This window comes from Neobacillus niacini, from assembly GCF_023715785.1.
Taxonomy (GTDB): Bacteria; Bacillota; Bacilli; order Bacillales; family Cytobacillaceae; genus Neobacillus; species Neobacillus niacini_E.
In genome coordinates this window covers 1-115,343 of record NZ_JAMBOX010000012.1, presented here as the reverse complement: position 1 = coordinate 115,343, position 115,343 = coordinate 1, and the positions used below count along the sequence as shown (strand labels likewise).

109 protein-coding genes, 8 tRNA genes, 1 riboswitch and 2 other annotated features (1 of these 120 running past the window's edge) are annotated in these 115,343 nt (G+C 42.7%); of the genes, 32 read left to right on the top strand and 85 right to left on the bottom strand.

Features of this window, described 5'->3' with window-relative positions:
• The 4 genes from thiI to refZ form a co-directional block, all read right to left on the bottom strand.
• Positions 1–151, bottom strand: partial view of a tRNA uracil 4-sulfurtransferase ThiI gene (thiI, locus tag M3234_RS19900; RefSeq protein ID WP_262306394.1) — the 5' portion only. It extends 1,058 nt beyond the left edge of the window; only the first 151 of its 1,209 coding nucleotides appear in the window; the start codon lies at positions 149–151; its stop codon lies off the left edge, out of view.
• On the bottom strand, positions 148–1,293 hold the full coding sequence (locus tag M3234_RS19895; RefSeq protein ID WP_262306393.1) for a cysteine desulfurase family protein: 1,146 nt from the start codon (positions 1,291–1,293) through the stop codon (positions 148–150). The genes thiI and M3234_RS19895 overlap by 4 nt, the downstream gene beginning before the upstream one ends.
• 215 nt (positions 1,294–1,508) lie before the next feature.
• Positions 1,509–3,197: a septation ring formation regulator EzrA gene (gene ezrA, locus M3234_RS19890; protein ID WP_262306392.1), complete on the bottom strand. Its 1,689-nt coding sequence runs from the start codon at positions 3,195–3,197 to the stop codon at positions 1,509–1,511.
• Positions 3,198–3,491: 294 nt separating this feature from the next.
• Complete coding sequence (gene refZ, locus M3234_RS19885) at positions 3,492–4,124, bottom strand: forespore capture DNA-binding protein RefZ (RefSeq protein WP_262306391.1); 633 nt, start codon at positions 4,122–4,124, stop codon at positions 3,492–3,494.
• 153 nt (positions 4,125–4,277) lie between these two features.
• Between refZ and M3234_RS19880 the strand changes: the two genes are divergently transcribed.
• Together M3234_RS19880 and rpsD are read left to right on the top strand one after the other, a co-directional pair.
• Positions 4,278–4,757: a GAF domain-containing protein gene (locus tag M3234_RS19880; protein ID WP_262306390.1), complete on the top strand. Its 480-nt coding sequence runs from the start codon at positions 4,278–4,280 to the stop codon at positions 4,755–4,757.
• A gap of 335 nt (positions 4,758–5,092) precedes the next feature.
• Entirely contained in the window at positions 5,093–5,695 is a 603-nt protein-coding gene (gene rpsD / locus M3234_RS19875; RefSeq protein WP_262306389.1) for a 30S ribosomal protein S4, read from the top strand.
• An 86-nt stretch (positions 5,696–5,781) separates the two neighbouring features.
• Here rpsD and M3234_RS19870 read toward each other — a convergent pair whose 3' ends face one another.
• Complete coding sequence (locus M3234_RS19870; protein ID WP_262306388.1) at positions 5,782–8,529, bottom strand: transglycosylase domain-containing protein; 2,748 nt, start codon at positions 8,527–8,529, stop codon at positions 5,782–5,784.
• A gap of 143 nt (positions 8,530–8,672) precedes the next feature.
• Positions 8,673–8,885, top strand: a binding site (T-box leader).
• A gap of 43 nt (positions 8,886–8,928) precedes the next feature.
• Here M3234_RS19870 and tyrS point away from each other — a divergent pair.
• Positions 8,929–10,182, top strand: a complete 1,254-nt coding sequence (tyrS, locus tag M3234_RS19865) for a tyrosine--tRNA ligase (RefSeq protein ID WP_262306387.1) — start codon at positions 8,929–8,931, stop codon at positions 10,180–10,182.
• Between the two features lie 511 nt (positions 10,183–10,693).
• On the opposite strand, the gene acsA is transcribed toward tyrS, so the two are convergent.
• The gene (gene acsA / locus M3234_RS19860) at positions 10,694–12,412 is read right to left on the bottom strand and encodes an acetate--CoA ligase (protein ID WP_262306386.1); all 1,719 of its coding nucleotides are present in this window, start codon (positions 12,410–12,412) and stop codon (positions 10,694–10,696) included.
• 203 nt (positions 12,413–12,615) lie between these two features.
• Between acsA and M3234_RS19855 the strand changes: the two genes are divergently transcribed.
• From M3234_RS19855 to M3234_RS19845, 3 genes are all read left to right on the top strand, one after another.
• On the top strand, positions 12,616–13,248 hold the full coding sequence (locus M3234_RS19855) for a GNAT family N-acetyltransferase (protein ID WP_262306385.1): 633 nt from the start codon (positions 12,616–12,618) through the stop codon (positions 13,246–13,248).
• Between the two features lie 155 nt (positions 13,249–13,403).
• Positions 13,404–14,051 carry an acetoin utilization AcuB family protein gene (locus M3234_RS19850; RefSeq protein WP_262306384.1) on the top strand — a complete coding sequence of 216 codons (648 nt, stop codon included), beginning with the start codon at positions 13,404–13,406 and terminating at the stop codon, positions 14,049–14,051.
• The gene (locus M3234_RS19845) at positions 14,021–15,220 is read left to right on the top strand and encodes an acetoin utilization protein AcuC (RefSeq protein WP_396953972.1); all 1,200 of its coding nucleotides are present in this window, start codon (positions 14,021–14,023) and stop codon (positions 15,218–15,220) included. The genes M3234_RS19850 and M3234_RS19845 overlap by 31 nt, the downstream gene beginning before the upstream one ends.
• Positions 15,221–16,250: 1,030 nt before the next feature.
• Here the strand turns inward: M3234_RS19845 and ccpA are convergent.
• From ccpA to M3234_RS19785, 12 genes are all read right to left on the bottom strand, one after another.
• Entirely contained in the window at positions 16,251–17,255 is a 1,005-nt protein-coding gene (gene ccpA / locus M3234_RS19840; RefSeq protein WP_311315669.1) for a catabolite control protein A, read from the bottom strand.
• Positions 17,256–17,481: 226 nt separating this feature from the next.
• Positions 17,482–18,558 (bottom strand): bifunctional 3-deoxy-7-phosphoheptulonate synthase/chorismate mutase, encoded by a 1,077-nt coding sequence (locus tag M3234_RS19835; RefSeq protein ID WP_262306443.1) that lies wholly within the window; start codon positions 18,556–18,558, stop codon positions 17,482–17,484.
• Between the two features lie 253 nt (positions 18,559–18,811).
• Positions 18,812–19,144 (bottom strand): bacillithiol system redox-active protein YtxJ, encoded by a 333-nt coding sequence (ytxJ, locus tag M3234_RS19830; protein ID WP_262306383.1) that lies wholly within the window; start codon positions 19,142–19,144, stop codon positions 18,812–18,814.
• Between the two features lie 80 nt (positions 19,145–19,224).
• The gene (locus M3234_RS19825) at positions 19,225–19,677 is read right to left on the bottom strand and encodes a YtxH domain-containing protein (RefSeq protein WP_262306382.1); all 453 of its coding nucleotides are present in this window, start codon (positions 19,675–19,677) and stop codon (positions 19,225–19,227) included.
• A 25-nt stretch (positions 19,678–19,702) separates the two neighbouring features.
• On the bottom strand, positions 19,703–20,164 hold the full coding sequence (locus tag M3234_RS19820; RefSeq protein ID WP_262306381.1) for a DUF948 domain-containing protein: 462 nt from the start codon (positions 20,162–20,164) through the stop codon (positions 19,703–19,705).
• A 173-nt stretch (positions 20,165–20,337) separates the two neighbouring features.
• Positions 20,338–21,642 carry a UDP-N-acetylmuramate--L-alanine ligase gene (gene murC, locus M3234_RS19815; RefSeq protein WP_262306380.1) on the bottom strand — a complete coding sequence of 435 codons (1,305 nt, stop codon included), beginning with the start codon at positions 21,640–21,642 and terminating at the stop codon, positions 20,338–20,340.
• Between the two features lie 200 nt (positions 21,643–21,842).
• Positions 21,843–24,137 carry a DNA translocase FtsK gene (locus M3234_RS19810; RefSeq protein ID WP_262306379.1) on the bottom strand — a complete coding sequence of 765 codons (2,295 nt, stop codon included), beginning with the start codon at positions 24,135–24,137 and terminating at the stop codon, positions 21,843–21,845.
• Positions 24,138–24,299: 162 nt separating this feature from the next.
• Entirely contained in the window at positions 24,300–25,088 is a 789-nt protein-coding gene (locus M3234_RS19805) for a DUF1444 domain-containing protein (RefSeq protein WP_262306442.1), read from the bottom strand.
• Positions 25,089–25,174: 86 nt separating this feature from the next.
• Positions 25,175–25,489, bottom strand: a complete 315-nt coding sequence (locus M3234_RS19800) for a thioredoxin family protein (protein WP_262306378.1) — start codon at positions 25,487–25,489, stop codon at positions 25,175–25,177.
• Positions 25,490–25,584: 95 nt separating this feature from the next.
• On the bottom strand, positions 25,585–26,091 hold the full coding sequence (locus tag M3234_RS19795; RefSeq protein WP_262306377.1) for a hypothetical protein: 507 nt from the start codon (positions 26,089–26,091) through the stop codon (positions 25,585–25,587).
• Between the two features lie 134 nt (positions 26,092–26,225).
• The gene (locus tag M3234_RS19790) at positions 26,226–26,750 is read right to left on the bottom strand and encodes a DUF84 family protein (protein WP_262306376.1); all 525 of its coding nucleotides are present in this window, start codon (positions 26,748–26,750) and stop codon (positions 26,226–26,228) included.
• Between the two features lie 53 nt (positions 26,751–26,803).
• Entirely contained in the window at positions 26,804–27,877 is a 1,074-nt protein-coding gene (locus tag M3234_RS19785; RefSeq protein ID WP_262306375.1) for a M42 family metallopeptidase, read from the bottom strand.
• 170 nt (positions 27,878–28,047) lie between these two features.
• Between M3234_RS19785 and M3234_RS19780 the strand changes: the two genes are divergently transcribed.
• Entirely contained in the window at positions 28,048–28,377 is a 330-nt protein-coding gene (locus M3234_RS19780) for a PepSY domain-containing protein (RefSeq protein ID WP_262306374.1), read from the top strand.
• Between the two features lie 42 nt (positions 28,378–28,419).
• Here M3234_RS19780 and M3234_RS19775 read toward each other — a convergent pair whose 3' ends face one another.
• Positions 28,420–29,262 carry a YtnP family quorum-quenching lactonase gene (locus M3234_RS19775; protein ID WP_262306373.1) on the bottom strand — a complete coding sequence of 281 codons (843 nt, stop codon included), beginning with the start codon at positions 29,260–29,262 and terminating at the stop codon, positions 28,420–28,422.
• 66 nt (positions 29,263–29,328) lie between these two features.
• Entirely contained in the window at positions 29,329–29,991 is a 663-nt protein-coding gene (gene trmB, locus M3234_RS19770) for a tRNA (guanosine(46)-N7)-methyltransferase TrmB (protein WP_262306372.1), read from the bottom strand.
• 334 nt (positions 29,992–30,325) lie between these two features.
• On the opposite strand from trmB, the gene M3234_RS19765 reads away from it, so the two are divergent.
• A complete protein-coding gene (locus tag M3234_RS19765; protein ID WP_066311080.1) occupies positions 30,326–30,604 on the top strand; it encodes a YtzH-like family protein in 279 nt (92 codons plus the stop codon).
• On the opposite strand, the gene M3234_RS19760 is transcribed toward M3234_RS19765, so the two are convergent.
• The 5 genes from M3234_RS19760 to dat form a co-directional block, all read right to left on the bottom strand.
• Complete coding sequence (locus M3234_RS19760; RefSeq protein WP_262306371.1) at positions 30,592–31,377, bottom strand: phosphotransferase family protein; 786 nt, start codon at positions 31,375–31,377, stop codon at positions 30,592–30,594. The genes M3234_RS19765 and M3234_RS19760 overlap by 13 nt on opposite strands.
• A gap of 208 nt (positions 31,378–31,585) precedes the next feature.
• Complete coding sequence (pulA, locus tag M3234_RS19755) at positions 31,586–33,721, bottom strand: type I pullulanase (RefSeq protein ID WP_262306370.1); 2,136 nt, start codon at positions 33,719–33,721, stop codon at positions 31,586–31,588.
• Positions 33,708–34,691 carry a diacylglycerol/lipid kinase family protein gene (locus tag M3234_RS19750; RefSeq protein WP_262306369.1) on the bottom strand — a complete coding sequence of 328 codons (984 nt, stop codon included), beginning with the start codon at positions 34,689–34,691 and terminating at the stop codon, positions 33,708–33,710. The genes pulA and M3234_RS19750 overlap by 14 nt, the downstream gene beginning before the upstream one ends.
• Positions 34,692–34,712: 21 nt before the next feature.
• On the bottom strand, positions 34,713–35,282 hold the full coding sequence (gene thpR, locus M3234_RS19745) for an RNA 2',3'-cyclic phosphodiesterase (protein ID WP_285858548.1): 570 nt from the start codon (positions 35,280–35,282) through the stop codon (positions 34,713–34,715).
• 173 nt (positions 35,283–35,455) lie between these two features.
• Entirely contained in the window at positions 35,456–36,310 is an 855-nt protein-coding gene (dat, locus tag M3234_RS19740; protein ID WP_262306367.1) for a D-amino-acid transaminase, read from the bottom strand.
• Between the two features lie 432 nt (positions 36,311–36,742).
• Here dat and M3234_RS19735 point away from each other — a divergent pair, with 432 nt between their 5' ends.
• Positions 36,743–36,964 carry a DeoR family transcriptional regulator gene (locus tag M3234_RS19735; protein WP_066313787.1) on the top strand — a complete coding sequence of 74 codons (222 nt, stop codon included), beginning with the start codon at positions 36,743–36,745 and terminating at the stop codon, positions 36,962–36,964.
• Positions 36,965–37,328: 364 nt separating this feature from the next.
• Here the strand turns inward: M3234_RS19735 and M3234_RS19730 are convergent, their stop codons facing one another.
• Positions 37,329–37,766 (bottom strand): DUF2935 domain-containing protein, encoded by a 438-nt coding sequence (locus tag M3234_RS19730; protein ID WP_262306366.1) that lies wholly within the window; start codon positions 37,764–37,766, stop codon positions 37,329–37,331.
• 124 nt (positions 37,767–37,890) lie between these two features.
• Between M3234_RS19730 and M3234_RS19725 the strand changes: the two genes are divergently transcribed.
• Positions 37,891–38,646, top strand: a complete 756-nt coding sequence (locus M3234_RS19725) for an AAA family ATPase (RefSeq protein ID WP_262306365.1) — start codon at positions 37,891–37,893, stop codon at positions 38,644–38,646.
• A gap of 1,250 nt (positions 38,647–39,896) precedes the next feature.
• Here M3234_RS19725 and speD read toward each other — a convergent pair.
• Positions 39,897–40,703 carry an adenosylmethionine decarboxylase gene (gene speD / locus M3234_RS19720; protein WP_066311061.1) on the bottom strand — a complete coding sequence of 269 codons (807 nt, stop codon included), beginning with the start codon at positions 40,701–40,703 and terminating at the stop codon, positions 39,897–39,899.
• Between the two features lie 182 nt (positions 40,704–40,885).
• On the opposite strand from speD, the gene M3234_RS19715 reads away from it, so the two are divergent.
• The gene (locus M3234_RS19715) at positions 40,886–42,148 is read left to right on the top strand and encodes a TolB family protein (RefSeq protein WP_262306364.1); all 1,263 of its coding nucleotides are present in this window, start codon (positions 40,886–40,888) and stop codon (positions 42,146–42,148) included.
• Between the two features lie 91 nt (positions 42,149–42,239).
• Positions 42,240–42,674 (top strand): Dps family protein, encoded by a 435-nt coding sequence (locus M3234_RS19710; protein WP_262306363.1) that lies wholly within the window; start codon positions 42,240–42,242, stop codon positions 42,672–42,674.
• 47 nt (positions 42,675–42,721) lie between these two features.
• On the opposite strand, the gene M3234_RS19705 is transcribed toward M3234_RS19710, so the two are convergent.
• Positions 42,722–43,441: a pseudouridine synthase gene (locus tag M3234_RS19705; RefSeq protein ID WP_262306362.1), complete on the bottom strand. Its 720-nt coding sequence runs from the start codon at positions 43,439–43,441 to the stop codon at positions 42,722–42,724.
• On the bottom strand, positions 43,431–45,059 hold the full coding sequence (locus tag M3234_RS19700; RefSeq protein WP_262306361.1) for a putative polysaccharide biosynthesis protein: 1,629 nt from the start codon (positions 45,057–45,059) through the stop codon (positions 43,431–43,433). The genes M3234_RS19705 and M3234_RS19700 overlap by 11 nt, the downstream gene beginning before the upstream one ends.
• 221 nt (positions 45,060–45,280) lie before the next feature.
• Between M3234_RS19700 and M3234_RS19695 the strand changes: the two genes are divergently transcribed.
• A complete protein-coding gene (locus M3234_RS19695; RefSeq protein WP_262306360.1) occupies positions 45,281–46,555 on the top strand; it encodes a BaiN/RdsA family NAD(P)/FAD-dependent oxidoreductase in 1,275 nt (424 codons plus the stop codon).
• 10 nt (positions 46,556–46,565) lie between these two features.
• Here the strand turns inward: M3234_RS19695 and M3234_RS19690 are convergent, their stop codons facing one another.
• From M3234_RS19690 to M3234_RS19660, 7 genes are all read right to left on the bottom strand, one after another.
• Positions 46,566–46,751 (bottom strand): sporulation protein Cse60, encoded by a 186-nt coding sequence (locus M3234_RS19690; RefSeq protein ID WP_066311039.1) that lies wholly within the window; start codon positions 46,749–46,751, stop codon positions 46,566–46,568.
• A gap of 90 nt (positions 46,752–46,841) precedes the next feature.
• The gene (locus M3234_RS19685) at positions 46,842–47,147 is read right to left on the bottom strand and encodes a rhodanese-like domain-containing protein (protein WP_262306359.1); all 306 of its coding nucleotides are present in this window, start codon (positions 47,145–47,147) and stop codon (positions 46,842–46,844) included.
• 58 nt (positions 47,148–47,205) lie between these two features.
• Positions 47,206–49,623: a leucine--tRNA ligase gene (leuS, locus tag M3234_RS19680; RefSeq protein WP_262306358.1), complete on the bottom strand. Its 2,418-nt coding sequence runs from the start codon at positions 49,621–49,623 to the stop codon at positions 47,206–47,208.
• An 83-nt stretch (positions 49,624–49,706) separates the two neighbouring features.
• Positions 49,707–49,925 (bottom strand) — a binding site (T-box leader).
• Between the two features lie 102 nt (positions 49,926–50,027).
• Positions 50,028–50,582, bottom strand: coding sequence for a TetR/AcrR family transcriptional regulator (locus M3234_RS19675; RefSeq protein WP_262306357.1), 555 nt, complete (start codon positions 50,580–50,582; stop codon positions 50,028–50,030).
• A gap of 93 nt (positions 50,583–50,675) precedes the next feature.
• Positions 50,676–51,536, bottom strand: coding sequence for a DegV family protein (locus M3234_RS19670; protein ID WP_262306356.1), 861 nt, complete (start codon positions 51,534–51,536; stop codon positions 50,676–50,678).
• A 226-nt stretch (positions 51,537–51,762) separates the two neighbouring features.
• A complete protein-coding gene (locus tag M3234_RS19665; RefSeq protein ID WP_262306355.1) occupies positions 51,763–52,257 on the bottom strand; it encodes a DinB family protein in 495 nt (164 codons plus the stop codon).
• A 22-nt stretch (positions 52,258–52,279) separates the two neighbouring features.
• Complete coding sequence (locus M3234_RS19660) at positions 52,280–53,473, bottom strand: FAD-dependent monooxygenase (RefSeq protein WP_262306354.1); 1,194 nt, start codon at positions 53,471–53,473, stop codon at positions 52,280–52,282.
• Positions 53,474–53,672: 199 nt separating this feature from the next.
• On the opposite strand from M3234_RS19660, the gene M3234_RS19655 reads away from it, so the two are divergent.
• Positions 53,673–54,623 carry a fumarylacetoacetate hydrolase family protein gene (locus tag M3234_RS19655; protein WP_262306353.1) on the top strand — a complete coding sequence of 317 codons (951 nt, stop codon included), beginning with the start codon at positions 53,673–53,675 and terminating at the stop codon, positions 54,621–54,623.
• Positions 54,624–54,697: 74 nt separating this feature from the next.
• Positions 54,698–55,822, top strand: coding sequence for a cupin domain-containing protein (locus M3234_RS19650; RefSeq protein WP_262306352.1), 1,125 nt, complete (start codon positions 54,698–54,700; stop codon positions 55,820–55,822).
• A 119-nt stretch (positions 55,823–55,941) separates the two neighbouring features.
• On the opposite strand, the gene M3234_RS19645 is transcribed toward M3234_RS19650, so the two are convergent.
• From M3234_RS19645 to M3234_RS19590, 12 genes are all read right to left on the bottom strand, one after another.
• Positions 55,942–57,198, bottom strand: coding sequence for an MFS transporter (locus M3234_RS19645; RefSeq protein ID WP_262306351.1), 1,257 nt, complete (start codon positions 57,196–57,198; stop codon positions 55,942–55,944).
• Positions 57,199–57,320: 122 nt separating this feature from the next.
• Complete coding sequence (locus M3234_RS19640; RefSeq protein ID WP_262306350.1) at positions 57,321–58,247, bottom strand: alpha/beta hydrolase; 927 nt, start codon at positions 58,245–58,247, stop codon at positions 57,321–57,323.
• 99 nt (positions 58,248–58,346) lie between these two features.
• On the bottom strand, positions 58,347–59,453 hold the full coding sequence (locus M3234_RS19635; RefSeq protein WP_262306349.1) for an FAD-dependent oxidoreductase: 1,107 nt from the start codon (positions 59,451–59,453) through the stop codon (positions 58,347–58,349).
• Between the two features lie 71 nt (positions 59,454–59,524).
• Positions 59,525–60,289: a GntR family transcriptional regulator gene (locus M3234_RS19630; protein ID WP_262306348.1), complete on the bottom strand. Its 765-nt coding sequence runs from the start codon at positions 60,287–60,289 to the stop codon at positions 59,525–59,527.
• Complete coding sequence (locus tag M3234_RS19625) at positions 60,286–60,978, bottom strand: 3-oxoacid CoA-transferase subunit B (protein WP_262306347.1); 693 nt, start codon at positions 60,976–60,978, stop codon at positions 60,286–60,288. The genes M3234_RS19630 and M3234_RS19625 overlap by 4 nt, the downstream gene beginning before the upstream one ends.
• Complete coding sequence (locus M3234_RS19620) at positions 60,971–61,666, bottom strand: 3-oxoacid CoA-transferase subunit A (RefSeq protein WP_262306346.1); 696 nt, start codon at positions 61,664–61,666, stop codon at positions 60,971–60,973. Before M3234_RS19620 ends, M3234_RS19625 begins: the two co-directional genes overlap by 8 nt.
• A complete protein-coding gene (locus tag M3234_RS19615) occupies positions 61,647–62,642 on the bottom strand; it encodes an MBL fold metallo-hydrolase (RefSeq protein WP_262306345.1) in 996 nt (331 codons plus the stop codon). Before M3234_RS19615 ends, M3234_RS19620 begins: the two co-directional genes overlap by 20 nt.
• A gap of 31 nt (positions 62,643–62,673) precedes the next feature.
• Complete coding sequence (locus tag M3234_RS19610; protein ID WP_262306344.1) at positions 62,674–64,371, bottom strand: CocE/NonD family hydrolase; 1,698 nt, start codon at positions 64,369–64,371, stop codon at positions 62,674–62,676.
• Between the two features lie 61 nt (positions 64,372–64,432).
• Positions 64,433–64,849, bottom strand: a complete 417-nt coding sequence (locus M3234_RS19605) for a Zn-ribbon domain-containing OB-fold protein (RefSeq protein WP_262306343.1) — start codon at positions 64,847–64,849, stop codon at positions 64,433–64,435.
• A gap of 3 nt (positions 64,850–64,852) precedes the next feature.
• Positions 64,853–66,016, bottom strand: a complete 1,164-nt coding sequence (locus M3234_RS19600; RefSeq protein ID WP_262306342.1) for a thiolase domain-containing protein — start codon at positions 66,014–66,016, stop codon at positions 64,853–64,855.
• A gap of 24 nt (positions 66,017–66,040) precedes the next feature.
• Positions 66,041–67,036, bottom strand: coding sequence for a phosphotriesterase family protein (locus M3234_RS19595; RefSeq protein WP_262306341.1), 996 nt, complete (start codon positions 67,034–67,036; stop codon positions 66,041–66,043).
• A gap of 73 nt (positions 67,037–67,109) precedes the next feature.
• Positions 67,110–68,171 (bottom strand): phosphotriesterase family protein, encoded by a 1,062-nt coding sequence (locus M3234_RS19590; RefSeq protein ID WP_262306340.1) that lies wholly within the window; start codon positions 68,169–68,171, stop codon positions 67,110–67,112.
• 435 nt (positions 68,172–68,606) lie between these two features.
• On the opposite strand from M3234_RS19590, the gene M3234_RS19585 reads away from it, so the two are divergent.
• A complete protein-coding gene (locus M3234_RS19585; RefSeq protein ID WP_262306339.1) occupies positions 68,607–69,368 on the top strand; it encodes an IclR family transcriptional regulator in 762 nt (253 codons plus the stop codon).
• Positions 69,369–69,405: 37 nt separating this feature from the next.
• Here M3234_RS19585 and M3234_RS19580 read toward each other — a convergent pair whose 3' ends face one another.
• Complete coding sequence (locus tag M3234_RS19580) at positions 69,406–70,308, bottom strand: LysR family transcriptional regulator (protein ID WP_262306338.1); 903 nt, start codon at positions 70,306–70,308, stop codon at positions 69,406–69,408.
• A gap of 177 nt (positions 70,309–70,485) precedes the next feature.
• Between M3234_RS19580 and M3234_RS19575 the strand changes: the two genes are divergently transcribed.
• The 3 genes from M3234_RS19575 to M3234_RS19565 are packed head-to-tail and all read left to right on the top strand — an operon-like array spanning position 70,486 to position 73,231.
• On the top strand, positions 70,486–71,547 hold the full coding sequence (locus M3234_RS19575; protein WP_262306337.1) for an ABC transporter substrate-binding protein: 1,062 nt from the start codon (positions 70,486–70,488) through the stop codon (positions 71,545–71,547).
• A gap of 28 nt (positions 71,548–71,575) precedes the next feature.
• On the top strand, positions 71,576–72,361 hold the full coding sequence (locus tag M3234_RS19570; protein WP_262306336.1) for an ABC transporter ATP-binding protein: 786 nt from the start codon (positions 71,576–71,578) through the stop codon (positions 72,359–72,361).
• Positions 72,362–72,376: 15 nt separating this feature from the next.
• A complete protein-coding gene (locus M3234_RS19565) occupies positions 72,377–73,231 on the top strand; it encodes an ABC transporter permease (RefSeq protein ID WP_262306335.1) in 855 nt (284 codons plus the stop codon).
• 66 nt (positions 73,232–73,297) lie between these two features.
• Here M3234_RS19565 and M3234_RS19560 read toward each other — a convergent pair whose 3' ends face one another.
• The 6 genes from M3234_RS19560 to M3234_RS19535 form a co-directional block, all read right to left on the bottom strand.
• A complete protein-coding gene (locus M3234_RS19560) occupies positions 73,298–74,485 on the bottom strand; it encodes an MDR family MFS transporter (protein ID WP_262306334.1) in 1,188 nt (395 codons plus the stop codon).
• Positions 74,486–74,639: 154 nt separating this feature from the next.
• Positions 74,640–76,091, bottom strand: coding sequence for an ammonia-forming cytochrome c nitrite reductase subunit c552 (locus M3234_RS19555; RefSeq protein ID WP_262306333.1), 1,452 nt, complete (start codon positions 76,089–76,091; stop codon positions 74,640–74,642).
• Between the two features lie 2 nt (positions 76,092–76,093).
• On the bottom strand, positions 76,094–76,606 hold the full coding sequence (locus tag M3234_RS19550) for a NapC/NirT family cytochrome c (RefSeq protein WP_262306332.1): 513 nt from the start codon (positions 76,604–76,606) through the stop codon (positions 76,094–76,096).
• Between the two features lie 68 nt (positions 76,607–76,674).
• Positions 76,675–77,490, bottom strand: a complete 816-nt coding sequence (locus M3234_RS19545) for a hypothetical protein (protein ID WP_262306331.1) — start codon at positions 77,488–77,490, stop codon at positions 76,675–76,677.
• 338 nt (positions 77,491–77,828) lie between these two features.
• Positions 77,829–78,008 (bottom strand): glycogen biosynthesis protein GlgD, encoded by a 180-nt coding sequence (locus tag M3234_RS19540; protein WP_262306330.1) that lies wholly within the window; start codon positions 78,006–78,008, stop codon positions 77,829–77,831.
• On the bottom strand, positions 78,005–78,286 hold the full coding sequence (locus M3234_RS19535; RefSeq protein WP_262306329.1) for a YtzC family protein: 282 nt from the start codon (positions 78,284–78,286) through the stop codon (positions 78,005–78,007). The genes M3234_RS19540 and M3234_RS19535 overlap by 4 nt, the downstream gene beginning before the upstream one ends.
• A gap of 212 nt (positions 78,287–78,498) precedes the next feature.
• Here M3234_RS19535 and mnmL point away from each other — a divergent pair, with 212 nt between their 5' ends.
• Together mnmL and mnmM are read left to right on the top strand one after the other, a co-directional pair.
• Positions 78,499–79,461, top strand: a complete 963-nt coding sequence (mnmL, locus tag M3234_RS19530; protein WP_262306328.1) for a tRNA modification radical SAM protein MnmL/YtqA — start codon at positions 78,499–78,501, stop codon at positions 79,459–79,461.
• The gene (mnmM, locus tag M3234_RS19525) at positions 79,458–80,030 is read left to right on the top strand and encodes a tRNA 5-(aminomethyl)-2-thiouridylate-methyltransferase MnmM (RefSeq protein WP_262306327.1); all 573 of its coding nucleotides are present in this window, start codon (positions 79,458–79,460) and stop codon (positions 80,028–80,030) included. Before mnmL ends, mnmM begins: the two co-directional genes overlap by 4 nt.
• A 24-nt stretch (positions 80,031–80,054) precedes the next feature.
• Here mnmM and M3234_RS19520 read toward each other — a convergent pair whose 3' ends face one another.
• Complete coding sequence (locus tag M3234_RS19520) at positions 80,055–81,137, bottom strand: tetraprenyl-beta-curcumene synthase family protein (RefSeq protein WP_262306326.1); 1,083 nt, start codon at positions 81,135–81,137, stop codon at positions 80,055–80,057.
• Positions 81,138–81,154: 17 nt separating this feature from the next.
• Complete coding sequence (locus M3234_RS19515) at positions 81,155–81,958, bottom strand: alpha/beta hydrolase (protein ID WP_262306325.1); 804 nt, start codon at positions 81,956–81,958, stop codon at positions 81,155–81,157.
• A 168-nt stretch (positions 81,959–82,126) separates the two neighbouring features.
• On the opposite strand from M3234_RS19515, the gene M3234_RS19510 reads away from it, so the two are divergent.
• Complete coding sequence (locus M3234_RS19510) at positions 82,127–82,645, top strand: gamma carbonic anhydrase (RefSeq protein WP_262306324.1); 519 nt, start codon at positions 82,127–82,129, stop codon at positions 82,643–82,645.
• Positions 82,646–82,713: 68 nt separating this feature from the next.
• Here the strand turns inward: M3234_RS19510 and metK are convergent, their stop codons facing one another.
• Positions 82,714–83,916, bottom strand: coding sequence for a methionine adenosyltransferase (gene metK, locus M3234_RS19505; RefSeq protein ID WP_262306323.1), 1,203 nt, complete (start codon positions 83,914–83,916; stop codon positions 82,714–82,716).
• A gap of 234 nt (positions 83,917–84,150) precedes the next feature.
• Positions 84,151–84,299: riboswitch (SAM riboswitch) on the bottom strand.
• Positions 84,300–84,561: 262 nt separating this feature from the next.
• On the opposite strand from metK, the gene pckA reads away from it, so the two are divergent.
• Entirely contained in the window at positions 84,562–86,151 is a 1,590-nt protein-coding gene (gene pckA, locus M3234_RS19500) for a phosphoenolpyruvate carboxykinase (ATP) (protein ID WP_262306322.1), read from the top strand.
• Positions 86,152–86,796: 645 nt separating this feature from the next.
• Here the strand turns inward: pckA and M3234_RS19495 are convergent.
• The 4 genes from M3234_RS19495 to M3234_RS19480 form a co-directional block, all read right to left on the bottom strand.
• Positions 86,797–87,756: a hypothetical protein gene (locus M3234_RS19495; RefSeq protein WP_262306321.1), complete on the bottom strand. Its 960-nt coding sequence runs from the start codon at positions 87,754–87,756 to the stop codon at positions 86,797–86,799.
• On the bottom strand, positions 87,737–88,261 hold the full coding sequence (locus tag M3234_RS19490) for an RNA polymerase sigma factor (protein WP_262306320.1): 525 nt from the start codon (positions 88,259–88,261) through the stop codon (positions 87,737–87,739). The genes M3234_RS19495 and M3234_RS19490 overlap by 20 nt, the downstream gene beginning before the upstream one ends.
• A 110-nt stretch (positions 88,262–88,371) precedes the next feature.
• A complete protein-coding gene (locus M3234_RS19485) occupies positions 88,372–88,614 on the bottom strand; it encodes a DUF2584 domain-containing protein (protein WP_262306319.1) in 243 nt (80 codons plus the stop codon).
• A gap of 37 nt (positions 88,615–88,651) precedes the next feature.
• Positions 88,652–89,443, bottom strand: coding sequence for an alpha/beta hydrolase family protein (locus M3234_RS19480; protein WP_262306318.1), 792 nt, complete (start codon positions 89,441–89,443; stop codon positions 88,652–88,654).
• A 116-nt stretch (positions 89,444–89,559) separates the two neighbouring features.
• Here M3234_RS19480 and M3234_RS19475 point away from each other — a divergent pair, with 116 nt between their 5' ends.
• The 3 genes from M3234_RS19475 to M3234_RS19465 are packed head-to-tail and all read left to right on the top strand — an operon-like array spanning position 89,560 to position 92,165.
• A complete protein-coding gene (locus tag M3234_RS19475) occupies positions 89,560–90,576 on the top strand; it encodes an ABC transporter substrate-binding protein (RefSeq protein WP_262306317.1) in 1,017 nt (338 codons plus the stop codon).
• A 22-nt stretch (positions 90,577–90,598) separates the two neighbouring features.
• The gene (locus tag M3234_RS19470) at positions 90,599–91,372 is read left to right on the top strand and encodes an ABC transporter ATP-binding protein (RefSeq protein ID WP_262306316.1); all 774 of its coding nucleotides are present in this window, start codon (positions 90,599–90,601) and stop codon (positions 91,370–91,372) included.
• Positions 91,359–92,165, top strand: a complete 807-nt coding sequence (locus M3234_RS19465) for an ABC transporter permease (protein ID WP_262306315.1) — start codon at positions 91,359–91,361, stop codon at positions 92,163–92,165. Before M3234_RS19470 ends, M3234_RS19465 begins: the two co-directional genes overlap by 14 nt.
• 20 nt (positions 92,166–92,185) lie before the next feature.
• Here M3234_RS19465 and ytkD read toward each other — a convergent pair whose 3' ends face one another.
• Together ytkD and M3234_RS19455 are read right to left on the bottom strand one after the other, a co-directional pair.
• The gene (gene ytkD, locus M3234_RS19460) at positions 92,186–92,656 is read right to left on the bottom strand and encodes an RNA deprotection pyrophosphohydrolase (protein WP_262306314.1); all 471 of its coding nucleotides are present in this window, start codon (positions 92,654–92,656) and stop codon (positions 92,186–92,188) included.
• An 84-nt stretch (positions 92,657–92,740) separates the two neighbouring features.
• Positions 92,741–93,064: a hydrolase gene (locus tag M3234_RS19455; RefSeq protein ID WP_262306313.1), complete on the bottom strand. Its 324-nt coding sequence runs from the start codon at positions 93,062–93,064 to the stop codon at positions 92,741–92,743.
• Positions 93,065–93,281: 217 nt separating this feature from the next.
• Here M3234_RS19455 and M3234_RS19450 point away from each other — a divergent pair, with 217 nt between their 5' ends.
• Positions 93,282–93,539: a DUF6154 family protein gene (locus tag M3234_RS19450; protein WP_262306312.1), complete on the top strand. Its 258-nt coding sequence runs from the start codon at positions 93,282–93,284 to the stop codon at positions 93,537–93,539.
• 112 nt (positions 93,540–93,651) lie between these two features.
• On the top strand, positions 93,652–93,810 hold the full coding sequence (gene ytzI, locus M3234_RS19445; RefSeq protein ID WP_262306311.1) for a YtzI protein: 159 nt from the start codon (positions 93,652–93,654) through the stop codon (positions 93,808–93,810).
• Positions 93,811–93,965: 155 nt separating this feature from the next.
• Here ytzI and M3234_RS19440 read toward each other — a convergent pair whose 3' ends face one another.
• Complete coding sequence (locus tag M3234_RS19440; RefSeq protein ID WP_066310875.1) at positions 93,966–94,439, bottom strand: S-ribosylhomocysteine lyase; 474 nt, start codon at positions 94,437–94,439, stop codon at positions 93,966–93,968.
• Positions 94,440–94,579: 140 nt separating this feature from the next.
• Between M3234_RS19440 and yidD the strand changes: the two genes are divergently transcribed.
• Entirely contained in the window at positions 94,580–94,813 is a 234-nt protein-coding gene (yidD, locus tag M3234_RS19435) for a membrane protein insertion efficiency factor YidD (protein ID WP_262306310.1), read from the top strand.
• A gap of 2 nt (positions 94,814–94,815) precedes the next feature.
• Here the strand turns inward: yidD and M3234_RS19430 are convergent, their stop codons facing one another.
• Positions 94,816–95,388: a beta-class carbonic anhydrase gene (locus M3234_RS19430; protein ID WP_262306309.1), complete on the bottom strand. Its 573-nt coding sequence runs from the start codon at positions 95,386–95,388 to the stop codon at positions 94,816–94,818.
• 321 nt (positions 95,389–95,709) lie between these two features.
• Here M3234_RS19430 and M3234_RS19425 point away from each other — a divergent pair, with 321 nt between their 5' ends.
• Together M3234_RS19425 and M3234_RS19420 are read left to right on the top strand one after the other, a co-directional pair.
• Positions 95,710–96,651 carry a metal ABC transporter solute-binding protein, Zn/Mn family gene (locus M3234_RS19425; protein ID WP_262306308.1) on the top strand — a complete coding sequence of 314 codons (942 nt, stop codon included), beginning with the start codon at positions 95,710–95,712 and terminating at the stop codon, positions 96,649–96,651.
• Positions 96,652–96,767: 116 nt separating this feature from the next.
• Entirely contained in the window at positions 96,768–96,926 is a 159-nt protein-coding gene (locus M3234_RS19420) for a DUF1540 domain-containing protein (protein ID WP_262306307.1), read from the top strand.
• Positions 96,927–97,062: 136 nt separating this feature from the next.
• Here M3234_RS19420 and menC read toward each other — a convergent pair whose 3' ends face one another.
• The 6 genes from menC to M3234_RS19390 all read right to left on the bottom strand — a co-directional run bounded on the left by menC (position 97,063) and on the right by M3234_RS19390 (position 104,529).
• Complete coding sequence (menC, locus tag M3234_RS19415) at positions 97,063–98,172, bottom strand: o-succinylbenzoate synthase (protein ID WP_262306306.1); 1,110 nt, start codon at positions 98,170–98,172, stop codon at positions 97,063–97,065.
• Positions 98,173–98,174: 2 nt separating this feature from the next.
• Complete coding sequence (locus tag M3234_RS19410) at positions 98,175–99,659, bottom strand: o-succinylbenzoate--CoA ligase (RefSeq protein WP_262306305.1); 1,485 nt, start codon at positions 99,657–99,659, stop codon at positions 98,175–98,177.
• A 71-nt stretch (positions 99,660–99,730) separates the two neighbouring features.
• Entirely contained in the window at positions 99,731–100,549 is an 819-nt protein-coding gene (gene menB, locus M3234_RS19405; RefSeq protein WP_262306304.1) for a 1,4-dihydroxy-2-naphthoyl-CoA synthase, read from the bottom strand.
• A 14-nt stretch (positions 100,550–100,563) separates the two neighbouring features.
• Positions 100,564–101,379, bottom strand: a complete 816-nt coding sequence (menH, locus tag M3234_RS19400) for a 2-succinyl-6-hydroxy-2,4-cyclohexadiene-1-carboxylate synthase (protein WP_262306303.1) — start codon at positions 101,377–101,379, stop codon at positions 100,564–100,566.
• Entirely contained in the window at positions 101,376–103,127 is a 1,752-nt protein-coding gene (menD, locus tag M3234_RS19395) for a 2-succinyl-5-enolpyruvyl-6-hydroxy-3-cyclohexene-1-carboxylic-acid synthase (protein WP_262306302.1), read from the bottom strand. The genes menH and menD overlap by 4 nt, the downstream gene beginning before the upstream one ends.
• A 1-nt stretch (position 103,128) precedes the next feature.
• Positions 103,129–104,529: an isochorismate synthase gene (locus tag M3234_RS19390; RefSeq protein ID WP_262306301.1), complete on the bottom strand. Its 1,401-nt coding sequence runs from the start codon at positions 104,527–104,529 to the stop codon at positions 103,129–103,131.
• 361 nt (positions 104,530–104,890) lie between these two features.
• Here M3234_RS19390 and M3234_RS19385 point away from each other — a divergent pair, with 361 nt between their 5' ends.
• Positions 104,891–105,829, top strand: a complete 939-nt coding sequence (locus tag M3234_RS19385; RefSeq protein WP_262306300.1) for a 1,4-dihydroxy-2-naphthoate polyprenyltransferase — start codon at positions 104,891–104,893, stop codon at positions 105,827–105,829.
• A gap of 45 nt (positions 105,830–105,874) precedes the next feature.
• On the opposite strand, the gene M3234_RS19380 is transcribed toward M3234_RS19385, so the two are convergent.
• The 13 genes from M3234_RS19380 to M3234_RS19320 form a co-directional block, all read right to left on the bottom strand.
• Positions 105,875–108,271, bottom strand: a complete 2,397-nt coding sequence (locus M3234_RS19380; protein ID WP_262306299.1) for a glycogen/starch/alpha-glucan phosphorylase — start codon at positions 108,269–108,271, stop codon at positions 105,875–105,877.
• Positions 108,261–109,715, bottom strand: coding sequence for a glycogen synthase GlgA (glgA, locus tag M3234_RS19375; RefSeq protein ID WP_262306298.1), 1,455 nt, complete (start codon positions 109,713–109,715; stop codon positions 108,261–108,263). Before glgA ends, M3234_RS19380 begins: the two co-directional genes overlap by 11 nt.
• Positions 109,712–110,743: a GlgC family sugar phosphate nucleotidyltransferase gene (locus tag M3234_RS19370; protein ID WP_262306297.1), complete on the bottom strand. Its 1,032-nt coding sequence runs from the start codon at positions 110,741–110,743 to the stop codon at positions 109,712–109,714. The genes glgA and M3234_RS19370 overlap by 4 nt, the downstream gene beginning before the upstream one ends.
• Before the next feature lie 71 nt (positions 110,744–110,814).
• Positions 110,815–111,960: a glucose-1-phosphate adenylyltransferase gene (locus M3234_RS19365; protein ID WP_066310829.1), complete on the bottom strand. Its 1,146-nt coding sequence runs from the start codon at positions 111,958–111,960 to the stop codon at positions 110,815–110,817.
• Positions 111,908–113,851, bottom strand: coding sequence for a 1,4-alpha-glucan branching protein GlgB (gene glgB, locus M3234_RS19360; RefSeq protein WP_262306296.1), 1,944 nt, complete (start codon positions 113,849–113,851; stop codon positions 111,908–111,910). The genes M3234_RS19365 and glgB overlap by 53 nt, the downstream gene beginning before the upstream one ends.
• A 767-nt stretch (positions 113,852–114,618) precedes the next feature.
• A tRNA-Glu gene (locus tag M3234_RS19355) sits at positions 114,619–114,690 on the bottom strand.
• Positions 114,691–114,696: 6 nt separating this feature from the next.
• Positions 114,697–114,784: transfer RNA gene (locus M3234_RS19350), tRNA-Ser, on the bottom strand.
• Between the two features lie 3 nt (positions 114,785–114,787).
• A tRNA-Asn gene (locus tag M3234_RS19345) sits at positions 114,788–114,862 on the bottom strand.
• Between the two features lie 8 nt (positions 114,863–114,870).
• Positions 114,871–114,947, bottom strand: a tRNA-Ile gene (locus tag M3234_RS19340).
• 4 nt (positions 114,948–114,951) lie between these two features.
• Positions 114,952–115,025 (bottom strand) — tRNA-Gly (locus tag M3234_RS19335).
• Between the two features lie 6 nt (positions 115,026–115,031).
• Positions 115,032–115,107 (bottom strand) — tRNA-His (locus M3234_RS19330).
• A gap of 22 nt (positions 115,108–115,129) precedes the next feature.
• Positions 115,130–115,205, bottom strand: a tRNA-Phe gene (locus tag M3234_RS19325).
• 8 nt (positions 115,206–115,213) lie between these two features.
• Positions 115,214–115,290: transfer RNA gene (locus M3234_RS19320), tRNA-Asp, on the bottom strand.
• Positions 115,291–115,343: the final 53 nt, after the last annotated feature.

The window sequence follows — 115,343 nt, the reverse complement described above, 5'->3', positions numbered from 1 at the left end:
ACATCCGATCTCGGCTTGCCTCTATTTTTATGTTTGGAAACGATGAGAGAGCAATGCGAACGCTTTTTCTCAACTTATCGACAAATTTATTGCGGTTTCTCCCTTTTGTGGATATTTCCCCATAACGGATTAAAATGCGGTCATAATTCATTTTTTCATTACCTTTCCTAATTGATTTACTGTATCACTTATCGCCTTTATTACTTTCTTCGCTTCCTGTTCGGTATTTTCGAAAGACAGACTTAGCCTAATGGCCCTCTCAGCCAAATCTTCAGCAACCCCCATCGCAATCAGGGTATGACTCGGCGCTTTCTTCTTCGAGGAACAGGCGCTGGTTGTTGAGACAAACACGTCCCTCTGTTCAAGGGCATGGATAAATGTTTCCGATTTAATTCCTGTCAAGGAAAAATTTAATATATGTGGAGCTGAATCGTCTGCCGGGGTATTGATTGTAATACCTTCTATCTTCGACAACTCCGTTCGAAGCAAGTTATTGATTTGTTTCATCGCCTTTAATCCGGAATCGCTCTTCATCATCGTCAAACGGAGCGCTTTTGCCAACGAGACAAAGCCCGCCACATTCTCAGTGCCGCTCCGAAGGGTTCGTTCCTGATTGCCGCCAGAAAATAACGGAGTCAGCTTGACGCCTTCACGAATATATAAGACACCCGTTCCTTTTAAGCCATGGAATTTATGGGCCGATAATGAACATAAGTCGATTCTGCTTTCAGTAATGGAAAGTGGAACCTTTCCAATTCCCTGCACCGCATCCACGTGAAACAGGATGGTTGGGTAATTCTTCAATAACTCGCCAATTTCCTTAATCGGCTGAATCGACCCCACCTCATTATTTACGTGCATGATAGAAACTAAAATCGTGTCCTTCCGGATGGCCTGTTCAACTGCCGAAAGGGATACCCTCCCACTTTGGTCCACAGGGAGATAGGTTATCTCAAAGCCATCACGTTCCAGCTGTGCTGCAGCATCCCGAACGGATGGATGTTCAATTTTGGTCGTAATAATATGCCTGCCTCTGTTCCTGTTTTGAAATGCCGCGCCTTTAATGGCAAGATTATTGCTCTCCGTACCGCCAGAGGTAAAAAATATTTCACCCGGCTTTGTATTTAATAATCTGGCAACCTGTTCCCTTGCCTGGGTAAGCAGCTTCTCCGCCTGTCCGCCAAAGCGATGTAGGGATGACGGATTCGCAAAATAGTCGTTCGAGACTTTCATAAAAGAATCCAATACTTCTTTATATGGCTTCGTTGTTGCACTATTATCAAAGTAAATCATGGTTTCACCCTTTTCTTTCACTGCCGAAATAAATCTTATCACAAATATATTATGTTGAAAAAATAAATGTAAACTCGACGATTGGCAAGCTCGATTGGACGACGACAGAGGCGTAGTTGAATTTATGCGTTAGTAAAGTATAAAATTTTTGCAAATTTTATACTTTACTATTAGCTAAACGAAAAAAACCGACTTAAAAAATCGGTTTTCAATACTTATTCAATGGCCGTGGTGGTTTTTATTTTCTTTAATGCCTCCGGGTCGATGCCCTCTAAAGAGGCGGCCGCCTCCTCCAAAGCCCGTTGGTAATCATAATGTCTGAATGCGTTCTCCGCTTCGCTTAACCCTTTTGCGACTGAAGGGTACCTAGTGCGATAACGGTTTCCGTATTGAATCGCCCGCTCTGCAAGCTTGACATTTTCCATCAGTTCAATGGTGGTATTGGCAAGCTTTTCCACCGTTAAAACGGCAATTTCCAGATATTGATTCAATGCGGCTATATTTAGAGGTTTTTCCTCTAGCTGGTATTTGACATTTTGAATACTCTCATTTGTATCTTCCAGCAGGTACTTGTAATCTTCAGGTAACCCGGGAATATTCCCTCTTTGGACCTGCCTTAAGGTGTCTCCTACCTTTTTCGTCAGTTCCTTTACCTTTTCCCGCGCCTCCAATTCATCCTTCCTTAAGGCTTGGAGTTTCTCGGCAAAGTCCCTTTGCTCATCAAGGATCAAATCCAATTGTTCTTTTATTCCACTCAATTCCTCACCAATAACGGATTGGGCAGTTTGATTTAACTTTATTTTTTCAGCTACAATTTCAAAGCGCTTATAAAGAGCAGCGAGTTCTTTTTCCATGCTTGTCATCGATTCCAAATCATGATCGGAAAGCTGATAACTGGCTTGTACATGAAGAACTTCTTTAGCAAGGCTCTTATTTTCTGCTTCCGCGGAACTTAGCAAGATAGAAGCTTCCGTCTCGTTCTTTATCACAAAATGTTTAGCATGAACCTCTTTTTCCAAGAGGTCAAATAAAATATCAATCCTTTGTTTTACCTCTTTTACCCCATCTAAAGCCTCATCAATTTCCGTCTTTTCAATTAAAGCTATGATTTCCTTAAGCTTGTCCTGGAGCCGATTGATTTCCTTTTCCACATGTATATGCTCCAAGTAGTAGCCTTGTTCTAGCATTTCTTTGTAACCGGAAAGAACATCGCTTAACTGGTTCGGCAGCAATGACTGGCATTCGATCAGCAGCTGTGGAATGACATCCATGTGATTTTTGACGGCGGCTAATTTATTTTGAATCCAAAGGACAACCTCACGCGCTTCAAGATAATTTCCCTGTTCTGTTTTTTCTTCATAATCATGGAATTTATGCGTGACTTCATCCAGAGTGGTTTCCAGGGATTTTTCTGAATTTCCAAAGCTATGGCGATGAGCGAGCAAGTTTTTCTTTGATTCCCGATACAATTCTTTTAATTGCTCGATTTCAACCCTGTTTTTCTCCTCACTGCCAACAAGCTCATGAAGTTCGTCCAGAATATTTTTCACTTGATTTTCGGTTTCCTGCAATTTTTCAGTGATTCTTTGTTGAACTTCCTTGGCTTTTTTAAAGCGATAGCGGTCGATGTATTCTTCGGCATCAAACAACATTTCTTCCAAATCAGGGAGTTTCACGGTTACAACATCATCCCATTGATTCCGCCAGCGCTCAAACAGCTCCTCGGTTTGTCCGGTCATATTCAGTTGCTTAACTTTAGACATTTCATCCGGTATTGGCCGGTTAAATAAATCTATTTTCCATGCTTCAAGCCGATCCATTTCTTTAAAATGCTTCTTTTTGACCAAATATCCAAATACAAACAAGGCCAGTATCAGGATAAAACCCCCAATGATATACTTCACTTGGTATGCCCCCTATTCCAAACAACAAACATAATCCATCTATTTAAATACTCTCGTTAAATTTTAAATTCTGATGCCTTAATGATACCATGTAAACGACATTTTTTGACTATTATTTTATTTTTTTTGTAAAAGAAAATAAAAATAATGGCTGGTCTTAGCTGGTGAACAAATTTTCGACAAAACAAAAAGCACTTTACCGGGTGAACACCTCTCCAGTCAGTGCTTTTACAAGCATATCGTTTTTTTAAAATAAGGAAAAAATCTATACAGGGGTCAAAGGGAAAGACAGGATTATTTAATCACTGCTTCTTTCTTCGGCTTAATATTGGAACATAGCAGCCGGTCGATCCATTGATACAGTTCTTTCAAATATTTCTGTTCAAAAAACTGCTCATTGGGAAAAACATATAACACTTCTCGCATATAATGCGTATTTGTAAACGGCATCATTAATAATCCCTTTAACTGTATAATAAGATATGGGATTGAATGTGGACGAAACTCATTCCATTCAAAGCCTCGCTCAAATATCTTTTGAAAATAATATTTTTCTTTTAACGAATAGGTTGCCATGATTTCCCTAACCATTTGCGAATCAATTGACATTTCGCGATAAACAAAGCTGGCAAGCTGAAGATTTTCACATTGGAAATGCAGCAAGTCCGCCACCACCCGCTTTAAACACGCTTTCGCCCCTTTGTCGATTGAATTGTAGGCCACTTCCATTCTGCCGATATATTGCTCAAAGAAATAGGTAAAACAAAACTCCAATAGGCCGGCTTTATTCTCGAAATGATAAGCAATGGTAGCCGTGTTCACCTTGGCCGCTTTGGCAATATCCCTCATTGATGTTCCAGAATAGCCTTTTGAATTAAATAACAAAATAGCAGCTTTAACAATTTCTTCTTTTGAATTTGGTTTCATTCAATTTCCCCCTTCGGAACACCAATATCCCCTTACTTTCTAATTCTTTGCGTTTTTATGGATTCCTTTATGAAAAAGTCGACAAAGTCTGCTTTTTTCCTTTCTTTTCTGCTAAAATAGACTATAAAACTTATTGAAAAAAGGGGAAATTACATGTTTAACGTCGAAAAATATACGGGCGACCGTCAAAAAAATTACGAACTATTGAAGAAGCAGCTTCATGCTTTAATCCACGATGAAAAAAATCAAATTGCCAATCTTAGCAATGCCGCTGCATTATTAAATCAATTTCTTGACCGAATCAATTGGGTCGGCTTCTATTTAATGGAGGATGGTGAATTGGTATTGGGACCGTTTCAAGGACTGCCGGCATGTGTCCGCATTCCTGTGGGCAAGGGCGTTTGCGGAACGGCAGTATCCAAACTGGAAACGCAGCGTGTTGCGGATGTTCATCAATTTCCTGGACATATTGCCTGCGATGCCGCTTCACAATCGGAAATTGTCATTCCACTGGTAAAAGGAAAAGAAATAATTGGGGTACTCGATATCGATTCCCCTGAAAAGAACCGCTTTGATGAACTGGATCAGACAATGCTGGAAGAATTTACGGCAATACTAGTTGAGCATTTATAAAAATAATCCGCCGGCTATGGCCGGCTTTTATATCTCTTCTAAATTGTTCAAAGTCCCACGAATTTTTATAGGTCTTGTTTTGAAAACCGAAATTGCCCTTGACATATTGGCTATTAAAATTATATAATATTCTTTGTGTAAAATATTGCAGCCTATGTGAATATCTTTAATGGTTCATTTTGTTCCTCATAAGTATACATGGACAAGCGCTTATGATGGTGCATCGCGTAACCCTCTGCTGCTAGGGCGATGGTGCATGAAAACAAAATGGCTATTTTGGAAGGTTCATAACGGTTTTTATTTTACAAATAAAAACAATAGAGGAGGAGTCTTTAATGGCTCGTTATACCGGCCCAAGCTGGAAATTATCCCGTCGTCTTGGAATTTCTCTAAGCGGCACAGGCAAAGAATTAGAAAAGCGTCCTTACGCTCCTGGACAACATGGTCCAAACCAACGCAAGAAGCTTTCCGAATACGGATTGCAATTGCAAGAGAAGCAAAAGCTTCGTCATATGTATGGCGTAAACGAGCGCCAATTCCGCAATCTGTTCGTTAGAGCAGGCAAAATGAGCGGCGTTCACGGCGAAAACTTCATGATTCTTCTTGAGTCTCGCCTTGACAACCTTGTTTACCGTTTAGGTCTTGCTCGCACTCGTCGTGCAGCTCGCCAGTTAGTAAACCACGGCCACATTTTGGTTGATGGTTCACGCGTTGATATCCCATCATACCGTGTAGCTCCTGGTCAAACAATCAGCGTTCGTGAAAAGTCACGCAATCTTGATGTAATCAAGGAAGCAATCGATGTAACCAACTTCATTCCTGATTATTTAACTTTCGATGCTGACAAGTTAGAAGGCACGTTCACTCGCTTGCCAGAGCGTTCTGAATTAGCTGCTGAAATCAACGAAACATTCATCGTTGAGTTCTACTCAAGATAATCGTTATCAAAACCTTGGAAACCTTGTTTCCAAGGTTTTTTTATAAAAAAGTAAAGCCGCACCGAAATTTTCGGTACGGCTTCTTATTATTGGGCTTCGAATCCGCCAACCTCAACGACGTTGGATGGTGCAGATTCGTTACCGGCAATGTCTACTGCAGTAACATAATAAGATCCATTTATGGCGTTAAATGAAAGACTTGAACCTGCTGTAATACTGGCTACTTTATTGGAAATGAAGCTACCCTGGTAGACACGATAGCCGACGACATCATTATCAGGAGATGCTGTCCACGTCAATGTATTCCCAGAAACTGTAAGATAGACACCATCCGGTTTCTTGCCATTGTCCCCCATTTTGGCACTTGAGACAAGAACTTTTCCCCAGCGGTCCCGATCCGGAATTAATTGGTCAATGTTTTTAAAATCTTTGCCAACCATTCTTTCAACAAAGTCAGGGTTTAAGATTAATCCGGATTGTGCAAACTCTTTTGGAGTTGAATCCAGGGCCAAATATCTTTTACCGCCTATTGTTACAAACTGCCCTTCAATCAAACTGTCATCGACCTTTGTTGGGACATCCTTCACGTTAAAATAATCACTTTCAATCAAGCCCGCTTTTGAACAGGCATCGGACGGAAGCAGTCCCGAAACGGCGCAATAACTGCGCTTAACAATGCCCTCTGGCATCGGGAAACTATCTTTTGGTGCGACTAGCTCTGGTTTAATTTTATAAGCGGCATTAATAAGCTGAGCCCAAAGATTATTTGTCCGCTGGCTGTAAGAGACAGGACCGCCTCGCAATGATTTCGGCGTATCATAGCCGGTCCAGATTCCAAAGGTAATATTCGGATTCATCGCCACAAACCAGGAATCCACATACTCATTCCCTGTACCCGTTTTACCTGCCCAATCAGCATTGAAAGCCAGCTTGCCCTTGATGCCGGCTGCTGTCCCCGAATTGATGACATCGCGCATCATATCAAGCGTCAAGAACGCGGTCTGAGGTTTGAAAACATCTACTGGCTTAACCTCATGCTGATAAACAATTTTGCCGCTCTTATCGACAATTTTTTCAATCATATAGGCATCAATAAATTTCCCGCCGTTTGCATAAGTTGCAAATGCGTTTGTATTTTCCTCAACAGTAACGCCGTTTTTCATCGAACCGAGTGCGGTCGCCAGGTTCGTATAATCATCATTTCGAAGAGAGGTGAATCCCATCTTTTCGAGATATTTTGCCGGTTTCTGATCGAGGATTTCCGAGTATAACTTTACTGCCGGCACGTTATATGACTTCGCAAGGGCAAATCGTGCGGAAACCAAGCCACTATAGCGAAAATCATAGTTTTGCGGCCATGGCTTTGCTCTTCCGGGAATAAAATTCAACGCGACGTTTGGCAGCGGAGTTCCTGGAGACGCTTTGCCCAGTTCGATGGCCGGCCCATATACAAGCAGCGGCTTCATGGTCGAAGCATTTGGCCGGACTGCGCTCGTAGCATGGTTTAGCTGCTGTTTGTTGTAATCTCTCCCGCCAACGAAGCTGATGATTCTTCCTGTTTTATTTTCAATCAGTTCGGCACCAACCTCTACTGGCTCCATTACGGTAATTTTTTCACCGGTATCCGGATCTTCCTTTTGTTGCGGCTTATCCGGACCGTAATCTTTATAATTATCCTTTACCACCTGCATGGCATCGTAAATTTCTTTGTCAATCGTTGTATGAATTTCATAGCCATTTTGGCGTAAATTTTGGCTGGCCAGCCCTTTATACTTGTAAAACAGGCTTTCATCCTTTTGCAGGTCCTTTTCAGAATAGCCATCCTTTTCCGCTAAGACGGTCATGAGAACATCAATGGCCCGCTTTTCGATCTCAAACGTCAGCCACGGATAATTATCAATTGGATTGGCAGTTGGCTGCGTGAAATCCTGGGTAATATCGTAGGCCAATGCCTCTTGGTATTGGGTCTCGTTAATATAACCGCCATCCAGCATCCGTTTCAGTACGGTTTTCATTCGAGAAATTCCAGGTTCCAGATTGGTTTTTCTTTGCCCATCCCTTGTAAACGGGGTGTACCCGAAAGGACTTTGCGGCAATCCGGCAATGAAAGCGGCTTGCGGCAGCGAAAGTTCTGCAGCCGTTTTGCCAAATATTCCTTTGGCGGCGGCCTGAACTCCGGCAATATTCCGGCCGGAAGCGTTCCGGCCAAAGGTTGAGACATTTAAGTACGCTTCAAGAATTTCTTTTTTATCAAAAAATTTCTCTAGGCGGAGCGCCAGCAAAATTTCATTTGCCTTGCGCTGGAACGATACCTCGTTGGTGAGAATTTGGTTTTTAATCAATTGCTGGGTCAAGGTACTGCCGCCCGATTGAACCGAAGAGTTGGTTACCTCCTGGAAAAGCGCGCGGAATACTGCTTTTGGCACAACCCCTTGGTGCTGGTAAAAGTACTCATCTTCTGTGGCAACGACAGCATTAATGAGGTTTTCCGATACCTGATCAAGTTTAACCTCTTCGCGTTCCAAATCTGTCCTCAGTTTACCCAAATAAACATTATCAGCAAAATATAATTCCGATGTTTCCGTGTAATTATAAATATCTTTTTTCATGCTATCATAGGAACGGACGGGTTCGTCTTTTACCAGAGAAGCAAAATAACCAGCTCCCACCCCTGTTGCAAAGGCGCCGCCTATAATAACAACCGACAAAATAAGCAGAAATAAATTCCAGACGACCGAATAGGTAATTCGGACTCCTTTAACCGTTTTTTTATGAGTCAATAAATTTATAACGGATTGGGCCTTTTCCATCCAAACTTTCCATTTTTCATTCATAGCATCACCTCTAATAAAATCACCTACAATTATAGCATATGAAGCCTGTAAATATTGACAACGTTCTACAATTTTCTAAATTTTCCATTTGGCGTTTGACATTAGGATGATTATATGATAGAAATATTATTAAATTAATTTTTGTAAAAGCTTCGAAGGGAACCCATTGTAGTTCTTCTATCCCTGTTTTTAGAGAGGCAGCGGCCGGTGCAAGCTGTCACATATAGAAGAATGAATTACATCCTTGAGCTTTCTCTGTGAAGGTGAGTAGCGGAGACCGGTTTAAACCGTTATTTTTTTGAGTTGGAGGAATTTTCCTCAAGCTGGGTGGTACCGCGTATATATACGTCCCTGCAATTTGCAGGGGCGTTTTTATTTTTATTATGGAGGTCTTGTAAAGTGAATTTATTAGAGGATTTGAAGTGGCGTGGCATTATTTATCAGCAAACAGATGAAGAAGGATTGAAAAACCTTTTGGATAACGAAAAAATTTCTCTGTATTGCGGAACGGATCCTACCGCAGACAGTTTGCATATCGGCCACTTGGTGCCCTTTTTAACGTTGCGCAGATTTCAGCAGCATGGACATCGCCCAATTGTATTGGTAGGCGGCGCCACTGGCATGATTGGCGACCCAAGCGGAAAAAGCGAAGAGCGAAAGCTGCAAACAATCGAAGTTATTTTGAAAAATTCCGAGGGGATTAAAAAGCAATTGGAAGCCATCTTTGAGTTTGAAGGAGAAAATGGCGCCGTTATGGTTAATAACTATGATTGGACTAATTCCATGAATGTGATTGCATTCCTTCGTGATGTCGGCAAGCACATCGGGGTTAACTACTTGTTGGCAAAGGATACGATTGCCTCAAGGCTCGAAACGGGAATTTCATTTACCGAGTTCACCTACACAATTTTGCAGGCGATGGATTTTAATCATTTATATGATCATTATAATTGCAAATTGCAAATCGGCGGCAGTGACCAGTGGGGCAACATTACCTCGGGGCTTGAATTAATTCGCAAGATGCACGTGGAAGAAACAAAGGCATTCGGGATGACAATACCGCTTGTCACCAAATCTGATGGTACCAAGTTTGGTAAGAGCGAAGGCGGCGCGGTATGGCTCGATCCGGAAAAAACAACTCCGTATGAGTTTTACCAGTTCTGGATTAACACGGCTGATGCCGATGTTGTGAAGTACCTGAAACTTTTCACCTTCCTTTCTAAGGAAGAGATCGAAGCGTTAGAGGTCAGTGTCCAAGAAGAGCCGCACCTCCGTAAGGCTCAAAAGGCTTTGGCTGAAGAGATGACTCGTTTGATTCACTCTGATGAAGCCTTGCAGCAGGCAATCAAGATTTCACAGGCGTTATTCAGCGGCGATGTCCGCAGTTTATCGGCTAGTGAGATAGAGCAAGGTTTTAAGGATGTACCATCTTATACTGCGCAGGGGGAAGCCGACCTAGTTGAACTGCTGGTTGCAGCGAAAATTTCTCCTTCTAAGCGCCAAGCCCGCGAGGATATTGGGAATGGTGCGGTAACAGTAAATGGTGAGAAGATTACTGATACGGCGTATGTTCTTCAGGATGCAGACAAAATTGAGGGACGGTTTACGATTATTAGACGCGGGAAAAAGAAATATACGTTAATTAAGTATTAATTTCGGGGGTTGGGGCTTTGGAAAGGGATTTCTGAAGCCCCTTTGTTTGGGAATTAAAGTAGATTCAGCGAAAAAATCAACATCTGCTGCTTTCATAAGGTTTATTGGCGTAGTGAAGGGCGTGAAAATCGCCTTCCACTGCTCCTATAAAGCTTATAAGCGTAGTGAAACACGAAATATCCGCCTTCTACTGCTCCTATAAAGCTTATAGGCGTAGTAAAACATGAAAAAGCCGCCTACCACTGCTCCTATAAAGCTTATAAGCGTAGTGAAACGCGAAAAAATCGCTTCCCACTGCTCCTATAAAGCTTATAAGCGTAGTGAAACGCGAAAAAATCGCTTCCCACTGCTCCTATAAAACCAATTGAGGACACTTGCCTCCATTTCCCAGCCGAAGCTGTCCTCAATAACTTCCAAACTTTAGCAAAACTACTTTCTTATGCTTCAATTATGGGGGTAAACCCTAAAACACCCAAACCGCAATCACGGTTTGGGTGTTCCCATTCAATTATTAGTCTTCCATCGTAGACAAATCACCGGTCGGCAAGTTCAGTTCCCATGCTTTTAACACACGTCTCATGATTTTACCGGAGCGGGTTTTTGGCAGCTTGTCGCGGAAGTCGATTTCGCGAGGCGCCGCGTGGGCAGCCAAGCCTTTTTTGACGAATGTTCTAATTTCTTCCTTTAATTCCTCAGTTGCCTCATAGCCATCACGCAGGGCAACAAACGCCTTAATGATTTCTCCGCGGACAGGGTCCGGTTTACCGATAACGCCTGCTTCGGCAACAGCCGGATGCTCAACCAGCTTGCTCTCGACTTCAAATGGTCCTACACGTTCGCCCGAAGTCATGATGACATCATCGACACGTCCCTGGAACCAGAAGTAGCCATCCTCATCCATGTAAGCAGAGTCACCGGATACATACCAGCCATTTGGCATAAAGTAGGATTCATATTTTTCAGGGTTATTCCAAATCTTATGCATCATCGATGGCCAGCCCTTTTTAATTGCCAGGTTGCCCATTCGATATGGCGGAAGTTCATTGCCTTGGTTATCGACAATCGCCGCAACGACACCCGGTATTGGTTTGCCCATTGAACCTGGCTTGATTTCCATACAAGGGTAGTTGCTGATTAACTGGGCGCCGGTTTCCGTCATCCACCAGTTATCGTGAATCCGTTTGTTGAATACCTTGGCGCCCCATTTGACAACCTCTGGGTTCAATGGCTCACCGACACTCAACACATGGCGAAGACTGCTCAAGTCGAACTTTTTAACAAGCTCATCCCCTGCACCCATCAGCATCCGGAACGCAGTCGGGGCGCTGTACCATACGGTTACGCCGAAGTCCTCTATCATTTGATACCAGACTTCAGGGCTGAAGCGGCCGCCAATAATAACGTTAGAGGTTCCCGTTAACCACGGTCCAAAAATCCCGTACGAAGTCCCTGTAACCCACCCCGGGTCAGCCGTACACCAGTAAACATCCTCCTCTTTCAAATCGAGTACCCATTTCGCCGTTTGATAATGCTGAATCATCGCATTATGTACATGCAGTACTCCTTTAGGCTTTCCGGTTGAACCGGAGGTATAGTGAAGGATTAGGCCGTCAGTCCGGTCAACCCATTCAATTTTAAGATCCTTGCTGGCTGCTTCAAATTTTTCCAGGAAGTTCACAAATGGACCCTGCTCGTCGACGTTTTTCCCAACGAGGAAAATAGTCTTTAAAACAGGCAGTTCGTTAACTGGGACACGCTCAAACAGTTCAGGAGTCGTGACTAAAACCTTTGCTTCACTGTCTTGTAAACGATCCCTTACAGCACCTTCCATGAATGCTTCAAATAACGGCCCGACAATGGCTCCAAGCTTGATCGCACCCAAAACAGTGAAGTAAAGCTCAGGAGAACGCGGCATGAAAATAAACACGCGGTCACCCTTCTCCACATCACCATAATTCTTTAGCACATTCCCTGCTTTGTTGGAAAGCTCCTTCATTTCCTTAAAGGTATACTTCTCATTTCTTGAAGCATCACGATAATATAGGGCCACCTTATTTTTTCGGAACGTGTTGACATGGCGATCAATGGCTTCGTATGCCATATTAACAAGCCCGGTTTCACTCCAGGAAAAAGCCTTTTCGGTCTCCTTCCAGTCAAAGCTCTGGTAGGTCTCTTCATAATTCCGCAAGTTGTGCTCCCCTTGCACAACTGGTAACGCTTCCACTTTCATTGAATCTCCCCCTTTGAAGTATTGTAAGATTATTATAGTACAATTGATAACTATTCACAATTTTAAAAATATATTTATTTTTGAAAAACTATAAGTCTGCGGCAACACGCTAAATTTTAAGAAAATTTAGTGAAAACGCTTTTAAACTGTTAAATTCATGTATAATAGACTTGATATTACTATAGATTTCCAGGGGTGACCAAATGGAGCATAAAAAAACCTATAATGCCAAGGAATTAAAGACTCCTCACGGGAAATTAATAATCGAAGGACCGGTTTCTTCAGAAAAACTGGCAGGCTATGATTTTCATGAAGACCTTGTCGCATTTCGCCCGCCGGCACAGCAGCATGAGGCGCTGATTGGCATTGCTGACTTGGAAGAAGGAAGAATTATTATTGCCCGCCATCAAAATACCATCGTAGGCTATGTTACATTCCTGTATCCGGATCCGCTCGAACGCTGGTCGGAAGGAAAAATGGATAATTTAATAGAGCTAGGTGCGATTGAAGTAATCCCAAAATTCAGAGGGTGCGCCGTTGGAAAAAACCTGCTGATTGTGTCCATGATGGATGATGCCATGGAAGATTACATAATCATTACAACAGAGTATTATTGGCATTGGGATTTAAAAGGGACTAAATTAAATGTTTGGGAATATCGGAAAGTTATGGAAAAGATGATGAATGCCGGGGGATTGGAATGGTATGCAACCGATGATCCCGAAATTTGCTCACACCCGGCGAACTGCCTGATGGCCAAAATCGGTAAGCGCATTGACACCGAATCGATTCAGCGATTCGACCGCCTCCGTTTTATGAACCGCTTTATGTATTAATAGAAAAGCGAAAGCGCCTTGACCAGGGGCGACAAGCATAAGACGAGCCGGCGAGAAGGCTGTTTTTTTAGCCTTCTTGACGGATTGGCTTATGACCTCGAGCCCCCTAGGCGCTGTAGCTAGACAATATTTTTTAAGAACCGAGGGGATGGCTAATGATTGTTGAAGAAATCATGAAAACGGATGTAGCAACGCTCCATCCAACAGATACAATCGCAGATGCGATGGCTTTAATGGAAGTAAGGAAAATTCGTCATATTCCTATTGTCGATCACGAAAAGCATCTGGTGGGACTGGTAACAGTTGCAAAAATTAGAGAAGCAACTCCATCCATTTTCCATGCAAATGAACATCCTGAAATACTGAAGAAGACACTCGATACCATTATGGAGCGGGACGTTATCACCGGACACCCTCTGGATTTTGTCGAAGAGACTGCCGCTCTTTTCTATGAACATAAAATCAGCTGTATCCCAATTTTACATGATAGAAAACTAGCAGGGATTGTTACGGAAACTGATTTATTGCGGACGATGATTGAATTGACAGGTGTCCATCAACCAGGATCCCAAATCGAAGTAAGGGTACCGAACATTTCAGGCGCCCTTAGCGATGTTGCCGGCATTATCCGCAAACGAAATGCAAACATTCTTAGTGTTCTTGTTTACCCGGATAAGCAAGATGGGGCATTCAAAGTTCTCGTCCTCAGAGTTCAACTGATGAATCCGACCGGACTAATCCAAGACCTTAAACAGGCAGGACATCAAGTATTATGGCCGAATCTGCCGGGGATGAATATATGAAAGACAGCTGTTCCTTTATCTATTCGGAAGAATTGTTGAAATATAAATTCAGCAGCCATCATCCGTTTAATCAATTCCGGCTTAAACTGACAGTGGACTTATTAAATAAAATCAATGCCCTGGATCCGCAACAAGTGATTCCACCGCGTATGGCCACAGAGGAAGAATTAACATTAATCCATGACCCAAGCTACATCGATGCAGTGAAAAAGGCAGGACAAGGGGCTCTGCCACAGGGGATTGCTGAAAACTATGGTCTGGGCACCGAAGATACCCCTATTTTCCCCAACATGCACGAAGCCAGTGCCTTATTGGTAGGCGGCACATTGACCGCTGTCGACCAAGTAATGACCGGAAAGGCACTTCACGCGCTGCATCTTGGCGGCGGCCTGCACCACGGCTTTCGGGGGAAAGCCTCCGGGTTTTGCATTTATAATGATAGTTCAGTCGCAATTAAATATCTTCAGGAAAAATATAATGCCCGGGTGTTATATGTTGATACGGATGCCCACCATGGCGACGGCGTCCAGTGGTCCTTTTATGACGACCCCAATGTCTGTACACTTTCGATTCATGAAACCGGACGATATTTATTTCCGGGTACAGGAAATATTAATGAGCGCGGCCAGGGGGCTGGCTATGGATATTCATTTAATATTCCTGTCGATGCCTTTACCGAGGATGAATCTTGGCTCTATGCTTACAAAAACGCCTTTAAAGAGGTGGCGGACTTTTTTAAGCCTGATGTGATTTTGACGCAGAACGGCGCCGACTCACATTACTATGACCCGTTAACCCATTTATCGGCCACAATGAAGATTTACCGGGAAATTCCGAAACTGGCCCATGAACTTGCCCATCAATACTGCGGCGGCAAATGGATTGCGGTTGGCGGCGGCGGTTATGATATCTGGCGTGTGGTCCCTAGGGCCTGGGCGCTTATTTGGCTTGAAATGACCGAAAATCCAAATGGTTACGGCAGCTTGCCCGCCGACTGGGTAAGTCAATGGCAAAAGGAAGCTCCAGTCAATCTGCCCCTGGAATGGGACGATCCGGAATACATGTATACTCCGATACCCAGAAAACCGGAAATCACCGAAAAGAATCTTCTCACCCTCGAAAAAGCAATGTATCCAATTCGCAGCCATCCCAGAAGTGAATCAAGTTAATAGAAAAAGGCCAACCCAAAATTGTCGAGGAAGTTATTCTTCGGCAATTTTTTTGTCATGAGAAGCAATCCCATGACGCGTTCGGCTAGATTTTTCCCTCAGACACGTCATGAGAAGCAATCCCATGACGCGTTCGTTGGTTTTTTTCCTCAGACACGTCTTGAGAAGCAGCCCCATGACGCGTTCGGCTAGATTTTTCCCTCAGACACGTCATGAGAAGCAGCCCCATGACGCGTTCGGCTAGATTTTTCCCTCAGACACGTCATGAGAAGCAGCCCCATGACGCGTTCGGCTGGTTTTTTCCATCAGACACGTCATGAGAAGCAGTCCCATGACGCATTCGGCTAGATTTTTCTCTCAAAAACGTCATGAGAAGCAGCCCCATGACGCGTTCGGCTAGATTTTTCCCTCAAAAACGTCATGAGAAGCAGCCCCATGACGCGTTCGGCTGGTTTTTTCCATCAGACACGTCATGAGAAGCAGTCCCATGACGCATTCGGCTAGATTTTTCCCTCAAAAACGTCATGAGAAGCAGTCCTATGACGCGTTCGGTTGGTTTTTTTCCTCAGACACGTCATGAGAAGCAGTCCTATGACGAGTTCGGTTGGTTTTTCCCCTCAGATACGTCATGAGTGGCACCCATGACGTATTGAGCTGATTTTGCCCTCAGACTTGTCATGAGAGATGACTTATCCATGTTTAATTAGTCTTTCCTCAATTTTCGTCATTAGAGCTGTTCTTTAGAAATCTTGTCATTGGTTGTTTGTATGGAGGATTCTTATATTATAAAAACTCTGTTGATTTGTGCGGAAGGCACGAAGACTCCTGCGGGAGTACGGGGCAGTGGGAGACCCCCCAGGCGCATGCGCTGAGGAGGCTCCCCGGCACGCCCGCGGAAAGCGAAGTGCCTGGAGCACAAATCAACAGACAATTTGCATAGTCCATGTCTAAAGTAGTAAGGAAAATAATAAAAGGAAGAAAAAGTTTTTAATATGTATAAGGCCAACAGCAAGCTGTTGGCCCTTTTCATTTATTCTCTTGTCGATTGTCGATGTTCAATTCTATGAGGGAGCACAACAGTCTGTTCCGCAACCTTTTCCTTGTTCATCAGCTTGGTCAACAGACGCATCGCCACTGCACCGATATCATATAACGGCTGAACGATCGTGGTCAGCTGTGGGCGTACCATCAGTGACAGCCGAGTGTTATCGGAAGTAATCACTTCGAAATCCTCAGGGATATGATAGCCTTTATCCTCTGCCCCATGAACAACACCAAGGGCCATTTCATCCGCCCCGACAAAGATGGCGGTCGGTTTGACCGAAGACTCCAACAATTTTTCAAAGGCTTCAATTCCGGAGTCATAAGTATATTCCCCTTCAATAATCAGTTCCTCATTAACAGGGATATTTGCCTCCGCTAATGCTCGCTTGTAGCCGTTTAGTTTCTTTACAGAAATATCTGGTTCATAAAGAGGGCTTATGACAAAAGCAATCTGCTGGTGGCCTCTATCGATAAATTCCTTTACAGAATCATAAGCAGCCTGTTCATAATCAATATTGACTGACGGGATTTGTTTCGATTCTTCAATCGAACCGGCTAGGACAATCGGAACTTGTGATCTTTCAAATTCTTCAACATGGTCTGGAGTAATATGTCCACCCATAAACACGATGCCATCAACTTGCTTGCCCAGCATGGTATTTAATAAATGCAGCTCTTTGTCCTTATTTTGATCAGAATTGCTTAAGATGATATTGTACTTATACATGGTCGCAATATCTTCAATCCCGCGTGCCAATTCAGCAAAAAAGATATTCGAGATATCCGGAATGATGACCCCGACAGTTGTTGTTTTTTTGCTGGCCAATCCTCTTGCCACCGCATTAGGACGATACCCTAATCGATCAATAACTTCCATAACTTTTTTTCTTGTAACCGGTTTTACATTCGGGTTTCCGTTCACAACACGGGAAACCGTGGCCATAGATACATTTGCTTCGCGGGCCACATCATAAATCGTAATATTATTCACTAGTAACACTCCCCTAAAACGAGCATTGTTTACTTTATTTTACAACAACAACAAGGATTCTAGTCATGACTGATTTTTGTGAGAAAGTAAACAAACTTAATTTATGTATTTAATGATACGACAAGAAGGTCAAAGCCGCAATTGCCTTTGTCAACATTTTTCGCAATAATGCCAAAAAACCTCCCGCACATAATTAAGATGCAGAAGGTTTTTTTGCAGCTTCGGTTTAAAGTTTGACAAAGTTGGAAGCTAGCAGCTCATTATAGAAATGATCAAACTGCTCCAAATTCATTTGCTGCTGGGCATCAGATAGTGCCACGGCAGGATCCGGATGGACCTCGGCCATTACGCCGTCTGCTCCGATCGCAATTGCTGCCTTTGCCGCAGGAAGCAATAAATCTCTTCTACCAGTTGAGTGGGTAACATCGACCATTACAGGTAGATGAGTTTCTTGCTTTAAGATTGGCACAGCAGAAATATCGAGCGTATTTCTTGTTGCCCGTTCGTATGTTCTAATGCCGCGTTCACAAAGAATGATTTGGCCATTTCCCTGTGCCATGATGTATTCAGCGGCATTAATAAATTCCTCAATGGTTGCCGCAAGACCGCGCTTCAAAAGAACTGGTTTATTGACTGCACCGGCAGCTTTCAACAATTCGAAGTTTTGCATATTGCGGGCGCCGATTTGAATGACATCAAGGTAATCGACCGCCATCTCGATATCGGCTGGATTGACAATTTCACTGATAACAGCCATATCATATTCGTTAGCCACACGTTTTAATATTTTTAAACCTTCAACACCTAGCCCTTGGAAATCGTATGGAGAGGTTCTTGGTTTATACGCACCTCCGCGTAGAAGCTTAAGTCCTTTTTGCTTCATCGCTTTTGCTACGGTAGCTACTTGTTCATACGATTCAACCGCACATGGGCCGAACACAAAGTGCGGTTTGCCATCACCAATCGTTTCACCCTTTAACGTGACGATGGTATCTTCAGGCTTTTTCTTTCTCGATACAAGCAATGCCTTTTCATGATCATCTTTTTGCAGATTTAAACCTGCCTTGAAAATTTCCTTAAAAAGGTGATCGATGGTTGAATTATCAAACGGTCCGTCGTTATGTTCCTTGATGACTTCTAGCATTTTTCTCTCACGGACTGGATCGTAACGGTATACCCCCTGATTTCCTTTTACCCGTCCAATCTCTTGGACGAGGAGAGCTCTTTCATTAATCAGCCTCAATAACTCCAAGTTTAATTCGTCCATACGGTCTCTTAATTGATCCAATTCATTTTTGCTCATCATCTTCCCCGTCCTTTCGTTTGTAATTCAGCTTGTTCCCCATCATTATAAGCTAAGCATGGGAGAAAGTTACTGCCTCACAAATTAAAATTTTACAAAAATATAATTTCTTTTATAATTAGGGTCTATTATAACGAAAATATTTATGTTTGTCACTCTTTTTTCTTTAATAATTAAACGCTTTTAAGCGTTAAAGCGATTAAAGGAGTGATAATATATTAGTGTATGCTATTCGTTTTAATTGGTGCTATTTTTACTGGTTATCATTTACAGCATTTTTTAAGGCACGATTGTTTATTTTCCAATGGGAAGCATTCCATAGCGCTTGACCATTCGCAAATAGGATTGCCTGCGGGGACTCATGTTTGATGGCGAATTTTTCGGCTATTTCATTTGATAATGGGCGTGATTCCTGAACTGCTAGGTAGTATGTCGGAATGCCCGCGTTTTCGGAAGAAAATTTTTCGTATTCCTTATAGGCGGCCTGGCTGATTGGACAAGTTAAACTATGTTTCAGAAAATAGAACTTATCTTCTTTGTTCAGTATTTCCTCAAATTGTTTGGCTGTTTCAATTTTTACAAGCATTGTTATTACCTCCAAAAAAATAAACGGTGAAGTAATTTTATCACTTCACCGTTGCTATCACAAATAATGTGTTTAGTCTGCTAAAGCTTTACCTTGCTCTCTTCTTCATCGAAGGCTTTTTGCGCTTCCGCCAATTTTCTTCTAATTTCATCGCTTTTTGAAGTGCCCGCAGCTTTATTGCTGCCAGAATTGGAATTTGGGCCTTGGATCGAAATATACCCCGGTTCCGATTCCTCCAAAGCGGCATCTTGAACTTGAGGTTTTCCTTTTACCTTATTAAGCAAGTCCGTTGATTGCTGGGCAAGTCCTTGAGAAAGAGTAATGGTCTTGGCCTTCACGTTTTCCGTTAAATCCAAAATCGAATCCTTTCTGACTGAATCGCGAAGTTCCTTCCCCGTTTTGGTTGAAAAAAGTAAAGCGGCCGCCGCCCCAATCACCCCGCCGACAATCGCACCCAGCAAAAAGCTGCTTGATGAGTCCTCCTCGTTCCGGCTTTGGTTTGTTTCACGCAGTTCGTATTCCCTTTTGGTCATATTAACTCCAACCTCCTTGAAAAAATTATTGCGAACGAACTCTTTGTTTCTCTTTTACGTTTCCTTCCACTTTAGCCTGTTTTCGTGCCTGCCACTTATCCTTCAATTCCAAAAATACATTGGTCCATTGGACGATTTGTGATACGGTTTCTTTGCTGTCCTCTACCTGCTGGTCGATGGAATTTGTGATATTTTTTAACGACCCATTAAACTTTTTTACGGATGTGCCGACGTCTTTGACCGCATCAACGACACTATTCAACTGCTCCGATTTTTGCTGCAAATCGTCAGCCAGAGCATTTGTTTTTTGCAATAATGAGGTCGTTTCACTCGTCACGCCTTCAAGCTGCTTTTCCAACCCTTTCAAGGTGTCTGAGACACTGTTCAGCGTAACCTTCAGGGATTTTAATGTTGCCGATAAATAAATCACGAGCACAAAAAATGCGATCGCTACCAAGGCCGCGCTTAAGTATAAAATAATTTCCACCAATAAAACCTCCGTCAAATTCCTATCATTATGTATAACCCATCATGCCAATGATTAAACCCTGACAATATCTTATACTACTTCCATTCTTTTGTCCTATTTTCCTGCCATTTGTTATAAAATTTTCCTCATAACAAAAAAAAGGATGCCAGCTTTTTGCTGGTATCCTCTGTTTACTGATTAACAATTTGTTTTTCATAGGATTCCTGGAACTTCTGTATGTCCCCTGCTCCCATAAAAATGATGACACTGTTTCTATGTTCTTTTAACACAGAAGTGTTATCTTCAGAAAGAATTTCTGAACCAGGAATTTTCTCCTGCAAATCCTCGATTGTCAGTTTCCCATGTTTTTCCCTAGCAGAGCCAAAAATCTCGCATAAATAGGCTTTATCCGCCAAGCGCAGACTTTCGGCAAAATCGTCCAAAAACGCCTGTGTTCTTGTGAATGTATGCGGCTGGAACACGGCCACGATTTGACTGTCAGGATATTTTTGCTTGGCAGCATCAATGGTAGCCTTGATTTCTGTCGGGTGATGGGCATAATCGTCAATTAAGATTTGGCCGCCGAGTTTTTTCTCGGTAAATCTTCTTTTTACACCTTGGAACGTTGTGAGTCGATCCTTCACAATCGCAACGTCAATTCCTTCATAATGGCAGACGCCAATGACCGCAAGAGCATTTAGCACGCTATGATCACCAAAGGTGGGAATGGAAAACGTATCATAATAGGTATTGCGGATAAACACATCGAAGCTTGTTCCTTCGGTGGTTTTTACAATATTGGCCGCCTGGTAATCATTTTCCTCTTGGAATCCGTAGAACAGGACAGGAACCTTTGCTTGGATTTTTTGAAGCTGTTCATCATCTCCATAGGCAAATATCCCTTTTTTCACTTGAACGGCCAATTCCTGAAATGCCGAAAAGACATCGTCAATATTGGCAAAATAATCAGGATGGTCAAAATCGATATTTGTCATGATCGCATAATCAGGAAAATAGGATAGGAAATGCCTTCTATATTCACAAGCTTCAAAAACAAAATATTCAGCGCCTTCTTCCCCTTTTCCGGTCCCGTCACCGATTAAAAAGGAGGTAGGCTTTGCCCCGGCAATCACATGCGCCAGAAGCCCTGTCGTCGATGTTTTTCCATGAGCGCCCGTAACCGCAACGCTCGTAAAATTTTGCATAAAATCTCCCAAAAATCGATGGTACCGTACAATGGGAAGTCCAAGCTTCATTGCTTCTTGAATTTCTTCATGGGTATCAGGGTAAGCATTACCTGCAATAATTGTCATACCTGGCTGAATATTTTCCTTTTGAAACGGGAGCATTTTAATTCCCGATTGCTCAAGAGCAGCCTGAGTAAAAAAGCGCTTTTCGACATCGGAGCCTTGCACTTGAAATTTCATATCGTGAAGCACTTGTGCAAGTGCACTCATTCCAGACCCCTTTATACCTACAAAATGGTAAATTGTCATAGAAGAACCTCCAACCAACGTATCTGTAAAACAGTATATGACATCTGTCTTTAATTGTTATTCGGAATAACAAATGGTGAGATGTACTGCCTTTAGTTAAAACATATTTCACTATTATAGCACTGTTCTTTTATAAAAACTATTTTTCACGTTCAATCCGATTCTTTTGCACTATATATTATTTGTCCACATCTAAATATTTAGACTTGATCCTGAATCGACTCTAGGTCAGCTTCAGTGATTAATACCTCGCGGGGCTTACTGCCATTTGCCCCGGAAATATAACCGTTCAGCTCAAGGAAATCCATTAGTCTGGCGGCACGATTATAGCCAATTTTAAAGCGGCGCTGCAAGCTCGATGTAGACGCACCGCCCTGCTCAATAATAAATTCGCACGCTTCATAAAACAATTCGTCTTCTTCTTCGGATATTTGCGCCTTCTTTAAAAGTTCCTCCTGGACAAACAAGTAATCCGGTTCGCGTTCCGCTTTTACATGGTTTACTACATGGTCAATTTCTTCGTCAGAGACAAATGTACCCTGCAGACGGACAGGCTTGGAAGAGCCATTTTCTAAAAATAGCATGTCGCCTCGGCCGAGCAATTTCTCCGCACCGCTGACGTCGATAATCGTTCGCGAATCCACCTGTGATGAAACAGAGAACGCGACCCTGGTAGGAATATTGGCCTTGATTAATCCGGTTATAACGTCGACTGAAGGCCGTTGAGTTGCCACAATTAAATGAATCCCGCATGCTCTTGCTTTTTGGGCGATACGACAAATCGCTTCCTCTACATCTGCAGGGGACATCATCATTAAATCAGCTAACTCATCAATGATAATCACAATGTACGGAAGTTTATCTGAGTATCGTTTATGCTCCATTGCCAATTCATTGAATCGATTGATATCACGGACACCAGTATGGGCAAACAGTTCATAGCGCCGTTCCATTTCCTCGACAGCCCATTTCAGTGCGGCAGTGGCAGCCTTTACGTCGGTGATGACCGGGCTGACCAAATGTGGAATTGAATTGTATGGCGCGAGTTCAACCATTTTCGGATCAATCAGGAGGAGCTTTAAATCATCCGGACTTGCCTTGTATAACAAACTGACCAAAATAGAGTTGATGCAAACACTTTTTCCGGACCCGGTAGCCCCGGCAATTAATCCATGCGGCATTTTCTTTAAGTCCGTTACAATCGGCGTGCCGGCAATGTCGAGACCGAGCACCGCAGTCAGGGTGGAACTTGATTGAATGAAAACGTCGCTGCGAATAATTTCGCTGATTCTAACCGGCCGTGATTTTGGATTAGGGACCTCTATTCCAATCGTATGCTTTCCTGGAATCGGCGCTTCAATCCGGATATCCCTTGCCGCGAGGCTCAGTTTGATATCATCACTTAGGTTGGTGATTTTATTCACTTTTACCCCCGGCTCAGGCTGCACCTCAAATCGGGTAACTGCAGGACCCTGTGTGATATTGACGACACTGGCTCCAACATTAAAGTTGGTCAGGGTTTGATTTAACAGGTCCTCCTGATAGTTAAGCCATTCCATATCCTTTTCTTCGGAGATTGGTGGGTCAAGCAACCCTAGTTCCGGAAATTTATAGCCCCCTGTCTGATCGTGGATGGACAGATTGGTCGTTTTCTCCACTCTCAACTGTTTGCTTTCCGAAGCCTCAGCCTCCGATTGGACCAATAATGGTTCCGCCTTATGACTACGTTGTTTTTTTTGCGCTTCCCATTTTTCCCGGTCCTGCTTTAACATCATGACGTTAAATGGCAAATGGGACCGCTTCGGCCGATCGGGTTTTAGCAGCGTGTCCGGTTCGTCCTGCTGGTCGGCAGCCGAAACCTCATTGTGAACAGATTCCTCGAGAATTAGGTTTAATTCTTCCGAGCTTTCAGCGAGCTCGCCCACAGGTTCTTCGGGAATCAACTCTTCTTGAATTACCTCTTCAATGATGGTGCTGACTTCAGCCGGTACTAGTTCAGGTGGAACCGAATCCTTTAACAGTTCTGGCTTTCCCTCAGTCTGTTCAAACTGACTGACGGCATCCTCCTCAAGAAAATGGGACAATTCATGCTCCACTGCGGCACTGTGCTTTACCGGCCTTTTAAAACCAAACACCGGAGAAGGAGTTTCAGTTGGTTGAAAGGGGCGCCGGGATCTAGCTGGCTTCTCCTTTCCTGAAATCACTGCTTCCTTTTTTACTGGTTGGGTTAGCGGGAGAGCTTGTGCTTGTTTACTGACATGCCTCTCTTTTCTTTTTTGCGGAAGCTTTTCAACGGATGGTTTGATTTTATCTTTCGGGACAGGAACTGCATTTTTCGGGTATTGGTAGGAAATTCGTGTCTCTACATCCTTTACGCTGTCTTTTTGATTAACTAGGAAAGAAACATCCGTTTTAAGATTATGTACTAACGACTCGTCAAATGCGTTTGCATCATCTCTTTTTAATTTTTGAAAAAAGTTTTGGATCCAGCTCAAAACTATCACTCTTTCTTATTCTACTATCATTCTATTTTATCAGCATTTTGGATTTTTTCGACATAATTCTTTAGAATCGGTCAAATTCTCCCCAAATCTGGAGGTAAGTGGGAAAGAATCATGAAAAAAGACCACTATACATAGTGATCTCCCCGTTTCCGGTTATTTGTTTTTCCCGAGAATAAAAATCGGTTCCAACTGTCCATTTTCATATAAAAACGATAACGCCGTAATCGGAACCCGGCCGCTGGCAAAAAAGCTCATCGCCATTTGTGCCAAAATATCATAGCCTCTGTCATTTCTCACATCCGCCATAATTAGCACATCCTGATGCGGGACGGCCAAAACAAAAGTTCCTTCGATTCTGCTTTCCATTTCGTTTAGGAACCCTTTATTTAAGATTCTGCTCGCATCATATCCATCGTTTGTATTTAAAAAGTAAAAAATATTCCCGGCTACCTGATCCTCTTTTACCGATGTCGATAACGAGCGTGCATTAAATAAGGCAATTTCCCTTATCCTTGAAGGATCCCATTTTTCCTTTTCGATGATTTTCGAGTCAATTAACCGGTATGTCTTGCCCATATCATAAGCATAATAAATCTTTGTTTCGGCAGTATGGTCATCGATGAGGAACGGTACGCCTTCTTCCGCTTCCTTTGGAAATGATGACGAGCGAATGACCGGAAAAATCCGTTTTTCATGGTCCTCGAGCTGAACAGGCTCAACCATGGCCCGCAAACCTTCTTCGACATAATAGACGATTTCATCAATGGCTTTTTCCTTTTCGTTATGCCATTTAGCCACAACACCGCCCAAAGAAATGGTAATTCCTTTTCCCGCCAGCTTGCTTTCTATCCGGAGCTGGTCCTTTTCACGGTCATATGAAATCACTCTGTCTTCTCTGCTGAGTCGTGCCTCCAGCTCGCGGCGCATTTTGTTACTGTCCATTTTCATTTGGCTTCCCTCCGATTAGGAGTTATTTTTTTTCATTTTACACAAAAAACCCTCCAATCCAAAAGGAGAGGAGGCAAAGATTAATTCAAGCCTGTGATAAATGCTTCAATTTCCTCTTGTGTCTTGCGGTCTTTACTTACAAACCGGCCAAGCTCTTTGCCATTTTCAAAGGCGACAAAGCTCGGGATGCCATACACATCCAGCTGTTGGCATATATCAATAAAATCGTCGCGATCGACATAGATGAATGTAAACTCGGAAAATTTGGCTTCAATTTCTGGTAAAACTGGATCGATAAAACGGCAATCCGGGCACCAGTTAGCCGAAAACATAAAAATGGTCCTGCCATTTTCCCGCAATTGTGTAAATTCCTCGATAGACTCTAAATGTTTCATGTTGCATACCTCCGTTCATAAACTCCATAAATAATAGCAGTCCATCCGCGGCTATGTCTAATAATCTGTTTGGTCGTTTCCGGAAAAGAACTCCTTTATTGTTGAACCGACTTAACGATTTGCATCATCACTTTTGCTTCTGAATCCAAATTGCTTGTTTTTACTTGTGATGTGAGTTTAACGCCGCCAATACCAACAGTCACTTCATTTAAGTTATCTTCCAATTGTTTAATCGTTAGGAATCCAAGCTCCTGGCTGCCGGTGAATTTCTCATTTACCTCAAGTTTCTCATATTGTTCGACTGTTGATTTATATACAACCTCACTGGCGGCTTTTTCTTGTGGATTGACAAACAGAATATAGGTCTTTGAGCCATTTTTTAAAATGATATTATTAGGAGCGGTTTCATCGATTTCATAGCCAAATGGAATATAAAAATGGATATCGCCGCTCTTTTTATTCGGTTGTTTTGCTTTTTCCTGAAATGTGGTGCTAACTGTCTTTATCGTTGTTTTGCTTTCTTCCGAAAATGATGGCCCGCTGCAGGCAGCCAGGAATATGGCAGTTATGAGCAGGATGAATATGGCATTCACGCGTTTCATTTCTTCGCCTCCAAAAATAAGAAAATAGTCCTATCACTATCATAACTGCCAGAATATTCAAATGACAAGATTTTTGTCGATTATTGATGTCGAAAGTAAAAAACCAGCACCATTTCCGGATACTGGAGAAAAAATTATTTACTTGCGTGCTCCCTTTGGTAAGTAAATTGACCCACAAGAAGATTCATTACATGGGTAAACATTGCCGAACGATTGACCAGGCCGTTTGTAAAAATGCCAACCGCCCCTTCTTGCTTACTGACGTTTTTCTTCTTGGCGTAATCGTCCATAACCGGGCCAAGTTCTTCACCCGCTCTTAGTCTGGCGGCAACTTCTTCCGGCAGCAGGAATCTGGCGCCTCCGGCAATAATCGGTTCCATATGTGTGCTGGCAAGTGCACCCCAATTGCAAAGCAGCAAGCCATGGCTTGTTTCATGGACGCCTCCTTCAAGGCCGATTCCAATATCGCCATCCCCCTGCTGCAGCGCCCTTACAGCCCGATTGACTGCCCCTTTTATCGTTTCTTCATCCGAGAAAGGTTGTTCACTTACACCGGATGGAACATCCAATGCGAGGAATTCGGCACCATAATGGTCACGAAAGCTATTCTTAACGGCGGCTATCTTTGTTGGGTTTTTCGAGCCAATCATAATTTTCATAGATGTTCACTCCTTATGAAAAAGGGGCATGACCCTCCATGCCCCTTAAAAAATCAGCTGTTTGCTTTTATAGTATCGACTGTCGTCTTGTCGCAAGCCTTTACAAGCTTGACTAATAGCTCTTTTGCGGCAGCATAATCGTCCACATGAATGATGGAAGCATGGGTGTGGATGTAACGTGAACAAATCCCGATCACCGCACTTGGAACGCCCTCATTTGATAGATGGACGCGGCCGGCGTCGGTGCCGCCTTGAGAAACAAAATATTGATATGGAATATGGTGCGTTTCCGCCATATCGAGGACAAACTCCCGCATTCCGCGATGTGTCACCATCGACTTGTCAAGAATACGCAGTAAGGTGCCTTTGCCTAATTGGCCAAATTCATTTTTATCCCCTGTCATATCATTGGCCGGGCTGGCATCAAGCGCAAAGAAGAGATCAGGTTTAATCATGTTCGATGCCGTTTGTGCCCCGCGCAGGCCGACTTCTTCCTGAACAGTAGCACCGGAATAAAGGATATTTGGCAATGTTTCGCCGTTAACTTCTTGCAGCAGTTCAATCGCCAAACCACAGCCATAACGATTATCCCATGCCTTCGCTAAAATCTTCTTCTCATTGGCCATTGGTGTGAACGGACAAATTGGCAAGATTGCCTGACCAGGCCTAATACCGATTCTTTCGGCATCCGCACGGTTATCCGCTCCAATATCAATCAACATATTTTTGATGTCCATTGGTTTATTTTTCTTCGACTCGTCTAATAAATGAGGCGGAATCGAACCCACAACTCCGATCACCGGACCGTTATTCGTCATGACCTGAACGCGTTGAGCCAGCAGCACCTGGCTCCACCAGCCTCCAAGCGGTTGAAAACGGAGCATGCCGTTTTCGGTAATGGCTGTCACCATAAAGCCAACCTCATCCATGTGACCGGCAACCATGATGGTCGGGCCATTCTCATTCCCTTTTTTAACACCAAAGATACTTCCAAGCCGATCTTGAACAATTTCGTCAGCGTAAAGCGATAGCTGCTCTTTCATGAATTTGCGGACCTGATGCTCATTGCCAGGTGCCCCAGGAAGCTCTGTCAGTGTTTGAAACAGTTTTAATGTTTGTTCGTTCATTATGAATGCTCCTTTGGAAAATCTCTTTTATTATGTATAGTACTTATTCTACAGAAATTTTAGACGGCTTACCAATATTTGATGTAATATTACCGGTTTATTTAAAAATACGATATACTAAAAGAAAGATTATTTCGCCCATTTTTTTCATTCAAATAGGGGGTTGGGTTATGAATTGGAAGTCGTTTGCACTGGGGGTTTCAGTAGGGATACTTGCGGGGTTTGCGGCAAAAGCCGTTATTTCTAGCACTACAAATGTATCACCTGAAAAGGTATTGGAAAGCGTGAAAGACCATTTTAAGCAAAACGGACCAATCAGCGGCTCTTGGATACATATGAAAGCCGAACCATTCGAACAGCACCATGTTCAATATCAAGTCTACAAGGGCGGCATTTCGAAAAATAATAACGGAACAACGGAACAATTTGAATTTATTGCAGACGCCTCCACCGGAACCCTGCTTGATGTCCGCCTTCTTAACGAAGATAGGGTATCTTAACACTAAAACGGCAATCGTTCACTTACGATTGCCGTCATTTCTTTAGCGGCTTCTTTTCACGCTTTCAACGATTTCCCGGCCTTGAGAGCCCCATTTGACTGCCCGATAATAAGCATCATGGTAAAAGGTGAACCAGGCGTTTTTTTCCATCGCATACGGCACCCATTTTTCCTTTGCCATAATGGAATCCATCGGATAATCATCATAAGCCATCACCCATAAGCTATTTTGATGCGCGTGGGTTCCCATAAGGTCTCCCATGTGGATTGACATTTCACCAGCATCCTCAATAATCACAATCGAGTGGCCATTGCTGTGCCCGCCGGTGTGGACCATACGAATCGGGCCAAGCGTCCATGATTCCTCAAATGGAATAACTTGTGTCTCAATCGGTTGCCAATTTTCTTTAAAGTATGTAGCTTTTGACCGGATATTGGGATTTCTCATTTCGTCCCACTCAACTTGGGAAGTGATAATTTTCGCCTTTGGAAAGGTCGACTTGAAGACACCATCCACTATTTTCGTCAATCCCGCCGCATGGTCGTTATGCATATGTGTCATCAGGATATAATCGATATCCAACGGAGTTAACCCGAGCTCTATTAAGGATTCTTCCACGTTGGATTCCGCTGTTACGCCAAAGTTCCTTAATTGCTTTTCCGAAAGTTTCCCTTTTCCAAGCCCTGATTCCAACAAAATATTGTGGCTGCCGGTTTGGATAAGAATGGGATCTGTTGGCAATTCGATTTGGTTTTTTTCATTTGCCGGATACTTCCGGGACCATAGCGCCCGCGGCACGACACCGAACATTGCTCCACCGTCGAGGTTCGTCACCCCGCCGGACAGCCATGTCAGCGTAACATTTCCTACCTTTAATGTCTCCATTATTTAATCCCCCCTTACCCCTAGTTTACCATTGACAGATAATTAAAAAAACAAAAAAAGACAGCCCTAACAGGAACTGTCCCGGTGTTCATTTTGATATTTGACTTCGCAGCGATAAATCCGATTTCCTTTTTCAGAGAATTTCTGCTCATATTCGGTCATGATGTTTCCTTCAAAATCACTTTTATGAAGGTCAAGGCTGATAAATTTCAGCAGAAGTCCATATTCCGAAAAACTCATTAACGAGTATTCAAATAAGCTTTGATTATCGGTTTTAAAATGAATTTCTCCGCCGTCGACCATGATGTCCTCGTATAACTTCAAGAAGTCTTTATAGGTCAAGCGTCTTTTTTCATGGCGTGTTTTCGGCCAAGGGTCAGAGAAATTTAAATATACCCGGGAGATATCGTTTTTGTCAAAGTATTTAGCTAAATCTGCCGCGTTAATGTGAAGCAGCTTTAGATTAGGCAAGTTTGCCTCAATCAGCCGGTCCAAGGCAGAAACAATGACACTATCATACAGTTCGACTCCAAAGTAATTAATCTCCGGATGCGCCTTGGCCATTTCTGTAATAAAGTTTCCTTTGCCGGTGCCAACCTCTATATGAATCGGGTTATTGTTGCCGAACACCTCATGCCATTTACCGCGGTACTGCTCAGGGTTTTGTACAACATATTGCGGATTTTGCTCTATTTTATCCTTTGCCCAAGGTTTGTTCCTAAGTCTCATGTTTGCCACTCCTAAAAAAAGAATTCATTACAAAACTGGTATAGTGCTCCACTCCATGATTTACATTGATAATTCCTCTGGAGTACCGCACCTTGCCAATAAAGGCGGTGTGAGCAGAGCTGTACTATACATTTTCTGAGCGGAAATATATATATTTTCCACACAGATTGTTTAAAATAAAAGCCCTATGCGGCGCTCCGCCCCTTTACCATACAACATATCACGGCACTATTTTGCATGCAAGTGTTAATAAATATTGCCTGTGAATAAATAAAAAAAGAATTCACAACCTAACTGTGAATTCTTTTTTAATCCAATGGAAAGGGTGTGCATTATGCCATTAAGTCATAATGACCAAGTTACCTTGCTAAAAGATATATTAAGCAACCACCAAACCGATTGCTGCGGTTCCGTTGCCGAGTGTGAGCAATTGGAACGATTGGTAAAATCGCTAATGGTAAACACCAAGGTCGACCAAAATGTTAAGAGCATTTTGCAGGACGTTTACTCCTATAGCCAGACTGGAGCACAAACTGCTGATTTGGATCAGCATATTTTATCCAACCAGGAAAATTTGTCGCAATGGGTAAATGATATTGATCAGTTTTCCTGACGAATGATTTCTGCTAAAAATTTTATCCATTTATCCATTTCGTCAAAACGGGCTTTGTTTTTATGCCACTGAATAGACGATAGTGTATGAAGAGCCACATACCATTTCATTCTGAGGCGCAGATTGTCGGTTAATTCGACTCCGTACATGTCCAGCCAATCCTGCCAGTTGTCCTCCGGAATGTACCAGTAAAGCAGCATGCCGAGGTCAATGGCCGGGTCGGCAATCATGGCCCCATCCCAATCAATTAGATACAACTGGTTGTCTTCTGTAAGCAGCCAGTTGTTATGATTCACATCACCATGGCAAACCACTTTTTCCTCACTTATAACATTTTTCGCCTCTTTTTTTAAAAGGCTTAATGTCTTTTGCACATCAGGTAATTGGAGAACCTCATCATCCAATTCATTCGTTACCGTCTGAAAAATTGGTTCCGGGTTCAGGGGTGATTTTTCAAGCCTTCCTAACATCCCAAGCATCGGCTCAGAACGGTGAATTTTTTTTAAAAGCTTGGCAACAGGCTCCTGATTCATTTCAGAGGGTTTAAGTTCCCGGCCTTCTAGCCACTGCTGGGCTGTTATGACGTCTCCGTTTTCCAGGCGTTTGGTCCAAACAAGCTTTGGAACAATACCCTCAGCCGATAAAACCGCCAAAAAGGGAGACGAATTCCGCTTTAAAAAAAGTCTTTGATCTTCATATTGTGCAAAAAACGCTTCTCCAGTTGCGCCTCCGGCAGGGACTATTTCCCATTCTTGTCCTAATATATGTTCCAAAACAGTTCACCTTCAACTTATACCGTTCTAATAGTTCAGGACGCGCATCAAAGCGCCCAATCTATTTGAGAGGTAAAACCTATGCTGCTCCGAAGGTTTTACATAAACATTCATTATAATAAAAAAAAGCTATTGAACCATTTCTGCAATAGCCATCTTTATAAATTTTATCTCCAATAACCTTTTTTCGTCAAGTAATCTCGAGCAACTATTTTTTCACTAAAACATTAAGAGTAATAGGTGGGAGTTCAATTTCGCCGCTTTCAATGACACAATCACAAGTAAGGCCGGCACGATTTCCATCGGCCAAAACACCCCAACTTCCCGCTGGTAATACAACTTTTTGTGTTGCAGAAGATGGATTTATCAATAAGATCATTGCGGGTGATTCCGAATGGAATAGTAATCCGATTATGGGTGCTTCCACAGGCAGCAAGCTGATCCTGCTACGGATTTCCTCTCCAGTTCGCATGCGGAAACAAGGATATTGCTTGCGGATTTGGATTAATCCTTTTACATACTCAACAGTTTCTTCATAAAAACTCCTTCTCTCCCAATCGAGTTGGTTTACAGAATCAGGCGACCGGTAGCTGTTTCCGTCACCTTGTTTGGTGCGAAAAAACTCCTGCCCGCTATGGATAAAAGGAATGCCCTGCGATAATAAGACCAATCCTGTTGCGAGACGGTGATACTTTTTCCGTTTCTCGTCATCGGCATTTGGAAGGCAGGCCTGGATTTTATCCCACAGCGTATGATTATCGTGGCACTCGACATAATTGACTGACTGGCTAGGTTCATTAAATAATCCCGTGCCTTTTTTCTTAAATCCAATGCTTCCGGTTATGGCTTCCAATGCAGCCGTGAAATAATGACGGTTGCCTAATGCATACCCCTTATCATACATATTAAAGGTGCTGCCCTTAATAGAGTCACGAAATTTATCATTAAATTGGCCAATTTTTGGCAATTGATTCTGATTTTGAATGATGGCTTTCTGTTCAAGTGGCAGTGGAGTGTTTAGATTCCAGCCTTCCCCGATGATCAAAATATCCTCCGCAAGACCGTCGCAAACCCTTCTGACTTCATTCATTGTTTCGACATCAAGAATCCCCATCAAGTCAAAGCGAAAACCATCGATATGATACTCTTCCACCCAAAATCGGATAGAATCGGCAATAAACTTCCTTACCATCCTTCTTTCAGAAGCAATATCATTCCCTACCCCCGTCCCATTGGATGGAAGTCCAAGTTCATTATGGCGGAAATAATACCCGGGAACTATTTTTTCAAAAGGGGAATCCTCGCGAATATAAACATGGTTATAAACAACATCCATGATCATCCGGAGGCCGGCATGATGGAGTTGATCAATTAATTGCTTTAATTCGGTTATCCGTGAATATGGATTGGAGGGGTCAGTGGAATAACTGCCTTCGGGAGCATTAAAGTGAAGCGGATTATATCCCCAATTATACTCATTTTTATCGGCTAACTCATTAACACCTGCGAAATCATGAAATGGGAGAAATTGAATATGGGAAATCCCAAGCTCCTTTACATACGATAACCCTGTGGACTTGCCGTTTTTTTCGGTCGTGTTTCGTTCCCCAGCCCCAAGATATAATCCTTTGTGAACAACACCGCTATCAAAATGAATCGTAAAATCCCGAAGATGTGTTTCATAAATAATCGCATCAACAGCATCTTCAAGCGGTGGGAGTGGTATCTTTGCCCGGTTTGTCTTTTCAAAATTAACGATGACTCCAAGTTCACCATTGGCGGTAACTGCTTTTGTATATGGATCTACAGCCTCACGCCATTCCCGATTTACCTGAACAAGGTAACTGTATTGAGATAATTCTAAATCTCCTTTAACCGATACAGCCCAAACCCCTCGTTCCTCCCGCTTCATTTTAATGATTTCCGAGTGGTGACTTCCAGGTTTGCGTAATTTTAATTTTACCTTCAGTGCTGTCGGTGCCCATAACCTAAATTGGGTTTCTTCCTTTTTATACGTTACGCCTAGATCTTCGCCATCGTAAAAAAATTGCTGATCGAAGGCTTCTGTTCGAATCACCGCACCGATTTGAAGATCGGTTTTGCCGCCGTGCCCATCGAAGATCCAGTATTGCTTTTCAAAAGAAAACTCCGAAGTCAGTTCACAAATATATTTTTGATAATTTTCTATTGGCAAGCTTTTAATGATTTTTAAAGGCTGCTTTTCATCGTCACCCATGATGCAAAAAGAAGATGATTCCCCGTGGTGATAGGAAAAGGGAAGAAGGACCGTAATGATGTTCATATCATCCAAATAGGCAAGAAAAGTCCTGTCAGTGGATACCATTCGATTCCCCCTCTTTCAGCTCTGCTTCTTCTTTGTTTCGCAGTCTTGTAAACATCTCTAAAGCTTTTACTTGTATCTCAATATTTAAAGGCGTATAACCAATATGTTCCCCATCTCCATGGACAAACATATTGTCACTCGATTGAATAGAAATTGTTTTGCCTTTAAAGGTTTTTACCTCTTTGAAATAAATGTGTTTCCCCTTAAAAACGCTCAGAAACACCAGAAGCAATTTCAAACGAGACAACTGATGAACGACAGTAATATCAAACAGACCGTCATCGGGTTGTGCTGCAGGGGCAATCATCATCCCACCGCCATAATAAGGTTGATTGGAAACCGTGACAAACCATGTTTGCTCAAACCTTTGCCTTTTCCCGTCAATGTATAATTCAATAGTTGAGGTTTTGTAGGTAAATAATTCTTTTATTAAAAAGTAAACATAGACCAACCGCCCGAGCGAAAGTTTGTTTAACATTGCCTTGACCCGAGAGTGATTTACTTTGTAAGCAATTAAAGCATCAAAACCGGCACCCATATTATTAATAAAATAATGTTCGGACTCATCCTGCATTGTCATTTTCCCGGCATCAATCATTGTGGGCTTCTGCTTCATCAGCCGAAGGAGCACTTTTAAGGCATCCTCCGGAACGGAAGGGATCTGAAAACCGCGGGAAAAATCATTTCCAGAGCCGCCGGGAATAAACCCAAGTGTTATATAATTATGCTTAATCGTCCCGTTCATGACTTCATGCATTGTTCCATCGCCGCCGACGGCAACGACCAGCTTTTCTTGATTATTTCTGGAGGCGATATGGTCAGCCAGCTTTATCGCGTGCCCGGGATACTCAGTGAAAAACGCCAGAAAAGAAACGTGCTGAGCCTGAAGTATGGCTTCAATTCTTTGCCAGACTTTTAGGCAGTGGCCGTTGCCTGCTTTTGGATTGATAATAAAGTATAGTTGTCTCATTGAATCAACCTTTGCTGTTTTTTATGTTTGCAGAGGGTATACGGATATTGCTTCATATTTCGGCGTTTTTGTAAGATGGGTTTGGTATAACACGACCTCTTTTGCTGTAAAAGCTAACGGCTCTGGCTGAAGCTCTGTCCATTTTTCCAGCCATTTCATTTGAAAAGGCTCATCGCCGCTCCACTTTCGTGCCAAGGTAATATGTGCCTTAAATGGCCTTGTTTCCAGCTGAAACCCGGCTCGTTCACAAGCTGTGAAAACCTTTTTTCGGATATCCTGCAGTTCATGGTTTTCCTCGGTATCCGCCCAAAATACACGTGGTGATTCTTTCATGCCAAAGATTCCAAGCTTGTTGATTGTTAATGTAAATGGTTTCACGCTATTTAAAATTTCTGTCACATTTTTTTCTGCCTGTTGTAACTTATCTTGCTGTGCGGCCCCCAAAAACGCCAGTGTAATGTGCAAGTCCTGATGGTGTACCCAACGTTTGAAAGGGAATAATTCCTTTAATTGATCCATTTGTTCTTTCATGTTCATTTTTGTTGTTTCCGGAATTCGAATTGCATAGAAAAAATGTGATTGGTTGTTCAATTATATGTCAGTCCTTTACATAATTTTAGTCTATTTTAGCTAATAAGAAATAATAAAATTTTATTAAATTTTATTATTTCCTAACGCATAAATTCAACTACGCCTCATGAACCGTCCTTACGGCCTCGCACAAAAAAACGTGGAAACTATGAGTTCCACGTCTTTTTTACGGATTATAGTGTTCCGCACTGATTTTCGACTTCAGCGACAAACAGCTCCTGCAATTTTCTTGTAACCGGACCTGGTGCCCCATTGCCTACTTTTTTACCATCGAGCTTGACAATCGGCATCACTTCACTAGTTGTGCTAGATAAGAATACTTCATCGGCTGCAGCCAGTTCATCTAGTGTAAATGTCTGCTCCTCAACAGGTATATTATTCGCCGAGCATAATTGCAAGATAACATCCTTTGTAATTCCTTTTAAAATAAGATTATCTGACTGGTGTGTGGTGACAATACCATTTTTCACAATGAAGATATTTGATGAGCTACCTTCCGTCACATCCTGGCCGCGATGCTGAATCGCTTCATAGCAGCCTTGTTCCGCCGCTTTTTGTTTCGCGAGAATATTCCCCAGCAAATTCAGGCTTTTGATGTCACAGCGGAGCCAGCGAATGTCCTCTGTCAAAATGGTCTTTACACCATTCGCCAAGCCTGCCAGCGGTCTTGGCATTTCCCTTGTAAAGGCCGTAAGAGCCGGGGTTACGTTCTGATCTGGGAAGGCATGAACCCGGGGTGCAACTCCCCTTGTAACTTGCATATAAATGATTCCAAGCTGCAAATTATTTTTTTCAACAAGCTCTTCCAGCATGCCCGTTATTTGTTCTGCCCCATAGGGAAGATGGATCCCGATATTGGCGGAACTTCTCTCAAATCGCTCCAAATGTTCCTTACCAGTGAACATTTTCCCGTTGTAAACGCGAATGACTTCATAAACACCATCACCAAATACATAGCCGCGGTCTTCGATATCCACTTTGGCTTCCGCCCGGTTGACAAGGTCCCCATTTAAGATCGCAAATGTCATCTTTCTTTCCCCCTATAAAATATGTATGCAATAATTTAACAATACCATTATTGCAAATGAGTAATCAATTTCTACCATAGAGCCATATGCCTAATAAGGATAATCCTATTTCACTAAAAATTCAAATAATTATCATAATTTTGATTCCGCGCCTTATAATCTATAGTAAGAAACCTAAAGGGAAGGTGGTAAACCAGTTTTTTTACTGAGCAGGTAAGATAATTTGTAAATTTTTAGTATAGTGGTAGAAATTTTCTGAAAGTATGGGTAAAATAAAATTAGATGTATGACATCTAAGTGCCTGCTTCTACATCTAGGAAAAGGAGATGTCAGCGCGGAAAAGAAAATTACATATTCTTGAAGATTTTCTTCAAAGAGGCTGTTGAGAAGGATATTCGCCAAAGGTTTGAAAAAAGGATAGGGAGTGGTTCTTTGAAACCTTCAACTAACCGAATGTTAAACCGCATCAAATGTATCTACATGTTTATTCGCGATCACGGCACAGTCACTACGCAAGAACTTGTAGAGGAATTTGGCATCACTCCTCGCACAATACAACGAGATTTAAATGTTTTGGCCTATAATGACTTGGTCATCAGCCCAAGCCGCGGAAAATGGACAACGACCCAAAAGAAAGTGAAGTTGTCATCTTAATAGAATGTCATGTGAAATAGCACGTGCAAATGCGCGTGCTATTAATTTTTTCGTTTTTTATAAAGGCTCTTTTCTAAAACATTGTTCCTTTTCTACCGTAAAAAACTACTTCATGTAAGAAGCAATGGCTTACTACTCAAACACACATCGCACTGGTCACATACAGCCTTTCTATTAACTCATCTCTTACAAAAATAACTTCCCCCGGTCGCGTAAAGCAAAACAACAATGTTTACCGAAACAGCCTTTATAAATGAAAACTCGCCGATTGGCGAGTACGTTAGTACGAAGACAGAGCCGTAGTTAATTTATGCTATTAGCTAAAAAAGAAAGCAGCAAAGGTACTGACTATCGCTGTTTGGAATTAGCGTCCATCCTGGTTATTGTATAGTAACGTTTGGGCGATCCCAGTGAAGTATTCCGACTCCCTGATAATATGATCCAATACAACCTTGGCTGTTGCGTTGGCGCTGACTGCGGCACTCTCAGTTTTTATTTGCCTGCATAATTGGATAAATTGATCACTTTGCTGCAAACAAAAGGTAACGAGTTGCATAACATGCTGATACAATTCCTGAGTAACCTGGGCCCCGGAACGAATCACAGTTTCAATATACCGGACAACCTGCTGATGTGTTTCAGCAAGGGCTGCCTCCCATTTTTTCAATGCATCGACAAACTCTTGCTCCAGTCCCTTGACGAGTTCGCGAATAACGACCGTATGCTCCTCCTCCTGATGCTTCCAAAATTCCGCTTCATCCAATATCCGTAACGGCATTTGATTCCCATAATAAAATTGCATGGACATCCCCCTAATTTAGACTCAGTTCAATGTATGGGATGAGCTGTGAAAATATTCGTTTGTTTGTCCCAAATCGGTTTTCGGGAGTGGTACAATAGTAGAAAAATGGTTTGAGGTCATATTTATGGACTTGATGAGAAATCGATATTTAAGAGGCTTTCACATTAAAAGAAATGAGATTCCTTCCTTTAAAGAATATCCTTTTAATCTGCCATGTATAAAAGAATTGGAGGAACTGCATTTTCATCCAAAGGTGACATTTTTAATAGGTGAAAACGGAATGGGGAAATCCACTTTATTGGAGGCGATCGCCGTTGCACTAGGATTTAACCCGGAGGGCGGCTCATTAAACTTCAATTTTTCTACCTTTGATTCACATTCATCGCTGAGCGATTATATACAAATTATCAAGGGGATTGATAGACCCCGGGATGGATTTTTCCTTCGGGCCGAAAGCTTTTACAATGTTGCTTCCAATATTGAAGAAATGGACAGTCAGGGAGGCCGCGGTCGACCTGTCATTGATTCATTTGGCGGGGTATCCCTTCATGAACAATCACATGGCGAGGCGTTTTTTGCTACGTTTATCCATCGGTTTGGCGGCAGCGGCATTTATATCTTGGACGAGCCGGAGGCTGCCTTATCACCGCTCCGTCAGATGTCGATGCTGACAAGGATCCATGATTTGGTCGAGGCGGATTCGCAGTTTATTATTGCAACTCATTCGCCGATTATAATGGCCTATCCGGATGCAAAGATTTTTGAATTTACTGAGGATGGTATCCGGGAGAGCAGGCTTGAGGACACAAACCATTATCGTCTCATGAAACAATTTTTTGAGGATAAAAACCGGATGATTCATCATTTGTTGAATGAATGAGATTAATGCGTCCCGGCCTGAGTAGCTTCATAATGACGCGTTCACCTCGGTCTTTCTCCAGATCGCGTCATATGAAACGCTCTTATGACGCGTTCACCTCGGTCTTTCTCCAGATCGCGTCATATGAAGGGCTCTTATGACGCTTTCACCTCGGTTTTTCTCTGGTACGCGTCATATGAAGGGCTTTTATGACGTGTTCGACTCGGTTTTTCTCTGGTACGCGTCATATGAAGGGCTCTTATGACGCGTTTGACTCGGTTTTTCTCTGGTACGCGTCATATGAAGGGCTCTTATGACGCTTTCACCTCGGTTTTTCTCTGGTACGCGTCATATGAAGGGCTTTTATGACGTGTTCGACTCCGTTTTTCTCCAGATCGCGTCATATGAAGGGCTCTTATGACGCGTTCGACTCCGTTTTTCTCTGGTACGCGTCATATGAAGGGCTCTTATGACGCGTTTGACTCGGTTTTTCTCTGGTACGCGTCATATGAAGGGCTCTTATGACGCGTTCACCTCGGTTTTTCTCTGGTACGCGTCATATGAAGGGCTCTTATGACGCGTTTGACTCGGTTTTTCTCTGGTACGCGTCATATGAAGGGCTCTTATGACGTGTTCGACTCCGTTTTTCTCCAGATCGCGTCATATGAAGGGCTCTTATGACGCGTTCGACTCGGTTTTTCTCCAGATCGCGTTATATGAAGGGCTCTTATGACGCGTTCGACTCCGTTTTTCTCCAGATCGCGTCATATGAAGGGCTCTTATGACGCGTTCACCTCGGTCTTTCTCCAGATCGCGTCATATGAAGAGCTCTTATGACGCGTTCGACTCCGTTTTTCTCTGGTACGCGTCATATGAAGGGCTCTTATGACGCTTTCACCTCGGTCTTTCTCCAGATCGCGTCATATGAAGAGCTCTTATGACCCGTTCGACTCCGTTTTTCTCTGGTACGCGTCATATGAAGGGCTCTTATGACGCTTTCACCTCGGTCTTTCTCCAGATCGCGTCATATGAAGGGCTCTTATGACGCTTTCACCTCGGTCTTTCTCCAGATCGCGTCATATGAAGGGCTCTTATGACGCTTTCACCTCGGTTTTTCTCTGGTACGCGTCATATGAAGGGCTTTTATGACGTGTTCGACTCGGTTTTTCTCCAGATCGCGTCATATGAAGGGCTCTTATGACGACTAGAGCGGATTGGCTCCCCAACCCGCTTCCATCCTTTGGCTATTCAATCAAGTTTAGTAATATAAATCAGATAATATTTTTCCCGTAAAAAATCTCATCCATCTCGAACTTGATTCTTTCGGTAATTTCAATATGCTCTTCCGGTGTAAGTTTATCTTTTGTATAGCCAAACAGGTAATTGTTCAAATCAAATTCCCTCAGTTTGCATTTTGTGTGAAAGATGTTCTCCTGATACACATTAACGTCAATCATATCAAACATTTCAATCAAATCGTCCGGGATGTAGTTTTGGATTGAGCTGATTTCATGGTCAATAAATAGCTTATACCCATCCTTGTTCCTAGTAAAACCGCGAACCCGGTAATCTATCGTCATGACGTCGGTTTCAAACGAGCGAATCAAATAATGAAGCGCCTTAAGCGGTGAAATTTCGCCGCAGGTGGAAACATCGATATCCGCCCGAAACGTACTGATCCCCTCATCCGGATGATATTCAGGATACGTATGAACGGTTATATGGCTTTTATCCAACTGGAGCACTACAGACTCCATTAGAGGACCCGGCGATTCTTCAAAAATTTCAGAAGGCGGATTCTCGACAGGAGCCTCTGAAACTAACAGCGTTACACTTGCCCCAGCAGGCTCAAAATCTTGGCTTGCGATATTTAGAACATGGGCCCCAATAATATCGGCAACGTTTTTTAAAATTTTGGTCAACCTATCAGCGCTGTATTGCTCATCAATATATTGCAAATAGGCTTCCCGTTCTTCCCTTGTCCTTGTAAAACAAATATCATACATATTAAAACTCAACGATTTCGTCAGGTTATTGAAGCCATGCAGTTCAAGTGCCTTTTCATGTGTTAATTTCATAAACACTTCCCCCTACTTTCCAAAAATAAAAATTGCTTTTTCGTCTGTAAATATTATTAATTTACCCATATCCCCCCATTTTTATGGAAACCTTTTTGACAAACAGGAGAAACTTCCTGTTTTTCTTTCATATTCGGCGGCAATGAAGATAAAAATAATTGGAGGTCTGACAATGAGGTGACATGATGAAAAAACAATTTGCATTATTTCTTATGTGTTTACTGCTATTACCTGCTTACGCAAAAGCAGAAACATCTATGGACAAAGTAAAGGTGGCTTTTGTCAGGGACGGTTTCCTCTGGACGAAAATCAACGGAAAGGAAGAAAAAATTACAAAAGAGCCATACAAAATGATGGACCCGCCGCAATGGTCCCGTGACGGGAAATGGATCCTGTATCAGTTTGAGCCAAAAGAAAAAATCAACCCGAATTTGGAATCACAAACGGAAATCTGGGTCTATAACACTGAAACAAAACAGCATAAACGGATTACCTATGATGGTTCAAATCCCAAATGGTCACCGGTTGAAAACATTGTTGCCTTTAAAAGCGGCGGGGTGTTGAATGTCTCGAACCTTGATCATTTTTATAATATTGCGCTAGGTGTCGGCGATTATAATTGGTTCCCAAACGGACAAGCCTTTATTACTTCCTCCGGCGCAACCTTAAGGCCTGACGGATGGACGAATCCGATTCTTTATAAAATAAGGCTTGAAAAGGATTTAGACAAAATCAAGAGTCTGACGGAAAATGTTGAAAAGTTTTACACCATCCCCAGCGAGCTCCAAAAAGGGAACATAAGTCTATTGGCAATTGACGCCACCGGGTTCAAATTTTCACCTGATGGAAAATGGATTTCGTTTATGGTCAGCCCGACCGCTTCTTGGTCGATGGACAGCAATTTTGTTTGCGTTGTTTCATCCGACGGGAAAACCTTCGAGGCCCTCGACGAAATCATTTGGGAAGTCGGCGCGCCCAAATGGGCATACCAACAAAATCGCATCGGCTACATAGCCGGCGGCGGCAGAATTGTTTCCGGTTTTAAAAATAAGGATATGAAAGTAACCGATTTGCCGGCGTTTCAGACCATCAGCCTGACACCCGCCCATTTTGCAGAATTAGGATTCACCTGGAAGGATGATCAGTCTCTTTTTGTCTCACGGGTCAGGGAAAGCGAATGGTCCAACAATGAAAAACTAAGGCCAGACCCGTCATTGTTTTATATAAAAATTGGTGACCAAAAGCAATCGCAGATTACCCATCCTCCTAAGGAATATGGTGATTACAACCCGATCTTTCTTTCGACAGTCAATAAATTAACCTGGCTGAGGTATAAAGATATTGCTGACCTAAAAAGAGATTTATGGATCGCCGATGCAAAAGGGAAAAATTCAAAGCTTTGGATTAAGGATGTCGAAGGATATGATTTTTTTGAAATGAAATGAGCAGCTTTATTTATAATAATTATAATTTAATATTGATTATAAAATTATATATGTTACAATTAATACAGATGATAAATAGGAGGAAAAATAAATGACATTAGAACAAGCTCTAAACCAACAAATCGCGAACTGGAATGTATTATATACAAAGCTTCACCATTTCCACTGGTACGTAAAAGGCCCTCACTTCTTTACGTTACATGCGAAATTTGAAGAATTATATGAGGGAGCTGCAGAAACGATTGATGAATTTGCTGAACAATTGCTCACCATCGGCGGCAACCCCGTTTCCACTTTAAAAGAATATCTTGAGCTTGCAACAATTAAAGAAACAACTGAAAAATTAACTGCAGAAGAAATGGTTCAAGCAATTGTTAAAGATTTCGAACAAATCATTAGCGAGCTAAAAGCTGGGATTGAAATCGCTGTAACAAGCCATGACGATGTAACCAGTGATATGTTCGTGGACTTAATGGGTAAACTCAGCAAGCATAATTGGATGTTAAAGTCATTCTTAGGTGCTTAATATTAAAGGTCGATATAAAAAGCAGCCATTCACACACGGCTGCTTTTTTACGTTACTTGATAATTTTTTAAAAGTTCGACTTCTTCATCAGTTAACTCCCGGTATTCACCGAGCTCCAGCGTTTCATCCAGCTTCAATGGTCCCATTGACATTCGCTGTAAATAAACAACTCTTTTCCCGACGGCTTCAAACATCCTTTTCACCTGATGAAATTTTCCTTCGGTAATCGTTAATTCGATATCGGAACGAATCCCGGATTTTATAATTTTTAACTCGCCAGGCTTGGTATGATATCCGTCATCCAGTACGACACCTTTGGCAAAAGCTTCAACATCCTCTTCTGTTACCTCCCGGTCAATCACCGCAAAATATGTTTTCGGGACATGCTTTTTCGGTGATAGCAGTCGATGTGCCAGCTGCCCGTCATTGGTAATCAACAGCAAGCCCTCCGTATCCTTGTCAAGTCTGCCGACCGGAAACGGCTCATACACTTGGTCTTCAAGCTCCAGCAAATCGATCACGGTTTCATCGTGATGGTCTTCCGTAGCGGAAATGACTCCTGGCGGCTTGTTCATCATTAAATAAATATATTCCTTGTATTGGATCGCTTCGCCATTTAAAGTTACGGTTTGTGTATTGGGGTCGACGTGCTGTTTAGCATCCTTGACCACGGCATCTTCCACTTTGACCGCTCCGCTTTTTAACAGCTGCTTGACTTCCTTGCGGCTGCCATAGCCCAGGTTGGCAAGCAATTTATCAATTCTCAACGCCCCGTCTCCTTCCAAGTCTTAATTTTGTCAGTACCTTATCCAACCTGTCGCCAAATAGCCGGCGGGCAAGGCCAGATTTTAAGCCAAGATAGAAATAAATTGCCGCCCCGGCTCCGGCACTGATTAGGATCATGATGACTGATTGAATTTTGGATTCTGGTGAAAGGAATAACAATAATAGTTTATAGACAATTCCGGTTCCGCCCCACATTAAACCAACAAAAATCGCAATCAGCAAACTTCTTCGCCAAACAAGTCGGAATGGATAACCGGAATAAACCTTTATTACAATTAAGTTGATTAAAATAGCCGCTGTGTATCCCAAAGTAGTGGCAAGGATGGCGCCTTTAATTTCCATCGCTTCAATCAACGGAATGTTTAACGTTAATTTTACCAACAAACCGACCAATAAACTTAAAATCGTAAACCGCTGCTCGTTAATGCCCTGCAATATCGCGGCGGTGACGGAATAAAGCGAAAACAAGATGGCAACCGGAGCATAGGTTCTCAATACTTCTGTACCAATTAAATCATGTTGGTAAAAAGCCGTATAAACGGGTTCAGCCAACAATGAAAGGCCAATTGAAGCTGGGAGAGTCAGGAATAATAAAACTTGGAAAGTCTGATTAAGCTGCCGGTTTAAACTTTTTTGATCTCCCGCGACGAACGCCTTGGTGATACTAGGAACAAGCGTTAACGAAAAAGCGGTGGCCAGTGACATTGGGATAATTACAATTTTATGCGATTCAAAGTTCAAAATCGAAAAATAGGACTTCGCCACTTCCCCCAAACCAATCGCTCCCATGGCCTTGCTGAAGGTAGCTTGGTCGATCGCCTGAAACAGCGGGTTTACTATACCAACAAGGACAAACGGTGCGGAATACAGCAAAATCTCCTTATAAATTTCCTTAAGCGAGACATCCATTGTCCCTTTATCTTGTTTCAACAGTTCATCCAAATACGGCTTCCGTTTATACCAATACCAAAATAGAACAAGCAGGCCACCAATCGCCCCAATAAAGGCGGCAAAGGTTGCTACGCTAGCAGCGGTTGCAATCGATCCGTCCAAAAAATGCAGCACAACATAGGCACCGAGAAGAACAAAGGTGATGCGAACAATTTGCTCAACAACCTGGGAAACTGCAGTCGGTCCCATTGACTGATGTCCCTGAAAGAAGCCTCTGATTAAACTCATAAATGGAACGACAATCAACGCAAAGCTGACAGCCCGCATAACGGTAGTAACATCTTCAAGATCCGCCTTTTTACCGCTTGTGCTCATTTCCGCAAGTGTCGGGGCAGCCAAATACATAATCAGAAACGAAACAATACCCGTTGCCAACATGATGATCAGGCCGGATTTAAATAGCTTTCGGCCAACGGCATATTCCTCTAGCGCATTATATTTAGATATGAACTTTGACACAGCAAGTGGAATCCCTGCCGTTGCGACACTGATAAAAACTGTATAGGGAACATAAGAGTATTGATAGAGTACCGTTCCCTCACGGCCGACAATTTGGAAAAAAGGAATAACGTAAATTAATCCGAGAACTTTTGAAAGTATCGTTCCTATTGTTAAAATAAATGTACCTCTTAATAGCTTTGACTGCATATAATCCCTTCCTATTAGAAAGCATAAGCATTCTGGATAACCAAACACATATTCGTATGCATTTTAACAAAATAAATTCGACTTTTTTTGCACACTATGGATAGTTTACAACTTCTTAACTCACGATGCCACTCACAACAGAAGTAAAATGATGAAAAATAGTTTAATTTGTTCATGAAATGTTTATAATTAGTTGAATCTAGTTAAAGTTGGTGGAACGTATGGAATTTGATTGCATTGTCATCGGCGGCGGTCCTTCGGGGCTGATGGCTGCCATTTCCGCTGGGGAAAAAGGGGCAAAAGTATTGTTGATTGATAAAGGAGATAAGCTTGGCCGCAAGCTTGCCATATCCGGCGGTGGGCGCTGCAATGTCACTAATAGGCTCCCCGTTGATGAAATTATTAAGCATATTCCGGGAAACGGCAAATTTTTATATAGCGCCTTTTCGATTTTCAATAATGAGGATATCATTCGCTTCTTCGAAGGCTTGGGCATTGCCTTAAAGGAAGAAGACCACGGCCGGATGTTCCCCGTGTCCGATAAAGCCCAGTCCGTTGTCGAGGCATTATTACAACAATTAGAAAAATTACAAGTTAAGGTTTTTAAAAATAGTCCGGTTGCCGATGTACTATATGAAAACGGACAAGTAATAGGGGTTCTCTTGAAAGACGGTCAAAAAATCAAGGCAAAATCTGTCGTGCTTGCTGTTGGCGGCAAGTCGGTCCCGCATACCGGGTCCACCGGTGACGGCTATGCCTGGGCGGAAAAAGCCGGGCATACCATTACTGAATTGTTCCCGACTGAGGTGCCGGTTACCTCCGCTGAACCATTTATCAAAGATAAAACGCTGCAAGGTTTGTCATTGCGGGATATTCAGTTAAGTGTTTTGAACCCGAAAGGAAAGCCGCTTATCCGCCATCGGATGGATATGATTTTTACCCATTTCGGCATCAGCGGTCCGGCCGTGCTGCGCTGCAGTCAGTTTGTTGTCAAAGCCATGAAAAAGTGGAAATTATCACAAGTAACCGTGAGCCTTGACGCCCTGCCAGACCGGAACGAAGAGGAGCTTTTTCAAGAAATCGTCAAATTGGTTAAAGAAGAACCGAAGAAAAGCATCAAAAATACGTTAAAAGGTTTATTACCGGAACGGTACCTCCTGTTTTTATTAGATCAAAACGACATTGACCCTTCTTCACAAGGGGGAGTCATCTCAAACGAAAAAATCCGGGCATTTGCAAAGAACTGCAAACAATTTCAATTCAAAGTAAATGGAACCTTGTCAATTGAAAAAGCCTTTGTTACAGGGGGAGGCGTCTCTGTTAAAGAAATAGACCCAAAAACAATGGAATCAAAACTGATGAACGGTTTATTCTTCTGTGGGGAAATCCTTGATGTCCACGGATATACCGGCGGCTATAACATCACTTCGGCATTTGTAACGGGTAGGCTTGCCGGGACGAATGCAGCCATAACCGCAAAAAATAATCGGGCCTGACTTATGAGTGTCAGGCCCGGTAAATAATCATCGCCGAAAAACAATATACCTGGTCATCATCTTCGTCCTCCTGGAAAGCCGTGACATTATATTTAATGTCCAAAAGACTCTTTTCATCCAACCTTCGCAAAAACCGGTTCATTTCACTTTCCAAATCTTTTTCATGCTCTCGGTCAAATAGTTTAACCTGGATCATTGCCCTCTACCTTTCTGTTTTTCTATCATTATTGACAGTCTTTCAGAAAATTAAAAATAGAAGGTAAAAAAAACGGCTCCTTGAGAACCGTTATTCCGTTTCACCTGTCCATTCCAGCATACCGCCTACCATGTTGCGGACCTTGAAGCCTTGCTCTTGCAGGTAATAGCAGACATTCCCGCTGCGTGCGCTGGAACGGCAGATAAAGATATATTCCTTGTCTTTGTCAAAATAGTCGAGGTGTGCCGGGATATCGTTCATGCGAATATGCTTTGCTCCTGGAATCATTCCCATTGCCACCTCATGATCTTCCCGGACATCCACTAGCTCAAGCTTTTCCCCTGCTTCAAGCTTTTTTTGTAACTCCTCTGTTGTTATCGTTTTGATTTCTTCCATTCCACCCAGCCCCTTTAGAAAAACATCCCCCTCTATACCTGGGGGATGTTTTATAAAATTAATTTGCCACAATATTAACCAGCTTGCCAGGAACAGTGATGACCTTGCGAATGGTTTTACCTTCAATCTGTTCCTTCACGCGGTCATCGTCCATCGCAATCCCTTCCATTGCTTCTTTGCTTGCATCAGTTGGTACCAATAGCTTCGCCTTCACTTTGCCATTGACCTGTACCACAATCTCCACTTCATCATCAACCAGTTTTGCTTCATCATATGCTGGCCAAGCCTCATAGGCGATTGTGCCATTATGCCCTAGTCTTTCCCATAATTCTTCGGCAATATGTGGAGCAACCGGGGAAAGAAGTTTGACGAAGCCTTCGACAAAGTGCTTTGGCAGAACCGTTGCTTTATAGGCTTCATTAATGAATACCATCATTTGTGAGATGGCGGTATTAAACCGCAGTCCCTCGTAATCCTCGGTTACTTTTTTCACTGTTTGATGATAAACTTTTTCAAGATTTGAGGCTTCCTCATCCGATTGAATTTTTGGATTCAGTTCCCCATTTTCCTCTACAAATAAACGCCAGATGCGGTCAAGGAAACGGCGTGAACCATCCAGGCCGTTGGTTGACCAGGCAATCGATGCATCAAGCGGTCCCATGAACATTTCATAAAGACGAAGTGTGTCTGCACCATGGCTATGAAGGATGTCATCAGGATTGACAACATTGCCTTTTGATTTACTCATTTTTTCATTGCCTTCGCCCAGAATCATTCCTTGGTTAAACAGCTTTTGGAACGGTTCCTTCGTTGGCACTACGCCGAGATCATATAAAAATTTATGCCAGAATCGTGCGTACAATAAGTGAAGCACTGCATGCTCGGCACCGCCAATATAAATATCAACCGGAAGCCAGTGCTTTAATTTTTCCGGTGACGCTAATTGTTCCTTATTGTTAGGGTCAATATAGCGTAAATAGTACCAGCAGCTGCCGGCCCATTGCGGCATGGTGTTCGTTTCGCGGCGTCCTTTTTTGCCGGTTGCCGGGTCGACAACATTCACCCACTCCTCAATGTTGGCAAGCGGTGACTCACCTGTGCCGGAAGGTTTGATATCGGTTGTTTTTGGCAGCATTAATGGAAGTTCTGCTTCTGGAACCGCAGTGGTTGTGCCATCCTCCCAATGGATAATAGGAATCGGCTCGCCCCAATAACGCTGGCGGCTGAATAACCAGTCGCGTAGGCGGTAAGTGACCTTTTTGGTGCCAATGCTCTTTTCTTCCAACCAGGAAATCATTTTTTGAATCGCGTCCGTTTTATTTAAACCATTTAAAAAGTCGGAATTAACATGTTTTCCATCGCCGGTATAGGCTTCTTTGTCAACATCTCCGCCGGCAACAACCTCTACAATTGGAAGCTCAAATACTTTCGCAAATTCATAGTCGCGCTCATCATGCCCCGGTACAGCCATAATCGCACCGGTACCATAGCTGGCTAATACATAATCGGCAATCCAGATTGGCATTTTCTCGCCGTTTGCCGGATTGATCGCATACGCCCCGGTGAATACGCCCGTTTTTTCCTTTGCCAAGTCAGTGCGCTCAAGGTCGCTCTTTGACTTTACTTTTTCCAAGTAAGCATCTACAGCAGCTCGCTGTTCAGCTGTTGTAATGTCATCGACCAATGTATGCTCAGGTGCAAGCACCGCATATGTCGCTCCAAAAAGTGTATCAGGACGGGTCGTGAATACAGTGAATGTCCCTTCGTGTCCGTCGATTTGGAAGGTTACCTCGGCACCTTCGGAACGGCCGATCCAGTTGCGTTGCATTTCCTTCAAGCTTTCCGGCCAATCAAGTTCTTCAAGGTCTTCCAATAATCGATCGGCATACGCGGTAATTTTTAGAATCCACTGCCGCATCGGACGGCGTTCAACAGGGTGTCCGCCACGTTCACTTTTCCCATCAATGACCTCTTCATTAGCTAATACTGTTCCAAGCGCCGGGCACCAGTTGACTGGCACTTCATCTACGTAGGCTAGCCCTTTTTCCCAAAGCTTTAAGAAAATCCATTGCGTCCATTTATAGTATTCCGGGTCAGTAGTGTTCACTTCGCGGTCCCAGTCGTAGGAAAAACCAAGGGCTTTAATTTGTCTTTTGAACGTTTCAATATTTTTCGCAGTGAATTCAGCCGGGTCGTTGCCGGTATCCAATGCGTATTGTTCTGCCGGCAGACCGAAAGCATCCCAGCCCATTGGATGAAGCACATTGTAGCCCTGCATCCGTTTCATCCGGGAAAGGATATCGGTTGCGGTGTAACCCTCAGGATGTCCGACGTGAAGGCCGGCCCCGGATGGATACGGAAACATATCAAGCGCATAGAATTTCCGTTTATCGTATTCTTCGCTTGTTTTAAACGTTTTTTCTGTTTCCCACTTTTTTTGCCATTTTTTTTCGATTTGCTGATGATCGAAGCTCATGTTAAGTCCTCCTAATTGAATAGCTCAACCAGCTTTGGCTATTCCAATTTTTCTATTTAAAAATAAAAAACCCCTCATCCCAAAATAGGGACGAGAGGATTATGTATCTTCCCGCGGTACCACCCACATTAGTGCATATGCACTCGCTTCATTGAACCTTAACGCGGCAAACGGCTAGCATTACTGTTCTTTCATGCCAGCAACTCCTAGGCGAGTTCATGATTTCCCCGGTTGACTTTTCACCAGCCGTCAACTCTCTACATGCGGTTACAATCACTACTACTCCTACTCACTGTTATTACCTATTAATGTAATAGTTATTTTATTGTATTTTCTTGCAGGATGCAAGCAACTAGCGCCTATTTTCATAATTGACAGGATTGCTTTTTTTTAAACAAGCATTATTAGTTCAAAAGTTTGGGCAAGACATGGGAGATCGTTTTCAGTGGATCACTTGATTGATAGGTTAAACAGAGCATAATTCCGCCTTCAAAGGATGTCGTCATCGTAAGAGCGATTGAATGTGCTTCTGCTTCGGAAAACCCGTCCGAAACCAGTTTCTTTGCCAAAATCTCTTGAATGCGTGTGTAAAGGTCCGCACAGACGATTCGGACAGATTCACTTAGCGTTCCCATTTCACTGACGATGCTAGTAATCGTATTACCTGCAATAGTCCCATCCCGCTCAAAGTCTGCTACCATTTTTTCAATCATTGCTTGCGTGGCCACAAGAGTAGTAGGATATTCTTTATAGACATTCTTGACAATCGTAATAATTGATTCACTCACGGACTTTAGACAGGCGATGAGTATTTCTTCTTTTCCATTCGGAAAATGATGATAGAGCGACCCTTTTGAAATTTTGCATTCTTTTAAGATTTCGGTTACACCTACGCTTTTATATCCTTTTTGCTGGAAAAGAGCAGTCGCGATGTCAATGATCTTTGAGCGTGTATCCATTGCCGCATTGTCCCCTCCATGCTTTTGTTTAATCGTTTATCAGGAATTGTCCATTGTTAAAAATTGCTGCAAGCATCTGGACTTTTCCTGCTGTTACCGCTCCTGTAATTCAAGCCCTGCAATACCGAATCCACCAGGTCCAGCGTGAGTAGAAATCATCGCACCGGCTTGAATCCATTTTACATTTTTGAAACCAGCTACTTTTGCCATTTCATCCATCCGGCGCTTGATACTTTCATCGAGTCCGATAGAATAAAGCAGATAAAGTTGTTCTCTATCAATGCTATATTGATGTAAATAATCCTGCATGAGTTTTTCGGCTACCGCATTCATTTTCCCACGGTATTTTTTCGTAGATACAAGCTTTCCTTCCATTAATTCAATGCATGGCTTTATTTTTAACAAAGCCCCTCCCAGATAAGCAAAGTTACTGACCCTGCCACCTGCTCTTAAAAACTCTAAGCTTCCAGGAATGAATGCCATCCTTGATTTAGGAACCATAGCTTCTATTTTTTCAATTAAGCGCAGTGGTTCAATCGCAGGTTCTTTCTCTAACAAAGTAACCGCATACATGACAATCGCAGCTAATCCACCAGAAACATTCAAAGCGTCAATTAGAAAAAGGTCTGTAAACGCTTCTGCTGCGATGATCGCGTTTTGGAAGGAAGAGGATGCCTTAGATGTATAACCAATATGAATAATGATGCAATCAGGATAATCATCTTTTATTTTCGAAAAAAAATCATGATATTCATGGGGATTTGTCGCTGTGGTAGAAGGTATTTTTTTGGTCCGATCGTAATAGTCATAAATATCCTGTACCGGTAAAAAACCATCTAAATAATCCTGTTCATCCATGATGATATGCATCGGGACCACTTGAACTGCATGCTTGTCAACCCATTCCTTCGGTAAATCCGCACCACTTTCTGTCGATAAAATAATCCTTCTCATTGTCTGCCCCTCTCATCTTACACCGTCATAACGTTCGCACTTCAATGATTATGACTTACTTTAACTATACATTAAAAGGGTAAGCAAAGGGATGAATTTTTACACTTTATTCCGTGTTTTATCTTCAACGAAAAAACCCAGTCATAAGACTGGGGCAAGCAAAATCATTCATTTGGCTGTTTATGAAAAGGAAGGGTTGCTCACTGTGAACCCAAACATATCGTGCTTATTGAACTTTTTCTAAATGACGGACAATTTGCCCATAATGACCCGTAACGTGCCCGACGATTAGATGGTCGACTAAAAATGATAATGGTTTTCCGTCAAAGTTTGGATTATAACTTGGAGCTGTTTTTACCAAGTCCTCTTCTTTCACTTTTGCAAGTGCTCCCTCTACCTTCGGGACTAAGTTTTGTAGTGCAGTTATCGCATCATCCTTTTTAATGCGGGATACAGCGCTTTCGTCTACAGCAGCCAAGCGGCGCACATGTTCATGGTTGCGTCCCCACTTTGCCCCTGGAACGACCAATAGTGCTTCCAAATCTGCAACCCAAAATTCTACTGCTTCTAATATATGAGAAACAATTTGCATCGCTGACCACTCTTTTTCTGATGGTTTAATGTAAAGTACAGCCTCATCCGTGTTGTTCAGTACCGCCACAATATCATCGATACTTTTTTTAAACAGTTCCACTTTTTCATTCAGTACTGCTGTTGTCATCGATTACGCCTCCTCTAAGCCCCTAGCGATCTACCCTTTGGTAATTTTTCTTGAAATAGCCATATAAGAAATCTACATTATGATAATCAGTTGGTTTGTGTTGTGCGAAAAGCCGGTCACGAAGCAGGACGACAAGGGGATCCTCTGCGTGAATGGTTTCGCCCCATTTACGAGCTGATGTTTGTACCATTGCTGAACGCGGAATCCGAATTTCTTGGTATGCTTTAAACGCTTCTTCAAATGATTGATTTTTCTTTAATTCTTCTCCCAATACAAACGCATCTTCGAGTGCCTGAACGCCGCCCTGTGCTAAATATTGAAGCATGGCATGACCAGAATCCCCCAATAGCGTAATGTTGCCTTTTGTCCAATTATCAATTGGCTCACGGTCATACATTTGCCAGCGGAATTGCCGGTTAATGTATTCAAGAGCATTTTGCACTTTTGGATGGCTATTTTCAAAACGACGAGCCATTTCTTTAGGTGTTCCCCAGTCTTCAACAGTAGCATCATAGGATTTAAATACTACGACTTGATTATAAAGCTCACCGCGTCTGACCGGATATTGCACTAAGTGAAGGTTTGGTCCAATCCACATGATGACATCATCTAAATCCAAGTTTGCGTTAGTTGACACTTCTTCAATAGGTATAGTTCCTCGATAAGCTACATACGCAGAGTTTACTGGCTGGTCATCGACCAATAACTTGCGCATTTTTGACTTAACCCCATCCGCACCAATAACCGCTTCTGCAGTGAACGTCTCACCACTTTGGTTAACAATTGTGACAGTATTGCCGTTTTGTTCTGCTGTTTGAATCGTTTGATTTGTAAAGAATTGAATATTCGGGCGTTTTTGGCATGCTTCATAAAGAACTCTATGCAAGTCAGACCGATGCAATACGATATAAGGCTGACCGAATTCTTTTTGGAACCCTTCCCCTAAATCAAGGGTTGCTAATTCCTTTGCTGTATAAACATCTTTTAGGACAAGACGTTTTGGAAACACCGAATGTTTTAAGATCTCTTCCTTTACACCTAGACGGTCTAAAACTTCGATCGCGTTTGGTGCTAACTGAATACCTGCCCCTACTTCCCCAAATTCAGGTGCCTGCTCAAAAATGGCGATTGATTTACCAGTTTCCTGGATTGCTAGAGCAGCTGCCAAACCGCCAATTCCACCACCAACAATTATAATATCGCTTACATTTGCCATTAAAAATCCCTCCTAATCAAGTTATTATATTCTATAAATAGTGAACATTGTTCCTAATAAGTAAACATTAACCCATCCTTCGCCTTCTCGTCAATTATTTTTTCTGAAAATATATAATATTGACATTTTTCTCGAAATCATATAAAATTTTCATAAATAGTGAACAAGATTCATTAATTATGAAAAAGAGGAGGCCGCTATGAAACTTATTAATTTTACCGTCGCTGGACACACACGTGCAGGGGCAATCGTTGATAATCGAGTAATTGACCTGAACTATGCCTATCAAGCACAGTTAAAAGCAGAGGGGAAATACCGCTACGAAGCCATTGCAAACGCATTTGTTCCTGAAAATACAGATGGGTTATACCAAGGTGGCAACGAATCGCTTCAGCTGGCGCAAAAGGCAATTGATTTTATTTTAGCTAATCCCGAAAGCTTTGATAAAAAAGTCATTTATAATCGTGATCAAGTGAAGATAGAAGCGCCGGTTCGAAAGCCAGGCAAAATTATTTGCGTCGGTCACAACTACCGCGAGCACATCTTGGAGATGGGTCGTGAGCTCCCATCGAACCCCGTTATTTTTGCAAAGTTTGCCAATACCATCTTAGGGCCAGAGGACGATATTCCACACTATCCTATTTCTGACCAGCTTGACTATGAGGCAGAGTTTACTTTTGTTGTCGGCAAACAAGCCCGAAATGTTTCCGAAGAAGATGCCTTGAATTATGTAGCCGGTTATACGATTACAAATGACGTGACCTATCGCGATATCCAGCGGCGCACCCTTCAATGGCTGCAAGGAAAAACAGTAGATGGCAGTGCGCCAATGGGGCCATATTTAGTTACTTCTGATGAATTGACAAATCCATCCGGATTGGATGTTGTCCTGAAAGTAAATGGTGAAGTGCGTCAAAAAACGAATACTGCCAATCTAGTATTCTCGGTTCAAAAATTAGTATCTTTCCTATCAAATTTAATGACGCTGGAGCCGGGAGATGTTGTATTAACAGGAACTCCCGGAGGCGTTGGCGTTGCGATGAATCCTCCGCAATTCTTAAAGGATGGAGACGTCGTTACCATTGAAATAGACCAAATTGGGGTGCTAGAAAATAAAGTTACAGCGGTAGAAGTAGCCGCCACTGTTTAATAGTAGAGGCAAGGGGCTAAGCAGCAATACGCTGTGCCCCTTTATAAAATACGAATAGCAAAGGAGAATGGGAGATGGCTGAAATAAATCAAGAAGTTCAAGAGTTTATGAAAAGCTCGATTGTAACCGATTACACAAGAGATATCCAACAATACAATCTAGGACCTCTTTGGGAAGCAATTCCTACGATTATGCACAAAACACCAAAGCCTCAAGCACAAGCGTATCTTTGGAGCGTTGAACTAATAAAAAAGAAAATGGCTGAAGCAGCTCAAATCTTCACACCAGAACGTGGCGGAGAACGCCGCGCGATATATTTCCAGAACCCCGGCTTAACCTATCGCGAACCTTGGGGATGGGGATCGACGACACAAACGATTTATGCAGCTGTTCAAATGTTACTGCCAGGTGAAAAAGCACCTTCTCACCGCCATTCACAAAGTGCCTTGCGTTTCATTTCTGAAGGTTCTGGTGCCTACACAATCGTACAGGGTGAGCGAATTTTCATGGAGGAAGGCGACTTTTTAATTACACCGAAGGGCTTATGGCATGGGCATGCCCATTTGGGCACAGAACCGATGTACTGGATGGATGCCCTTGACATTCCGACTATTTATGCAATCGGCGGTACATTCTTTGAGCCTTATGAGGATGGGTTGCAACAGCCGGATATTCCCGATAATTTTACAGAGAGACGTTATCGCGGCGGCATGGTTCGTCCTGTTGGCGATGATAAATTCACGGTTGCCCCGCTGGCCAATTATAAATGGGATCGCACGGTAGAAGGAATTAAAGGCTTGATGGAATTTGATCCAAATCCATACCATGGATATGCAGTAGAGTACATTAACCCTTCTACAGGCAAATCGGCTAACCCGACACTTGGAACAAGAATGCAGCATCTTCCGCATGGTTTCAAAACAAAGGCATTACGCCATACACACTCCACTGTTTATCAGGTCCACAAAGGTTCTGGGAATACAGTCATTAATGGTATTCGCTTCGATTGGAAAAAAGGCGATTACTTCGTTGTTCCAAACTGGGCTTGGTATGAGCACTCTGCATCAGAAGACTCCTACCTGTTCTCAGTGAACGATTTACCAATTATGGACCGTTTCGACTTGGAACAAGAGCAAACACTTGAGGAACATAACGGCCATCAAAAAGTTACTGGTGAATTTAAGGCGGATTTCCGTTAATAGAAACTATCTGAAACGCTTGAAATTCCAGGCGTTTTTTGTTTTTCTTTTGCTAATCGTTATAAAAAGAGCAGACCCATCGTCAAGCGATTGGGCCTGCCCAAACTGTTGTTTATATTTTAAACACGGACACTTCCATTGACATCCTGTCCTTGTGGCAATGGAACTTTGGATGGTGCAGTTTCTTTGAAGAATAATGAGAATAACAATACCAGCACACCAGCACCCGCGGCTACGAATAATGGAGTTTGAATCCCAAACTTATCTGCCAAAGCTCCGTTGATCATTGGATTTAGGAAGCCCCCAAATAACTCTCCAACGCCGATTGTTAACCCTACCGCAAGACCTGAGTATTGCAATGGTGCAGACTCAACTGGAATAACCGACATAGACATACCGATGATGCCTGAACCCGCGGAACCGATAAATAAAAGAACCATCATTAATGGCAGGGAATCCGTTACTACTAGGGCAAGTGGCATAAGAATCAATAACAAGGCAGAAACGATTGATGCTGGTTTACGGCCAGTCCGTTCTGAAATGGTTGGAATTAGGAAGCCAAAGATAGCGTAACCAAGCCCGAATGAAGCCATTACAAAACTCATGGTTGTGTCAGACAAACCTTTTGCCTGCACTAAATAGGTTGGTCCAAAAATTTGGAATGCTAACAATGTTGTCATCGATAAGCTGAATACAATAATCGATAACCAAATATTACGGTGTTTGAGAACGTCCTTCACTTTTACTTTTTCAGTCGATTTTACTGCGTGCAAAGCATGGAATTTCATTGGATCAGGATTTTTAACTGTTTTTAAGATCACCAAACTTAAAATGAGCCCTGGAATAATTGTTAAATAGAAGGCTGTATGCCAGTCAAACGATGTTGCTAACGCCACAATGACGACAGGCGCTAAAATACTGCCGAATAAAGCGTTACTTGTGTTCATTGTGAAACCTAGGTTAAACCCGCGACGGCGTTCCGAAGATTCAATGGCTAAAATGGATTGCGTTTGCGGAATCAGCGGTCCTTCGACGACCCCCATTACTAGTCGAAGCACGAAAAGCACCGCAAATGTTTGTGCCAACCCATGTAACAAGGAAACAATGGAGAATGCCAATACTAAAACCGCTAACATTGTTTTCTTACTCTTTACTTTATCTGAGATAAATCCACCAAGCGGACCAGAAACTGACCAAGTTAATGCTAGACCTGCTCCAAGTAAGCCTAATTGAGTGTAGTTTAGTCCTAAATCAGCTGAAATCATTGGAAATAGGTAATTAAGCGCTAATCGGTCAAAAAATACAAACCCAACGGTAAAAAAGAATATGGTGACCAATTTATTCTCATACGTCCAGAACCTTTTATTTTCCATCATATAAATCCCCTTCTTTTATTAAAATTTAGAATATTAAGAATATTTTTAACGAATAAAACGGAAGTGATCAAACGCCATCAGTTTTGGCTTGTCGCGGTGATCACTTCCGTGGGAAAGCTTGCTTACTTTGCTGTTAAAAATTCACCTGTACGTTTATAAACGTCTTTATACTCATCAAGATGCGTAAATTTACCTAGGAACCCGTGGGTTACGCCTTCATATCGTGTTATTTCAACATGGACGCCGGATTTTTTTAGATTCTCCGCAAATAGCTCACCTTCATCACGGAAAGGGTCATATTCTGCGGTAATGATAAGGGTCGCTGGAAGATTTTCTAAATTTTTTTCTCGAATCGGTGAAACTAGCGGATTATCAGTATCCACATCCCCTAATAAATAGAAGGAGTTAATTTCTGCCAATTGATCACTCTCTACGAAATATCCCTTCCCATTTTCCACCAATGAGGGGTATCGGAATTCACTAAAGTCGAGATCTAGGGATGGATAAAATAAGACTTGCTTCGTAATGGTAAATTCCTGTTTGTCACGAGCCATCAGAGAAACCGCAGCTACTAAGTTGCCGCCAGAACTATCCCCTGCAACAGCCAGGTTCTTCCCATCCCATTTTAATTCTTCTTTATGTTCGGCAGCCCATTTTGTAACATTATAGCAATCTATTAATGCAGCTGGAAAAGGATGTTCAGGAGCAAGACGATATCCCACAGAAATCACTCTATAACCTGATTCTTTGCAAATTGGGCGGACAACTTCATCATGACTCTCTAAATTTCCCGACATAAAAGCTCCACCATGGAAATACAAGAGAATGGGGTAAGAATCGGCTTCCCTCGGCGTATAAATTCTTACAGGAATATCAGCTTCCGTCGTCGGAATTGATTTATCTTCCACAGAATATACTTGAACCCGTTGTTCCACAGGCAAAACAGGTGCATCAAACATTTTTCTATGTTCTTCTGGAATGATTTTCGGTTTAGGATTCAATATCGGTATAGAATCCAAAACTTTTTTGATCTCTGGATGTACAGGCATCTGCATTAACCTCCATATTTCAATTTGTTTCCAATTTAATTGCATAGGTCGAAAAATTCCCACCTTAGCAAAGATTCTGTGAATTTAACCGAAATTACTTTACTCAGCAGCATTTTCAAAGAATTCTTTTTCCGGGAAAAAGGTATCTTCTTTGTCATTATGGAACTGGCGGGATAAGTTCTGAAATAATTGGCAAACTGGTTTTCTGAGAGTTTCATATTTTTGTAAAGCTTCGGCTACGGTTTCAGCTTCTAGTAAACATTCAGCCAATACCCCTGCATCTTGAATCGCCATATTTGCTCCTTGACCTTGGTTATGAAGCATTGAATGGGCGGCATCCCCTAGCAAAGTGATGCATTCATTGCTCCACTGGTGGACCGGATCGATATCGTATAGGGCACGAACATCCCAATAATCGATATTTTCAGCAATCTTCTGGAGGTCAGGATGGAAGTTCTTTAATTGATTAAGCATATCTTCTTTCGGCACGTTCGGTCTCCCAGTTCGGTCATGGTGCGGCACAGTAATATCGACGGAAACTTGTTTCCTATACTTTAACGGCAACAAATATACATTGACTTTATCATTCACGAAAATTCTCAATGTGTTTTCAGAAGCCAACCCGTATGTTTCAGCTTCTTCCACAAGGGCACGATAAGCATGATAGCCGTGGAAAACAGGCTCAGCTTGACTGAAAAATAGATTTCTGGCAAGGGAACGAATTCCATCTGCAGCCACGACCAAATCGGCTTCCACTTTAACACCGTTTTCAAACTCAATTTCTGCATAATCTCCATGGCGGACGATTGATTTGCATTTGTGATCCAAATGGAGGAACTCCGATGGAATGGCATTAATCAACGTGTCGAGACAGTCTGCGCGATGAATCAATCTTGCCCATTTTTCATTCGGATCCTCTGTTAGTGCAGGCCATTGTTCCTTAAGTAACACTTCCGCTTGCTCTGAAAGAATCTCTATTTGAACACTCTTATGGGTTACTCTCTCGATTTCCTCCAAAAGCCCCCACTTCTTGTAATACTGAATGGAAGGTGGACGTAATCCAATACCTGCTCCCACTTCTTTTATGGCTGCAGCCTGCTCGTAGACGTTGACATTAAATCCTGCATGCCGTAAAGCAACCGCTGCGCTTGCCCCGCCAATTCCTCCACCGATAATAGCGATTCTTAAATCCTGCTTTAATTTCATAAACATTTCCCCCTCAGTTTCATTAAAAATTTAATCGCTTCCATTTTTGGTTTTGCTAGGTAGAGTCTGCTTTAACGATTTACCGTGAAAGATAACTTGTAGTCGCCGGCTCTATGAACGGCCCTTCTCCAGCCTAAAAGACTATCATTACGCGTATACAATTTTGTCTCCATAACAAGGGTTGGGTCCTTTTTTCTGATATCCAATATTTGCGCCTCCTCTGGGTCCGCACCGGATGAATAAATCTGGTGATCACCCCGCGAAACTAAAATCCCTCTTTCGCGCTCAAGCAGCGTGAAGACACTCTCGACTTCCTCGAGTTCAATTTCATCAGGTTGAAAATTCTCTGGAACTAACAAATAAGTCTGTGTCCATACAAGCGGTTTCCCTTTGAGCAAAATTAAACGAGAGATTCTTAAGACCGAATCCATGGGATCAAGACGAAGGAGAGAGCACAAATTCTCCGTTGGAAAGACTCGTTCAACACTTAATACTATTGAATTACAATCTAAACCTTGGTCGCGAAGGAAGCCAACTAATCCTCCCAACTCCAACCCTGGAGGCCGGATGGGGAGTTCCTGAACAGGGAAGGTGCCCTTCGCGCGCTCCCGGTACACATATCCTTCATCGGCGAGCTCCTTAAGTGCCTGGCGAACAGGTGCCCGACTAACATGGAAGCGCTGAACAAGCTCCTGCTCCGTACTGAAAGGTTGACCCGTTTCACCATTACCTGCTGATTGCAGTTCCTCAATCAAGATTTGCTTGATTTGTTTATAAAGGGGAATCGAGGAACTGCGATCAATTGTCTGTTTTTTGGGCACCTTGGCCATTGTCATTGCTGTACTCCAAGAGCATCTGACTGTCTTTCATCGGAGACATGCAGCTTTAGCGGTGCAGCTGTACATTCCTGCAGGTATTGGAATGAAACACCCGGAGCGAGTTCTTGGACAACTAGGCCTTCATCAGTCACATCAATCACGGCCAGATTTGTATAGATACGATCTACACAGCGGGGTGCTGTCAGTGGATACGTACATTCCTCAACAATTTTTGGCTTACCCTTACTTGTGTGCTGCATGCAGAGAAAGATACGCTTGGCGCCAACTGTCAAATCCATGGCACCTCCGACACGTCCAAGCGGATCGCTAGGCACCTTCCAACTGGCAAGATCACCATGCTCCGAAACCTGGAATGCGCCAAGCACTGCTGCATCAAGGTGACCGCCGCGAATCATGGCAAAGGAGTCTGATTGTGAGAAGAAACATCCGCCCGGTTTTAATGTGATTGGTTCCTTACCGGCATTGACAAGGTCCATATCCTCTTGCCCTGGTTCAGGTTTCGGCCCCAAACCAAGCAGGCCATTCTCACTATGCAGAATTATTTCCTTGCCTTCGGGAATGACATCTGCAACAAGTGTCGGGATCCCTATTCCAAGATTTACGAACCATCCATCTTCCAGGTCTTGAGCCACACGGGAAGCCAACTCAATCTTTGACCATCCAACCTTCTGTTCCTCTTTAACCATTTACTAATACCCTCCCTTCAGGCGCTGCCTCCATTTTTACTAAACGATGCACGTAGATGCTCGGTGTGGCAATATTCTCTGGATCCAATTCTCCGACTTCCACGATTTCATCTACCTCAGCAATGGTAATTTTCGCTGCGGTCGCCATTACCGGGTTAAAATTACGCTGCGTCTTATTGTAAACAATATTTCCCCAGCGATCTGCGCGGTGTCCCTTAATGAAAGCGAAGTCACCCGTGATAGCCTGCTCTAAGACATGCAAACGGCCATTGTACACACGGGTTTCCTTACCTTCCCCTAGTTCTGTATAAGCCGCTGTCGGTGTATAAAAGGCTGGGATGCCTGCACCGCCTGCCCGGATACGCTCAGCTAAGGTTCCTTGTGGGGCGATTTCCAACTCGATAGTGCTATTCTGAAGACGCGCAATCAAATCGTCAGCGTGCGGACCAACTGGGAAGGAGCAGATAATCTTCTTTACCTGATTGTTGCTGATTAATGCGGCGACACCATCGCTAACGGCACCAATGTTATTTGATACAACAGTCAGATTCTTTGCTCCTTGCTCGACTAAGGCGGCGATCAGATGGGACGGTAGTCCGCTTCCTCCAAAGCCGCCAACAAGCAACGTTGCTCCATCATGTATATCGGCAACTGCTTTTGCTGTATTTTCAAACCTCTTTTGAATCATTTAGCGTTTCCTCCTCTCTATTAATATGTGAACCAATAAGTTCTTCACGATAGCCATTCATTGTCACAAAGAACGCACACGGTAAATTACGGGGATCCCCTGAATAACCAATCTCAGAAGCAATCGGCCAAAACGGTCCATACAGTTCATGCTGCTTGGAAACAGGTTCTTCTGTGAAAAATTGCTCCACCACTTCGCGTAATTTAGCATCCATATCGAGACTCGCTTGTAACACAACTTGTACTTGCTCGCCCTCGATTTGTGCACTTTGCATCTCCCCATCGATATTGCGGAATGGATGGCCCAAGAATAATCGTTTAGGCCGTACTTCTTCTATTAAGCGTTGGACACTTTTACGATAATCGCAGGGGTTCTCTATTGTTGGCAAGCCGCTTGCCCCTCCATACATTTGGACAGCATCCGCTGCAAAAGCCCAATCCAATCCATTTAAAACAAATGTAACGGAACCAATTGAATGGCCTGGAGTTTCTATTACCTTGACTGTAATATCTCCTCCAAGATTGATAGAATCACCGTCAACTACTTCGAGGTTCGGTTCAATACTGCCACCGATATCTGTTGTTAACATAGTGATATGTTTTTCTTGGATTTCCCGGTCGATGATGTATTTCCCTTGTAGTGCCTTGTAATCTACAATATGTTCATTTTTATCACTCACTAGGCGAGCTTCTTTTTTAGGAATGACCACTTTAGCCTGTCGACCTGTTTTCTCCCATAAGGCATAAGCTCCGCCGAGATGGTCGACATGACCATGTGTCAATAAGATCCAACGAATATCTTCGATTCGGATCCCATGTTTGGCTAAGGTTGGTTCTATGTCCTGTGCAACCGAGACATTCACACCGGTATCGATGATTGCTGGTTCCGGGGCATCGATATAATAGGCAAATGCGGAAATCGGGCCAAATTTGCATTCAATCGGTATAACACGTACGGAATTTGTCAGGTTGTTCACCCCCTTGCCTTATTGGCGGCCATTTTCCTCGTTACTTATTTGTGACATCAAATTGCTTAGGAATGACCGGTAACACTAAACGTGATTGATGTTCTGCATCCCGATAAATTTTGTGGGTTGTCGCCCGGCCGCTTGGCAGGTGATAGCTATCCGGCGGCAGCAATTTTGCATCTTCTCCATCAAGCGGTTCGTTACATGCAAGCTCCAACTCAATTCGATGTCCCGGTTTTATTAAAAATGAAAAGGGATATAAGCGAATACCGTACTCGTTAATTTCACCAGGTACAACTGGTACCACACGGTTATGTGGATGCCATGGCTCACCGTACGTTGACTTTTCTTCATTTAATTCACGATGAGATGCTTTTAAATAACCTGATGTCATTAATGTTCGTTTGCCGCTTGGATCCACATCGTAAAGCTTGGCAATGAAGTTTGTGTCATCAGTATCGATTTCCGCATGAATATATAGCGCACCTGTCCCCGTGATTTCTACAGGCTCGAGGAATTTATCACTAGTCCATTTAATCTTTTCTGATGTTGTTGTGACTGTTAATGGTGCTTGGTAGAAGCCATCTGGATGTGCATACTGGGAGGTTAATGGCTCTGACTTTTCACTAAGCTTGTGGCGCGGACGTAAGTAGAACTCTTTCTTTTCTTCATATGGCAATGGCCAGTGCTCTTCTTTACGCCATTTGTTAGAGCCTTCTACCGAGAACTGCACCGGGGGTTCATCCATAATGCCATTGTCAATCCCTTTTAGCCAATAATCATACCAGCGGAACATTTCATCATGACTTTCATGGAAAGGACGCTCCAACATTGGCGGCAGCGCTTGGATATCAAGCTTTTTAATGCCTGTTACTTTGTGGAAGCATTCGATTGTGCCTTCTACATTCCATCCGCGGCCCCATTTGGCTTGGAAATAGGTCGGAATGGTTACTTTATGGGCCACTGCAATGGCACTATTCTCTTGCCAGAATGGGCCATCAAGTGGATTTAATAGGTAATCCATCCATAATTCGTGACGGTCCTGATAATGTAAAAGGTGAACGAAGTCTGACCAATGTGCGATATCTGGATCGTTTAAGCGTTCTTCTGTTTTTTGTTTCATCTCTTCTGGTGTGAAAACCTTTGAGCTCTTGCTCGCTACGTTATTGAATGCGTTACCGCTGTCGCCGCCGCGTCCTTCACGAGAGGCCCGCGGCATTAACCACATGATCCCGCCGTGATAACAAAGTTCGTAAAGATCGAAGTGACCCCCATTCGCAAAAATGGCTTTTAAGTGTGGGGGCTGCTCCGCTGCACCCAAAATTTGCACAGATGCAAAGTAGGAAATCCCGATCATTCCAAGGTTGCCATCACACCAATCTTGCACAGCAGCCCATTCCACGATGTCATAAATATCTTTGCCGTCACCATGACCGCCTGAATTGTAGTTACCGCACATTTCACCTTCTGAATGACCGGTACCACGCACGTCAGCAATAATATGTGCATAACCATGTTCGACAACCGCACGAATATCACCAGCCTCGATGGCACCGTTCCATAGATGACTTGGACGCGCTTGTGGAGGCAAGGTTAACGCTTGTGCTTGCAGTTCTTTACCATACGGACTTAGTGCAAGTAACGCCGGTACCTTGTCCGCGCCATCAGGAAGGTAGATATCGGCAGCAATATGAACTCCATCACGCATGGGAATCCGTACATCCTTCATGATTCTCATATTTATTCTCTCCTCTAGCATTCTCTTAAAACCTATAGAATGTTAACTATTGTGGATACCTCTATTCATCCGACATTGGTGTAAAGCAAGGAATAAAGGGACCCGGATTATCTTGGTCTCCGCTTTGTTTGAAGACCACTTTAACTACTTGGTTGATGTGTATCTTATCAAGGTCGCAATCAACGATATTAGTCATCATTCTTGGGCCTTCATCGAGGGTAACAAAGGCGATGGCATATGGGACGCCGCGCCGCATTACACTGTAGGTGTAGATCCTGCCTGTTCCCTTGGCTTCTTTCCATGTTGTCTTGTCGTTCATGCAATAAGGGCATAGAACACGAGGGTAATAATGATACTCACCGCAGGAGTCGCACTGTTTGATCAGAAGCTTTCCTTCTGCCGCTGCATCCCAATATTCCTTATGCTCTGGATGAATCTCAGGGACTGTCATTGTTCTATCCTGAAATGTAGTTCCCATTGTTTACACCCTCTCCATGATCAGTGTGGCGCTGCCGTGCCGGCTTGCAAGACCGCCGCCGGTACCATGTGCTAACGCAATATCACAATTTTTCACCTGGACTTGCGGGTTTGCCTCTCCGCGCAGCTGACGAACCGCCTCGATTACTTTTACGATGCCGCCCCTGCTTGCTGGATGATTGTTATTCAATCCGCCGCCATCCGTATTGATTGGAAGCTTGCCAACTCCGGAAATCAAGTTACCGTCGGCAACAAATTTGCCGCCCTCGCCTTTTTTACAAAAACCTAAGTCTTCAAGCTGCATTAATACTGTAATAGTGAAGCTGTCATAGATGGACGCATATTTAATGTCTTGAGGTGTAACTCCTGCCTCCTCAAAGGCTTTTTGACCTGACCATATAGCTCCGCTATAGGTAAGATCAACTTTGCCACCCGAAAGTCCCTTCGGCGCTTCCCCTGCACCCATTACTCTGACGAGCGGACGTTTTAGATTCTTGGCAATCTCAGGTCTTACGACAACTAAAGCGCCGCCGCCGTCACTTACCACGCAGCAATCCAATTTATGTAATGGATCGGCTATCATGGTCGAAGTAAGGACATCTTCCACTGTCACTACATCACGCAGCATTGCGTTTGGATTGTACTGGGCATGGTGCGATGCCGCCACTTTAACCCAAGCTAATTGTTCACTTGTCGTACCATATTCATGCATATGGCGCATCGCCGCCATCGCGTATTCGTTAACAGCAGTTGGTCCGAAAGGAAGTTCGAACGGTGTATCCGGCACATTTGCCACAGTCATTTTTTGTTTAACACCACTTCTGCCTTCTGAACGCGGCCGGCCTGCCATCGTAATTAACGCGACATTGCATTTTCCGGCCGCGATTGCCTGGGCAGCATGGGAAACCTGAGCAATGTACGATGAACCGCCTGTGTCCGTCCCATCTACATGACGTACATTGAGACCTAAATAATCAACCATAGACAGCACGCCTCCCGGAGCATCACCAGCGCAAAAATAACCGTCTACATCTGAGACATTTAGGCCGGCATCTTCTAATGCACCTTTAGCACATTCGGCATGCAATACGGCCACGGATTTATCCGGAGCCTTGCGCGTTGGATGCTCAAACGCCCCCGCTATATAAGCCATTCCTTTAATGCTCATAATCATAACCTCCCTGTTAATCTATTAAACTTGAACTCGTTCAAGGCTAAGACTTTTTGGTTTAACAGGTTCCCGCATCGTCAATATTTTTGCTGGAGTGTGCACTAAAAGTTGTTGGAATACTTCTTCCCCAACACCTGCTTTGCGAAGGTCCGGTAAGAACTCTTCAAATAAATAGTTTACAGAATGTCCTTTTAAGCCTGGCCAGCCTAAGGCGCAGCAGTTTGCGTCCGCTGATATGACGGCACGATCCAGGTAACCTTTTTTAAGGAAACGAAGAAAATGGTCAACACGATCTTGACGCGGCCGAGACCAATATGGTGCACCTTCGACTTCACTGTCATATCCGATTGTATCGAAGCCTACCCATCCGCCTAAGTCAGCAATTAAATTGTCACGGTTTTCATCCAGATATCCGCCATCATCCGCATGCCCAAAAAGAACGCGATCAAGCGGCAGCCCTTCTTCATTAAAAATATCAATGGAAGTTTGTGCATCAACGCATAAATGGGTAATGATGGGGGCGCCTGTCATTAATGCTGCTCGTGCAGCTGCACGATAAATACGTTTATCCAATTCATTTAGTTTACCGCCACGGCTGACACCTACTTTTATTGCACCTGCTTTTGCGTCAGTCCCGTCAATGCCAATTGTAATTTCACGAACAAATAAATCAGTAAGGTACTCGACTGATTGCTTTCGGAAATAAGGAAGAGCTGAGTCAGCAGCTACAAATCCTGTTACGGCTACGATATTAACACCCGTCCTGCGTGAAAGAACTTGGAAATATTCGATATCACGTCCATTTCCGATTCCTGTACAGTCAACAAAGGTTTTACCGCCGTGCTCACGGAAGCGGCGTAACTTTTGCAATGTAACCTCAAACGCTTCTTCAGGTTTTTTCCACCATTGTGTATCCAAGTCACACCCAGGCAGGCCGAACCCAATATGCTCATGCATGGCTGTGATTCCTAAATCTTCTGTCGGAATTGGGCCTAATACGGTATTTACTTTACCCATTATTTTCACTCCTCACCTTAAATTGTTACCTTTATAACGCTTATAAATGTACAGACTCTATTTTTTTATCAATCTAATAAGTAGCGGGTTGATATAATTTATCCCATTCAAAGTTCCAACCCGTGACTTTTTGTTCCGCCGAAGCATCAACAGTAAGGACACGTTGCGGGTTTTCTTCTAATAGAATTCGAACTTGTTCGTCAGTCAAGCCGGCCCTATGCAGCATTGGTACAAATTTTGTCAGTAGGTAATCATAGCTAATATCTTTTGCTTTATGCCCCTTTGCCACACCAACAGCATTGGTTGAAATTAGGACACGATCGCCAAGTCCTTGATTAAACAGTTCAACAATTAATTGAACCCGTTGTTCATCGTTCACGTAGCCCTCGTTTGTAGCCCAGCCAACATGGTCTAATGCCACATACGCACCGTGCCTGGCTACCGCGAATGCATCTTTACGCTCTACAGCATCTAATCGGTCAAGCCCACCGATAATGACACGTCCTGGTGCAATTCCTACACCTAATAAAATTTCCAATTCAGCCACTGCGTCAGCACCGTATTGAACGGATACAGGTACACCTGTTGCCATTGCAGCTTGTGCAGAACCACGGAAAAGACTGGTTTCTTTTTCTGTAATACCGGTTTGACTTGCGATTGACGTCACGATTCCAGCCGAACTAGAACGTTCAATCCGCGGTACCGCTATGCCCTCTGTCACTTCTTTTGCGAACAAGGCAGAAAATTGTTCTGCAGACCATGGTGTAGGAGGATTCTTTTGCGGTGTAACAAAGTAACCGCTAAGCATCAGCTCTGGACCCAGCCCCGTGGATGCTACAATATGTACCCCTGTCGTTTTGGAAAGAGTTTCATAGAGTTTGATATCACGGCCATGAAACATGCCGCTATTATCGATGATGGTTTTTCCTCCCGCCCGGCGGAAATCTAACATCTGCTGTTTTAATCGGTCAAAAATCTCACTTTTGTCAATTGTAATCTCGGGAGCATACTCTGCCCCTGGATACACAGACAAAAGCGTTTCATGAATAAGCACAACTCCCAATTCTTTAGTTGGTATTGGTCCAAGAACAGTAAGAACAACACCTGAATTTTTTTCTTCTAAATGATCTAGCATTGTAAAACCTCCTATCTTATTGATTTGTTCCATAGGGAAGTCGAACGTAACAAGTTTATTTGATTTCTAAACAGACCAGTCGGTCTAATACCTAAACAAATAAAAAAACGATTCCATTAGGTTTCAAAGTTTCACTTACAATTCTTAGCTTTAAAGGTGCGTTTTTATGTAATCGCTTTCTATTCCACAAATAGTGACATAAATCACTATTTGTTAATTTCATATTATAATATTGTTATACCAAAGTCAATTATTTTTTCAGATAATTCCAAATATTATTTCAATATATCAAAATCCATTTATTTCAAAGGCTTTTATGGGGAGAAATATTTTTTCCAAAATAACATTTCCTGATGATCATTTAAGATATTAACTAACTGTAGGATTTTACTTACTGCTATGCTAATATTGGGATAAGGCAATAGGAGGGTAATTATGGAAGCTGTTAAAAAAGGAACTACGATCCAATCATTAGAGATTGGTATGAGTATTTTAGATGCAATAGCGAAACAAGGAAAGCCGTTAAAATTTACTGACATTCAAGACCTTACACAAATTACAAAAAGTAATTTATATAAATATTTAAATACCTTTACACAATTAGGTATCTTGTACCGCACCAAAGATACAGGAGAATACGTATTGGGCAGTAAGTTGATTGAATATGGAATGGCTGCAACTGACCAGGAAAATGTGATTGACCGAATTACACCTTTTTTGCATGAGATTAACGAGAAAAGTTCGAGTACAGTTCTATTTTCTATTTGGACCCAGAATGGTCCAATGATTGTTAAAGATATAAACACCAATCGAGGGATAAATATTGGTGCTCAAATAGGGACCTTTCTTCCTATAAGTTCCGCAACAGGCAAAGTATTTATGGCCTTCTTGGACGAGCAAATTCTTCATGATTGGAAGGTGAGTGAGTTCAATCAACTTCCGCAAGAAATGGTTGGCCAGCTAGAAAATGCATGTAGTGCCGTACGAGAGAAAGGAATTACTTTCGCAAGGGAACCACTGGTTACATCCGTATCCTCGGTATCCTTCCCAGTCTTTAACTATAAGAAAAAACTTCTTGGTGCTGTAACGGTTGTCGGTTTTTCAGAATTTATTCCTGACAATGAGAATGATGAACTCAGCCACTATTTAATTCGAATCAGTAAAGAAATTTCAAGCTGTTTCGGGTATGACGAATAATATAGCGGGGGCCCTCCCCCGCTTTTTTAGCAAAAGGTCATCTAAAATATTCCATGAATTTAACTGCTACGGACGAAAGATGGCGATTTTTTAGCCAGATTAGTGCCGATGGCCTTGACATAATTTCAGGATTAATAATTTGTTTAAACATTAATTTAGAATGCGGCATTATTTTTTCTGCGGATTTAGGTATTATCGCGATGCCTATATCACAATTTGCCCAATTTAAAAGAGGTACTATATTACTGCTTTCACATAAAATAGTAGGATCAAAACCAAGCTCAATGCAAGAGCTTTTCATCATATCAACTGCATCTACCGATGTGCTGTAATCCGATGTCCCTTTATAGCTTCTTAAAAGCATTAATGGTTTTCCCTTTAGGTCTTCTAAGTTTATGTAGTCTGAATCTCTTGTAACCCCCATGTTTTCACTCATAGCTGCAACGATTGGTTCACTTGGGAGATTGAGAGAATCAAAAATATCCTTATCAATTGGGAGCCGCACAATGCCCAGTTCGACGATTCGATTTTCTATAAGCTCCATTATTCGATTTGAATCACCCTCCCAAACTTTGAAACTCACTTTAGGGTATTTTCTATGAAAATCCTTCACTTTTTCAGGAATTAGTTCAGCGCCCAAGGATGGAAGCATCCCTATACTCAGCGTACCCGCAATACCACTTGATATTTCTTTCATTTCTTGCTTCGTTTTTTCAATCATTTCTAATATTTCTATTGATTTTTCATATAGAAACTTCCCTTCCTCAGTAAGGATGAGCTTCCTTGTATGTCTTTCAAATAATTTGGTATTCAATTCTTCTTCGAATAATTTCAACTGCTGACTTAATGGTGGTTGCGCCATATTTAGCTTTTTGGCAGCCAGCGAAATTTGTCCCTCCTCTACGATTGTTACAAAATATTTCATGCGTCGTATTTCCATCTATAGGTACATCTCCCTCATTTATTCCATATTGGACTAAATCATACCATGATTTATATGTGATAGATATAAATCAGTAATTATTTTTGTATTTTTCAAAATTTTCAAATCGTGATACCTTGTTCATTACAGGAAATGGCTTTCAAATGATTAAACCATTTACGAGGAGGATCAAGGATGAAAAAATTAATTCTTTTATTGTTTACCATGGTTGGAGTATTTGTTTTAGCAGCATGCAACTCAGAAGAAACAGCTACCAAGGAAAATGCCAAAGGAGAAAATAATGTAAAAGAAACTAGCCTTGCACCTGCACCATTAAGCAAGCCCGCCAATATTAAAATTGGCTATCCTACACAGGGCGTTTCGCAACTACCGCTATGGGTAGCAAAAGATACGGGGATTTTGGAAAAATACGGTGTGAATGCTGAATTAATCTATATTGCCGGTTCCCCTCGTGTGCAGGAAACCTTGAATGGCGGTGGGATTGATGTAGGGGTTTCAGGAATTGAGGCTGCCGGTAATGCCAAAGTCGCCGGAATCGATTCTGTAACATTTACTGCATTAGCCAACAAAATCAAAGTATACATTTATGCTTCCAAAAACATCGATACAAAGAATCTAAAAGAATCAATGAAAGGAAAAACCATTATCGCCGGAGTCGAAGGTTCGCTATACGATTATTTGGCTCAGTCATATATAAAAAATTTAGGTCTTGAACCAAAGAAAGACGTGAAATTTTTATATATGGGTGGTGAAGGGGACAGAACAGCAGCTTTTATTAAGGGAGATGCAGACTTTTACTTGGTGGCTCCCCCTACGTCATTCAAAATGGATGATATGGGCTATCCAAAAGTCCATGATTTCTCTAAACAAGAAGTGTTAATCCCTGGTCTTGTTATGAAAAAAGACTACTTCAATCAAAATAAAGAGTTGGCCGAGGTATTGGCCGCATCGTTAATCGAAGCAAATGCTTATATTAAAAACAATAAAGAAGAAACACTTAAAATCATTACAAAATGGACAGGAATGGACGATCCAGAATTAGTCAAGAAAACGTACGAAGCAAATCTAGATACGATTCCTGTGAAACCATATAGCACGGATGAAACAGTACAATTCTATTTGGATAATTCTAAAGTTGCTGAGGTAAAGGCCATGAAACCTGCAGACCTTGTCGATAACTCTATCATTAAAAAACTTGATGAATCCGGCTTTATTGATCAGGTGTTTAAAAAATAAGCGACGTATTAGAAAGGTGGCGACACGGTTGCAAATTCCTGGAAAACTTCACTCCAAACATGTCTATATAACCTATCCATTAAAAAATGGCGGAGAAATGACTGCGGTTGAAGATTTTAATTTGGTAGTAGATAAAGGCGAATTTGTATGTATTGTTGGTCCCAGCGGCTGTGGAAAATCAACAGTGTTGGGTGCTGTTGCGGGATTCCAAGAAATCAGTGATGGACAACTATTTTTAGACGGAAAAGAAATAAGAGGGGCGGGACGAGATCGCGGCGTGGTTTTCCAGCACGCCTCGCTTTTTCCATGGCGTACCGCACTCGATAATATTATTTATGGTTTAGAGATAGCGGGAGTTCCTAAGAAGGACCGTAATGAGAAGGGACAAGAATTATTAAAATTAGTTGGATTAGAATCTTTTGGCAATCACTATCCAAACCAATTATCTGGTGGTATGCAACAGCGCGTTAATGTAGCCCGGGCATTAGCCATTGAGCCAAGTCTCATGTTATTAGATGAGCCTTTTGGTGCATTAGATGCACAGACAAGAGAATTTATGCAGCTTGAATTGTTACGTATTTGGAAAGCGACTAACCAAACAATTCTCTTTGTCACACATGACATCGGAGAAGCAGTATATCTTTCCGATCATGTCATTGTCATGACGGCCCGTCCCGGAAGAGTATTAGAAAAAGTTAAAATTGACTTGCCAAGACCTCGTCCATTAGAAATTAAACGAAGCAAGGAATTTATTGAATATGAAAAGTATATTTGGGATTTAATTGTAACGGAAAAACAGAAAAACGTAGTTTAATGGGGGAATTTTTACATGGACAATCTTAAGCGTAATGAAAAGGAATTAACTTCCGTATTAAATAATCCTATCACGTCTTTACATGTGAAAAAAACAAAAAAAAAGACCCCATTTTATGATACTTTTCTGTTTAGACATATCGGTGCCATCACATTTGTGACAGTACTCATACTGTGGGAGCTTATTTATCGATTAGGCGTCATCAATCCCATATTTTTAAGTTCACCAGTACAAATTATAAAGGTTGGATATCAACTGTTTGTAAGTGGAATACTGCTTGAACATCTTGTCTTTACCCTTCGAAATTTCATTGTCGGGTTTCTATTAGCCGCGTCTGTTGGGGTTGTAATTGGATTAATTACGGGCTGGTATAAACCTCTTGGAAAAGCGTTTGATCCATTTTTAACAGCGATGCTCGGTACGCCGCGTATTGTACTGCTCCCGTTAATTACACTTTGGGTCGGCGTTGGCTTTGCAAGTAAGGTATTGGTCGTATTTCTTGCCGGTATTTTCCCAATCATCCTAAATACGATGTCTGGAGTACAAAACCTTGATCCGAATTTAACGAGAGTGGCTAAAGCGTTTGGTGCTTCACCTATCCAAACATTTGTTACAGTCGCTTTACCCGGTGCGCTGCCTCAAATTGTTTCTGGGTTACGGGTTGGAATAGGACAATCATTGATAGGGGTTGTTGCCGCTGAAATGTTCGTCTCAACAGGCGGGATTGGTTATTTTGTGGCACAATCTTCCGCAAACTTTAACATCGACCGCGTCTTCGTTGGGATTGTCTTGATTATCATCGTGGGTATACTCATTACACAGTCGGTGAAATGGATCGAATCTCGTTTATTAAAGCATCGGATTGATTAAGTTGGGAAAGGCACCGAGAATTCTCGATGCCTCTTTCTTTTTTAACTAAAAGCTTATCTGAATATATCAAGATACTTTAACCGCAACCTGCTTTTCAGTCTTAATCCGGCGGTCATAAACAAGTGTCGTAACAATCGCTATCAAGAATAAACCTATTAGAACAGTAAATAGGGCCGACATGCTGTACAGGTCAACAATGATTCCCCCAAGTAATGGACCAATCATCCTCCCACCGGTTGCCACACTGGTGACGATCCCCTGATAAAAACCTTCCCGCCCCTTTGGTGCGAGTTCAAATGCGATCGTTGGTACCGCCGGCCAAACGAACATTTCGCCAATCGTTAAAATAATCATAGCAACCAAGAATCCGGTAAACGCATCTGCCTTGCCACCCACAATAAATGACACGATGAATATCGCTATTCCAATAAGAATTTGCAACTTAAGTGATGCAGACAAATGCTTTAAGACCCCATTTAAGATTGGCTGCCCAAGTACAATAATCGCCCCATTGATGGTCCACAAGAAGCTGTATTGTGTCAGGGAGATATTAATTTCCTGTGTGTATGAAGCAATGGTTGTTGTCCATTGACTATAAGCCACCCAGCATAATAAGTACCCCGAGGATAGAATGAATAAGGCCTGGAGATTTGCTTTGTTTTTTACAGTATTAGCAGCAGACTCTTTTGTTTTGTGCGCTGCTGGGGTAACAGTAATTCCCCGATATCCAAAAACAGCAATGCCCAAAAATAAAATGTACATAACTGTATTTGCCAAGAAAATTAGCTGGAATGAGTAGGCAGCCACTAATCCGCCAAGGGAAGCGCCGATGGCAACACCAAGGTTTTGCGCAACATAAAGAGCATTAAACGCTTTCCGGCCGCCCTCTTTCCAAACCGACCCAGCCATAGCGTACATCGGTGGATAAATAATCCCGGTGCCAAAGCCGGCAATGGCGAGGAAGACGACATATTCCGGCCATCCGTGCCAGAAAGTTAATCCTACTAGAGCCAGAAGCGAAATGGCGATTCCAAGAAGAATCGATTTGAAGCCGCCGATTTTATCAAATAAATGGCCGCCATATAGACTGCCGATGACATTAGCCCCTGAGTTGAGCATGAGGACAAGCCCGGCAACAGATAAAGACTTTCCTAAATGATCGTGAATATAGATTGTATTTAAAGGCCATAAAAAAGAAGAGCCTATTGTATTCACTGCCATCCCGATGATTAAAAGCCATAAGGCACGTGGCATGAAAATTGCTCCTTTGTATATAAATATTTCAATATCCTTGGTAATTTTAGACCTTTTTCTGTTAGACTGCAATCATTTTTATTTACCAGTTACCGACAGATTACACCAAAAAGGAAAACACTGTCCTCAATAGGAACAGTGTTTTCTGAATGAACTATTTTTTGGGCGGTGCCGGTACTACAGGAGCCTGTGCAGGGAAATAGCTGTTCACTGCAGCGTCCTTCTTCTTCTCGTTTACCTTTTCATCGAATACAGCTTGTTTCGCTTTTTCAATTTCGTTAGTAAGCTCTTCTAAGTTTACTCCCTTTTTCACAAGTTCTGCTGTCGCAATTTGGATGGCTTTGTTGGACCTTTCAATTGAAATCCTTAAAGAATCCATTGAACCTTGCGGGTTGTGGAAGCCTGAAGAGTTCTCAGCAGCAATAATGTCCCAGAACCACTGGCCTTGACGGACAAATTCTTGTGCCTCTTTAATCTTCGCTTGATCAACACCAGAGGTAATCATTTTGTTCACATAATAGTGAGCTGAAGTGGAAACATTCTGTGCATCATGCAATGCGCTGACATTTGCTTCCTGAATTTCAAGCACACGGTCTTTGAGCTTGTCCAAATCACGGTCGCCGTGGCACTGTCCGCACGAAGTCTGCATTGTCTTAAGCGGTGAAGTCCACCAGTGAGACGAGATTTTCTTTTTGCCATCCACACGTTCATACGGCATATGGCAATCTGCACAAGAAACGCCTGCCTTGCCGTGGGTACCTGAACTATGGGTTTCGAACTCAGGATGCTGGGATTTCAACATTGGTGTGCCGGAAATATTGCTAACCCAGTCCTTTTCAAAACCATTTTCTTTGGCAATCGTGTTATAGTATTCATACATGTCTTCTGGCTTAAACCCTTTGGTCCATGGATAGATGACTTCACTGTTGCTGGCAGCAAAATAGTACTCATCATGACATTGGCCGCAAACATAGGTACGCATGTCGTTTTTCGTTGGATTAGAAGTATCAACACCCTTTGCTTCCAATGCTTTATAGAAGCTTGGACGGGTTACCCGTAAATCCATCGTTTTTGGGTCGTGACAGTCAGAGCAGCCAATTGGCGAGTGACCCATTTCTTCACCCTTTGGCCAAATGACTTGATTGAAGTTAGCGCCCCAATAATCATCGCCCATTTCCTCAATCATCTGTGGAACAGCTGTTGATTTACACGTATAACAAGAACCGACCGATTTATCGGTAATCCGTTTGACATTGCGGATATCCTCAAGTGCATATACGTGTCCGCGATCTTCGTTGTATTCAGTAGCAAACCCGTATCCGTTAAAGAGAATTGGCAACAAAGGCTCTTTATCTGGATCATATTTGCTTCGCTTCACGGAGCCGTTGTATTTCGTATCTTCCATCTTCTTATTTTTCATATAGCTGTTGTATTGTAATGGAAATTGGTCCTTGAATGCTTCATTGCTGATTTCATCTGCTGAGAGGCCTGTCGTCTTCTTGCCTGCCGCGTTCGCTGTTTTTTCGCCGGGATCATTACTGCAGCCAGTGATGATCAGCACAAACGCCAGCAAGAGAAGATATGCCCCGAATCTAACCCTGCTCATTCTTAAAATCCTCCCTTATTTTCTAATAGCTCTCCTGACTTTGGCGGCTTGTTGAAATGATCATCCTTAAATCCTTTGCCGTGAGGTACTGTTTTGTGGCAGGAGATACATTTTTCTTTCGCATCATGCGATACATTGTTTACCGTACTCTTATGGCAGGAGATACAGTTATCGTTCATGATATTTTGTGTACGTTCCGTCGCTCCAATCACATCAGGAATTTTCTCTGTGCCCAATGTGTTGTAATAAATATGCGTCATTCCGGCCCGGCCTTTGAAAAATAATTTCCCCACTTCACTTTTGTGTGGCAAATGGCAGTCATTACACTGCAATTCGGCATGGGTAGAATCCATAAACGATGTATAGACCGATTGCATTGTGTGGCAATTTTGGCAGAAACCCGGTGAATCCAAATAGGCCATTGTTTTTACAGTTGAGAACGATAAGGCTACACCAATCAGCAACGCAACAACAATCAACACTTTTTTGTCAATTTTCAATATTTTTTTGAACACATTTTTCACCTCCCATAACTTGCTATCTCTGTATCTATGTTAAAGTACTGAAGTACGTCTAACCCCAATTACCGTGCTTGTTTCCTGTTTCTTCGAATCAAAAGGCTCAATGCCCCTGCAGAAACAAGACTGACGCCGCCGAACGTTCCAACGGCCAGATAGTTGACTTTTTTATCACTTTTTTCTTCAACATTTTTTTCGATATTTAATAATTCGATTGTCGGTTTTTTCTCAGACCGTTGATAGGTTAGTTTAAAGCTCTTCTGTTCGCCTGCTTTTATATCTTGGAAGTGATAGGCATAGGTGTCTTTTCCATCTCCATGGCTTTGCTCCTCCGGTTTCGGGCTAAGCTTCATGTCTTTTGCCTTATTTGGCGGCAAGAAATTCACATTTACCAGCCCGATATCCACGAAGCTTTTAAATTGATAGGCTAATGATTTCTTTGCGCCATTAACCTTTAGGCTGTCTGTATAGTATTCAACCACAAATTTATATCGTTCCTTTGGAGATATTTCTTCCGTTGTGGTCCATGAAATTGTTCCACGATCCTTATCAACGGCGTATTCAATCTCATAGACTTGTTTTAAATCTGGCGAATAGTCAGCAACATAGCCAATCCTGAAGCCGGGATCATTCATTGGAAGGGGAATTTCAATTTGCCCTATTTGCGGCTGTTCCGAATTGTTAACCATTGAACCATGATAGCCGATTAACAGCGGTGCATGGTCCTTTTCCTGATCGTTTGGGTGGTAAGCAAACTCCGGCATTACCTGAATGGTTAATTCCTCCAAGTTTAAGGCTGGTTGATGAGTGCCTTCAGCATAACAAATGGATGGGCTTACAACCGCAAAGAGAACGAGTATGATTAACAGTATTTTTTTCATTGTTACAACTCCTTATCGATTTTTTGAATATAATGTGAACGAGTTCACATATTTTTCATTAAAATTAAGTTAGGTGACACATTTCTATGTATGTATACCTAAGGAGAAATCGGGGTTTTAGCGAAAGTTTCGCTTGTTCTAATCCTATTTAAACCATAGAAAAAGAGGGTCACTCTGTGATGTGCATCACACATTAAAAATTGAGTTATTACCAAATTGTGAACGTGATTTTCACTATATCGATAAGGTTATTAGGGTAAAATTGATGCGGCCACGAATTTTATTATTAATAAACAAAAAAAATCCCTCAACAGCATGTTGAGAGATTTGTGAACATTTTATGAAGATTGATCTTTTTCTTGATGGAACTTTGATTTGACTGGCTGACCGCCACTTTGCTCATATTTCTTTTTTGCCTGTTTTATTAAATCAGCATCCTGACCAAGTTCGAGGTCATTACTATTGACCCCATTCCGTGTTTTTTGTTCTGGATTTTGCTGCTTCGAACGTTTTTTCAAAATTGTTCTCCCCCTCGTGTCCCTTGTAAAATCAGGCTGTTTTGCAGCTGCTGCACCTGAAGCCTCATCCGGTGCAGCTGTTCCCGCTGCGGTCCATTGGCGCTGTGGGCCATTGTGCATATATCCTGATACATTGTCTCTAGCTTTTGCAATGCTTGTATATAATCATCCTCATTATAATGCTCCTGAAGACTGCTTTGCTTGTATTGTTCCTCGGCAAAACGAATCGTGTCCTCCACCTGCTGGGTTAACGTTTCCATCGAAGCACGAGTAGCCATCTAGAGAACCCCCTTCTTGGTCTGGCACTTCCTTGAAGCAGATTGCTTCATTTCTTATTGTGTTCTCCATTCTTTTTCCTATAACAACAGCAAAATGATAATTACTGGGAATAAACAAGGCAACAATTACAATTGGATAACCCAATCATTTTTTGTTAAAATAGATTTTATGCATGTGAAGCTGAAATAAAAAATTAAGGAGGTTTTTCTGAATGCTTCAGACCAAACCTTTTCCATATGCTTCTGATGATAAACGTTACCATACGTGGAATTATCACCTGCGCCAGCAATTTGGCCATAAGGTGTTTAAAGTGGCATTGGATGGCGGCTTTGACTGTCCTAATCGGGATGGCACCGTTGCCCACGGTGGCTGTACATTTTGCAGTGCTGCTGGTTCAGGGGACTTTGCTGGAAACCGAGCCGAGCCATTGATTAAACAGTTTAATGATATTAAAGATAAAATGCATACCAAATGGAAAGACGGCAAATACATGGCCTATTTCCAGGCATTCACGAACACACATGCACCACTGGATGTCCTTCGTGAAAAGTATGAAACCGTCCTTAATCTGGAAGGTGTCGTCGGGTTATCGATTGCCACTCGTCCTGACTGTCTTCCTGATGAGGTTGTTGAATATTTGGCGGAATTAAACAAACGTACCTATCTATGGGTGGAACTTGGCTTGCAGACTGTCCATGAACGCACAGCCTTGCTTATTAATCGTGCCCATGATTTCCAATGCTATGTTGACGGCGTCAATAAACTTAGAAAGCATGGAATCCGAGTTTGTTCCCATATTATTAATGGGCTACCGCTTGAAAACTACGACATGATGATGCAAACCGCCCGTGAAGTGGCCAATTTGGATGTTCAAGGAATCAAAATCCACCTGCTGCACTTGTTAAAAGGTACGCCAATGGTGAAACAATATGAAAAAGGCATGCTTGAGTTTCTATCCCAAGAAGACTACGTAAACTTAGTATGCGACCAATTGGAAATACTGCCGCCTGAAATGATTGTTCATCGTATCACCGGCGACGGACCGATTGACCTAATGGTCGGACCGATGTGGAGTGTCAACAAATGGGAAGTTTTAAATGCGATTGATGCGGAATTGAAACGGAGAAACAGCTGGCAGGGCAAGTTTTATGCCGGGGAGCCTGTCGGACGATGAAACTGGAGCGAATTCTTTCATATGCCAGGCTATTGCTTGAAAAAGCGGTGGGCCCAGGTGATGTAGTTGTCGATGCGACATTAGGCAATGGGCATGATACCTTATTTTTGGCACAGCTTGTCGGAGAAACCGGCAAAGTGTACGGCTTTGATATTCAGGAACAAGCCGTTGCAGCCGCCTATGACCGTCTAAGCGGGCATGGAGTATCGGACAGGGCTACACTTTTTCACGCAGGCCACGAAAAAGCAGCTGACCTCATACCGGCTGAGAATCACGGAAAAATAACCGGGGCCATTTTTAACCTAGGATATTTGCCGGGCAGCGATAAAACAGTTGTTACCAAACCGGAAACCACCATTGCCGCGATTGAACAGCTTCTGGAGATGATGGCTCGTGAAGGGATCATCGTTCTTGTGATTTATCACGGACACGAACAAGGTGCTGTCGAACGTGATGCTATTCTGGGCTACTGCCGAACATTAGATCAGAAGACAGCCCATGTGCTAAAGTACCAATTTATTAACCAACAGAATAATCCCCCGTTTATTATTGCCATTGAAAAAAGGTAAAAACCAGGCCGCAAGCCTGGTTTTTTATTTTGCCATCATTCTCATCACGAACGCCGGCACTGCCTTTTGCAGCGAGCGGTAAGCGAGTCCATTAATATAAAAGAAATAGCTTGCCCACCCTCCTGTCTTAATAATCTTTTTCGCCAGCCTGCGGACATTTTTCTGCTTACGGACTTTTGCATCCGATAGATAAATGCCCAATAAGCCGCGGTTAATCAACTGATGAAATTTTTTGTGGGGCAGGAATTCAGTGTGGCGGTCAGCCTCAACCATAAAATGGGTTAACCGATCGAACAGGCTTTCCTGATTTTTATAGTAAAAGCAAAAATTCAAATCGCCCCCGGCCCGATCCTCCTCTTGGTCAATAAAGTAATCAAGCAGGATATGGAGCCCTTGTATGTAAGGGAAATAGCCTTTATGGATATTCTCGGCATCGCTTGCCTTGAAATCTTCCCGCATAGCATACGAAATGAGGCAAAAAATCCCAAGCGTTGAGCCAGAGCAAGCCGAAAATTCATACCATTCCATCTCTGGCAGCTTACTTTGATAATGTTGAAACCAATTTTCGAGCCGCGGCACCCGCTCTTCCTTTTTCACATGCTTATGAATTTGCAAGTCACAATAATAACGGCATAATTCCAAAAGATAATCCCTGATTAAATCGTAATGCTCAAGTTGTTTTAAAACGGCCCGGCATGTTTCCGATAAATCGTGTAAATAGCCGTTATCGTCTTGATCGGTGCGCAGGCGATAATAGTTTTTCCCTCCGGCATTGGGCACTAAAGCATCCTCCATTGATTCATGAAGTGCAGCAAAATCGTTTGGATCTAGCGAAGTGCTCCGGTCACAAAGATTATCAAGATAATCGCTGATGGTTTGATAAGCGACAATAAATTTCACTGCCTTCGGAAAATTCTCTCCAGCGGTGAGTGCAAGAATGGCCCCGCCCTCACAATGAAAGGTTTTATGTTCAATGCTGGCTAGTGCCTGTTTTCTTAACTCGGGATTTGGAATTTCTTCAGCCCTGCTTCTCCAATAATCCAATTCATGATGAACTGCTGGCAGTATTTTGCGGTAGACCCTTGACATCAGGGTTATTGGCTGCATGGAACATACCACCCTCTCTATACGATGTAGCCAATTGCTTTTAACTGGCTGTTGACAAAATCCTTCGCGTATTCAAAAACCTCTTCACGCTCAGGTTCATTAAATATTTCATGATAGCAATTTGGCCATTCTTTAAATCTTTTTTCTGATAACGGAACATGGTTAAACCATTCCTTGACCGTTCGTTTATTGACAATTTTATCATCTCCGCCCTGCATAACAAGCATTGGGACATCCTGAGTGTTAGGGATATTCTCAAACGCCTCCTTAATTGCCTGAACCAACTCGCGGTACCATCTGACGGATACCTTTGTTATGTAGAGCGTATCATTCGAATCCGCTTCCCTGACGTCTTCATTCCTAGTCGCCATTTGAACAGTCAGCCCTGAATTCACCCGGAACGATGGAAACACCATGTTCAAACCATAGGAAAGAAAGTTCATAAATTTAGATGGGGTATGAACAAGTCCCAAACATGGGGACGAGAGAATGACTCCGGCAATGTTTAACCTTTCTTCCTGTAAAAGGCGAATCGTGATTAACCCTCCCATACTATGGCCGATGATAAAAACCGGTAAATCATAACGGTAGGCAGCTTGTACCCAATCCTTTACTTCTATTATGTATTCATCAAAGGAATCAATATGACCGCGGTTGGCTCTTGTTGTCATCCCTTGTCCGGGAAGATCGGACATAATGACGTGAAAGCCGGACGAACGCCACATCTCAATCAGCCAGCCATAACGGCGATGGTGCTCCATCGCACCGTGAACAATCACGATTACGGCCTTTGCAGCCCCTTCTGCTTCCCACTTCCACATTTGTTGTTCCTCCTGCAACACTGCATCGTTTTTAGTATTTTACCATATATCTGTGCCCGATGTTGTTATTAGCCTGCGCATAATAGTTTGTTACTTAGTATATTTTTTGATATTTAATGAACTTATTTTGTTAAAATAGAATCATCATTTTTGAAGGAGAGAGAAATCATGATTTATCCTTTTAAAGGTCAATATCCTAAAATTGCTGATTCGGTATTTATTGCGGATTATGCCACCATTACCGGCGATGTTGAAATCGGCGAGGAATCAAGTGTCTGGTTTAACACCGTGATTCGCGGCGATGTTGCTCCAACTAAAATTGGCTGCCGCGTCAATATCCAAGATAATTCCATTTTACATCAAAGCCCCAATAATCCGCTAATTTTGGAGGATGAGGTTACTGTCGGACATCAAGTGATTTTACATAGCTGTATCATCCGAAAAAGAGCGTTGATCGGAATGGGTTCTATTATTCTTGACCAAGCCGAAATCGGTGAAGGAGCATTCATTGGGGCCGGGAGTTTAGTCCCGCAGGGCAAAAAAATCCCGCCGAATACGTTGGCTTTTGGCAGACCGGCCAAGGTGGTCAGAGAATTAAATGCAGATGATATTAAGGACATGGAGCGGATTACCAGGGAGTATGCCGAAAAGGCACAATACTATAAAGGTTTGCAAAAAAATAACTGAAACCAAGTAGAAGTTCCGAAAAAATAAAACGGGAGCTACATGTATTCGTAACTCCCGTTTTTAGCTAATTAACGGCCTTTAGCCTGTTGAAGAAGCGTTTCCGCTTTATCGGTACGCTCCCATGGAAGATCCACATCGGAGCGGCCAAAATGGCCGTATGCCGCGGTTTGTTTATAAATCGGACGGCGTAAATCAAGCATTTCTATGATTCCTGCTGGGCGGAGGTCGAAGTTTTGGCTGACTAGGTCAACTAAAACATCTTCATTAACTTTACCGGTGCCAAAAGTGTCAACAGAGATGGAAACAGGTCTTGCTACACCGATCGCATAAGCAAGCTGAACCTCACATTTGTCGGCAAGACCGGCAGCAACAATATTTTTTGCCACATAACGTGCTGCATACGCAGCAGAACGGTCAACCTTTGTCGGGTCCTTACCGGAGAAAGCTCCGCCGCCATGACGCGCATATCCGCCGTAAGTATCAACAATAATTTTACGGCCGGTTAATCCAGCATCGCCCTGCGGTCCGCCGATCACGAAGCGGCCGGTAGGGTTAATAAAATATTTTGTGTGGTCATCAATTAATTCTTTTGGAACCACTGGGTTAATCACATATTCTTTGATATTTCGCTGAATTTGTTCTAAAGTTATTTCCGGATGATGTTGTGTTGAAATGACAATGGTGTCAATACGGACTGGCCGGTTATTCTCATCATATTCAACGGTTACTTGAGTCTTACCGTCCGGACGAAGGTATGGAAGAACATCATCTTTTCGAACTTCTGCCAGTTTCCGGGCAAGCTTATGGGCAAGAGAGATTGGCAGCGGCATAAGTTCTTTGGTTTCATTGCAGGCGAATCCAAACATCAGGCCTTGGTCACCGGCGCCGATCGCTTCAATTTCCTGGTCTGTCATTTGCCCTTCACGTGCTTCCAACGCCTGATTCACACCCATGGCAATATCAGGTGACTGCTCATCAATTGAAGTTAAAACGGCGCAAGTTTCGGAATCAAACCCGTATTTGGCACGATTATAGCCAATCCCTTTAATCGTTTCACGAACTATTTTTGGAATATCCACATAGGTGGAAGTAGTGATTTCGCCAGCAACCAGCACCAATCCGGTCGTTACGGAAGTTTCCGCAGCAACACGGGCATTCGGATCTTTCGCTAAAATGGCGTCTAAAATGGAATCAGAAATCTGGTCACAAATTTTATCGGGATGACCTTCAGTTACTGATTCAGAAGTAAACAAACGGCGTTTTGTTGACATCTGAATTCCTCCTAAAAATATGAAATAAATGAGGCAGTCGTCAAAACTGATCACCTCAGAATTTGATACGGAACTCATTCCCTTTTATAGTATGAAATAATCACAGGGTTTTTATTAAAAAATAAAAAACCCGATGACGGCTCTGGATGAGTTAAAAGCGATTATGTAATGCAGAAAAAAGAAAAACCTTTCCATATTGAGGAAAGGTTAAATGCAATGTTCTGCGTCCTTTCACTCTTATCGTTCAAGGCTGCCCGCCTTGCATCAGGTTTAGCACCTTTGCCTAGAAAATTGCTGATAAACGCCTTGCCTATCAGCGCATTCTTAGTTTGCAGGTTGCTGGGTTTCATAGGGCCTGTCCCTCCACCAGCTCGGGATAAGAGAGTATCCGTTCAAGCTTAAATCATAACCTCTCCATCACTGCATGTCAATGGATATTTTAGCAATTTTTGGTCAATAATAAGAACTTTGTCTGAAATCCTAAGCCTTTTTTAGTACTTTTCATGACTTTTTTAAACTATATAGAATATTGTATAAAATACAGCTTAATTTGATTCATTAGTATAGACTAATGAATCAAATGTGTTATACTATTGCTTAAGAATATTCATAATATAAAAATCTTTAAAAGGTAGGTTTCAATTAATGAATTCCGTCCATATTCCAAATGAATTAAAACTTTTTCTGGATGAAAGCAACACCCATGTTCAATTATCGGTACCGCAATTAGTGGAAAAAATTTTAAGCCGCAAAGAAGGTTCATTAACCGCTACAGGCGCAATACGGGCATCTACAGGAAAATATACTGGCCGTTCCCCTGAAGATAAATTTATTGTTTCCGAAGCATCTACAAAAGACAAGATTGCCTGGGGGCCGTCGCTCAATCAGCCAATATCGGAAGAAGTTTTTTCCAATTTGTATCATAAGGTCTTGGAATATTTGAAACAACGAGATGAGGTTTTTGTGTTTAAGGGCTATGCCGGTGCTGATCAAAAGTCGCGCCTGCCAATTCAGGTAATCAATGAACTTGCCTGGCATAATTTATTTGCACACCAATTGTTTATCCGGCCTAGCGAAAATGATCTTTTATCGCACGAAGCGCAGTTTACGGTTATTTCCGCACCGAACTTTAAAGCAGACCCTGCTGTGGACGGAACAAATTCAGAAACCTTTATCATTATTTCCTTTGAACGGCGTATTGTCCTCATTGGCGGTACCGAATATGCAGGTGAAATGAAAAAGTCGATTTTCTCGGTCATGAATTATTTGCTGCCCGAAAACAATATATTCTCGATGCACTGTTCAGCAAATGTTGGTCTCGAAGGTGACGTAGCCCTTTTCTTTGGTCTTTCGGGAACAGGAAAAACGACTCTGTCTGCCGACCCTAATCGCAAGCTGATCGGCGATGACGAGCACGGCTGGTCTTCAAATGGAGTATTCAATATTGAAGGCGGCTGCTATGCAAAATGTATCAACCTCTCAAGAGAAAAAGAACCGCAAATTTTTGATGCCATCCGCTTTGGAACAGTGCTTGAAAATGTGGTAATCAATCAAGAATCAAGAATTCCTGATTATGATGACGGCACCTTGACTGAGAATACCCGTGCTGCTTATCCGATCGAGGCAATTGATAATATCGTCCAGCCTAGTGTTGCGGGGCATCCAACCACGATTGTATTTTTAACAGCTGATGCATTCGGTGTTCTGCCTCCAATCGCAAAATTAACGAAGGAACAGGCCATGTACCACTTTTTAAGCGGTTATACATCCAAGCTTGCCGGAACCGAGCGCGGCATTACTTCACCGCAAGCAACCTTCTCCACTTGCTTCGGTGCACCGTTCCTGCCTCTGCCTGCGACCCGTTATGCCAATATGCTTGGCGAAAAAATTCTCGAGCATAATGTAAATGTATTCCTTGTCAATACAGGCTGGACCGGCGGAGAATATGGTGTCGGTAATCGGATGAAGCTTTCTTATACAAGAGCGATGGTACAGGCGGCCCTTGAAGGGGAACTAAATCATGTTGAAACCGTCAAGGACGAGATTTTTGGTTTAAATATCCCACTTCATATCGCTGGAGTACCTGATGAGGTTCTTCAACCGGTAAAGACTTGGGCTGATCCTGAGGCATATGACAACAAGGCGAAGGAATTGGCAGCCAAGTTCCGTGAGAACTTTAAGAAGTTTACCAACGTTTCTCCTGACATTGAAGCAAAAGGTGGGCCTATCGCCTAATCTATATGCAAAAAAGCGATTCAAAGGCGAATCGCTCAGGCTGTCGAGAAACTTCTCGACAGCCTTATTAGCCTCTTATGACATATCTGAGGAAAAAATCAAAGCGAACGCGTTATAAGAGCGCTTCTTATGACGTGTTTATGGAAAAAATCAAAGCAAACGCGTTATAAGGACGCCTCTTATGACGTGTTTATGGAAAAAATTAAAGCGAACGCGTTATAAGGACGCCTCTTATAACGTGTTTGTGGAAGAAATCAAAGGAAACGCGTTATAAGAACGCTTTTTATGACGTGCCTGGGGATAAAATCAAAGCGAACGCGTTATAAGGACGCCTCTTATAACGTGTTTGTGGAAGAAATCAAAGGAAACGCGTTATAAGAACGCTTCTTATGACGTGTCTGGGGAAAAAATCAAAGTGAACGCGTTATAAGAGCGCTTCTTATGACGTGTCTGGGGAAAAAATCAAAGTGAACGCGTTATAAGAGCGCTTCTTATGACGTATCTTAGGAAAATGACAAGGCGATTAGCAGGGGCAATTTTAAAATAAAATCGGCAATTCAAATACCGATAAAATAAAAAATTGTCGAGAAAAAGACCCTTTCTCGACAATCTAAGCGATCGACGACGAATCGCTTTTTTTCATAATTATTTTTGGTCGGTTGGTTTCCGCACTTCTATTATCTGGGTTTCCTCTAATACACTGAATTGATATTGGCCGCTTTTTTCAAGCGTGAAGCCTCCGCCATAATGGGAAATCTTTTTTCCCTCGGTGGTAGTGTAATCTGCAACCTTCTTAAATAGAAACGTGGTTGTTTTGGCGTCTTTATTTTCTAATTCCAATATCTTTAACTCGATTTCTTCAGGTAGATTCTCGCCCTCTACTTCAATGAATTCATGCTCGTATTCACCCGCATAAAGGTCCTCCGACGAAAATAATAATGTCGCCTTGCCGATCGTAATATAACCTTCCTTTACATAAATGGAGAATTCGCCTATTTTTTTATTTCCAACCGAAAACTGTAGGTTCCAAACCCCGGGAGCACTGAAAGGTTTAAAGGATGTTAATGCGTGAGCATCCGCGCCATACATTCCACCCGAGATAACCGCTTCGGTAAGGCGCTCTTTATCTCCCGTTTTTACATTTACAGCGTCTACATTTAGAGGTTTATTGGCAAACTTTTTATAGTCTCCCCACAAAAAAATCATGATCTTGGCAACAGAGCGCTTGTCGTTTGCAATCCAATCCTCCGGTGCCAGCAGGCTTACCTTATTGGGAATCCCATAATTGCTCGTGGCATAAAGTGGTTTTCCGTCTTTATCCTTCAAGGCAAAGTAATTAGCCTCCTGTACATCTGTAGTTACCGAACCACTCCGGGAATCGTTCTCCCCGGTTGTGGTTGAAAAATAAAGAATCGGGGCGATAAAGGCAAGAATGAATATGGCTGCCAAGGCACTAATTTTTTGATAGTTAAACTGCCGTTTTGGGTTTGCCGCAACTTCCTCGCTAATTCTTTTTAACATTTTCGTTCTCTTCCCCGTCGATAGCTCATGCTTTGGAAAATCCGCCATCATTTCCAACAGTTCTTTATCCGATAAATTGCTCAAAATATTCACCCTCCTTTAAACGTTCATTAAGCTTCTTCACCGCGCGGAAAAACGTCACATTTACCTTGTTTTCCGACCAGCCAAGAACCTGACCGGCCTCCTGGGGCGACAGTTCCGATATTCCTCTGAGCAATATCACGTCACGATAATTGGGTTTTAGCTCATTAATCGCATCATATAAAGTCGCATATTCTATTTTCTTTAACAGCTTTTCTTCGGTTTGCGGCTCCAAATTCGTTGATGACTCCCGGTCGAGCCGTTCCTTTAACTTCTGCCATACGGATTTTTTCCGATAAAGGTCGATAGCCGTATTCCTTGCGATCGATATCAACCATGTTCTCGGACTCGATTCATGTTTGAAGCGTTCAAAAGCACGAAATGCCCGTAAAAAGGTTTCCTGGACTAAATCCTCCACATCGGTTGAACCTGTATAATAAATTAAATAATTGGTAACATCCTTTTCATATTGAATAAACCATGATTCAATCTGGCGGGCCCGTTCCAATTGCTTTCCCCCTTCCCAACAGCCTTAAAAAATTCGATTCATAAAATGAGACGGCTGGTATTTTAATCCATTACACTTTTTCAAAAAAGAAAAAGCAGGATATACCTGCTTTAGTTCGTCGAATTTAATGAAATTAATTGATACGTGATCGTCGTTGCACTATTCTCCCACTCGACCTTTTTTATCAAGGCTGTACCACTTGAACTGCTGTCCAATGTTTTTCTTACATCAACCGGAATTTCAATCGGATAGAGGCGATAGCCTTCTTTTTGAAGAACAAACAAGTTTTCATCCACCCGCTTCTCATTTCCTTTTGTGACAATCAGTGTATTTAATTCAAGAGGCATACCCATTAAAATCCGCTCCTCTACAATTTATAATCCTATCATATCATCTTTTGCTATGCTTTTTCATCCAATTCGTTAAATCGAAAACCACTTTTCGATTGATCGCCGGGGGGAAGTAATGAGTAAACCCGTCAAAATACCAGGATTCCACCGGTTTATCTAAAGCGCAGAGCCTTCTTTCTAGCCTGTAGGCATGCTCGACCGAGACATTTTCATCCTTGACTCCGTGAATAATTAGTACGGGAGCCTTAAGTTTTTCCAATTGGTATAACGGGGTTCTCTCCTGATACCGTTCAGGAAATTTCTCCGGTGTACCGCCAATAACCCGCTTCATCATTTTTCTGAGATCCTCACGCTCATAATAGGTTAAATTCATGTCACTAACCCCGCCCCAGGTGACCAGCGAAGCAGCATCGGGAAACATGATCCCGGTCAAAAGCGCCATTACCCCACCGCGGGAAAAACCGAATATATGTATGTCCTTTACCCGAGGGAGCGCTTTTAAAAGCATATAAGCAGAAAAGGCATCTTCTCTGTCCTCTCCGGCAAAATCTTCATTGCCCTCGCCCCCTTTATTTCCTCTGTAATAGGGCGCAAACACAATAAAGCCTTCCTGGGCAAACTGGGCAATCCGCGCCGGCCTTACCATGCCGACATTCTTGATTCCGCCTCGTAAATACAGAAACCCGTCATATACCTGTTCGTCCTTTGGCTCCGCAAGTAGACCTTTCACCCGCAGTCCATTTGATAAATAAGTAATCTCCTTCAGGAGGACGCGGGGGTTAGGTGACGGCACCCGCTTTATCTCAACAATTTTTCCATTTGCTTGGTTCATTATAATCGATCCTTTTTATGCTTTATAAATAATTTGGAACTGGGCATACACACATTTTTATCCCCATCATACGATATCTTAGGCTATTAGCCCAGATAAAGGAGGGTAATTTTCAGATGAAAAAATGGTCAAAAATCAGTTTGTCCTTTCTCCTCATCACTATACTTATGTTTTCCTTAATCGCCTGTAATAAAGATACAGGAAAGGAACAGGAGAAACTGGAAAAGGTTCGGATTGCAGAAGTCACCAGATCCATTTTTTATGCTCCACAATATGTAGCCTTGACACAGGGCTTTTTCAAGGAGGAAGGGCTTGATGTCACGTTGACGACAACTCCCGGCGGCGATAAGACGATGACTGCGCTGATCTCCGGAGGAGCCGATGTAGCTCTGGTAGGTTCGGAAACTTCGATTTACGTATATGCCCAAGGCTCGAATGATCCGGTGATTAACTTTGCCCAGTTAACCCAAACAGACGGCACATTCCTTGTCGCCAGGGAAAAGATTGATAACTTCTCCTGGGATCAATTAAAAGGCACAACCTTCCTTGGCCAGCGGAAGGGCGGAATGCCGCAAATGGTCGGTGAATTCGTATTAAAGAAGCATGGCATTGACCCGCATCAAGACCTTAACCTGATCCAAAACATCGATTTTGCAAACATTGCCAATGCCTTCGCCTCAGGAACCGGTGATTTCGTGCAATTATTTGAGCCGACTGCCAGCATTTTTGAGAAAGAAGGAAAAGGTCATATTGTTGCTTCATTCGGCAAAGAATCAGGCCATGTTCCATATACGACCTTTATGGCAAAAGACAGTTACATGAAAGAGAATAAATACATTATCGAAAAATTCACTCGGGCCGTTTATAAGGCGCAGCAATGGGTCGAGACCCACTCTGCTGAAGAAATCGCAAAGGCGGTGGAGGAATTTTTCCCTGACACGGATCCTGAAATTATGACAACCGTAGTAGAACGCTATAAGAGCCAAGGTTCATTTGCCACCGATCCAATCCTTGATGAGGAAGAATGGAACAATTTAAAAAATATTATGAAAGAAGCAGGAGAGCTTCCGAAAGATGTAGAGTACAAAACACTTGTGAACACAGACGTGGCCAATAAAGTCATGAAAAAATAACCAAGAAAGGGAGGCCGGCACCATGAGCTTCTTGAAGGTTCAAGATATTCATCACACGTACTTTACCAAAGACACTGCCACCACGGCCCTCTCCGATATTTCACTTACGGTTGAGGAGGGGGAGTTTGTTTCCTTCCTCGGCCCCAGCGGCTGTGGAAAAACAACCCTGCTCTCGATCATTGCAAGTTTGATTAAGCCAACAGAGGGAACGGTCTTATTGGAAAATAAGCCCGTTTCCACATCACAGAATGAAATAGGTTATATGCTTCAGCAGGACTATTTGTTTCCCTGGAAGACAATTGAAGAAAACATCCTGTTAGGACTTAAATTATCAAAGCAATTGAATGATCAAACAAAGAACTACGCCTTAACTCTGTTAAACCAGATGGGTTTAAATGATGATGTTAAAAAACAGTTGCCTAAACAATTATCAGGGGGCATGCGGCAACGGGTTGCGCTTGTCAGGACACTGGCAACCGAACCAAAGCTGCTCATGCTTGATGAGCCCTTTTCAGCACTTGATTACCAAACGAAGCTGAAGCTTGAGGATTTGGTATCGAATACCCTTGATGAATTCGGCAAAACGGCAATCCTTGTCACCCATGATATCGGCGAGGCTATCGCAATGAGCGATCGCGTCTTTCTGCTTTCCCCCCGCCCAGGCAGAATTCATAAAACGTTTGAAATGCCGACGGAGCTGCGAGGATCATCCCCGTTTGCCGCTAGAAATCATGAAGCATATCCAAGCATTTTTCAAACAATCTGGAAGGAGTTGGAGTCTCTTGAACAAGGATAACAACCACGTTGAACTCCTCCATAACCAGTATATTAAGTCATTAAAACTTGAAAATAGATGGGTTCGATTCTATCAAGCCATTATTTTCCTGGTGTTTTTCTCAGGGTGGGAACTATTAAGCAAAAAGCAGTGGATTGACCCGCTTATTTTCAGCTCTCCATCCAAAATTACAACACTTTTAATTAATAAAATTCAAGATGGAACATTAATCACCCATATCGGTGTTACCTTAACTGAAACCATATTGGGCTTTATTTTAGGTACATTGCTTGGTACCATTCTGGCAGCGATTTTATGGTGGTCGCCATTTCTTTCGAAAATTCTGGACCCTTATTTGGTCATTTTAAATGCAATGCCCAAGGTAGCGTTAGGACCGGTTTTAATCGTTGCGTTAAGCCCAGGGTATCCTTCCATTATTGCCATGGGTGCCATTATCTCGATCATTATCACAACCATTGTCGTCTATACAGCTTTTAAGGAAGTGGATCCCAACTATTTAAAAGTCCTGCAAACATTTGGGGCAACGAAGTTCCAATGCTTTAAGGAAGCGATTCTCCCTGCATGCTTCCCTACCATCATATCAACCCTAAAGGTGAATGTCGGGCTTTCATGGGTCGGAGTCATTGTTGGGGAATTCCTAGTATCGTCAAAAGGACTGGGCTACATGATTATATACGGTTTCCAAGTCTTTAATTTTACTCTTGTATTTTTATCGCTGTTCGTCATCGCGATTTTCGCCACGATTATGTATCAGCTTGTGGAATTATTGGAGAAAAAGCTTATTAAAGAATAGTGCTGTGCCGCTATTCTTTTTTACATTGTAAGATGCTTAATGTAATTTAGACATTCTTCCACCACTCGGTCCTTCATGATAAAGCTGTAATCGGGACCAAACCTTATTTTGAGCAAATCGCCTTTAATAAGTTGGGGGCCATTTGTTTCGAAGTAATTCCGCGTGTTTTCCAATCTGGCCACTCTTCCCCAAAACACAGCCTTTACAAATGATCCTGTCTCCTCAGTAACCTTATATTCCGCCAAATACGTCAACTTTGAGAAAATGGCACCTGTCTCTTCATAAGCCTCCCTTTTGGCAGCTTCTTCGGGCGTTTCCCCACGTTCCCGTTTACCGCCCGGGAACTCAAGTCCTCTTTTTTTATGCTTTGTCAGCACCCAGTGGCCTTCAAATTGAGAAATGACCAAAACATGCCAGGCCTCTATATCAAATGCATGTTTTGAAAAGCTAAGCTCTACCTGATTGCCATTGTCATCCAAGAATTGTATCATATTGTCCCCACCAATTTGATTCATATGGTATTATTTTAAATGAAAAGGGAAAATCCTGCATGTCCCGGATTTCCCCTCCTGCTCCTATTGCGTTTTCGGCAAAATTTTCATGGTTTCAATATGATTCTTTGCTTCTTGATCGCCCAGTTTGTGAATCATGCCATAAATTTGTTGAATTTTGTTATCGTACTCATCATTTTCTCTGTCATAATGGTATTGTACATATGGGACATGGGCCCTCCAAAAGGCTTTCCATTCCGTGGAGTAATTTTGATTAAACAACTCCCGCAGCTCGGTAATTTCCTCATCATTGGCCTGAATTTTAAAGCTCCATGTCGAAGAAGTCGCGCTTTGTGAAATCTCACCTGTTCCTACATCTATATAATATGGTTTCTTCTGATTGTCCATGCTGTCATCCCCTTTTAAATTTAGAGTCCGCCAAAAGAAAAAATTTATTCTTTTGCAAATTTCGATACATTTTTTAGAATGTAATACGATATAATAATCATACACTCAGAAGAAGCAGACTTTTCAGTTAATTCTGAAAATATATTGACTGGAATCATTTTTCTATATTGGGGTATGGATAAAAATTATTAGTCTATTTTCGTAGGAGGTGAACAAGATGAAACTGGTTGATGAATTGTACGAAATGTACCGAACCAAGCTTACAGGTGATGAAGAAGATATCGATATGCTGGCCTTTGCTTTTTTGGAAGAGATGTCCCACGAGGATTTACTTGCTTTGATTCACGATATGGATAAGCAGGAACTTTATGACCTGATGGGTCTATATCTCATCGAAAGCCTAAAGGGAAAATTTGCCCAAGAACAGTACGGACAACAGCGGGCTTCTGCGTTTCACCCCCGTAACATACATTGATTATACATAACCAGGAATGAATCCGCTCGGAAGCTGAACAAATCGGCTTCCTTTTTATTTACATATTATTGTGAAGCCATGTTACAATAGGGGGTAAAGGGGGAGAAGAAAGTTGTATACAGTTATGGTCGTATCTTTTATTATTGTCATCGTGGTTCTGCTGCTTGCTGTGATTACCACATCCAAAGCCTATGGCTTCAAGCATACGGTAGATCCGTTAGAAAATAACCCTCATCTTGACCAAACTAGCGAAGAGCATAAGCAAGCATAAATTAAAACTCGCCGATTGGCAAGTCCGTTAGGACGAAGACAGAGGCGTAGTTGTATTATACGCGTTAAGAAATTATAAAATTTGGTAAAATTTTATAATTTCTTATTAGCTAAAAAAATTCCTATTCAGCACGAATAGGAATTTTTTTATGCAGATTATGCAAATACTTGTTTTAATTCTTCCTTACTTTGCTCAAGCCAGTAGCGCATCAACCGCTTAGCGCCCTCCAAATCATGAAGTTTGGCTTGGCCACATTGGCGCTCATTGGCCGCCGGCACTTCGGTAATTTCCACTGCTTCCTTCATTGTATCTTCAAGAAGGTCAATGATTTCTTCAACGGTTGGCTCGCCACTGACAACAAGATAATAGCCTGTTTGGCAGCCCATTGGCGAGATGTCAATGATATCAAAGTGGTTATATTTCTCGACATGCTTGCGGATATTGAATGCTAGCAGGTGCTCCAATGTGTGAATCGCATCAGGCTTCATTGCTTGCTTGTTGGGCTGACAGAAACGAATATCATATTTATTCACAACGCCGTCGCTGCCTACTTTATGGACACCGCAATGTCTGACATAAGGGGCTTTCACAGCATTATGATCCAAGTCAAAGCTTTCTACTGAAGGCATAAGATCACTCCTTTAAAACAATCTTTACTTATCATACTATAAATCCCGATGATTTTCATCAGCTTTGGCACAATTACCAATTTAGACGAATTTCACTTTCTATGATATCTTGATGGTAAGTGAATGAAGGAGATCATTTTATGCTGAAAAAATTTTTTATTGGAATCATACGTTTTTATCAGGTAGTGATTTCGCCGTTAAAACCACCGACATGCCGTTTTTATCCAACCTGCTCGCATTATGGATTGGAAGCGATACAGCGTTTCGGTCCCTTAAAGGGCGGATATCTGACTGTTAAAAGAATTTTAAAATGCCATCCTTTCCATCCCGGGGGGGTGGACCCGGTACCTGAAACCTGGAAAAAACGAAAATAAGCTTAATTTTGATATCCATCAACGACTAGATCAAGCTGGCCTGTTTTCGGGTCAATTACAAGGCCGTGCACTGGTACTCCAACAGGCATCAGTGGATGATTTTTGATGGTTTCTACACTATGTTTTACACTATCAGTTACAGAATCAAATCCGTGAAGCCATTGCTTGAAATCGATACCCGAGTACTCAAGAGTTGCTAGTGTTTCTTCGGAAATTCCCCTTTCCATCATGCTGTCGATTACCGGCTCCGCCTTTAATCCGCTCATTCCGCAATCATGGTGGGCAATCACCATGACCTCTTTTGCCTGCAGCTGATAGATCGCAATCAAAATACTTCTCATAATGCTTCCAAACGGATGTGACACTAGGGCACCGGCATTCTTGATAATTTTGGCATCACCATTTCCCAAATTCAATGCCTTTGGCAGCAATTCCAACAGCCGTGTATCCATACATGTGAGAATAACCATTTTTTTATTGGGGAATTTTGTGGTCTCGTATCTTTCATATTCCCGGTCTTCCACGAATTTTTTATTGTAATCAAGAATATCCTTCAACAGTGATTGGTTTTCCATACGATCACACCCTTCATTTTATCTCATTTAAGAATACACAAACTTTCACAATAAAAACAATTTTTTTACTTGCTTAAGTGGGCGTTTTCTTGTTAAGATACATAAGTAAATCGGAATTGTTACGGATTAGATTCGCAATATTTAAAATTTTTTATTTTGTAAATCGGAATTGATACGATTTAACAGAAAAGCGAAAGCGCCTTGATCAGGGGCGACAGGCATAAGACGAGCCGGCCAGAAGGTCGCTTTTTGACCTTCTTGACGGATTGGCTTACGACCCCGAGCCCCTAGGCGCTGAAGCTAGACATATTGGAGGCTTACATGAAAAAATTATTTCAATACTTAGCACTACTTTTACCATTTACTATTGCCTTATCGGCTTGTTCAGATAACAAAGAAACAGCGCCACAAAAAAACAACCAATTATCAGTATATACAACTGTTTATCCCTTGCAATATTTTACGGAGAGAATTGGCGGAGCATACGTAGATGTTAAGACCATTTATCCTCCTGGTGCCGATGAGCATACCTTTGAGCCTACGCAAAAGGATATGATTAAGCTTGCCGATTCAGACTTATTTTTTTATATTGGCTTGGGCCTTGAAGGTTTTGTAGAAAATGCCAAAAAGACATTGAAAAATGAGCATGTGACAATGGTGGCGGCTGCCGACAGTCTTGAACTTCCCAAGGATGACCCTGCCCATGAAGAGGAGCACGACGATCAAGAAACACATGGGGACGTTAACCCGCATGTTTGGCTTGATCCCATTTACTCAAAGGAAATGGCTGCAGTTATATTGCAACAGTTAGAAGAAAAGCTGCCGCAGCATAAGGAAATTTTCAAAGAAAATTATCAAAATCTTGCTGGCGATCTGGAAGAATTGAATCAGCAATATGATAAAACGATTTCATCTGCCAAACATAAGAATATCATTGTGACCCACGCAGCCTTTGGTTATTGGGAGCATCGATATGGCATAGAACAAATCAGCATCTCGGGCCTCTCGACCAGCAATGAGCCTACGCAAAAGGGGCTAGAGAAAATTATCTCATTGGCTGACCTCGAAGGCTTGCATTATATCCTGTTTGAACAAAATGTCCAGTCAAAGCTTGGGAAAATTATTCAAAAAGAAATCGGCGCCCGGGCGTTGCCGGTTCATAATTTGGCCATTTTGACAGAAGAAAATATAAAAAATAAGGAAACGTATTTTACCTTGATGGAGAAAAATCTTAAAACCTTGGAGAAGGCCTTAAACGATTAGAATTATTTAGATAGGCAGTCATTATCACACTTTCATTCCAGTTGATTACAGACATGGACACGGCCGATTCATCAAAAGCTATGTTTGTATTACCACAACTTGAAGGAGTGATACGCATGGCACAGGATGTTTTATGTGAAGTGAACAACTGCACATTTTGGGCAAAGGGAAATAAATGCAGTGCCGACAGCATCTATGTAGTGAGCCATAAAGGTAAAACCGCTGATTCGAGCAAAGAGACAGATTGCAAAACATTCGAACCGGGTGATATATAAAATACTTAAAACCAGGCATACAAATGGTGCCTGGTTTTCTTATTGAGGAGTATTGATAATACTTTTTGGTTACTTATGGGAGTTTTGTCGTCAATACCCCTGATTGGCGACACTTCGAGGTTTACCAATGCATAGCTCAATAAAATGTATAAGACCTTTTAATCAACAGGGTTTCTCTTATCTTTTTTTCGTTGATGTCAAATCCAATTCCCGGGCCTTCGGGCACTGAAACAGATCCATTCTTTACGACGACTTCCGGCGTAATGATGTCTTCTTCCCAAAATCGGCTGGAGGCTGAGATATCGCCAGGAATCGTAAACCCTGGCAGTGAAGCTAACGCAATATTATGTGCTCTGGAAACACCAAACTCAATCATTCCGCCGCACCAAACCGGAATTCCTCTCTCATAGCAATAATCATGAATCTTAATCGCCTCGTGCAGACCTCCAACTCGGCCAATTTTGATGTTTATTACTCTGCAGGCGTCAATCTCAATAGCCTTCCGGGCATCTTCAAAAGAAACAATACTCTCATCCAAACAAATCGGGGTAACCAATTTCTCTTGTAAAATCGCATGTTCAATAATGTCATCGTGGTCCAGCGGCTGTTCAATCATTAGCAGGTTAAAGTCATCCAGTGCTTTAAGCCGTTCTATATCCTTTAAGGTATAGGCGGAATTGGCATCCGCTATCATTGGAAGATTGGGATAATGGCGCCGAATCGCACCAAGAAACTCATAGTCTTGACTTGGATTAATCTTCACTTTGATCCGTTGATATCCGTCCTCAAGATACCCTTCAATTTGCTTTAATGCCTTTGTAATTGTGTCAGTGGCAATAACTACCCCTGAGGCAATTGCCTCCCTAGTGCCGCCGATCATTTTGGCAAGAGACTGACCTTGACCTTTCGCATATAAATCCCAAAGAGCCGTTTCCAGACCGGACTTCGCCATCGGATTCCGTCTTATTGACTGAAATAGACCCGCAGCCTCTTCTGGATGCTTGATTGGATGTTTTTGCAGTAACGGTATCAAAAAATCCTCCAGCATATGCAGGCTGGTCCTAACGGTCTCTTCCGTATACCAAGGGGTTGAAAAAGCCACTCCTTCACCGTAGCCCTCAACACCGTCCTTATCGGTTACTTTTATTATAATCCCTTCCCGCTCCCGCACTTCTCCCAAATGGGTGACAAACGGCGACTTTAGCGGCATGCTAATTACATACAAGTCAACTGTCGCAATGTCCATCTTTAGTCCACTTCCTCTTGAACCCACTCGCGGAGAGTTCTACGCAGCAGTTTTTTGGATGCATTTCTTGGCAATTCGTCTACGAAAAGGAATTCTTTTGGTACCTTATATTTAGCCAGCCGGGTTTGGCAAAACTCTAAAAGGTCGTCCTCCGTTACAACAGAGCACTTATTTCTGCTGACTATAAACGCAACCGGAACCTGGCCCCATTCACTGTCATCCATACCGGTAACTCCTGCCTCTGCCACTTCCGGATGGCTCAATAACACCGCTTCTATTTCCGCCGGGTAGACATTTTCGCCGCCTGAAATAATTAAATCGGAGCGCCGGTCCAACACATACAAAAATCCATCCTCGTCTAAGTAACCAATATCACCAGTATATAGCCAGCCATCTCGTAGTTTTTCGGCAGTTGCTTCCGGTCGATGCAAATACCCATGTGTCACATTTGGACCCTTGACTACAATCTCGCCGGCTTCCCCCGCCTGGGCTATCCCCTTGTCGTCCAGTTCAATTCTTATTTCCGATGGAAATAACGGTTTTCCTGCCGAACCAAGCTTTGTCAGGCTGTATTCCGGTGACAATGTGACAATTTGTGAGGAGGTTTCTGTCATTCCATATGATTGAAATACAGGAACCCTTTTCTCTACGCACCTCTTTAATAAAGGCATTGGTGCTGGACCTCCGCCCAAAAGCATACAGCGAAGATGCTCCGGAAGCTGTTTGTCACCTAATGAATCAACAATTCTAGTCAGCATCGTCCCGACAACTGACATAATCGTAACGTGCTTTTCTGCGATATCCAACAGCGTTTTTTCAACATCGAACTTTTCATGGAGGACAATTGGCATTCCGTAGATCACACTGCGCATAAGGATGGAATAGCCACTGATATGAAAGAGAGGTACAGAGCATAGCCAACAATCATTTTCCGTGATACCCAGGTTTAGAGCCGATCCAATTGCACTCCACCAATGATTTCCGTAGGTCTGCATGACACCCTTTGGATGGCCAGTCGTCCCTGATGTATACATAATCGTGCAGATTTCTCCAAGATTGGTTTCATCCTGAATTTGTGGCTCACCCGGCTCATACTTGAAAAGCTCACTTTTTGTAACTGCCTTCAGGAATGGAGCCTTATCTTTCATTTCTAAAAAGGAATCTTCCAAAATCAAATACGAAGCATGCGAATCTTTCAGTTGCCACACCAATTCTGCCTGAGTTAATCGATTGTTCAAGATGACTGTCTTCAATCCAAGCAGCTGCAACGCAAATAAAATGATCACGGTATCCAAATGGTTTTTTAATAGGACGGCGACATACTCATCCTGTTGAATTCCAAGCCCCTGCAGCCTGCCAGCAGTGTCATACGAACGCTCGTACAGTTCCTTAAATGTGACCGTCTGATCCTGAAAATGCACGGCTGGCCGCTCTGGAGTGAGAAACGCACGTTTTATTAAAAAGTTTTCCATCGATTCTTGTCGCATTTGTTGCTCACCTTCTTATTAGCTAAAAACAGCCTGATGGAGGCCATCAAGCTGCTTTAAAATATGTTTCATCAAGGGAACCGCGGGAACTGACCAAAGTCCGGCTTGCGCTTTTCTTTAAAGGCGTCGCGGCCTTCCTTGGCTTCTTCCGTTGTATAGTATAGCAGTGTTGCATCTCCTGCCATTTGCTGAAGTCCTGCAAGTCCGTCGGTATCGGCATTCATTGCAGCTTTTAAGAAACGAAGGGCTGTCGGGCTCTTTTCAAGCATTTCCTCACACCATTTAATCGTTTCTTCCTCCACCTGATCTAATGGTACAACCGTGTTGACTAAGCCCATGTCAAGCGCTTCCTGGGCATTGTATTGACGGCAGAGAAACCAAATCTCACGCGCTTTCTTATGGCCGACAATTCTTGCAAGGTAGCCTGAGCCGTATCCGGCGTCGAAACTGCCCACTTTAGGACCTGTTTGTCCAAATATAGCGTTGTCTGCTGCAATCGTTAAATCACAGACCACATGAAGTACATGGCCGCCGCCGATTGCGTAACCTTTAACCATCGCAACGACCGGCTTTGGAATAACGCGAATCAGGCGCTGAAGGTCAAGAACATTCAAGCGGGGAATTTGGTCCTCACCGACATAACCGCCATGACCGCGAACCTTTTGGTCTCCCCCAGAACAAAACGCCTTATCTCCTGCACCTGTCAGAACAATGACACCAATGTTGGAATCATCGCGTGCGAATGCAAAAGCATCAATTAATTCCATTACCGTTTTTGGGGTAAATGCATTATGTACGTGCGGGCGGTTGATTGTAATTTTAGCAATTCCGTTATACGTTTCATATAAAATTTCTTCGTATTTGCGTTCTGAAATCCATTCTACTGCCAAGACAAAAACCTCCTTTAATTTTTTTTCTTTGACAAAAAGTCACTTACTATTGTACCAAACTTTTCTTGATCTTCCACATGAATTGCATGGCCACAATTTGCAATCATTACTAATGAACTATTTCTAATCGTTACGGCCATCTGTTCAGCAATACTGCAAAACTTTTGATCTTTTTCACCGACCATCAACATGACATCACAGGAAAGTTTGTGAAGGCTCTCCCACCAGGAAGGCTGTGACCCTGTTCCCATGCCAAGCAGGCTGTTGCCAAGCCCAATCGGGGAATTTTGCAGACGCTGTTCTCTGATTTTTACCCTAACCTTCTCAGGCAGACTCTTCATCGAAGCAAACAATGGGATATTTTCCCAATAGTCAACAAAAGCGGGAATCCCGTTTTCTTTAATAAAATTTGCTAGTTTCGCGTCATTCATTTGGCGCTGATGTCTTTCTTCTTCTGTTACCAGTCCCGGTGATGAGCTTTCCAAAATTAATTTTCTCACCCTTTCGGGATAAGCAAACGCAAACGTAAGGGCCAAACGGCCACCCAGGGAATATCCAAGCAAATCGATCTGACTGATAGCCAAATGATCAAGAATGCCTGCGATAGCCTGGGCAGCAGCTTCCATTGTATAAAGGTTAACATCCTCGGGCGAGTCTGACTCACCGTGTCCAATAATATCTGGGATGATTAATTGTGAATGGCTCCCCCAGCTGTCGCAAAATGGAGTCCAGGTAGATGAATCCCCGGTAAAACCATGCAATAACAAGAGCGGGAATCCACTTCCACATTGTTTAACATGGTAGCGAACGCCGTTAATAACTACATTCACTTACTCTCACCGTCGACAAAATTTGATATTTCCTGGGAAACAGACGCCCAAAATCCACGGTGTTCATCGCGATTTGTGTCTCTTTTTGTCCTAATCTCATAAACTTGGAGGCCTGACGCTCCTGACGAATTTCCTAATTCCTTTTGTAAGTGGTCCCAATCGGCTACCTTAACAAAGCGGCCGTTAAACATTTTAACCGCATGTTCAAATTCAATATCGAGCGGCGTTCCAAATAGCAGCTCAAAATGCTTCGGATGTTCCGATTGCGGCAAGAAAGAGAAGATCCCTCCGCCATTATTGTTTACAAGAATAATATGGATATCAATATTAAATTGCTTGGCTGCAAATAAACCATTTAAATCATGGAAAAAGGTTAAATCACCAAGGACCAAGTATAATGATTTGGAATATAAGGCAGCACCCAAAGCGGTAGAAACAGTTCCGTCGATTCCGTTTGCTCCTCGATTGGCCATAATTCTAATGCATTTATTGTTATGTAGAAAAAAACTGTCCAAATCGCGAATAGGCATACTATTTCCGACAAACAGCGTTGCCCCTTCAGGAACCATCTCAGCCAACTGGTAAAATAGCTTCCCTTCACTTAATTCGGTTATATCCCTTACAGAAGCCATATTTTCCTTCGTCAAGGCATTGATGTTGTTCCAATCCTCAAAAAATTTATGATCCGAACTAGGCTTCGCAACAGTTGCAAGCTTTTCGCAAAACAAGGTCTCATTGCAGAAAACCATATCTGTCGATAGCGAGGCGGGATCACGCCAGCCGCCGCCGCCATCAATGACAAGCTGGTCAGCAGATGGATTCTCTTTTATAAAAATCGTAAGCGCTTTGGATATCGGCATCGCCCCAAATCGGATAATACAATCAGGCTTTAGGAATGACTTAGCATCTTCATTGCGCAAAAACGTATCATATGTGTCGATGATATGTTCACGATTATGTTTGCCGCTTCTTAGCTGTGATAGTGGGTCAGCCAAAATCGGATACTTTAATAATTTCGATAATTGTGTTACGGCATCCGCGAATCTTTCATCCGCAATATTGCCACAGACAATAATTCCTTTGCTTTTTCCCTCTAAGCGGTTAGCAATTTCTTGAATCAGCCCATCACCGATGGTCAATTCACCATTATGGACCTTAACAAATCCATGCGGCCGTTCGGCCATACGGAAAATGCTGTCATCAAGTTGTGGTATTAGCGGTTCACGGAAAGGGAAGTTCAGATGAACTGGTCCAGACGGGGCGCCAGCACAATAGGCGACAGCACGGGCACAAATGGTCCGGGCATAACGAATCATTTCAGCTCTGTTTTCGGGTAGGGCCATTTCCGCAAACCATTTGACATGCTTGCCATACAATTCTATTTGATCAATTGCCTGTGGAGCACCTACTTCTCGAAGCTCATGTGGACGGTCCGCCGTTAACACGAGAAGTGGTACCCGTGAATAGCGTGCCTCCACAATCGCCGGAAAATAGTTAGCAGCAGCGGTCCCTGATGTACATAGAATGGCCACAGGTCGGTTGGAAGCCTTGGCAATCCCTAAGGCAAAAAAGGCTGCCGAACGTTCATCCACATGAATATGAACATTTAATTCAGGATGTTCCGCCATAACCATTGCCATTGGTGTTGACCGTGAACCCGGACTGATAACCACATCTTTAATTCCCGAAAGAACAAGCTCCGCAACAAAAGCGGCAAGGTAAGCCGTTAAAGATTCTTGATGACTCATTTTATTTTCCCCCAAGCGCTCTTAACATTGGTCTAAACTTTAAACCGGTCTCCAAATATTCGCTTTCCGAATCGGAATCAGCTACTACACCGCAGCCGGCAAATAGCGAAGCCTCATTTCCTTGAATTAAACCGGAGCGAATGGCCACCGCAAACTCCCCATTTCCTTGATAATCCAGCCAGCCAATCGGTGCCGCATAAAATCCGCGGTCCAGTTCTTCCACCTGGCGAATTTTTTCCACGGCTTCCTGTTTTGGAAGCCCGCCAAGCGCCGGGGTTGGATGCAGCCTTTCCACCAGCAGCAGCAAAGACGTATTATTGCCGCACTTACCAATAACAGGTGTATATAAATGTTGGATATCCCTGTTCTTCATCAGCCGTGGTTTTTCCGGCAGGATGATTTGATCACACGATTCTTCCAATGCCTCTTTAATCATTTCTACAACATATTGATGCTCAATCAAATTTTTTTGATCATGCAGCAGCTGCTCCCCAAGCATTGTATCTTCTTCCGTTGTCTTTCCACGTGAAATGGACCCAGCAAGGCAGGTGGAGAATATTTCATTTCCCTGTTTTTTTACCAACCGTTCGGGGGAAGCACCTAGAAAACAGTCGCCATTTGCTTCGAGTGCAAAAATATAGCTTTCATGCTGCTGCTCATTTAACCGCTCAAGCACCATTCCCGCTTCCACTTTACTGTCAAATTTCAAGCGCAGTTCCCTGGCTAGAACAACCTTCTTAAGCGGCCCGTCGTTTAATTCATTTACGATTCCAGTCACAGCCTCTTTCCAGGCTTCTGGTGAAATCTCTCTCGTTTCCAAAAGCTCTGCCGGATGGAATTCTGCAGTTTGATAAAGGGAAGCTAACAGTTGATTCCGCTCATCCAACATTTTTGCCATTAGAGTATGATTGTCATCCGGTGTGCACACGATATTAGTGGTTAAATAAGCCTGCCCCCTGATTATGCTTACCATATAAACCGGCAAGTAAAATAACGATTCTGCATACTGGGACCATAATCTCGTTTTTTCCTTGTAAGGATCAAAGGAAAATCCGCCAAAAATAACAGGCCCGACCCCAATTTCAGAATCCCGATTAAAGACGATACTGTCCTTCAGAAAGCGTTCCCACTCCCGTTCAACGTGAACAAAGCGGTCTGCTGCCTGATCAGATTGAATTTGATGAGTAATTCCCAGTCCAATCAGCAAAATTTCGTCTCTGGGATCCTTCCAGAAAAACCGTTCCCCGTAATAGCGATCCTGCCCTTTATTGAAAAATGAAAGCGGGCTTATTTTGTCCATTTTTCGAACTTCACTCAGTAAAATGGGCCGGCCGAGTTCTTTCGCGCGATTTATGGCCATAATACCCCTTTCGATTATTTCTGTTTCCTGTATGGTAACCAAAAAAATCCCTCCAAAACAGCTAAAATGGCTGTTTTTCTTAGCAAACCCTATTTAAGATACTACTCCCATTGTAAAGAAGTCAATAATACTTGTCACTATCCCTTTTGGATTCATTCCTTATTATATGTCAAAAACAAAAATATCGGATAAAATCTGCTTTTATGTCATTGTATATTCATTTTTCCACGAACCCCTGATAATTATCGGGAAGGTATTATCTTCTAGTTTTGATAATAAAAATTCATTGACCTGGCGCCGTGTTTTTCATACACTAAAGTTTGGGAAACCAATCTCTCAAAATTTATCGAAGATAAGAAGTTAAATAGTATAGAAGAAACTGCAATAAGGGAGGAGAACATAAATGCAGCCAAATATACAGCAAGGTTCGAAACCTGTTGTTAAGTCAAACCGCGGCTTGGGGGTTTGGTGGCAAATGACCCGTCCCCATACATTAACAGCTGCGTTCGTACCTGTTTTGCTCGGTACTGCACTTTCGCTTAAACATGGAAACATTCATTTTGGCCTGTTTATTGCGATGTTGATTGCCAGTTTGTTAATTCAGGCAGCAACAAATATGTTTAATGAGTATTATGATTTTAAACGCGGGCTGGATACAGAACACTCCGTAGGTATTGGAGGCACAATTGTCAGAGATGGCATCAAACCTAGAACTGTCATGAACCTGGCATTAGGGTTCTACGGAATCGCGTTATTACTTGGTGTATATATCTGTGCCAATAGCAGCTGGTGGCTTGCCATTGTCGGTCTTATCTGTATGGCCATCGGATATCTCTATACGGGCGGACCGCTGCCAATTGCTCACACACCATTCGGCGAACTGTTTTCTGGCTTTTTTATGGGAATGATGATTATTTTAATCGCATTCTTTATTCAAACGGGGACTGTTGACAGCACAAGCATTCTTGTTTCCATTCCGAGCTTTGTATTAGTCGGGGGGATCATGATGTCCAATAATATCCGCGACCTTGACGGCGATAAAAAATTTGGCCGTAAAACATTAGCTATCCTATTGGGCAAAGAAAATGCGGTCTACTTTTTAGCCGGGATGTTTATTTTCTCCTACGTTTGGATTTTTGCATTAATTATCGCAGATATCGTTCCGATTTGGACAGCGCTCGTGTTATTAAGTACACCGAAACCAATAAAATCGGTTAAAGGCTTCTTTAAAGGGACAATACCAATTGAAATGGCGCCGGCGATGAAGGCAACAGCCCAAACTAACACAATCTTTGGATTTTTGCTGGCCATCGGGATTTTTGCCGGTCACTTCTTTTCATAAAAAAAGAGCTTCTGCCTTAACACGGCAGAAGCTCTTTTTGCTTTCCTATATAATCGGATGAATGTCCCAAATGTCCTTAGCATATTCCTTTATGGTGCGGTCGCTTGAAAAATAACCGGCATGGGCGATATTCACAAGGCTCATTTTTTGCCATTTTAGTCTGTCGGTAAAGGCATCGCTGATTTTGCGCTGAATATCGGTATAGGAAGCAAAATCCTTTAATACAAAATACTGATCATTCTCTTCCAATAGCGAATCAAATATCGGTTCAAATTCATTATGAACGCCTGGGAAGAATCCATTAACAAGTTGGTCGACAACCTGTTGAATCCGCCGGTCCAGATGGTAATAGCCAACCGAATCATAACCACCATGCTTGTAATAGTGAAGCACCTCTTCGGCGGTCAGCCCGAAGAGAAAAATGTTCTCATCCCCAACAAGCTCATGGATTTCAACATTTGCCCCATCTAGGGTCCCGACTGTTAAAGCACCATTAATCATGAATTTCATGTTTCCTGTTCCCGATGCCTCTTTGCTTGCGGTTGAAATCTGCTCGCTGACATCCGCAGCCGGAAAGATGTTTTCAGCCAATGATACACGGTAATTCTCTAAAAAAATAACCTTCAGCTTGTCTCCAACCATCGGGTCATTATTGACCGTTTGAGCTACCGTGTTAATCAATTTAATAATTTTTTTTGCATAATAATAACCAGGTGAGGCTTTGGCGGCGAATATAAACACCCTAGGAGTCATGTTGAAGCCGGAATCCTCTTTCATTCGGTTATAGAGATGCATGATGTGCAAAACATTTAATAGCTGCCGTTTATACGCATGGAGACGTTTGACCTGAACGTCAAAAATAGCAGAGGTATCTACCGCAATCCCGGTTTGTCTTCCAATAATGTCGGCAAGCCTTTGTTTATTTGTACTTTTAACCTTAGCCAATTGCTCCAAAAATCCTGAATCATTTTGATAATCAAGCAGATGAATTAGTTCATGGGCGAAATGGGTCCACGACGAACCAATGGTGTCGGTGATTAACGATGACAATTTTGGATTAGCTTTTAACAGCCAGCGCCTATAAGCAATTCCATTTGTCTTATTGTTAAATTTCTCGGGATACAGCTGGAAAAACGGCTTCATTTCCCGCTCTTTCAGGATTTCTGTATGGAGCCTTGCTACCCCGTTGACACTAAAGCTGCCGACAATGGCCAAATGAGCCATTTTCACAAAACCATCGGCAATAATCGCAAGCTTGCCAATCCGCTCCCATTCCCCCGGGGTCTCTTCCCATAGCTCCTTGCAAAATCGCTCATTGATTTCTTCGACAATCATATAAATCCTTGGGAGCAGCGGCTTAAAGATATGTACCGGCCATTTCTCAAGTGCTTCCGATAAGGTAGTATGATTTGTATAGGAAATCGTATTAGTCGTAATATGCCAGGCTTCATCCCAGTCGAATTTGGCCTCGTCCAACAGGATTCTCATCAGTTCCGGAATCGCCAGTACCGGATGGGTATCATTGATATGGATACAAACATGTTGATGCAGTTCTTTAAGGCTTCCATGCTGCTTTTTATAAGCTCTGATGATTGACTGCAGGCTGGCGGACACTAAAAAATATTGCTGTTTTAGCCTTAATATCTTCCCTTCATCATGAGTATCATCGGGATAAAGGAATTCAGAAATCGCTTCCGTTCTCCGTTTATACTTTAAAATATCCGTATCCATCGGGAACTGGGCCGGTTCCGCATTCCACAACCTTAGCGTATTTACTGTATCAGATTCAAATCCGACTACCGGCATATCGTATGGCACAGCTGTAACGGTTTCGGCATGGGAATGATGAAATACGAGACGGCCGTTTTCCATTTTAGCCTCAACCTTTCCCCAAAACGGGATTTGCACCGCCAAATCCGCCTTACGGATTTCCCAAACATTGCCGCTTCTTAGCCATTGCTCGGGCAGTTCGACCTGATAGCCGTCCACTATTTTCTGCTCAAATAACCCATGCTTATAGCGAATCCCATGTCCATGTCCCGGGAGATTCGATGACGCCAGTGAGTCCAAAAAGCAGGCGGCCAGTCTGCCCAAGCCGCCGTTTCCCAAGCCTGCATCCGGTTCAAGCTCCTCCAGGTCCCCAAGCTCAATCCCCAGTTCATGAAGGCCTTGGGCAATCATTTCCTCAACACGAAGATTAATTAAATTCTGCCTAAGCAGCTTCCCCAGCAAATATTCGATTGATAAATAATAGACCTGCTTTGCTTTGGTCGCTAAATACCGTTCATTCGTAGCGATCCAGTCATTACTAACAAATTCACGGATCATTTGTCCAAGTGTTTGGTAGTGGTCTCGAGCCGTACTCTCCGAAAAACTTTTTCCGCAAAGCATCTCTACCCGTTTTATGAATGCTGCTTTAAACCTATCCTTATTAGAAAACATGGGTTTCACTCCTTGCCATCAACTCGGCGTATAGCTGGTTATAGCTAAATGCTGATTGTGCCCAGCTGTAATCCTGTTCCATCGCCTGCTTTACGAGCGAATCCCACACATTTTTATCCTCATAGATTCGAACTGCCCGTTGAATCGTATAAAGCATATCATGAGCATTAAAATGACTGAACGAAAAGCCATTGCCTTCACCGGTAAATTCATTCCATGCTGTTACTGTATCGTTTAAACCGCCCGTCTCACGAACAATCGGAATCGCTCCGTATTTCATCGCGATCAATTGGCTAAGCCCACACGGTTCAAATAGGGATGGCATTAGGAACAGGTCCGCGGCAGCATATAATTGGTGGGCCAGCCGTTCATTAAAGCCGGTTTGGACCTTCAACTTTTCAGGGTAAATCCGCCCCGCCTGGCGTAAGAATTCCTCATACTGATAATCACCTGTCCCTAGAATGATGAATTGGATGTCTTCCTGCAGCATTTCCCTTAGGACACACTTAACAAGATCTAGACCTTTTTGCTTGGTAAGCCGGGAAATCATGACCATTAATGGTGTATTGGCGCTTTGTTTTAAACCAAATTGTTTTTGAATTTCTTTTTTATTGGCTGCCTTTTTTTCAAGTTCTTTGGCAGTATAGGTTTGAAAAAGGAACGGGTCATGGGCCGGATTATAAAAATCCTCATCAATTCCATTTAAAATTCCATGCAGGTCCTCGTTTCTTGCCTTCAGCAACCCATCCAGTTTTTCTCCATAGACCGGCGTTTGTATTTCGTTTTTATAAGAAGGGCTTACGGTGGTAATTTTGTCTGCAGCCACAAGCGCCCCCTTCATGAAATTGATATTGCCGAAAAATTCAAGATGACTCGGATGGAAAGATCTGTCGTCAAGCCCCAGTAAATCCCTCAACGCCTCTTTTGGGAATATTCCCTGGAACTGCAAATTATGAATCGTAAATACGGTCCTGATTTGCCCATAGCTTTTTTGTCTCCGGTAATACTCCGTTCTAAGCAGATACGGAATCATCGCCGTATGCCAGTCGTGGCAGTGCAGTACATCCGGAAAATAGTCAAGTTGTGCCAATGCTTCAAGCACAGCCCGATTGAAAAACGCAAACCTTTCACCGTCATCAAAATAGCCGTAAAAACCTTCCCGTTTAAAATAATATTCATTGTCGACAAAATAATAGGTAATCCCTTGATACTCAAGCTCCTCAATGCCGCAATACTGCTTGCGCCAGCCGACATTTACCGAGAACTCCTTGATTTTTTTCATATTTTGTTTAAATTCATCGGAGATGGTCCCATATTTGGGCAAAATAACCCGGACCTCAGTGCCAAGGCTTACTAATTCCTTGGGCAGCGAGCCCGCTACATCGGCAAGCCCTCCCGACTTTGCAAATGGTCCACACTCCGAAACAGCAAATAATACTTTCACGAGTTCATCAACGCTCCTTGCTTTGTTCCTTTGCGTACGACAAATGGCAATTGAACAGTGCCGGATAATCTCGTTCCGGCCTCGACTCTCACATCTTTATCCAAAATAACAGTATCTAAATGGACGCCTTCTTCAATTTGGCACTTTTGCATAACAATACAATTTTTTATGATGGCTCCTTTACCAATTTTTACTCCTCTTGAAATAATGCTGTTTTCCACAGTGCCATTAATGACACAGCCATTGGCAATCATCGAATTTTTAACCAGCGAACCTTTTTCATATTTTGTCGGCGGTTCATCCTTCACCTTCGTTAAAATCGGCTGGCCTTTGACAAACAGGTTTCCCCATACATCTGGCTTAAGCAGGTTCAGGCTGGCGTCATAATAGCTTACAATCGAATCGACCATGACCGCATAGTCGTCATAGTCATAGCGGCAAATCGTATATTCATTATGAAGGTCTTGAACGACATCTCTCATGCATGTATATCCGGTTTCATTTCGGGACTGGATTAGCTTTATTAGCAGTGACGTCTTGATTAAGTACATCTCCATCGACCTTCCGTCACGATGATGGATTTCGGTAATATCGCAATGCATATCATGATGCCATTCCAGAATCGGTTTATAGTCCATATTAATAATCGTATAGCAGTTTGATATAATCGCATACTCCTGGGTACTGCGATAAAAATAGTCCATATTAGCCGCAAACAGGTCGAACGACCCGACTCGATTAGGATTGCTATCCACCACAGGAGATGGGAAGAAGAACAGGCCATCCCGCTTGCGATTTAAGTCCCAATTTTTCCCCGACCCTAAATGGTCCATTAACGAGCGATACTGCATTTTTGGAAAAATCGCTACGCTCCTGATCCCTGAATTCACCATATTGGACAGTACAAAATCGATAATCCGGTACCTCCCCGCAAACGGCAGCGCCGCCAAGGAACGATGGATTAACAATTCCTCCAAATCATCATGGTAGGTAGTAGCATCAATAATACCTAAAAGCTTTCTTTTCACGCATTTTTTCCCCTTCCGGATTATCTATTAAAGCCCCCGAGCCTTTTGCCCATCGGCGCCTTATTTCATGGCTAGTAAGCAGGATTAAGCCCGCTTAGCATTTCTTTTGTGACAAGGACAATTTCATCATCCAAAGAACGGATTACCGTACCATCCGGTATATTGACATCAAAAGGAACAATCGCTTTTTCAATAAAACAGTTTTGCCCGATTGTGACATCCGGCATAATGACCGACTCTTTCACCCTCGATTCCCTGCCAACATTAACACCCTGAAATAACACGGATTTTTCTATTTTGCCTTCAATTGTGCAGCCTTCGTTAATGAGTGATTCCTGAACGATTGCGTCCGGAGAAATGTATTGCGGCGGACGATTTGGATTAACTGAATAAATGCGCCAGTCGTGGTCAAATAGGTTCAGTTCACATTCCTCTTTTAAAAGGTCCATATTTGCTTCCCACAGACTTTGGACCGTGCCGACATCCTTCCAATAGCCCTTAAATGGGTAGGCGAATAATTTTTTCTTGTCATCCAAAAGGGAAGGAATGACATCTTTCCCAAAATCATGGCTGGAATCGGGATTACGGGCATCCATTTCCAAATATTCCTTCAGTATATTCCAACTAAAGATATAAATGCCCATGGATGCTAAATTATTCTTAGGCGAGACTGGCTTTTCCTCAAATTCTATAATTCTCATATCCTCGTTTGTATTCATAATCCCAAATCTGCTGGCTTCAGCCCATGGAACTTCAATTAAGGAAATCGTGACATCGGCCCTTTTTTCAATATGGTACTCCAACATAGTTTCATAATTCATTTTGTAAATATGGTCGCCAGAAAGAATCAAAACATAATCAGGCTGGTATTGCTTGAGATAATTTAAATTTTGATAAATGGCACTGGCTGTTCCTGTATACCACTTTACTTCCGAGGACTCGCTGTATGGCGGCAACACGGTTACCCCGCCATTCTTGCGGTCCAGGTCCCAGGCACTGCCGATGCCAATGTAAGAGTTCAGGAGGAGCGGCTGATATTGTGTTAACACACCTACCGTATCGATTCCTGAATTTGCGCAATTGCTAAGTGTGAAATCAATGATTCTATATTTACCACCAAACGGCACCGCAGGTTTTGCCAAATCCTTGGTCAGGGCATTAAGCCTACTCCCTTTTCCCCCTGCCAGCAGCATGGCGACGCACTTTTTCTTTCCCATTGCCTTTTCTCTCCTTTCGTTTTTTAACCGGTCTTAATATATGAAACCCAAACGGAGCTATCGCCATCGACAAGGAGCATGGTTTCCCATGGTATGGTTCAGTCGTGGCCGCCATGATTTTCTTATTGACCACACCGGAACCCCCAAACTCTGAGTCATCGTTTGTTAAGATTTCTCGATACTCGCCCGCCTTTGGAACCCCCATTTTATATTCCGGATAGCTGATTCCGGTAAAATTACAAATTACGACTAATGTATCCTCTTCTTTTTTCCCTTTACGTATAAAGGAGAAAATGGATTTGTTGCAGTTATCGACCTCGATCCATTCAAAACCGGGATACAAATGGTCTAGCTCATAAAGCGCTTTTGACCGTTTATAAAGTTTTATTAGCACTTTTACAAATGTATTAAGTTTTCGATGCAATTCATAATCAAGCAGGTGCCAATCCAGTTGTTCCTTATCCTTCCATTCTGCAAACTGTCCAAGTTCAAAACCCATAAACAACAGTTTTTTCCCCGGATGGGTGAACATATAGCCAAGCAGGAGCCTCAGCTGGGCAAATTTTTCCCAATACTCTCCCGGCATTTTATCAAGAAGCGACTTCTTCCCATGCACGACCTCATCATGTGAAAACGGGAGCATAAAGTTTTCTGAAAATGCATATAAAAGTGAAAAAGTCACCTTTGAATGGACATTTGGCCTGGCAAACGGCGGGGTTTCCATATATTCCAGCATGTCGTTCATCCAGCCCATATTCCATTTGTAGTCAAAGCCCAATCCGCCATAACTGACAGGTGCGGTAACTTTGGGGAAATCGGTGGAATCCTCCCCAATCATTAACACATGGGGGTTGCACTCGTGAATCACTTTATTCAGCTTTTTTAAAAATTGGATTCCAAATGGGTTTTCAGACATGCCTTCGTTTGCATTTGGCCAGTAAATGATATTGGCGACTGCATCCATCCGAAATCCATCAATATGGAATTCTTCCATCCAAAAGACTGCATTAGAAATGAGAAAACTTTGTACCTCTCCTTTACCCAGGTCAAAATTCGCTGTTCCCCAGACATGGTTTTCCCTGTCATGGGTAGTGGAGTAGGAATAAAGATGTGTGCCATCAAAGTTATACAGCCCATGGGCATCCTTACAAAAATGCCCTGGTACCCAATCGAGAATGACCCCAATCCCATGATGATGGCATTGGTCGACGAAGTATTTAAAGTCATTCGGGGTACCATACCTTGATGTTACTGAAAAATACCCGGTACCTTGGTACCCCCAAGAGCCATCAAAAGGATGCTCGATAAGCGGCATTAGTTCGATATGGGTAAAACCATGCTCAGCAACATAGGGGATTAAGTCCTCTGCCAGTTCCCGATAGGTTAAAAAGCTGCCATCCTCGTTTGTTTTCCACGATCCTAAATGAACTTCATATATGACTGTAGGTTCCGAGAAGTTATTTTTCTGTGCCCTTCGTTCCATCCAATTAGTATCATGCCATTGATAATCTTTGAGTTGGTGTACAATTGAGGCCGTATTTGGCCGTAATTCTGAATAGAAAGCAAATGGGTCGGATTTTAACAGCCTTTCGTTTGATTGAGTAAAAATCTCGTACTTATACGTACAGCCTTCAAGATTTTGTTTTATCAGAAAAACCCATATGCCTTCATCATTAACCTTTTGTAATTCATATCCTTCACTATTCCAGTTATTGAAATCCCCTACGAGCCTCACCTTGACGGCATTCGGGGCCCATACGCAAAAACGGGTATATGCTTGGTCGGAATCTTTAAGGATATGAGCGCCAAAAAGGTGATGACTGTTGTAGTAGCTTCCTTCATGAAACAAGTGAAGCTGATAGTCTGTCGGAAACAATGTGTTCACTGCCATGGCTCTCCTCATCCCCAATGAAAATATGTATTTCAAAAACCAATTATAAGTGCTAATAACAAATAATCCCCGAAAAACTTTTTTATCTTTTCTGACAATAGCTGAGGTATGAATCTAAAAGGCGCAAAATTACTACAGGTTTCGTTCCACTTCGACAAGAAATCGTTCGAGAAACGACAATATTCTATTAAGTTTTCTTAAAATATTTTAGGGATTTGATGGGTGGAGTTGCTTAATTTTCGGAAAATTGAATAATTTTTTAGATGGTGAATTTCTGGGTTTTGGTGCGTTTGTGTAAGCGATTTCAACATTTTTAAACGATCAAGATCATTTGAAATTGTTATATTAATATTGTATTTTTAGCTGAAATTATCGACGTTATATGGATTTTTAGAGGACTGCTTATAAACCCTTGATTGGGACTCTTTTTACGTGGCTGCTGTGGGGCTGATTGCGGTTAGTTCTCTGGGGGTGGGGGTGGTCATATTATTGAGGCCTTCTACGGGTACGACGGCTAGGTTTTTTAAGGGAAGAGACAGTGTTGGTATTCCTGCGTGACAGGTTGCCGCTTATTTATAGTGGGCGAGGACACGTAAAGGTTTTCTAAGTGACCAGTTTTCTCTTTTTTATGAGTTTGAGGGCACGTAGAGCCCTTCTACGTGACCTGTTTTCTCTTTTTTATGATCTTGAGGGCACGTAGCCCCCATTTAATTTTTGCTGCAGAAACACAAAAAAACTGATGACTAAATGTCATCAGCCTTTTTGTATGACCCCTACGGGATTCGAACCCGTGTTACCGCCGTGAAAGGGCGGTGTCTTAACCGCTTGACCAAGGGGCCAATCAACAGAGAAGAAGGGATTCGAACCCTCGCGCCGCTTACGCGACCTACTCCCTTAGCAGGGGAGCCCCTTGAGCCACTTGGGTACTTCTCTATATGGCTCCGCAGGTAGGATTCGAACCTACGACCGATCGGTTAACAGCCGATAGCTCTACCACTGAGCTACTGCGGAATAATATATGGTGGGCCTAAATGGACTTGAACCATCGACCTCACGCTTATCAGGCGTGCGCTCTAACCAGCTGAGCTATAGGCCCATAATGGAGCGGGTGATGGGAATCGAACCCACAACAACAGCTTGGAAGGCTGTGGTTTTACCACTAAACTACACCCGCATTATATGGGGCGGCTGATGGGAATCGAACCCACGAATGTCGGAACCACAATCCGATGCGTTAACCACTTCGCCACAACCGCCATAATATTTACAATAATCAAATGGTGGCTCAGGACGGAATCGAACCGCCGACACATGGATTTTCAGTCCATTGCTCTACCGACTGAGCTACTGAGCCAACATAAGTGGCGGTCTGGACGGGACTCGAACCCGCGACCTCCTGCGTGACAGGCAGGCATTCTAACCAACTGAACTACCAGACCGTATTGCGGGGGCAGGATTTGAACCTGCGACCTTCGGGTTATGAGCCCGACGA

Bases quoted from the DNA above. Each gene is read 5' to 3' on its own strand.
- M3234_RS19895 (WP_262306393.1), bottom strand. From the start codon at position 1,293: ATGATTTACTTTGATAATAGTGCAACAACGAAGCCATATAAAGAAGTA.
- refZ (WP_262306391.1), bottom strand. From the start codon at position 4,124: ATGAAACCAAATTCAAAAGAAGAAATTGTTAAAGCTGCTATTTTGTTA.
- M3234_RS19880 (WP_262306390.1), top strand. From the start codon at position 4,278: ATGTTTAACGTCGAAAAATATACGGGCGACCGTCAAAAAAATTACGAA.
- rpsD (WP_262306389.1), top strand. From the start codon at position 5,093: ATGGCTCGTTATACCGGCCCAAGCTGGAAATTATCCCGTCGTCTTGGA.
- M3234_RS19870 (WP_262306388.1), bottom strand. From the start codon at position 8,529: ATGAATGAAAAATGGAAAGTTTGGATGGAAAAGGCCCAATCCGTTATA.
- acsA (WP_262306386.1), bottom strand. From the start codon at position 12,412: ATGAAAGTGGAAGCGTTACCAGTTGTGCAAGGGGAGCACAACTTGCGG.
- M3234_RS19855 (WP_262306385.1), top strand. From the start codon at position 12,616: ATGGAGCATAAAAAAACCTATAATGCCAAGGAATTAAAGACTCCTCAC.
- M3234_RS19850 (WP_262306384.1), top strand. From the start codon at position 13,404: ATGATTGTTGAAGAAATCATGAAAACGGATGTAGCAACGCTCCATCCA.
- M3234_RS19845 (WP_396953972.1), top strand. From the start codon at position 14,021: ATGGCCGAATCTGCCGGGGATGAATATATGAAAGACAGCTGTTCCTTT.
- M3234_RS19835 (WP_262306443.1), bottom strand. From the start codon at position 18,558: ATGAGCAAAAATGAATTGGATCAATTAAGAGACCGTATGGACGAATTA.
- ytxJ (WP_262306383.1), bottom strand. From the start codon at position 19,144: ATGCTTGTAAAAATTGAAACAGCCAAACAATTTGAGGAAATACTGAAC.
- M3234_RS19825 (WP_262306382.1), bottom strand. From the start codon at position 19,677: ATGACCAAAAGGGAATACGAACTGCGTGAAACAAACCAAAGCCGGAAC.
- murC (WP_262306380.1), bottom strand. From the start codon at position 21,642: ATGACAATTTACCATTTTGTAGGTATAAAGGGGTCTGGAATGAGTGCA.
- M3234_RS19805 (WP_262306442.1), bottom strand. From the start codon at position 25,088: ATGGACAGTAACAAAATGCGCCGCGAGCTGGAGGCACGACTCAGCAGA.
- M3234_RS19800 (WP_262306378.1), bottom strand. From the start codon at position 25,489: ATGAAACATTTAGAGTCTATCGAGGAATTTACACAATTGCGGGAAAAT.
- M3234_RS19795 (WP_262306377.1), bottom strand. From the start codon at position 26,091: ATGAAACGCGTGAATGCCATATTCATCCTGCTCATAACTGCCATATTC.
- M3234_RS19790 (WP_262306376.1), bottom strand. From the start codon at position 26,750: ATGAAAATTATGATTGGCTCGAAAAACCCAACAAAGATAGCCGCCGTT.
- M3234_RS19785 (WP_262306375.1), bottom strand. From the start codon at position 27,877: ATGAACGAACAAACATTAAAACTGTTTCAAACACTGACAGAGCTTCCT.
- M3234_RS19780 (WP_262306374.1), top strand. From the start codon at position 28,048: ATGAATTGGAAGTCGTTTGCACTGGGGGTTTCAGTAGGGATACTTGCG.
- M3234_RS19775 (WP_262306373.1), bottom strand. From the start codon at position 29,262: ATGGAGACATTAAAGGTAGGAAATGTTACGCTGACATGGCTGTCCGGC.
- trmB (WP_262306372.1), bottom strand. From the start codon at position 29,991: ATGAGACTTAGGAACAAACCTTGGGCAAAGGATAAAATAGAGCAAAAT.
- M3234_RS19765 (WP_066311080.1), top strand. From the start codon at position 30,326: ATGCCATTAAGTCATAATGACCAAGTTACCTTGCTAAAAGATATATTA.
- pulA (WP_262306370.1), bottom strand. From the start codon at position 33,721: ATGGTATCCACTGACAGGACTTTTCTTGCCTATTTGGATGATATGAAC.
- M3234_RS19750 (WP_262306369.1), bottom strand. From the start codon at position 34,691: ATGAGACAACTATACTTTATTATCAATCCAAAAGCAGGCAACGGCCAC.
- dat (WP_262306367.1), bottom strand. From the start codon at position 36,310: ATGACATTTGCGATCTTAAATGGGGACCTTGTCAACCGGGCGGAAGCC.
- M3234_RS19730 (WP_262306366.1), bottom strand. From the start codon at position 37,766: ATGCAATTTTATTATGGGAATCAAATGCCGTTACGGATATTGGATGAA.
- M3234_RS19725 (WP_262306365.1), top strand. From the start codon at position 37,891: ATGGACTTGATGAGAAATCGATATTTAAGAGGCTTTCACATTAAAAGA.
- speD (WP_066311061.1), bottom strand. From the start codon at position 40,703: ATGAAATTAACACATGAAAAGGCACTTGAACTGCATGGCTTCAATAAC.
- M3234_RS19715 (WP_262306364.1), top strand. From the start codon at position 40,886: ATGATGAAAAAACAATTTGCATTATTTCTTATGTGTTTACTGCTATTA.
- M3234_RS19710 (WP_262306363.1), top strand. From the start codon at position 42,240: ATGACATTAGAACAAGCTCTAAACCAACAAATCGCGAACTGGAATGTA.
- M3234_RS19700 (WP_262306361.1), bottom strand. From the start codon at position 45,059: ATGCAGTCAAAGCTATTAAGAGGTACATTTATTTTAACAATAGGAACG.
- M3234_RS19695 (WP_262306360.1), top strand. From the start codon at position 45,281: ATGGAATTTGATTGCATTGTCATCGGCGGCGGTCCTTCGGGGCTGATG.
- M3234_RS19690 (WP_066311039.1), bottom strand. From the start codon at position 46,751: ATGATCCAGGTTAAACTATTTGACCGAGAGCATGAAAAAGATTTGGAA.
- M3234_RS19685 (WP_262306359.1), bottom strand. From the start codon at position 47,147: ATGGAAGAAATCAAAACGATAACAACAGAGGAGTTACAAAAAAAGCTT.
- leuS (WP_262306358.1), bottom strand. From the start codon at position 49,623: ATGAGCTTCGATCATCAGCAAATCGAAAAAAAATGGCAAAAAAAGTGG.
- M3234_RS19675 (WP_262306357.1), bottom strand. From the start codon at position 50,582: ATGGATACACGCTCAAAGATCATTGACATCGCGACTGCTCTTTTCCAG.
- M3234_RS19670 (WP_262306356.1), bottom strand. From the start codon at position 51,536: ATGAGAAGGATTATTTTATCGACAGAAAGTGGTGCGGATTTACCGAAG.
- M3234_RS19665 (WP_262306355.1), bottom strand. From the start codon at position 52,257: ATGACAACAGCAGTACTGAATGAAAAAGTGGAACTGTTTAAAAAAAGT.
- M3234_RS19660 (WP_262306354.1), bottom strand. From the start codon at position 53,473: ATGGCAAATGTAAGCGATATTATAATTGTTGGTGGTGGAATTGGCGGT.
- M3234_RS19655 (WP_262306353.1), top strand. From the start codon at position 53,673: ATGAAACTTATTAATTTTACCGTCGCTGGACACACACGTGCAGGGGCA.
- M3234_RS19650 (WP_262306352.1), top strand. From the start codon at position 54,698: ATGGCTGAAATAAATCAAGAAGTTCAAGAGTTTATGAAAAGCTCGATT.
- M3234_RS19645 (WP_262306351.1), bottom strand. From the start codon at position 57,198: ATGATGGAAAATAAAAGGTTCTGGACGTATGAGAATAAATTGGTCACC.
- M3234_RS19640 (WP_262306350.1), bottom strand. From the start codon at position 58,247: ATGCCTGTACATCCAGAGATCAAAAAAGTTTTGGATTCTATACCGATA.
- M3234_RS19635 (WP_262306349.1), bottom strand. From the start codon at position 59,453: ATGAAATTAAAGCAGGATTTAAGAATCGCTATTATCGGTGGAGGAATT.
- M3234_RS19630 (WP_262306348.1), bottom strand. From the start codon at position 60,289: ATGACAATGGCCAAGGTGCCCAAAAAACAGACAATTGATCGCAGTTCC.
- M3234_RS19625 (WP_262306347.1), bottom strand. From the start codon at position 60,978: ATGGTTAAAGAGGAACAGAAGGTTGGATGGTCAAAGATTGAGTTGGCT.
- M3234_RS19620 (WP_262306346.1), bottom strand. From the start codon at position 61,666: ATGATTCAAAAGAGGTTTGAAAATACAGCAAAAGCAGTTGCCGATATA.
- M3234_RS19610 (WP_262306344.1), bottom strand. From the start codon at position 64,371: ATGAGAATCATGAAGGATGTACGGATTCCCATGCGTGATGGAGTTCAT.
- M3234_RS19605 (WP_262306343.1), bottom strand. From the start codon at position 64,849: ATGGGAACTACATTTCAGGATAGAACAATGACAGTCCCTGAGATTCAT.
- M3234_RS19600 (WP_262306342.1), bottom strand. From the start codon at position 66,016: ATGAGCATTAAAGGAATGGCTTATATAGCGGGGGCGTTTGAGCATCCA.
- M3234_RS19595 (WP_262306341.1), bottom strand. From the start codon at position 67,036: ATGGGTAAAGTAAATACCGTATTAGGCCCAATTCCGACAGAAGATTTA.
- M3234_RS19590 (WP_262306340.1), bottom strand. From the start codon at position 68,171: ATGCTAGATCATTTAGAAGAAAAAAATTCAGGTGTTGTTCTTACTGTT.
- M3234_RS19585 (WP_262306339.1), top strand. From the start codon at position 68,607: ATGGAAGCTGTTAAAAAAGGAACTACGATCCAATCATTAGAGATTGGT.
- M3234_RS19580 (WP_262306338.1), bottom strand. From the start codon at position 70,308: ATGGAAATACGACGCATGAAATATTTTGTAACAATCGTAGAGGAGGGA.
- M3234_RS19575 (WP_262306337.1), top strand. From the start codon at position 70,486: ATGAAAAAATTAATTCTTTTATTGTTTACCATGGTTGGAGTATTTGTT.
- M3234_RS19565 (WP_262306335.1), top strand. From the start codon at position 72,377: ATGGACAATCTTAAGCGTAATGAAAAGGAATTAACTTCCGTATTAAAT.
- M3234_RS19560 (WP_262306334.1), bottom strand. From the start codon at position 74,485: ATGCCACGTGCCTTATGGCTTTTAATCATCGGGATGGCAGTGAATACA.
- M3234_RS19555 (WP_262306333.1), bottom strand. From the start codon at position 76,091: ATGAGCAGGGTTAGATTCGGGGCATATCTTCTCTTGCTGGCGTTTGTG.
- M3234_RS19545 (WP_262306331.1), bottom strand. From the start codon at position 77,490: ATGAAAAAAATACTGTTAATCATACTCGTTCTCTTTGCGGTTGTAAGC.
- M3234_RS19535 (WP_262306329.1), bottom strand. From the start codon at position 78,286: ATGGCTACTCGTGCTTCGATGGAAACGTTAACCCAGCAGGTGGAGGAC.
- mnmL (WP_262306328.1), top strand. From the start codon at position 78,499: ATGCTTCAGACCAAACCTTTTCCATATGCTTCTGATGATAAACGTTAC.
- mnmM (WP_262306327.1), top strand. From the start codon at position 79,458: ATGAAACTGGAGCGAATTCTTTCATATGCCAGGCTATTGCTTGAAAAA.
- M3234_RS19520 (WP_262306326.1), bottom strand. From the start codon at position 81,137: ATGCAGCCAATAACCCTGATGTCAAGGGTCTACCGCAAAATACTGCCA.
- M3234_RS19515 (WP_262306325.1), bottom strand. From the start codon at position 81,958: ATGTGGAAGTGGGAAGCAGAAGGGGCTGCAAAGGCCGTAATCGTGATT.
- M3234_RS19510 (WP_262306324.1), top strand. From the start codon at position 82,127: ATGATTTATCCTTTTAAAGGTCAATATCCTAAAATTGCTGATTCGGTA.
- metK (WP_262306323.1), bottom strand. From the start codon at position 83,916: ATGTCAACAAAACGCCGTTTGTTTACTTCTGAATCAGTAACTGAAGGT.
- pckA (WP_262306322.1), top strand. From the start codon at position 84,562: ATGAATTCCGTCCATATTCCAAATGAATTAAAACTTTTTCTGGATGAA.
- M3234_RS19485 (WP_262306319.1), bottom strand. From the start codon at position 88,614: ATGGGTATGCCTCTTGAATTAAATACACTGATTGTCACAAAAGGAAAT.
- M3234_RS19480 (WP_262306318.1), bottom strand. From the start codon at position 89,443: ATGAACCAAGCAAATGGAAAAATTGTTGAGATAAAGCGGGTGCCGTCA.
- M3234_RS19475 (WP_262306317.1), top strand. From the start codon at position 89,560: ATGAAAAAATGGTCAAAAATCAGTTTGTCCTTTCTCCTCATCACTATA.
- M3234_RS19470 (WP_262306316.1), top strand. From the start codon at position 90,599: ATGAGCTTCTTGAAGGTTCAAGATATTCATCACACGTACTTTACCAAA.
- ytkD (WP_262306314.1), bottom strand. From the start codon at position 92,656: ATGATACAATTCTTGGATGACAATGGCAATCAGGTAGAGCTTAGCTTT.
- M3234_RS19455 (WP_262306313.1), bottom strand. From the start codon at position 93,064: ATGGACAATCAGAAGAAACCATATTATATAGATGTAGGAACAGGTGAG.
- M3234_RS19450 (WP_262306312.1), top strand. From the start codon at position 93,282: ATGAAACTGGTTGATGAATTGTACGAAATGTACCGAACCAAGCTTACA.
- M3234_RS19440 (WP_066310875.1), bottom strand. From the start codon at position 94,439: ATGCCTTCAGTAGAAAGCTTTGACTTGGATCATAATGCTGTGAAAGCC.
- yidD (WP_262306310.1), top strand. From the start codon at position 94,580: ATGCTGAAAAAATTTTTTATTGGAATCATACGTTTTTATCAGGTAGTG.
- M3234_RS19430 (WP_262306309.1), bottom strand. From the start codon at position 95,388: ATGGAAAACCAATCACTGTTGAAGGATATTCTTGATTACAATAAAAAA.
- M3234_RS19425 (WP_262306308.1), top strand. From the start codon at position 95,710: ATGAAAAAATTATTTCAATACTTAGCACTACTTTTACCATTTACTATT.
- M3234_RS19420 (WP_262306307.1), top strand. From the start codon at position 96,768: ATGGCACAGGATGTTTTATGTGAAGTGAACAACTGCACATTTTGGGCA.
- menC (WP_262306306.1), bottom strand. From the start codon at position 98,172: ATGGACATTGCGACAGTTGACTTGTATGTAATTAGCATGCCGCTAAAG.
- M3234_RS19410 (WP_262306305.1), bottom strand. From the start codon at position 99,659: ATGCGACAAGAATCGATGGAAAACTTTTTAATAAAACGTGCGTTTCTC.
- menD (WP_262306302.1), bottom strand. From the start codon at position 103,127: ATGAGTCATCAAGAATCTTTAACGGCTTACCTTGCCGCTTTTGTTGCG.
- M3234_RS19385 (WP_262306300.1), top strand. From the start codon at position 104,891: ATGCAGCCAAATATACAGCAAGGTTCGAAACCTGTTGTTAAGTCAAAC.
- M3234_RS19380 (WP_262306299.1), bottom strand. From the start codon at position 108,271: ATGTTTTCTAATAAGGATAGGTTTAAAGCAGCATTCATAAAACGGGTA.
- M3234_RS19365 (WP_066310829.1), bottom strand. From the start codon at position 111,960: ATGGGAAAGAAAAAGTGCGTCGCCATGCTGCTGGCAGGGGGAAAAGGG.
- glgB (WP_262306296.1), bottom strand. From the start codon at position 113,851: ATGGCAGTGAACACATTGTTTCCGACAGACTATCAGCTTCACTTGTTT.